The following is a 115,343-nucleotide window of genomic DNA, read 5'->3' on the forward strand; positions in this document are numbered from 1 at the left end:
CGGCCAGACGGCGACGGCGACTGCCCGGCGCCAGGGTACCATCCCGCCGGGTCGTCACCCACGCCCGCGGGTACGACCGATCGCCCGCCTCCGGTAAGTTCACCCGTCTTCGCTAGGCTCGGATCATGAGCTCCCCACTGCGTATCGCCAGCGTGAACGTCAACGGAGTGCGAGCCGCATTCCGCAAGGGCATGGGCGAGTGGCTGGCAGCGCGGGATGTCGACATCCTCGCCCTGCAGGAGGTGCGGGCCGCGACATCCGACCTCGAAGACCTACTCGGACCGGAATGGAACATCCTCCACGACGCCGCGACCGCGAAAGGGCGAGCCGGCGTCGCCCTCGCCAGCCGCGGCGGGGCCGAGATCCATCGCGTCGAGCTCGGAGAGGAGAAGTTCGACAGCGCCGGTCGCTGGCTCGAGGCCGACTACCGGGTCGGCGATTCGATCGTCACGGTGGTGAGCACCTATGTGCATTCCGGCGATGCCGAAGCCCCCAAGAAGATGATCGAAAAATACAAGTTCCTCGACGCCATGACGAAGCGCCTCCCGGAGCTCGCCACCCACACGCCGCTCTCGGTGATTGTCGGCGACCTCAACGTTGCGCATCGCGAACTCGATCTCAAGAACTGGCGCGGCAATCGCAAGAGCGCCGGGTTTCTGCTCAAGGAGCGCGCCTACTTCGACAAGTTCTTCGGGCCGGCCGGAAAAAACATCGCCTGCGTCGACGGGAAGACCCGCCGCGGACTGGGCTGGGTGGATGTCGGCCGCCAGTGGGCCGGCGAGGTTGACGGGCCGTACACCTGGTGGTCCCAACGCGGACAGGCCTTCGACACCGACACCGGATGGCGACTCGATTACCACATGGCCTCACCGACGCTCGCGGCATCCGTCACCAACTATTCGGTGGATCGCGCGTCGGCGTGGGACACCCGCTGGTCGGACCACTCCCCGGTGGTCGTCGACTACCTGGTCTGACGCGCTGCTGCCCCCCTCCGCACTCTCTGGAAGACTGGGACCATGAGCCCCAAACCCCGCCTGTTCTCCGGCATGCAGCCCTCTGCCGAATCCCTGCACATCGGCAATTACATCGGTGCACTGTTGCAGTGGAAAGAGCTGCAGACCAGCCATGACGCCATCTTCTGCATCGTGGACCTGCATGCGATCACCGTGGCGCAGGATCCGGCCGCCTTGCGCGAGAACACTCGCCGCACCGCCGCCCAGTACATCGCCGCGGGAATCGACCCGCAAGTCTCCACCCTCTTCGTGCAGTCGCATGTGGCGGCGCATCCGCAGCTCGCCTGGGTGCTCAACACCATCACCGGTTTCGGCGAGGCCAGCCGGATGACCCAGTTCAAGGACAAGGCCGCGAAGCAGGGAGCGGATGCCGCATCGGTCGGCCTCTTCGCCTACCCCACCCTCATGGCCGCCGACATCCTGCTCTACAACGCGGTGGCGGTGCCGGTCGGCGACGACCAGAAGCAGCACGTGGAACTCACCCGCGACCTCGCGAACCGTTTCAACACGCGCTTCGGCCCGACCTTCGCGATGCCGGAGCCGATGATCCTGACAGAGACAGCGCGTATCTACGACCTGCAGAATCCGGGCTCCAAGATGAGCAAGTCCGCGGAGTCCACATCGGGCGTGGTGTGGTTGCTCGATGAGCCCTCCGTCACCGCGAAGAAGATTAAGGCCGCAGTGACGGATGCCGGTCGCGAGGTGCGTTACGACGTCGCTGAAAAACCCGGGGTCTCCAACCTGTTGACGATCTTCGCCGTGCTCGCGGACAGATCGATCGCCTCCCTCGAGGCTGACTATGACGGGAAGGGCTACGGCGACTTCAAAACAGACCTTGCCGAAGTGGTCGTAGCGACCTTCGCACCGGTCCGCGCGCGCGCTCTCGAGTTGCTCGACGATCCCGCGGAACTGGATCGGGTGCTCGCCGGCAATGCCGATCGTGCTGCGGCCATCGCCGACGTGACTCTCGCGACGGTCTACGACCGTGTCGGCCTCCTACCGAAACGCTGACGATGAAGGCGACAGTGCTTCAGACCGAGCGGCTGTGGCTCGATTCGCCCGTGCTCTCCGACCGGTTTGCGGTGGCTGAGTACTGCCGGGACCCGCTGTTCGAGAGGTTCATGACCCTGCCCTGGCCGTATGAGCAGCGGCATGCCGATTTCTTCCTCTATCGGGTCGTGCCCGGCGGATGGCTCTCCGGTGACGAGCTCACCTGGGCGGTGCGCGAGAGCGAGGGCGGGCCATTGCTGGGAATCATCGGGTGGCGCCGCGAGTTCGGCGATATCGGCTACTGGCTCGGCGCGCCGCATCGGGGACGAGGGCTGATGACGGAAGCGGTCATCGTCGTGACCGACTGGCTGATGAGCGGCTTCGGGCGCACGGAGGTCGCGTGGGAGTGCGTGATCGGTAATGCGGCATCCGTCTCGGTGGCACGCAAGGCGGGCTTTAGCTTCACCGGGGAGCGGCCGACCGGGCTGACCTTCCGTGACGGCAGCCATCCCCCGGCCTGGCATGGCGTGCTTCGGGCCGGAGAGCCTCGAGTCGAGCGACCCGGGTGGCCGACGTGACTCGGAGCCGAGCGGTAGCGGGCGACGAGCCCGCAGTTGTGGACCACCGATGATCCTCCTTTTCGTGGTGTTGGCGCTCAGCAGCGTGCCGTGGCTTCTCGCGCTCAGCAAACGCTTCGGGCTTCTGCTCGCGGTTCCCGGCACCGCTGCCGCGGTCATCCTGCTCGCGATGGGCGTGCTATTGGTGAGCCGTGCGGCGCAGCTTGATATCGTCCTCTCACAGGTAATGGGTGGCCTCCTTTTCACCGCTGCCGGGGTGCTGCTGCTGCTGCGTACCCCCGGTGCCCTCCGCAGGCCCGGTCGGCACGCGGTCGTCCTGTGGGTCTCACCCGTGCTCGGCGCGCTCGGCTGGATCGGCACCCTTGTCGCCGCCCAGTTCGTTCCCGGCGCCGCGAGGCTCAGCTGGGCCATGAACGGCGATGGTTTCAATAACCTTTTCTACGGCAACGTGATCCTCTCTGCCCGCGGTCTCGCGATCGGCCAGGCCGAGAATCCGGTGCCACTACCCGCGTCGCTGCTGGCCCTGGCGATGTCTCCGGGACGGCCGACCATCGCCGACCGCAACCTGCTCGCGCATGATCTCGCCTCTTTCACCGTGGTCTGGACGCTCATTCTCGCGGCGACGTGCATTCTGACCGGCGCCGTGGTGGCCTCTGCGATTCCCAAGCGCCATCCTCAGCTGGTCGCGGGCGCGAGCGCGCTTGGGTCACTCCTGCCCCTCACCTGGTACGCGACCGGGCTTCCGGTGCAGTGGGGCTATTTCAACGCGAACGTGGTGTTGCCGGTCCTCCTTGCGACCTGGCTGGCGTTTCTCGCGTCGCGTCGCTTCCCGGTGACAGCGCTCGTCGTGCTCTCCGGTCTCGCGACGCTCGTGCTCGCCACCTGGGCTCCTCTGGTGCTGGTTCCCGGAGCCCTCGGAATTGTGATCCTCGTGAGGCACTGGAAACTTATCCGGTCGCTTCACGGTTCTGCGGCGCTCGTGCTCGTACTCGGCGCTGCACAGGTTCTGGCCTGGGTGGGGATCGTGACAGTACCGACCTTCCTCTCCCAGGGCGGTGCCTTTGAGATCCCCGGCCACGGATTTCCATCGGCGTGGCCGGTCGTGCCATTTCTGCTCGTCGCCCTGGTTGCTCTCTCGTCCTTCGTGCGGCGGAGAACTTCGTTGCCGGTGATGTCCGGCGTGATCGCGATCACCTGCTCCACCATCGCGGCTGCCGGGATGCTGCTCTACCTCGACCATGGCCAGGGTGATCCTTGGTCGGCCTACTATCCGACGAAGCTCGCGTGGATAATTTCGGTATTCCTGGTGATGGTCGTACTTTCGCTTGCTGTGGCGACTGTGGTCGCTCTGGCCCCCGGTCGCGGCACGTCAGTGGCGGGTATCGCGACCGTGACCGGTGCGGTGCTGCTCGCCTGCGCAGCGATTCCGTTCGACAGCTGGTCGGAAACAGTGGTGCGACAGCCGATGACACGGATCCTCAGCGGATCGATCTGGCACACCGGCGACCGGGCAGCAAACCAGATCCTGACTCTTTCCGACCCGCGCGCGCCGGGCGTTCTGTGGCAGTCAGGCGATCCCGATGAAGCCATGATCGACTTCTGGGTGCTGGTGACGAGGGGAGGGGATTTCGCTGGCGACCCCGAAATCCGGTCCATCGCCTTCGTGGCGTATCGCGAATTCCGGGCGACCGGAACTTTCGACGACTCGGATGTCGGCCCCCTCTGCCGGATCATGACATTGATGAAGCCAACACCCACTGTCCACACGGCAAACCCCGCACTGGAGGCAGAGATGCGCGGGACCTGCCCCGAGGTGACGGCGCGAGTTCTTGTGGATTCGCGGTGATCCCGTCCGCGCGGCGGCACTCGAAGCCCATGGCTGGCCGCCCGGTCACCGTGCTGTTCGACCTCGATGACACCCTGTTCGCCCACCGGCACGCGCGCGCGAATTCACCGCTCCCTATGGTCACGATCTCGAGCTCGATGCCGCCGCCGATTCCTGGTTCGACGGCTATCGCGAGCAATACGAAGCGGCCTGGATGCTTCGCGATGATGCCGTGAGTTGCCTCACCGGTTTACGGACCAATGGTGCGCGGCTCGGCATCATCACCAATGGTGAGCTCGCGTTTCAACGGGAGAAGATCGAGCGAGTAGGACTCACGCTCCTGGTCGACGACGTCGTGGCCTCGGGAGAACTCGGCATCGCAAAACCCGACCGACGCATATTCGAGCATGCCTGCGCCCGATTCGAGGTCACATCCTCAGATGCCGTCTATGTCGGGGACCGCCTGGAGACCGATGCGATCGGTGCCGCACGCGCCGGGCTCCTGGGCGTGTGGCTCAATCGGAGTGGAGACGCTACCGCCTCCGAGGAGGCAGCCGCTGCAGCTTCCGGAGTCTCGATCATCCGGTCGCTCGACGAATTGTTCCCTGTACTCATCTGACGGGTTTCGCCCCGGGGATATTCGGCGGGCGGGTCACGCAGCGCACGCTGGCAGGCGCAACCGGAAGTGCGGCCCGAGTTGTTTCATGAGCAACCGCGGTACCAGCGCATGGCCCGGACGACCACACACCCCATCACCCGGTATTTCTCGGGCCAGCCCTAGCGGCGAAGAAAAACTCACCAGCGCACACGCGACGTAACTCCTGCCGTGTGCACGACAGGAGCTACGCCAAGCGAGGGGCAGGACTACTCAGACACCTGCATCGGCATCGGCTGCTCGGCGAAGACAATGCCGTGCAGCGTTGTGAGCAGGGAGCGAGTGTCATCGATCTCGTGCGCTCGTCGCTCCGGGGTCCAACCGAGGCTCTCGCCGATCACAGTGGCGAATTCCTCGATCAATTCGCTGGTCACCGCGCCGGTGAACGCCAGGTCGGTACGACGCAGAAGCACGTCATCGAGATGAACAACACTCTCAGATTGCGCGAGGTAACCAAGCTCAGCCGTGGTGTAGAGATCGGTCGTGCGTAGCGGAGCGTCGACGCCAGCGCTGATCGCCGCTATCACGTCGGTGGCACGGGTGCCGTAGCGCGTGAGTAGCTGCGCGACTCGCGATCGATTCACGTCCGCGGCGTGAGCGTGGATCCAAGCGTTGCGCGCGGTTTCGCTGGTCGGGAAGCCTGCGCCGCCGCCAATGGCCATCGTGGTGGTGAAGGTTGTTCGCTCGCGCTTCAGCAGCGCAAGCACGTCATTCGTCATGTGCTCGCCGAACGCACGGAACGTTGTCCACTTTCCACCCACCAAGCTCAGAAGTGGAGAGCCGCCGAAACTGCCCTTCTCGATGCGATAGTCGCGAGAAACAAACCCGGGAGTCTCGTCATCATGGCGAGGGAGGGGACGGATACCCGCGTAGGTAAAGATAATCTGCGAGCGGTTGACGACGACGCCGGGGAAGATCTGGGAGACGAGCTTGAAGAAATACTCCGTGTCATCGTCGGTCTCGATCATCGGGTCTCGTGGATCGGCATCGACGTCGGTGGTGCCGACGAGCACGCGTCCCTTGATCGGGCAAATCAGAACGATTCGACCGTCGTCATTTTCGAAGAACAGCTCGCGACCCTTGGTCGCCGCGAGCAGCTCCGGGTTATCGAGCACAATGTGCGAGCCCTTTGTGCCCCCCATGAATTTCGAAGGTGTACCAAGGGCGTCATTGGTGAGGTCGGTCCAGGGACCAGTGGTGTTGACAATCACGTCGGCAGTGAGCACGAATTCTTCGCCCGACAAACGATCGCGCACCAGCACTCCGCCACCGCCCTCAGCGGACTTCGCCGCACCGATCGCTTCGACGTAGTTGGCGCTGCGGCCGCCGGCAACAACGCCGTCGAGCAGCACATCCAGCCCGAGTCGCTCGGGATTGTTCATCGCTGCGTCGTAGTAGGTTGCCGTGTACTTGAGGTTCGGATTGAGAGCTGGTTGGTCGGCGAGCGACTTGCGGCGGCCGTGGAACTGGTGGCGCGGCACGCTGCCGCCATCACGGGAGAAGGAGTCGTAGAGCACGAGTCCCACCTTGATCAGCAGTGCACCGCGCTCGGTAGTCGTGCTCTGCTTGTGGGTAAGGAACCGCAGTGGCGCGGCGGTGATCCCCGAAAACGTCGAAAAAATCGGAATCGTGGTCTGTAAAGGCTTGACGTAATGCGGCGCCGTCTTCAGCAACCGGTTGCGTTCCTGCACTGCCTCCCGCACGAGTCGGAACTCGCCGTTTTCCAGGTAGCGGATGCCGCCGTGAATCATGTGGGACGACGCGGCTGAGGCGCCCGACATGTAGTCGCCACGCTCGATGAGCGTGACGTTGATGCCCTGCAGGGCGAGATCGCGGAATGTTGCAGCACCGTTTATGCCTCCTCCAATCACGAGCACCTGGGAATGCGGGTGCTCAGTAAGGGAAACGACATCGGTTCGAGGGGTTGAAGTGGTCATAAGCTGATACTCCCCTCAGAGGGAGACTTTGCATGGTTCATGAACGGATGTGCAGGTGAACTTCCCAGAAAGCGACGGTGACAGCCGCACCGCTGATGCGCTGCGTGCTGCTCATCTGTATTACATCCAGAACTTGACGATGGATGCCATCGCCTCCGAGCTGCGCATCTCGCGGTCGTCCATTAGCCGCCTGATTTCTTTTGCCCGGGATTCCGGGCTTGTAGAGATCCGGCTGCACTCGCCGCTCGATCAGCTCAGCCAACTGCAGCACCAACTACACGACCGATTCGGGCTCACCGCCCACATCGTGCCGGCCGGGGATGCTGCGACCGAGGTCGATCGACTTGACCGGGTTGCCCTCTCCGCTGCACGGATTCTCACCGATTTCATCGACTCAACGATGATCCTGGGTGTCGCGTGGGGATCCACCCTCGCATCGGTCAGCCGCCACCTCGTGCGCAAGCCCGTGCGTAACACGCAGGTCGTGCAGCTCAACGGTGCGGGTAACGCACACACCACCGGCCTCGTTTACGCGAGTGAGATCATCGGACGGTTCGGCGCCGCCTTCGGCGCAACGGTGCAGCAGTTTCCGGTTCCCGCGTTCTTCGACGACCCGGCAACCAAAGACGCCCTGTGGCGGGAGCGGAGCACCGCGCGCGTGCTCGCCGTGCAGAGGCGGATGGATGTCGCGATCTTCGGCATCGGATCCCCCAATGCCGATGTGCGGAGCCACGTGTACGCCGGCGGATACCTCGACCAGGCCGACTACGACGACCTTGCCCGCTCTCAGGTAGTCGGCGATATCGCCACGATGTTCTTCCGTGCGGACGGAAGCTACGACGACATCCCGCTGAACGCACGGTCGAGCGGGCCAGGGTTCGACGTGCTCAAGCGAGTACCCCGCCGTATTGCGGTCGTCTCAGGCCAGGCGAAGCTCCCGGCACTGCGTGGCGCCGTCGCGACCGGGGTCATCACCGATCTGATCGTCGACGAGGTGACGGCCGGCCAACTGGCCTCCATGGGGTGACGACAGAAGGAATTTCCCCGCTCTCGAGACGTTGGATAGAATGAAGAAAAGTACGTGCTCCGGGGTCGGTGAAAGTCCGAACCGGCGGTGACAGTCCGCGACCCGTGGCTCCAGAACATCGGAGCAGCGGTTGACTCGGTGAAATTCCGAGACCGACGGTAATGAGGTTCGCGAGAGCTTCTCAGTCCGGATGAGAGGAAGCACGCGTGTTCGCCTTCGGGCGCGCACGAACGATGTCGGCGACCGTCGGCACCGGCCCGGAGTCCGTCTTCGATACGAAGATTCGAGATAACCGGATGACCGGCGCAGCCACAGGATACGAGTCGCTGATGCGGCGCGCCCTCTCGCTCGCCGCCCATGGCCCGGCGACCGGCATTAATCCGCAGGTCGGCTGCGTGCTCGTCGACACCGACGGCACCATCGTGGCCGAGGGCTGGCACCGCGGTGCGGGCACGCCGCACGCCGAAGTGGATGCGCTATCGCGGGTCCACACGAATGGCGCCGCCGCCGGCATTCCTCCCGGTCTCACCGCCATCGTCACCCTCGAGCCCTGCAACCACGAGGGGCTGACCGGGCCGTGCTCCGAGGCGCTCATCACCGCCGGTGTCGAGCGCGTCGTCTACGCCGTGTCCGACCCGGGTGAACACTCCAGCGGTGGCGCTGAGCGGCTCCGTGAGGCCGGAGTGCTCGTCGATGCCGGAGTTCTCGCCGAGGAAGCATCCGAAGCAATGCGCATCTGGCTGACCGCCACCCGGCTACGTCGCCCGTTCGTCACGATGAAGTGGGCGTCGAGTCTTGATGGGCGGGTCGCTGCCGTCGATGGCTCGAGCAAGTGGATTACCGGCACCGCCGCCCGCCAGCGAGTACACGAACAGCGCGAACAATCCGACGCGATACTGGTGGGCACTGGCACGGTCCTCGCGGACGACCCTGGTCTCACCGCACGCGGTGACGGCGGTGAGCTGATGCCTCACCAGCCCATCCCCGTCGTCATCGGCGAGCGGGCCGTTGATGCGAGTGCCCGGGTGTTCCGGCACCCCCAGACCCCGATCATCACGGGAACTCGGGATCTGCCGGCCATCCTCGCCGACCTGTTCGAGCGTGGCATCCGCCATGCTTTCGTCGAGGGCGGTCCGACGCTCGCCAGCGCATTCGTCACGGCTGGCCTCGTCGACGAATACCTCGTCTATCTCGCACCGGTGCTGCTCGGCGGCGACCAGTCCGCTCTCACCGACATCGGCGTCGGCAGCATCGGAGAGGCGCGACGACTCTCGATCGACAGCGTGGAACGGCTGGGCGACGATCTTTTGGTGGTGGCGCGACCGGTCCCGGTCGGCGCTGTGGATGGAAAGAAGGACACCTGATGTTCACCGGAATCATCGAAGAACTCGGCGAGGTCGTCGACTGGCAGCCGACGATGGATGCCGCACGCCTCACCATCCGCGGACCGCTCGCGGTCTCGGACGCGGGCCACGGCGACTCGATCTCGGTGAGCGGAGTCTGCCTCACTGTCGTGGACAAGGGCGACGACTGGTTCACCGCCGATGTCATGGCGGAAACCATCGCGATGTCGACCCTCGCCGGCGTCACGACCGGATCGCGCGTGAACCTCGAGCGCGCCGCCCAGGTGGGTGATCGCCTCGGCGGTCACATTGTGCAGGGTCACATCGACGGCACAAGCACCCTTCTCAGCGTCACCGAGGGAAGCGTGTGGCGAGTGCTGCGGTTCTCGCTCGCCGCGGATATCGCGCCTCTCGTCGCCCGTAAGGGCTCAATCGCGGTGGACGGTGTCTCTCTCACCGTGAGCGCCGTCGGAGCGGACTGGTTCGAGGTCTCCCTGATCCCCGAGACGCTCAGCGTGACGACCCTCGGGCGCAAAGCGGTCGGCGACGCGGTCAATATCGAGACCGACATCCTGGCCCGCCATGTCGCACGGCTTGCGGAAGTGTCACCAGCAGCAGCAACCGGAAGGAGCGAGTCATGAGTCTCGCCGACATCCCCACCGCCCTCGAACAACTGCGGGCAGGCAAACCGATTATCGTCGTCGACGACGAAGGGCGAGAGAACGAGGGCGACGTCGTGCTCGCGGCGGAGTTCGCCAGCCAGGAATGGCTGGCCTGGCTTGTGCGTAACTCCTCGGGATTCATCTGCGCGCCGATGACCAATGAGATCGCCGACCGTCTTGAGCTACCGATGATGGTCGTCAACAACGAGGACCCGCGCGGCACCAATTACACGGTGTCGGTGGATGCCGCGGACCGGGTCAGCACCGGTATCAGCGCCGCCGACCGCGCCCACACCCTTCGCGTGCTTGCGAGCCTCGACTCCACACCATCGAGCGTGCACCGCCCCGGCCACATCATGCCGCTCCGTGCCCGGGATGGTGGCGTTCGCGAGCGCGATGGCCACACCGAAGCGACGGTGGACCTCCTCAAGCTCGCCGGTCTGACACCCGTCGGGGCGATTTCGGAGATCGTCGCGGAAGACGGCGAGATGATGCGCCTGCCCGGCCTCATCCAGCTTGGCGAGCGTGAGGGCATCGTCGTCATCACCATCGAGTCGCTCATCGAATACCTCCAGGCACAGCACTGCGACACCTCGGTGCCGGTGGCGGTGCCGATCCCCGAGACCTCGCGCGTGACCTTCGAGGTGGAGACGACCATCCCCACCCGCCACGGGTCCTTCCGCTTCCGTGCCTACCGGGACCGGATGACCGGGGCCGACCACCTCGCCATCATCTCCGGAGTCCCGCAAAACGGAGCCCTCATCCGGGTGCATTCCGAGTGCCTCACCGGTGAGGTGTTCGGATCTCTCAAGTGCGAATGCGGACCCCAGCTGGATGCCGCGCTCGACCGGATCAAGGTCGAGGGCGGGGTCGTCATCTACATGCGCGGACACGAGGGCCGCGGCATCGGACTCATCAACAAGCTGAAGGCCTACCGCCTGCAGGAAGACGGTCTCGACACCCTCGATGCGAATATCGCCCTCGGCTTCCCCGCCGACGATCGAGACTACAGCGCGGCCGTCGCGATTCTCGAAGACCTCGGCCTGAGCGAGGTGCGCGCGATCACCAACAATCCCGAAAAGCTTCGCCAGCTGCGCGCCCGCGGAATCATCGTGACGGAGCAGGTGCCACTCGTGGTGGGTGTCGGGGACTTCAACGAGCAGTACCTCGAGGCAAAACGCGACCGCATGGGCCACATTCTTCCCAGCAACACCGAACTCGAACAGTCTGCGCGTGCCCACCAGCGCCTCCTGGAAACCCCGAAAGGACACCTCGCATGAGCGGCGACGGAGCACCAGAGATCATCACCGACGGCACCGGACTGAAGGTCACCATTGTGGCCGGACGCTGGCATGAAGAAATCACCGACGGACTCCTGGCCGGCGCGCGGCGTGTGCTCGCGGCATCCGGAGCAGAGGTGACGGAGGTGCGCGTACCCGGCAGCTTCGAGCTTCCCGTCGTGAGTAGGGCAGCCCTTGACGCGGGAGCGGATGCGGTGGTCGCGCTCGGCGTGATCATCCGGGGCGGCACCCCGCACTTCGAGTTCGTGTCGGATGCCGCGACCAGCGGCCTCACCCAGGTGGCGATTCTTACCGGAAAGCCCGTGGGCTTCGGCGTGCTCACCCTCGAGGACGAGCAGCAGGGACTCGACCGAGCAGGGCTCCCCGGATCGAAGGAGGACAAAGGCGCGGAAGCAGCCGAAGCGGCTCTCGCGACGGCGGTTGTCATCCGCGGCCTGGCCGGCTGATTTCACCCGGAGCACCGAAAGGTAGGCTGGCTACGTGAGTAACCCCTTCAAGATCCTGATCGTGATCGCCATTGTCATCGCGGTGGTACTCGCTGCCGGGTTCACCTACGTCGTGTTCCTGAAGAATCCCGGCAAGGTCTCGCGCAGCCTCAGCAGTCACTCCGTTATCGAACCGGCCTGAGGTGCGGCCGCCGGTGCGGCTCTTCGCGGCTGTCGCCGCCGTCGTGGTCGTGGCGCTCGTGGTGCTCATTGTGGCACTGAATTCCGGCTCACGCCCGGTGGTCACAACGATCACCGGCATCCAGTACAGCCAGTCCACGGCCGTCGCGGGGTTCTCCGATTCTGCTCACCAGACGACGGATCCCGCACGCATTGCCGCGTTCACGGCCATCGTCAAGAAGTACTCGATCGACGTGACCCAGTTCGACCAGTCGCTTAACGATGTCTGCACCGGCGGGCTGGCAACTAACGTCACCCTCGAATTCGCCGATTCGAAGACGGCAAAATTCCGCGTCTACGACTGTGGGCGCATCGAGCCCCGTGGCACTTTCGTGAGCGACGCTTCTGCACTGTTCACTCGCTGGGCCACAGCCGACGGCGCGTAGCACGCCCAGGTCCCAACGTCCCGAACGGGGGCCGCGGCTGGCCTGTTTTCGTGCATTCAAAACGCTATTCTGGCGACGGAGGAGCTTGACGAATGACCGCACCGACACTGCCTGCCGCATTCACCCCCTTCGCCGAGCCGCGACGGAAAGTATCGGCACGCTGGATCGCACTGTTCGCCACGGCGTGGCTGGGCATCTGGATGGCGCAGCTCACGCCGATCCAACTGCTGCTTCCCCAGCAGATCGATGAACTGTTCAAGCCGAAGGACTGGGTGTCGAGCGTCGTCGCATTCGGCATCATCTCTGGCATCGCCGGCGCCTGCGCTCTCATCGTCTACCCGCTCACGGGCGCACTCTCCGACCGGACCACGTCTCGTTTTGGACGCCGTCGACCGTGGATCTTCATCGGAACTCTCGTCTTCGCGATCGCGCTGTTCCTCCTCGGCGCGCAGACCTCGATCGTGGGGGTCGGCATCTTCTGGTCGCTCGCGCTCAGCGGTTTCTGTATCATCTCTGCAGCCGTCACGGCCACCATCTCCGACCAGGTGCCGGTCAACCAGCGTGGTTTCGTCTCGGGCTGGGTGTCAGCTCCACAGGCGGTCGGCACCGTGCTCGGCCTCGTACTCGTCCTCGCCCTCGTGCTCACGACCTTCGTCGGCTACACACTGATGGCAGTGCTTCTGATCGTGTTCGTCGTACCCTTCGTGCTGCTCATCCCCGACGAGGTGCTGCCCCGGGTGCTTCGGGCCCCGTTCACTTTCGGCAGCCTGCTGCGCGGATTCTGGGTCAACCCCATCCGCTTTCCCGACTTCGGCTGGACCCTTCTCGGTCGTATCCTCGTCAACCTCGGCAACGCACTCGGCACCACGTTGCTCCTGTACTTCCTCATGTACGGACTCGGGCTCGGAAAAGCTGCAGAAGACGACCTGCTCATTCTCACGATGATCTACCTCGTTTTCTTCATCGCCGCGGCTCTTGGCTTCGGAAAGCTCAGCGACCGAATCGGCCAGCGTAAGGTTTTTGTCTATGCCGCCGCCTACCTTCAGGCACTCGCCGCACTGCTACTCGCCTTCGCGCCCGCGCTTTCTGTCGCCATGGTTGCGGCAGGCCTACTCGGTCTCGGCTATGGATGCTTCATGGCCGTCGACCAGGCCCTCGCGACCCAGGTACTTCCCGACTCGCACAGCCGGGGTAAAGACCTCGGAATCATGAACATTGCGACGGCCGTCCCCCAGGCGTTCGCTCCGCTCCTCGGAGCGTTCCTGGTCGCCGCCGTCGGGGGTTTCACCGGGCTCTTCGTCTGCTCGGCGATCGCCGCGACGCTCGGCGGCCTCGCCATCCTGCCGATCAAGGGCGTGCGGTAGCGCGTCTGCGGCATCCGCCCCCGTCCGCCCCCCGGTCCAGCGGCATCCACCTCCCGTTTTTGCGACCACCTCCGTGTTCGCACAGGGTGGTGGTCGCAAAAACGGGAGACGGTGGGCGGGATGGCCCCCAAACGGGGGGTAGGGTCGGAGGCGGTCATTCTCGTCTCTAGGGAGCATTCGTCATGTCATCGCCTGCCGCCACCGCCTCCGCACCCGCGAATCCTCGCTCCCGCGTGATCCTTGCGAGCCTGATCGGCACGTCGATCGAGTTCTACGACTTCTACGTTTACGCAACCGCAGCCGTGCTCGTCTTTCCCGCCCTGTTTTTCCCGGCGCAGTCACCAGCCAGCGGGCTGCTGAGTTCCTTCGCCGTCTTTGCCGCCGCCTTCATCGGCCGACCGATCGGTTCGATCCTCTTCGGCCACTTCGGCGACCGTATCGGCCGCAAGGGCACACTCATCGCGTCCTTGCTCACCATGGGCATCGCAACCTTCCTGATCGGCTGCCTGCCCTCGGCATCCACTCCCGGCTGGAGCGTGCTCGCCCCATTGCTTCTCGTGGTCTTCCGGTTCGCCCAAGGAATCGGCCTCGGTGGGGAGTGGAGCGGAGCCGCACTTCTCGCCACCGAGAATGCGCCGGCCGGCAAGCGTGCGATCTATGGCACCTTTCCCCAGCTGGGAGCACCGATCGGCTTCATCATCGCCAACCTGCTCTTTCTTCTCCTCAACCTCACCCTTCCCGCTGACGCGTTCGCGGCCTGGGGGTGGCGCATCCCGTTCCTCGCCAGCGCCGTGCTCGTAATAGTCGGTCTCTACGTAAGATTCCGGTTGGTCGAGGCTCCGGCCTTCACCCGGGTGATCGAGCAGGGGGCAGTGGCCCGCGTACCGCTGGCCTTGGTGTTCAAGACCAGCTGGCGGCAACTCATCCTCGGCACGTTCATCATGCTCGCCACCTACGTGCTCTTCTATCTGATGACCACCTTCACGCTGGCCTTCGGTACCGCAGCGCGAACCGTCGAGGATGCCGCCGCGGCAGCCAGTGCGGCAGGCAAGCCGTTCAATCCGAGCTCGTTCGTGCCCGGATTGGGCTTCAGCCGCAACGAATTTTTGATCATGCTGATCATCGGGGTGGTGTTCTTCGGAATCTTCACCCTCGTCTCCGGCCCGCTCGCGGAACGCTTCGGGCGGCGACGGATGCTCAGTGTGGTCACAATCGGCATCATCGTCTTCGGACTGCTGTTCGTGCCGCTTTCAGGCGGTGGCACCGTGGGAGTGATGGCCTGGCTCATCCTCGGCTTCTCCCTCATGGGACTCACCTTCGGGCCGATGGGGGCCCAGTTGCCCGAGCTGTTCGCGACGAACGTGCGATACACCGGCTCTGGCATCAGCTACAACTTCTCAAGCATCCTCGGTGCGGCGGTCGCGCCCTACATCGCGCTTGCACTCTGGGCGCTGGCGGGCGGCAGCACGATCCTCGTCGGCGTCTACCTGTCGCTGGCGGCCGGGATCACCCTCGTGGCCCTTCGATTGAGCAGCGAGACTCGCGACAGCGACTTCACGACGATAGTGGAGTAGCCGCCGCGCACCCCGCACCCCCTCCCGTTTTTGCGACCACCTCCGTGTCTGCACACCGTGGTGGTCGCAAAAACGGGAGGTGGACGGGGAGACGCGGCAGTGCGGCCACGCGACGGCGGACGAGGAGCGGAGGCGGATCGTGCCGGGGCTAGTCGAGGAAGAGCGTGCGCAACCGACGGGTCGTGAACACCAGCCCGACGGCGATCATCACGACGTAGTACAGCACATGCCCGATCATCGCGACGCTCAGCGCTCCCGTTGTCAGGCCCCGCACGAGTTCGACGCCGTGCCACAGCGGTAGCGCCTGGATCAGCCACTGAATCGCCTGCGGGTAGACACTCAAGGGGTAGAAGGTCGCCGAGAAAAGGAACATGGGCAGCATCACGAAGTTGATCCAGTCCATCTGCTGGAATGTCTTCATATAGCTGGTGATCGCCATTCCGAGGCTCGCGAACCCGAAGGCGATGAGCAGTACCGCCGGGATTGCGAGGATCGCTGTCCAGGAGCGGTTGAGGCCGAGCACCTGCATCACAATGAGGAAACCCGTTGCATAGACCGCGCCGCGCAACAGCGCGAGGAAGATCTCACCGAGTGCCACATCCAGCGGCCCCAGCGATGTCGCGAGCATCCCCTCGTACAGCTTGGCATACTGCATCTTGAAAAATACGTTCCAGGTGGAGTCGAAAATCGCCCCGTTCATCGCCGACACCGCAAGAAGTGCCGGCGCTATGAACGCCGCGTATGACACGGGCTGACCGGTCGTCGTAGAGACCGAGCCGACCAGGGCGCCAAGGCCGATACCCAGCGACAGCAGATAGAACACCGGCTCGAAAAATCCACTCAGCACAATGAGCCAGTTGGAACTGCGGGTGGCGAGGAGTCCCCGCGCGATGACCGCCCGAGAGTTGCCAGCGTAAAGCGAACCGATGCCGCCGGCACGGGGCTTTGGCACCGGCCGGAGGGGGGCACGGGCAGGGGTCCCGCTCATTTGTTGAGCCTCCGTGTGACGACGACCTGGGTGCGCCCCCAGCCATAGACACAGAGCGCCAGGGGGTAGAGCACGTGCACGATGGTGAGCCAGCCGGGCTCGACCGCGCCGTAGCTCACCACGCGACCCAGCTCCGTGCCGTGCCACAGCGGTGAGATCCACCCGATCCACCGCAAGAAAATGGGCATCTGGGTGAGCGGGAAGAAGGTACCGGAGAAGAGAAAAAGCGGGATGATGATGAACCGCTGGATGAAGGCGGGCTGGCCGACATCCTGCTCAACTGTTGCCATATAGCTCGCGATTACCAGACCGAAGGCCATTCCGGTGAGAACCGCGATCGGAATATCGAGCACGCCGAGTGGCGACGGAACCGCCCCGAACACCAGCATGACGAGGTAGTAGATGAGGGTGGTTGGCAGCAGCCGGGCGAGTACGGCGATGAAGATTCCGTTGACAATCTGGGCACCCGAGATCGGCGCGGCGTTCATCCCGAAGAAGATCGGATTCCACTTGAAGCCCATGAGAATCGGGTAGGTGCACTCCTCCACCGCCGCCGTGACCGCGGCCGAAGCGATCAGGGCGGGCGCGACGAAGGCAAGGTAGCTCGTTCCACCGAGTCCGTTGTGCCGGTCGACGAGAGTCGCCAGCCCCACCCCGAGCGCAAACAGGTACATGAAGGGGCTGCCGATCGCCGTGAACAGCAGGGTTTTGTAGTAGCTCCGGATGCCGCGAATGCGATGCTCGGCCACATACCAGGAGCCGTAGCGGCGCGGTTTCACTCCGGCGGCGATCGCCCGGGCCAAGGGAGTCTCGATGGCGACTGTCATTCGATCAGACTCCGCCCGGTGAGCCGCAGAAACACGTCCTCGAGGCTGGACCGCCGCACGAGGGTGGTGATCGGGGTAAACCCCTGCGCGAGGATCCGGTCGAGGTCGGAGTCGCCGTCGTTGCTGTAAATGAGGATTCGGTCGGGGAGCACCTCGATGCGGTCGCCGATGCCGACCACTTGCGTGGCCACCGTCGCGTTGTTGTCCGAGCCGAACCGCAGTTCGAGCACCTCGCGCGTCGAATAGGTGCGGATGAGATCGGCCGGCGCCCCTTCGGCCATGATCGTGCCCTTATCGACGACAACGATGCGGTCACAGAGTTGCTCTGCCTCATCCATGTAGTGCGTGGTCAGCACAAGGGTCGTGCCCTGCTCCTTGAGGCGAAACAGCCGATCCCAGAGGATATGCCTGGCCTGCGGGTCGAGACCGGTGGTCGGTTCGTCGAGCAGGAGGACCCTCGGGTCGTTCATGAGGGACCGCGCAATAGTCAGTCGGCGCTTCATCCCACCAGAGAGGTCGTCCACCCTTGACTTCTTGCGGTCGGAGAGCTGGGCGAATTCGAGAAGCTCGTCAGCCTTGGCGGCACAGGTGGAGGTGTTGATGCCGAAATAGCGTCCGTAGACAATGAGATTGTCACGCACGCGCAATTCCATGTCGAGGTTGTCCTGCTGGGGAACGACGCCCAGCTGCGACCGGATCTCCGGGCCGTGCTCATTGGGGTCGAGACCCAGAATCTCCAGCGAGCCGCTCGTGCGTGTCGAGACAGCGCCGACCATGCGCATCGTCGTCGACTTGCCCGCCCCATTCGGCCCGAGGAAGCCGAAGGACTCGCCCGGCGCGATCTCGAACGAGATGCCGTCGACCGCCGCGAAATCCTTGTACTTCTTGGTGAGGAGATGAGCAGCGATGACAGGTGAGGGCACGGTAGACAACCCTAACCAGTTCCTCGGACATGCAGAGAGTACTGAGCATGTTCCCCGCGGAGTACGTGTGTCCATCTACACCGTGCCTAAGCTTGACTGTTCGCCTCGGCCATCCGAAAGACATCATGAGCACAAGCACACAACCCCCTCGATCTCGTTCGCCATTCGCCCGTGCAAAGAAGGACGAGGGACCGCGCGCGAGCTTCCGCCAGCTGCTGCCCTACCTGCTCGAGCACAAGAGGGTGCTCGGTATCGTCATCGCGCTGAGCGTGCTCGGCGCCGGGACCGCATTGGCGCAGCCTCTGTTGGTGAGCCAGGTGATCGCCCGCGTGCAGAAGAGCGAGCCGCTCGGCGCGCTGGTGTTCCTGCTCGTGGCTCTCGTCGTGATCTCCGCGATCCTCTCCGGGGTGCAGCACTACCTGTTGCAGCGCACCGGAACCAGCGTTGTGCTCTCGGCCCGACGGCAGCTGGTCCGGCGGATGCTGCGGCTCCCGATCAGCGAATTCGACACCAGGCGCACCGGCGACCTGGTCTCCCGGGTCGGATCTGACACCACTCTGCTCTACGCCGTCCTCACTCAGGGGCTCGTCGATGCCGTGGGTGGGGCGCTGATCTTTCTCGGTGCGCTCATCGCCATGCTCGTGATCGACCCCGTGCTTCTTGGGCTCACCGTACTGGTCATAGCGGTCTCGGTGGTCACGGTCGTGCTGCTCTCGGGACGGGTGCGCGTCGCCAGCCGCAAGCAGCAGGAGAAGGTGGGGGATCTCGCCTCCTCCGTTGAACGTGCGCTTGGAGCCATCCGCACCGTTCGGGCTTCGAATGCCACCGACCGCGAGACGGCCGCAATCGAGAAGGATGCGACCGGTGCCTGGGAGATGGGAATCCAGGTCGCAAAAATCTCGGCTCTCGTGGTGCCGATCGCCGGCATCGCCCTTCAGGTGTCGCTGCTCGTTGTTCTCGGTGTCGGCGGATTCCGCGTGGCCAGCGGCGCGATCACTATCGCGAACCTCGTGGCGTTCATCTTCTTCCTGTTCATGCTGATCATGCCGCTCGGCCAGGCCTTCGGTGCCATCACCTCGGTTAACCAGGCGCTCGGGGCGCTCGGGCGCATCCAGGAGATAGTGACCCTGCCGAGCGAGGCCGAGCTCGATGGCGCGATCGAGCCGGCCGCACCGTTGCCGTCGGATGCCGCGATCAGTTTCCACGACGTGGTCTTCACCTATCCGGATGCGGCACGGGCTCCCGGGTCCGCTGACGATGATGAAGGTGTCGCGCGCAAGGATCTCACCGTGCTCCACGGCGTCTCGTTCGATGCGCCACGCGGCCAGCGTACGGCTCTCGTCGGTCCGTCCGGCGCCGGCAAGAGCACGATCCTCGCACTGATCGAGCGCTTCTACGATCCGACCTCGGGTATCGTGCGACTCGGCGGCGTCGACATCCGCGGCCTCGATCGCGAAGCGCTGCGGGCCCAGATCGGCTATGTGGAGCAGGATGCGCCCGTGCTCGCCGGTTCACTGCGCGACAACCTCACGCTCGGTGCCCCGCACGCGACCGATGAGGAGTGCATCCGGGTGCTGCACGACGTGAATCTCACCGAGGTGCTTGAGCGTAACGAGAAGGGACTGGATGCCGCTGTCGGCGAAGAGGGAGTGATGCTCTCCGGCGGCGAACGCCAGCGTCTCGCCATCGCTCGCACCCTGCTCGCGGCGCCGCCCATCCTGCTTCTCGACGAGTCGACCTCGTCGCTCGACGGTCTCAACGAGCAGCTGCTGCGCGAAGCGATCGATGCCGTCGCCGAGAACCGCACCCTGATCGTGATCGCACACCGGCTCTCCACCGTCGTCGACTCCGACCAGATCGTGGTGCTCGACCATGGACGGGTCGTCGGCACCGGCACCCACTCCGAGCTGGTGAAGAGCACCCCGCTCTACCGCGAGCTAGCGAAGCACCAGCTCCTCGTCTAGGGCCGACTCCTCCTTCCGCGCGGCTCCGTGGCCGCGCCTCCGCGCCGGCCCCTCTGCGCCTCTGCGCCCCAGCCCCCGCGCCTCCGCGCCCATGCCTCCGCCCCTCTGCGCCCCCGCCCCTCCGCCTCCGCGCCCATGAGTGACACTCGCGCCCGAATTTTCGGGCGCGAGTGTCACTCATGCACGCACGCGCGCGCCACTCGTGCACGCACACAGGCGTGTCGCTGCTGCCTGCACGCACGGGTGTCACGGGTGTCACTCCTGCACGCACTCAGGCACGAACCCACCCACGCAAGCACGAACCCACCCACGCATGCACTGGTGTCGCACGCATACACGCGTGTCACTCAAGCACGCGCGCGTGCCGCTCGTGCACGCACACAGGCGTGGCGCACGTGCACGCATGGACCCGTGAGTGAGCAGAGACGTCGAGAGTGTTGGTTGCACACCACGGCCTTCGTGGATGAGAGCAGCCGATCATCCGACCGCAGCATTCGGGACCCCTGAGGCTTAGCCGAGCGCCCACATCGCCACCGCCGCGGTGGCCGCCACATTGAGCGAATCAATTCCATGCGCCATCGGAATCTGCACAATGGTGTCAGCGCTGGCGAGCGCCTCTGCCGTGAGACCCTCCCCCTCGGCGCCGAGCACAAGCGCGAGCTTCTCGGGCGCCACAAAGTCACGCAGGCTCACGGCATCCGGGCTCAGCGCCAGGGCCACCACCTGAAAGCCGGATGCCGCGAGTATCTGCCGCGCGGACGGCCAGTCCCCGAGGCGCGTCCACGGCACCTGGAGCACAGTGCCCATTGACACCCGGATGGCGCGCCGGTAGAACGGGTCGGAACACCGGGGCGTCACGAAGACGGCATCCGCTCCGATGGCTGCGACCGAGCGGAAAATCGCGCCGACGTTGGTGGGGTCAGCCACGTTTTCGAGGATGATCACCCGTCGGGCCCCCTCGAGCAGCGAGGTCGCAGTCGGGAGTGCAGGCCGGTGCATCGCCGCGATCAGCCCGCGATGAAGCAGATAGCCGGTGAGCTCCTCAAGCAGTTCACTCGGCCCGGAAAATATCGGCACGTCGCCTCCGACGATGGCCCTCGCCTCCTCAACGGTGTTACCGAGGGCGAGCACGGAGCGCGGACGGTGCCCGGCGGCGATCGCACGCCGCAGCACCAGCACCGACTCGGCGATATAGAGCCCGTGCTCGGTGCCACGGGCCTTCTTGAGCGCAACATCCGTCTGGTGCGAGTAATCGGCGAGCCGGGGATCGGAGAGATCCGCGATCTCGACGACGGTCACGCGACGGTGTGTGGTGCGAGCACATATTTCGTCTCGAGGTACTCGTCGATTCCGACGTCTCCGCCCTCGCGGCCGAGCCCGGACTGCTTGACCCCACCGAAGGGCGCCGCCGCATTCGACACGACTCCCACGTTGAGGCCCATCATTCCGGTCTGGATGCTGTCGATCAGTCTCAGTCCGCGGGCCAGGTCGCGCGTGAAGGCATAGCTCACCAAACCGTACTGGGTGTCGTTGGCCTTGGCCACGGCATCCGTCTCGTCGCTGAAGGTCGTGATCGACAGCACCGGCCCGAAAATCTCCTCGCGCAGGATGTCGCTTCCGGGCGTCACGCCGGTAATCACGGTCGGCGCATAGAAGGTGCCATCGCGGTCAACGGGGGATCCGCCGGTAAGGACTATCGCCCCCCGGGAGACCGCATCTTTCACCAGGTCATCGGCTTTTGTAACCGCAGCGGCATTGATGAGCGGGCCGATCGCGACACCCTCCTCGGTACCTCGGCCGATTGTCAGGGCATTCACCCGCGCGGTCACACGAGCGGCGAATTCTTCGGCAACCGCCTCGTGCACGATGAATCGGTTCGCCGCCGTGCAGGCCTGGCCGATGTTGCGGAACTTGGCGATCATCGCGCCGTCTACCGCGGCATCCAGGTCGGCATCCTCGAACACCAGGAACGGCGCATTACCGCCAAGCTCCATGGAGGTGCGCAACACGTTGTCGGCGGCCTGCTTGAGCAAGCGCACTCCGACGGGGGTCGATCCGGTGAAGCTCAGTTTGCGCAGCCGAGGGTCTGCGATGATCGGCCCGGAGACGTCTCCGGAGGTCGAGGTGGTGATGACGTTGAGCACGCCCTTCGGCAAGCCCGACTCCTCGAGGAGTCGTGCGAAGTAGAGGGTCGTGAGCGGGGTGAGCTCCGCCGGCTTCACCACCGCCGTGCAGCCCGCGGCCAACGCTGGGGCGATCTTGCGCGTCGCCATCGCGAGCGGAAAGTTCCACGGCGTGATGAGGAAGCAAGGTCCCACCGGGAAGCGGGTGACGAACATGCGCCCGGTGCCCTCCGGGTTCACGCCGTAGTGACCCCCGATACGCACAGCCTCTTCGCTAAACCAGCGAAGGAACTCGCCGCCGTATGTGACCTCGCCGCGTGCCTCCGCGAGAGGCTTGCCCATCTCGAGAGTCATCAGCAGGGCGAATTCGTCTGCCCGCTCCTGCAGCAGATCGAACGCACCGCGCAGGATTTCACCGCGCACCCGCGGAGCGGTGGACCCCCATGATTCCTGGGCCGCAGCGGCGGCATCCATTGCCAGAGCGCCGTCTGTGACGGACGCGTCAGCGATGGTCTTGATCACCAATCCAGTCGAGGGATCTACCACCTCGATCGCTCGGCCAGAAGTGGATTCAACCCACTCTCCTCCAATGAAGAGTCGGTCGGGTACCTTGGCAAGCAGTTCGGATTCAGAGATCGCACTCATGCTTCCAGTCTAGTTTTACGTTGACCTTTCGACTCGCACTCCAGCGGATACCAGCTGCTCGAGCGCGAGAACGCTCGATGCCGCCGCGACCCCCACGATGAGGTCCTCGAGAACCCGAACCGTCCGTCCGCTCGCCTGCGCATCAAGGGCGGATGCGAGCACGCAGTAATCCGTGGCGATTCCGACGACGTCGATCTCCTCGACGCCCAGGTCGTCGAGTCTCTGCGGCAAGGGCTCGCCATCATCCGTCACACCCTCGAAGATCGAGTATGCCGGGCACCCCTGGCCCTTGCGCACGCCCACCGTGACCGCCGAGGTGTCAAGCGCCGGATGGTAGTCGGCACCGGTCGTGCCTGCCACGCAGTGCACCGGCCAGGTGGTGACGAAGTCCGGGGCATCCGTCGTCGCGAAATGACCACCGTTATCGTTGTCGGCATCATGCCAGTCGCGGGAGCCGAACACCTGGTCGTAGCGATGCGGATGCTGAACCAGATAACGCGTGATGCCCGCGGCGACAGCGGCGCCGCCCTCAACCCCGAGGGCGCCTCCCTCAGTGAAGTCGTTCTGCACGTCGATGATGAAGAGAACGCGGGTCACGAGCGTCAGTTATTCGACAGGTTGTTGCCGCATTTGAAGACGGCCGTTGTGATGGTGTCAAGGGCAGGAATCGTGCGGCTGTTGATCGCTCCGAGAGCGTAAAAAGCGAACGACAATGTCGCGCCATCGGTGGCGTGCACCACACCCGCGAGAGCATATTCAGACTTGATCCAGCCGGTCTTCGCATTGACGGCACCGCGGGCGACCGCGTTAGCCCCGGTGAACCGGCTCGCGAGCGTGCCGGTTTTGCCGGAAATCGGCAGGGCGTCATAGATGATGTTGAGGTTCTGCTGGCCGCCGGCGACCTTCGCCATCAACCGGGCGACGAACGTGGCAGGCACGACGTTGTTGTCGCTGAGCCCCGACCCATCACGAATGCCAACGCCGGTCGTTGTGAGTCCGTACTTGGCGAGCGCGGCCGGGATCACCTGGGCGAGGGAGGCGGACGAGCCGTTGCTTCCCGCGACCTTCGAGGTCTGGCGGGCGAGGTATTCCCCCAGCGTGTTGTCAGATATTGGCAGCATGTAGGCCACGAGGGCGCGCACCGGTTGCGACTTTACTTCGCCGAGCAACGTCGCGCCCGCTGGTGCGGTGCCGGTGGTCACGTGCGCGGCCCCGGAGATGCCGAGGTCCGCCGCGAAGGCGGCACCCGCATCCGCGATCGGATCGCTGCTGCGCTGGCTGTTCTGTGCCTGGGGATTTGCTCGCCCGCCGTCGACGGTGAGGGCGGTGACTTCCGGCTGGGAACCCTCGGACTGTTCGGTGCGCTCCCAGCTCGGATCCCAGTTGTCGGTGGGGTCCCAGTAGGTCGAATCGAGCACGATGTCGGTGATCGGCACAGAGCTCTTGGCCCGCGCCTGGGCGGCGAGGTCACTGAGTTTCGGAGCGCCGCGATACACGCTCTCCTGGCCGGCGCCAAGAGCGCTGAGCGTGGGATCGCCACCACCGACCAGCACGACAGAACCGGGGGTCGATCCCGCGTAGACCTTCGTGGATATCTGATAGTCAGGGCCGAGCACGGTAAGTGCTGCCGCGGCAGTGAGCGTCTTGAGCACGCTCGCAGTGCGAGATGGCGTCGCACCATTGCGATCGAACAGCACCTCGCCGGTGGTGGTGTTGATCACACTGCCCTGAAAAGTGAGCAGGTTCGGATCCGAGGCGGGCGCCGCGACCGAACAGGTGCGCAGGCGGGTGGCTGCGGCGATCGCGGCAGGCACCGGCCGGGTCGGCGTGGGCGAGGGCGTCGCGCTCGGGTTCGCCAGGGAAACCGGAGTGGAGGCATCCGCTTTCGAGGATCCGACAGCGGCACCGGCGACGATCGACCCCGTCGCCAGAAGCACGAAGACCACACCGAGGGCGGAGAACAGCCAGGCATTGGGATGCTTAGCGACCATTGCAAAGATGCCTCCGCGAGCGGGCTGAGGGGCCGCGGACCCGAATGCTTCGGCGATCGGGGACGTCACGAGCACCGTGGTCTCCTGCTCGGCCGTGGTCTCCTGCTCGGCCGCGGTCTCGTGCTCGACCGCGGGAAGCACAGAAGTTGCCTCGGCCACCGATGCCGACTGCGCAAGCTCGCGGGCTTCCCGCCGGGTCAATGGCTGCGTCGGCGGCGTCACCGATGGCGCATTCAGGGGATCGATCGTGGGCTCTGCGGCCTGCGGATCTTGCGGGTCACTCACACCCCCATGATAACCGGGCTTATTCTGCGGGGTACGAGAGCCCGATCTGGGCACGCACGGCGTCGAGGGTCTCCATGATGCGAATACTTTCCCTGGCCGGAAGGATCACAGGAGAGAGGTCGCCCTCCCTGATTCGGCGCTCGAACTCCCACGCCTGGAACTGCATACCGCGGTGCGAAACAGAGTTTTCAAAGCGTTCCACCACCCTGTCCTGATTGTCGAACACCGTGAAGGTAGTGGGCGCATACCAGACGGCGTCCACGGCGATCCGCCCTCCCCTTCCGAGGATCGATGCGGTGTTCGGTCCCTTCGTATCGAGCGCCGAATGGAGCACGGCCTGTCGGCCATCCTCAAATCCGAGCAGGATTGCGGTCTGCCGATCGACATCGGTCGCCGTCTTCGCCGCGATCGCGCACACCGTTTCGGGCGTGCCGAACAGATCGAACGCGAACGACACCGGGTAAATGGCGAGGTCGAGCAGCGCCCCGCCGCCGAGCGTCGGATTGTTGATGCGGTGCAGGGGGTCTTTCGGCAGGTCCTGGTTATGGTCGGCAATGAGCGTGCGCACGTCACCGAGGGTTCCGGCGGCGATGATCTCGCGGATACGCAGCATATGAGGCAGAAAGCGCGTCCACATCGCTTCCATCACCACGAGTCCATGGGCCTCACCTGCCTCGACGACCGCAATCGCCTGGGCCGCAGTGAGGGTGAAGGCCTTCTCGATGAGCACGTGTTTGCCCGCTCGCAGTGCGAGTAATGCGTTCTCCGCGTGGAACGGATGCGGCGTCGAGATGTAGATCGCGTCGATTCCGGGGTCGGCCACGAGCGCTTCGTAGCTCCCGTGGGCCGTGGGGATGCCGAACTCGGCCGCGAAGGCATCCGCTGTCTCCTGCGAGCGCGAGCCGACCCCGGCCACTGTGAAGCCGCAGCCGAGGAGATCGGCAGTCTGGGTGTGGGCGATGAATCCGGTGCCGAGGATGCCCCAGCGGATCGGTGCGGTTGGGTTGGTCGTCTCAGCGATCAGAGGAGAAGTCACGAGACGAGAATCTAGCAGGAGCTCAGCATCCGCCCCAGCGCGCCGCGGCGCGGGTGAATCCAGGGTTCTCGTCAGGCACTCCCCCATGGGTCATCGCAAAGTAGATACAGACGCCAGCGGTACTGCCAACAGACGGGCGGTAGAGCGAAGCGCGGTGCGGAAGTGAGTCCCACCACTTTTGGGCCACGGTTGCGCCGCTGTTGCCCGATCCGCCCGCGAGGTTGCCATCGCATCCCCTGGCCGGCACGGAATCCGAGTAGTAGGCGCCGTTATCGTCGGGAGCGAGGCTTCTCACGCCGGAGTGGCCCCAGGTGTTTCCGGGGTTTGTGCTCGGATCCTCTGCCATCCAATAGAGGCGCTGCTCCATGCAGGAGTCATAGCGAAAGTTGCCGGAATCGATGGGCTGGAGACAGTTGGCAGCACGGATCGCATTGAGGGTCGCCGAGAACGACTGGATGTCTCCGCTGGTCGTTCCGCCGATGCCCGATTCGCTTCCACCGGGCGCGCTTCCGCCCCCACCCCCGTCACCCGGGCAGGAGGAACCGGCCGCGGCGGCCGCGGCACGGCGGTCTGCCGTGCTCGCTCCGGCGCTGCTCCCGCCTCCCCGACTGGTGCGCCCGCTACCGGCTACGGTCGGTGCGGCGGGAGGTGCGACGACAACCGGGATCGGCACGGGCTTCTGGCCAAGGTGCTCGGTGTCGGAGGCGAGGTATGCCGCAGTGGCCGCCGCAGTAGCCGATGCAGTAGCCCCTGCGGCTTTGGCGAGAAGCACCTCGTTGACGATGGTGGCTGGCACTGCGACAGAAGTAACGGGAGCCACCGCCGAGGAGGCATAGACCGGAGCCGTCGAACCGGCAGCTGACGCGGAGGACACGCTACCGGTGAGCGATGGCCCACCGCCGCCGACAAAGGGAAGCAGAAGAGTGAGCACGACGGTGAGTATCGTCGTGAGAAGTGCGAACCGCTTCATTCCAGATTCCCCCGAACCCCTATGAGGCCGGCATTCCAGTGCCGAACCTCTTTCCAACGGTAGGTCCCGCACCGAGGCATCACAAGTGAATACGGTAGCTGTGCTGGAAAGTTCCCCCGAAGTGGGGGCGTTTCACTGCGACACTCTCTCCTCATCGAGGGGACAGAATGCACGTTTCTCCCCCCAACCGGGGTACATTGTGCTGGCTCCATGGCTTGGCCAACCTTCGAGAATGCCCAATGAACTACCGATCGCCTCCGGCGCGCGTACCTTCACAGTGGCGTGCCGACTCTTTCCGTCGGGTTTCGCCGGGGTCCGGTATCGTGTGGTTACTGTGCCGGGCCCCCCTTTTTCGCCGGATCCCGTTATTTGCGTCCGCTCAAGCCGGGGTGATTCTCAGCATCACGCGGTCTTTCCTGCCCTCTTTTCGAGGCGCTCAAAGAACATGAAAATCTTGTACTCAGCACTGAACTTGGCGAGGAAGATGGTGTTCAGCTTCGCGGTTACCTCCACACCGGCCGCGATGTGAGGTCGCTCGGCAAGAAGCTGCTCGTCAGCAACGCGAAATGACGCGATGCTGGACTGAACAGAGGACCGGCCCACCGGGCATACGTCGCTCACTTTCTTCGGCGACGAATCCGCGCCACACTTCTGCCGACTGTCAACGCAGTTCTCCGCGATAGATGCCTTCCACGTGGACGCCGAGGCGAGCGCTGACGGCGGCAACCGGGTGACTACGGCCAACGTTCCGGCCTCCACCCTCTACCGCACCGCTGGCCATCTTGAAATCAGTGCCCGACGGACAACTGTGGGGTCATTTCCACGCCCCGAGGCTACGGGGTAGGACCGGTCGTTCCGGAGGGCGAATATCCGTCATCCGACTGTCGTCTATAGTTAGTTTACAACAAGTAACTATGTGGCGCTCAATGACGAGGCCTTGGTATGGAGGCAATCGTGGGGCAGAAGACCGTTAAAACTCGAACCGGGATGTTTAACAAAGACCACCCGAACTACAAGTGGATCGCGCTGAGCAACACGACCCTCGGCATCCTGATGGCCACCATCAACGGGTCGATCGTGCTCATCTCGCTGCCGGCCATCTTCACCGGCATCAAGCTCAATCCGCTCGAACCCGGCAACGTGAGCTACCTGCTCTGGATGCTCACCGGCTACATCCTCGTAACCGCGGTGCTCGTCGTGAGCTTCGGTCGACTCGGCGATCTCTACGGCCGGGTCAAGATCTACAACCTCGGTTTCGTCATCTTCACGATCTCCGCGATCTTCCTCGTCTTCGACCCCTTCACCGGTGGGCAAGGAGCCCTCTGGCTGATCGGATGGCGCGTGGTGCAGGCCGTCGGAGGCTCGATGCTCTTCGCCAACTCCACCGCGATCCTCACCGATGCCTTCCCGATCGAACGCCGCGGCTTCGCGCTCGGCATCAACCAGGTCGCTGGTATTGCTGGCACCTTCCTCGGGCTCATCGTGGGCGGCGTGCTCGCCGAATTGGATTGGCACGCCATCTTCATCGTGAGCGTTCCCTTTGGAATCCTCGGCACGATCTGGTCGTACAAATCGCTGCACGAGGTCGGTACCCGGGCCACCGGGAAGGTCGACTGGCCGGGCAACATCGTCTTCGCGATCGGACTCGTGGCGCTCCTCACCGGCATCACCTACGGCATCCAGCCCTACGGCGACTCGTCCACCGGTTGGTTCAACCCCTGGGTACTCACCGGCATCATCGGCGGCATCGCTTTCCTAATCGGATTCGTCTTCCTCGAGCTGCACACCACGGACCCGATGTTCAACATGCGGCTGTTCCGCATCCGCGCCTTTGGCTGGGGCAACTTCGCCGGCCTCCTCGCCTCGATCAGCCGTGGTGGGCTGCAGTTCATGCTGATCATCTGGCTGCAGGGAATCTGGTTGCCGCTGCACGGCTACTCCTACGCGAGCACGCCCCTGTGGGCGGGCATCTACCTGTTGCCGCTCACCATCGGATTCCTCGTCTCCGGTCCGGTATCCGGCTCCCTGTCCGACCGGTTCGGTGCCCGTGCCTTCGCGACCGGCGGGCTGTTGCTTGTCGCAGCGACCTTCGTGGCTCTGCTGCTCATTCCGGTGGACTTCCCGTATTGGCTGTTTGCACTCATCACTTTCCTCAACGGCGTGGGATCGGGGCTGTTTGCAGCTCCGAACCGCACCGCGATCATGAACAGCGTGCCCGCGAACCAGCGAGGCGCGGCATCCGGGATGACCGGCACGTTCCAGAACGCGGGAAACTCGCTCTCGATCGGCATCTTCTTCTCGCTGATGATCGCCGGCCTCGCCACGAGCCTTCCGAACGCCCTGCGCTCGGGACTGACGGCGCACGGCGTGGGTGCAACCGTCGCCAACCAGGTCGCGGCGACTCCTCCGGTGGGCAGTCTGTTCGCGGCCTTCCTCGGCTACAACCCGATCGAGTCCATTCTCGGGCCGACCGGCGTGCTGAAGTCCCTGTCGTCGTCGAACGCGGCGGCGCTTACCGGCAAGACCTTCTTCCCGCAGCTGATCGCCGAACCATTCCACGCCGGCCTCGTGATCGTCTTCATCGCAGCGGCGGCGATGTCGGTGATCGGTGCGATAGCGTCCCTCACCGCCGGGGGCAAGTACATCCACGTCGAGGAGGAGCCGGTTCGCGAGGAGGTCCTGCAGGGGGCCACCGCTACGATGAGCAACGTCTAGATCGTTAGGCGCTGGCCGGATGCGGAAGGGAGTGTCACCATCGATCGACTCCTCACCGATTCCGCAGGCCGTCTCGCGTTCGTGATCGGCCAGCTCACGCGTCGTCTCCGGTCGGCGCGGGGCGGGCTCAGTCACAGCCTGCTGTCGACGCTCGTGTCCGTGGCCAAGCACGGACCGTTGCGCCTCGCCGACCTGGCGCAGGCGGAGCTTGTCTCCGCCCCGAGCATCACCCGGCTCGTCGCCGAGCTCGAAGCACAGGCACTGGTCTCGCGCACTCCCGATCCGGCAGACGGTCGCGCCTCGCTGATCCAGGTGACGGATGCCGGACTCGAAGCCGTGCAGGTGGCTCGGCGGGTGCGCCAACAGATGGTCGCCGAACTGCTCGAGCCGCTCACGGCCGATGAGGTCACCTCGATCGAGGCGGCACTTCCCGCTCTCGAACGGCTGATCGAACCGCGCTGACCTGTGACGCTGCTTGCGCCGCTGCTGCGGGCGGGTCACGCTCGGGGACGACCTCGGCATCGCCTCCACCGCAGCGCCCAAAAGTGCCACGCGCGCCGAAAAGATCGGGCGCGCGTGACACTTTAGGGCGCGGAGACCCGAACTTCCGCCGATGCAACTCCTAGAAGGGAGCGCCAGAGATGAGCGCGCCGACGGCGACCGATTGATCACGCCGCACTCGATGCCCTAATCGCAATCGAGTGGTCGGGCATCCGCGTCTCTGTTGTGCAATAATCTGCGTATGAATGCAGATATGCGATGCGGGGGAACGGAACCCGACAGCCAATACGTCGAACTGGCCGTCGAAGTGTTCGCCATGCTCGCCGATGCCACACGGGTACGCATCATCCTCGCGTTGGGTGGCGAGGAACTATCCGTCAACGAATTGGCGGACATCGTCGAAAAAACGCCAGCCGCGGTCTCTCAACACTTGGCGAAGCTTCGGCTCGCTCGTTTTGTGACCAGCCGCCAGGAGGGCACGCGTGTGTTCTACCGACTCGCGAACGAGCATGCGAGGCAGCTGGTGAGTGACGCCATCTTTCAAGCCGAGCACTCGCTCAGCAATGATCCCCCGCACCACCATCACAGGAATGAGAGTTCCATCATCCCCGTTCAACGCGCCCCTCGCCTCGACTCGGCCGAGATCCACTCGTGAGCGCGACACCTCCCCCACAATCGCATGCCGATGAGCCTCATTCTCATCTCGATGACCACGACCATGACCACGGCCACTCGGATGGACATGGCCACGATCACGCCGGTGAACACGGGCACTCTCACCCAACCGGTATCAAGGGATTCTTTTACGGTCTGTTCGTGCCGCACTCCCACGACGCAGCAGATTCGATCGACGACGCCCTGGAAGCGAGCAAAGAGGGCGTGCGCGCCCTCAAGATCAGCCTGTTCATCCTGCTCGGAACCAGCGTCCTACAACTAGTGGTGGTGCTCATCAGCGGCTCGGTTGCACTTCTTGCCGACACCATCCACAACTTCTCCGACGCATTGACCGCCGTACCTCTCTGGGTCGCTTTCGTGTTGGGGCGCCGCGTCGCAACCCGCCGCCATACCTTCGGCTTCGGCCGAGCAGAAGACCTGGCTGGCCTCTTTATCGTGGCGGTCGTGGCTCTCTCCGCAGTTGTGGCGGCTTGGCAGTCAATCAACCGGCTCCTCGATCCTCAGCCACTGCATAATCTGTGGTGGGTCCTCGCTGCCGGAGTCATCGGTTTCGTCGGCAACGAAGCGGTCGCAATTTACCGAATCCGTGTCGGCCAGAGGATCGGATCGGCCGCCCTGGTTGCCGACGGTGTGCACGCACGCACTGACGGCTTCACCTCTCTCGCCGTGGTTGTCGGCGCAATTGGTGTCATGCTCGGCTTTCCGCTGGCGGATCCGATCGTCGGACTCCTCATCTCCGTGGCGATCATCTTCTTGCTCTGGGGCACGGTGCGAAGCATCGGTGGACGGCTGATGGATGCGATCGAGCCAGAGCTTGTTGCTCGCGCCGAGGATGCGCTCTCGGCGACGCCGGGGGTTCTGGGCGTTACGAGGGTGCAACTGCGGTGGGTAGGGCATCGGCTCCAGGGCGCAGCGGAAGTCACCGTCGCTGACACTGCCCTGTCCAAATCCGAAAGTATCGTTCATGAGGCCGAACATCGGATTGGCCAAGCACTACCGAACCTCGACGATATGGCCATTCGCGCGGTGACCGGCGCCCGTGTTTCCGGGCTGCACTCTCACCCAGACTGAAAACGCACGCCTTGCCCCGTGGGCTATCCTGCGGGCATGCCACACCAACGCTCTTGTGCAGCGCGAGGTGACGGACCCGATAGCTCGAGGAAGACAGCTTGCAAATCTTGGAGGGCTTGAGATGACCGCAGTGACCAGCATTCCCAGTCCCCCTTCCGTGTGGTCGCAGTTCCCCCTGGGGCCGCTGACGGTTCACACTTACGCACTCTGTATTCTCGCCGGCATCATCGCCGCGGTGATCATCACACAACGAAGACTTAGCACTCGTGGCGCGAAGTCCGGTGTCGTCCTCGACATCATCATTTGGGCCGTTCCCATCGGGATCGTCGGAGCTCGGTTTTATCACGTGTTCACTCACCTCGGGGATTACTTCTTCTCGGGCGCCAACCTCTGGAATATCTTCGCGATCTGGGACGGAGGCAACGCACTGTACGGGTCGCTGCTTGGCGGCGCCCTTGGCGCATACATCGGCTGCCGCCGACACGGGATCCGCTTCTGGTCGTTCGCGGATGCCCTCGCCCCGGCGATGCTGGTGGCCCAGTCACTCGGCCGGTTCGGCAACTACTTCAATCACGAGCTCTTCGGGTTGCCGACGACTCTCCCCTGGGGTCTGCAGATCGAATCCTCGAATGCGAAATTTCCCCCCGGGCTCGCTGCATGCACGCTGTTTCACCCACTGTTCCTGTATGAGATCATCTGGAATCTGATCGGTGTGGCGGTGATCCTCTTCCTGGAACGCAAGCTGGCGCTGCGCTGGGGCCGCGCATTCGGTCTCTACCTGATCTGGTACGGACTTGGTCGCAGCTGGCTCGAGGCGATCCGCATCGACCCGACGAGCGACGGCTTCCTCGGCATCCCTGCTAACGTCTGGGCTTCATTCGTTGCAATTGCGCTTGGCATCACGCTGTTCGTCATCCAAACCCGACGACACCCCCGGCCAGAGATTTCGGTCTTCCGGGACGGATGGATCCCCCGGGAGCAGCGAGTGTCCCAGCCCGTCGAACCCCCCGAACTCATCGCCGTTAAACCACCTGGCCCAGCCTCGGAAGGCGATGACGTGCATTCGGGATCTTGAGCGCTGCTTCGGCAACGTGAGCAGCCACCGTGGGATGTTCAGTGAGAACCGAATAAAGATCTCACAAACATCGCCAGAGCGGCGCCCGACGTCCACGTCGATCCCCCCTCGCTGCTAACCCGAATGACAGTGTCCGCGCTGTCAAATCCGTAGGTTGTGGTCGCCCCCGGCTCGAATGGCTGATCTCCGGATCATGAAAATCAGTTGTCCCCGTCAGCGAGACGGCACTCCGACTCTTTCCCTGATCGGTACTGGATACGAGCCCCAGATCGGCGTCAGAGGATACGGTGAGATCCGGATGACCGGGCGGTTGCAAAGCGCCATTGTGAAGCAGGAATATGCGAGAGGTCACTGGTATCCATTTCGATGCGCGCAAGGCGTGTCAGCGCCGATCCTCGGGGCAGGTCGCTTCTTCAACGAAACCTGCCCCAGAGGCCAGCGACGGGGCATTAGAGCGAAGCGAGAATGTCGCTCATTGTGGTGATTTCGGTGGTCTGGGTCGAGATGATGTTTTTCGCCAGCTTCACAGCGTCGGCGTTCTTTCCCGAGTCGACTTCTGTCTTCGCCATGACGAGCGCACTCTTGTGGTGCACCGTCATTTGGGTGAGGAACAGCTTGCTTGCCGCCAGGCCCGTCGAGCTCTTCAGATCGTTCATGTCCGAATCGGACATCAGCGTTCCGCCCATATCCATTCCCGGCATGCTGTCTGGCTTCTGGCCCCAATCGGACAACCAGGACTTCATCTGCTTGATCTCAGGACCCTGCGCGGCTTTGATTTCCTGGGCGAGAGTGACAACGCGTGGGTCGATGTCGCTCTTGTCGAGCAGCATTTGCGACATTTCTACGGCCTGCTGGTGGTGGGCGGACATTTCGGTTGCGAAGCTGACGTCTGCTTTAGTGAACGCAGCTGACGCACTCGAGGACGAGCCAGTCGTGCCCGGGGTCGCCGCGGTGGAGCAGGCGCTCACCGTAACGACACTGCCGACGATAGCGAGAATAACGAAAATCTTTCGTGGGGTGTACATAGGAAAATCCAATCGGGAGAAAAGAACGAGACAACGGAACTGCTGCTGGTGCAGCGACTTACCTGACTCCCGAATTCGGGAGGGAAACCGCGTGTCTGATCAGGTCCTGCTAATGGAGAGAGCGTTGAGCGAGGGAGCGGACGGTATGACGACTTTCGAACTGGTGATGGGAGAAACACGCGTCACTGTTCGGATGCCGGACAACAGCCGCACCCGGAGCTTGCCGAAAAGCACAGCGGTAAGGGCAACCAGGAAGCTGAGAGCACAGACCATGCCGAGCAGCAGGCAATTCATTGCGCACATCCCGGTGCACCCCTCTACCGGAACCAGTCCGACAGGAAGGAGAAGCGCTGAAGCAATCCCGAGCGTGGCACTTTCATCGGACCCGGGCGCCATCTGCATTGGGTTTCCGTGCCCCGACGCCAGCTCGGAGTGAGCAGCATGGCTGCCCTGAGTGTCCACGCCAGCCGAAAGCGCGTGCATACCGATGAGTCCCAGCAGAATGGCGGCAATTGTGAGCGATGCCAGAAGCAGTCGACTCAGGGATGTGGTCGCGAAGATACGCCCGATGCCGCTCATTCTCTCGACCATTGCCACTCCCACGACATCATTCGCGATCTTCTTGCTCAATTTCGCCCCACGATAGCCCACCGTCTTGAGAGATCGGCTCCGTCAGCGGATACCTGGCTCGGGTATTTTCACGACCGGTGAGACTGGGGATAGAGCCGCTGGCACGCCTGCCCGAAAGCGACGCAACCGCAGGCTGTTCGTCACCACAAACACGGATGAAAACGCCATTGCGGCGCCGGCGATCACCGGGTTGAGAAGTCCGAGCATGGCAATCGGTATAGCGGCAACGTTGTAGGCGAAGGCCCAGAACAAATTCCCCTTGATCGTTCCGAGGGTGCTCCTGGAGAGGCGGATCGCGTCGACGACAGCGAGAAGATCGCCCCTCAGCACTGTGACGTCGCTCGCGGCGATCGCGGCATCCGTTCCCGTGCCCATCGCGATGCCGAGGTCGGCAGCGGCGAGAGCGGCGGCATCGTTCACACCATCACCGACCATCGCCACCACCCGGCCCTCGGCCTGAAGCGCCCGGATCACGTCGAGCTTGCCCTGTGGTGTGACACCCGAGCGCACGTCGGCGATGCCTACTTCTGCTCCAACCGCGGCGGCGGCTCCCGCATTGTCTCCCGTGAGCAACACCGGTGTCAGTCCGAGTGAGGCTAATCGTGTCACGGCCTCCGCGCTGGTCGGCTTTACGGTGTCACTGACGACGATTGCCCCACGGAGCTCCCCGTCGACAGCGACGATGAGCACCGTGCGACCGGCCGATTCCGCCGCGTCAACGCTGACCCGTAGCTGCCGCGGAAGAGGAAGGCTCCAACTCTCCGCGAGCCAGGAGGCACGGCCGACTAGCACGGCGCTTCCGCCGACAACGGCCTGGACGCCGGACCCTGCGGTCGCGACGAAGGAATCTGCGGAGGCGATGTTCTCTCCGGCAGCAGAGACGATGGCGCGACCGACCGGATGCTCCGAGCCAACCTCAGCGGAGCCAGCACTTCTCAACAGGGACTCATTGGTCTCCCCGCCCATCGGGATTACCGAGACCACCGTCATCTCGCCGGTGGTGATGGTTCCTGTCTTGTCGAGCACGATTGTGTCGACACGGCGGGTCTGCTCGAGCACCTGCGGACCGCGGATGAGGATTCCCAGCTGCGATCCGCGACCGGTACCCACGAGCAGTGCGGTGGGGGTGGCGAGACCAAGGGCACACGGGCACGCAACAATCAGGGTGGCGATGGCTGCCGTGAAAGCGGCCTCGATCGACCCATCCAATACGAGCCAACCGACAAAGGTGAGTGCAGCGAGTCCGAAGACGATCGGCACGAAAACAGCCGACACCCGGTCGGCGAGCCGCTGGGCTTCGGCCTTCCCGGTCTGGGCCTCTTCGACGAGGCGGCCAAGGCGCGCGAGTTCGGTCTCAGATCCGATGCGCGTTACCTCGACGACGAGACGTCCGCCCACATTCACCGTCGCACCGACCACGCGGTCTCCGACAGCCACCTCCACCGGCACGGACTCTCCGGTGAGCATGCTCCGGTCCACCGCCGAGGCCCCCTCTACGACCAGACCGTCCGTTGCGATCTTCTCGCCGGGACGCGTGATGAACCGGTCGCCGATCGCAAGCTTCGACACGGCGACGAGAGTCTCAACACCGTTGGTCAACAGAATCGCCTCCTTCGCCCCCAGCTCAAGCAACGCTCGCAACGCCGCGCCGGATTCCCGCTTGGCGCGAGCTTCGACATACCGTCCGGCGAGAAGGAAAATGGTCACCGCACTTGCAACTTCGAGGTAAATCTCGCTCGCGCCGGATCCGCGCATCGAAATGAAGCTGAAGCTCATCCGCATGCCGGGCTCCCCGGCTGTTCCGAAGAACAGCGCATAGAGCGACCAGCCGAATGCAGCAAGAACTCCGACGCTGACGAGAGTGTCCATGGTCGTCGCCCCGTGCCGGGCGTTGACCCAGGCGGCCCGGTGGAACGGCAACGCTCCCCAGACCGCGACCGGAGCAGCGAGAGTGAGCGCGAGCCACTGCCAGTTAGTGAACTGGAGCACAGGAATCATCGACAGGATCGCCACGGGGATCCCGAGCGCGGCAGAGATGAGGAGCCGGGCACGCAGGGAGACGACCTCGTCGGGTTTCGCCGTGGCAGTGTCGAAGCTCGGTGCTTCGCGCGGCAACGGCGCGGTCGCGGTGTAGCCCGCCGATGCAACTGTCGCAATCAAAGCCTGGATGTCGACCGCGCTCGAACTCTTGACGCGCGCTTTTTCCGTCGCGTAGTTCACGGTCGCCTCCACGCCATCGAGCCGGTTCAATTTGCGTTCGATACGGGTTGCGCAGGACGCGCAGGTCATCCCGCCGATCTCTAGTTCGACGTCGGTCTCTGCCATTGCTATACCGTGACCAACGAGTATCCGGCTTCGATGATTGCGGCGCGAACGTCACCGACCGGCACCGGTTTGGAGCTGACAACCATGACGCGGGATGTGCCGCCCGCGTGCAGATCCACGCTCACACTCTCGACCCCGTCCACCGCGGAGAGCTCCTCGGTGACACTCGCAACGCAATGACTGCAGGTCATGCCTTCGATCAGGTAATGCTCCCGCACTGTGCCCTCCGTCTTCGCCTCTCCCGCATCGGAGTGGGCTCCGCCGTGATTGTCGGTGCCACAGCTGCAGGCGTGGTTCTTGTCGGTCAAACCGAGGTCAGTCGTTGAGGGGGTGGAGTTGCACACGGCAAATCTCTTTTCTGAATGGTTGGTTGGTTGTGGCGGATTCGACGTCAGGATCGAACGAGGCGCGCGATCGCTGCAGAGGCTTCTTTGATCTTGCCGTCTGCGACAGAGCCCCCTTCACGCGCGGCCTCGGCGACGCAGTGCGCGAGATGATCATCAAGCAACGCGAGAGCAACGTTTTCGAGCGCCTTTGTCGCAGCGGAAACCTGCGTGAGGATATCAATGCAGTAGGTGTCGGAATCGACCATCCGCTGGATTCCCCGCACCTGGCCTTCAGCACGCCGAAGCCGCTTGAGAAGATCGTCCTTATTAGCGGTGTACCCCACCATGAGTCAGCCTTTCGCTTATACCCCCATAGGGTATCATATGCGATGGCTTCGGCGCTGGGAGGTCAATCGTCTTCAGCGACGATCACTGGCAACCGTTAGACGAGAGGTGCGGCGTAGGTTCGAAATTCGTCCCTGTTGGTGTGGATCGTCCATAACGTCTCCGCCAGAGTATCCGGCTCGTGCGAGGGCTCTCCGCCCCCGATCCCTTGCGGGATTATCAGCTGAGCAACGTGGATTCCTTCGGGGGCGAGAGCGTCGTGAAGCAGTTGCGCGTAGGCGCTCTCTCCGGCGAAAGCGATCGAAGTTCCCGTGACGGTGGCACCGGGGCGCACGGCACTGGCCCCGTTGATGAAGAGGAAGGTTCCTCGACCGAGAGAGCGCATACCGGGGATCACCAAGTGTGCGGCAGTGACGGGTCCGTAAATCGAGAATTCCACCGGACCAACGAGGTCCTCAGCGACCGTTTCCAGAACCGGCCGCATGAACTCTTTGGCTGGCAGCGGGCTGTACTGCAGTACTTCGATCGGGCCGAGCTGCTCCGCTGCCAGGGTGAGAGCGCCGGTCAAAGAGTCAGCGTCTCGAACGTTCGCGATGAACCCTCTCGCGCCAATCCCTTCCGCGGTGAGTGTTGCGGCCAGGTTGTCGACACGGGTTTGGTTGCGGGCGATCAGAGCGACGGTGAAGCCTTCACGGCCGAAGCGGCGTGCGACAGCAAGGCCCAATCCAGCGCCGGCTCCGATGATTGCGATGGTGGTCATTTTCTCTCTCCCTGTTTCTCGGTGCGCCCCGCCCTGTCCGAGGTGCGCCCGGAGGATCGGGTCCACCAAAGATGAACTACTCCAATAGAACGCCCTTTCTACCGTTCGAGCAAGGCGGTGGCGAAACGGGCGACGGTACGGTCTTTGCATCAAAAAGACAAACCCGGCGCGGGCTTTTCACGTTCTGCGGCCAGCTCTTCGTCCCTGCAATGACAAGCCTGGGACCAGCACTTTCTGTGGAGCCGCCTGTCAGAATCGAACTGACGACCTTCTCATTACGAGTGAGATGCTCTACCGACTGAGCTAAGGCGGCGTGCACACGATTTCTCGCGGGCAACGCCTGAAAGCTTAGCCGATTAGACGGAGCGCACCGGCGCGAGGATGCGACCCAGTTCGTCAAAGGAATCCTTGAGCTTCTCGCTCAGCGAGGTGCCACCTTCTTTGTCGGCCCAGCTGACCCACGCGTGCTTCATGGCGCCGAAGGCCACGTTCGTGATGAGACGGGAGCGGCTCAGCAGCAGGTCGGAATCCGTGGCGAGAGCGGGGTCATCCGCCACCAGACGCAGCGCCACAATCTCGCGCACCCGATCCTCGAATTCACGCATCGCCGCCATGCGCATCGCGAATAGCTGGGGGTAGTCCTTGAGCAGGCTGCGCCGCTTGAGCATCAGCTCCGTGTCGTTTGAAGTGCCCTCGGTAGCGGCGGCGAGCAGCGCGCCGAGCCCGTCGAATACCGTGCCGCCCGAGGCGTTCACATAGGCGGAAATGGCATCCGAGGTGGGGGGCTCGGGTGTCGCGCCGACGAGCGCGGACTCCTTCGACGCGAAATAATTGAAAAAGGTGCGCGGAGAGATGTCGGCGACGCGACTGATCTCGTCGACGGTCACCTTGTCGAGGCCTTTGTCGGCGACCAGGGTGATTGCCGCCACCTCGATCGCACGAGCAGTGGCGAGACGTTTGCGTTCGCGGAGTCCTGCCGTAGCGTGGTCGAGTGTCATGGCACCATTCTTGCACTCTCTGCAATTATGCACAAACCGTGGCCGAGTACTATCCCGTGCAATCGGGGTCCTTCTTCGGCACGGTACCCGATACGAAGTACCGATCGACGGTGTTGTCAATGCACGGGATGCCGCGGTTGTACGCCGTGTGGCCCTCTCCGTGGCGCGTGACGAGGTGGGCGCTCTTGAGCTGCTTCGACAGCGCGACACCCCACTGGTACGGCGTCGCCGGGTCACCGGTTGAGGAGAGGATGAGAATTGGCGCCGCGTTGGCTCCGGTCACCGCAGCCGGCGCCTCGCGGTTGTGGAACGGCCAGTTCTCGCACGTCACATCGCCGATCACTGTGGCGCGGGTCAGGGTGGGTGCGGCCTGAATCAACTGGGCGTTCTCGCGCGCGATCACGGCCGGATCCGTCACGGTCGGATAGTCGAGGCATCCGATCGCGATGAACGCCTCGAGGGAATTGTCCTTGTAGCTGCCGTTGGCATTGCGGCCGTTGTAGGAGTCGGCGAGCACGAACGCGGTATCGGTGGTGCCCTTCTTGATCTCGCTGAACATATCGCTGAGATAGTGCCACGACGATTTGTCATAGAGGGCGGAATTGATGGCAGTGTCGAGCAGGTTCTGGTCGAGCACCCGACCGTCGGGGGCATCGATCGGAGTGACGGTGAGCCGGTCGTACAGCGCGGAGATCTTCGCGAGGCTGTCGTCTACCGACCCCGGAAACGGACAGCCCTTCGTCGACGAGCAGTCCGCGAGATAGGCCTTGAGAGCGTTCTCGAAGCCAGCGGACTGCGTGAGGTTGATGTCGAAGATCGACAGTGTCGAGTCGGTGGAACCGTCGAGCACTACGTGGCCGACCTTCTTCGCGAAGCGATCGGCGTAGTACATGCCGATGTCGCTGCCGTAGGAGTAGCCGAGGTAGTTGAGCTTCGTGTCCCCCACGACGGCGCGCAGCATGTCGAGATCGTGCACGGTGCTCTGGGTATCGATGAATTGGAGGGCCGGCCCGGTGTTCTTGAGGCAGGATGCCGCGAAGTCCTTGGACTGGTCGGTCACCTCGGTGACCCAGGCGGGACTGTTCACCGGATTCTTGGCCACCCCGTAAATGAACTCGTCGAGTTTCTTATCGTCATAGCAGGTGACCGGTGTCGACCGGCCGACTCCGCGCGGATCCCAGCCGATCACGTCGTACCTCTTCTGCAGGGTCTTCGACGCCGCGTAGTCCAGGTCGTCGTGCACGAGATCGTAGCCGGACGCCCCTGGGCCGCCCGGGTTCACGAACAGTGAGCCCAACCGCGTGCCAGTGGCGGATGCCCGGGTCAGGGCGAGCGAGATATCCGTCGTCTTCGAGGGCTTGCGCCAGTCCATCGGCGCGACGGCCGTGGCACACTGCTGGCTTTTCCCACAGTTCTTCCAGGTGAGGGACTGGTGGTAGTAGGGGGCAACTGCGGCCGGAACACTCTCGCTGGTGGGCTGTGACGTGTGTTCAACCCTCGGGAAGAGCGAGGTGGTGCACCCGCTGAGGAGCAGGAGGCCTGCGCTCGCGATGGCGATCATGGCGAGGCGGACAGGGTGCGGGATCAACATTGCGGATCCTTTTTCGGCACGGTTCCGGCGACGAAGAAGTCGTCGACGGCGTTATTCACACAGGAGTTGGACTTGTTATATGCCGTGTGGCCTTCGCCCTTGTAGGTGATGAGATGGCCGTTCCGGAGTTCTTTCGCGAGCGCCTTCGCCCACACATATGGCGTGGCCGGGTCGTTGGTGGTTCCCACGACGAGGATCGGCGCCGAACCATCCGCTGCAATCGATCCCCGCATGCGGGTGGGCTGGAACGGCCACGAAGCACACGAGGTGTCGTAGGAGAGTTGGGCCCCGAGGGTCGGTGCGAGAGAGGTGAGCTTCGCCGCATCCGCCCTCAAGCTCGCGTCGGTGGTGGACTCGGCTGCGTAGTCGAGACAATTGATGCCGATGAACGCCTCGGTCGAGTTGTCTTTGTAGGTACCGTCGGCTGTGCGCCCGTAGTAGGCGTCGGCGAGCTGGAACCCCACCGAGGGGTCGCCGCGCATCACTGTGGTGAACAACTGCGTGAGAGAAGGCCAGTTGGACTTGTTGTAGAGAGGGAAGATGATGGCGTTGAACATCACACTGCTCGAGAGCTCGCGACCATCCTTCGCGCGCAGCGGGCTCACGTTGAGACTGTCAAGCAATGAACGGATCTCGGCCATCGCAGCCGCGCCGGACCCGCTGAACGGGCAGTCCTTGCCGGTTTCGCAATCCTTGATGTAGGCCAGCAGTGCGCTCTCGAAGCCCTGCGCCTGGGTAGCTCCCACGTCAAAACTGGTTGTCGCCGGGTCGAGGGCACCGTCGAGCACGAGGTGGCCGGTCTTCTTCGGGAAGAGCTCCGCATAGGTCGCGCCGAGCAGCGTGCCGTAGGAGTAGCCGAGGTAGTTGAGCTTCTTGTCACCGAGAGTCGACCGAAGCATGTCGAGGTCACGAGCAGCGCTATTGGTATCGATAAACCCCAGGAGGTTTCCGGTGTACTTGAGGCAGGCCGCCCCGAACGCGGTGTTATTGGTGCGCTGGTCAGCGATCCAGGCATCTGAACCGAAGGGGTTTGGGGAGTTGCCGAAGAGGAATTTGTCCATTTCGACCGGGTCCTGGTAGCACTTCACCGCCGAGGACTTGTTCACCCCGCGGGGATCGAAGCCCACGATGTCGTAGTTCTGCTGCAGCTTCTTATCGACCGCATAGTCGAGGCTGTCGCGGATGAAGTCGTAGCCCGACCCTCCCGGACCGCCGGGGTTGACGAGTAGCGAGCCAAGCGCCGTGCCGGTCGCGGTCTTGCGAATGAGCGCGAGATCGATCGATTTGGCTGCGGGGTTTTTCCAGTCCATCGGCGCCTTCGCCGTCGCGCATTGGAAGTCGCCGCCCTCGCAGGCTTTCCAGTTCAGCACCTGGCTGTAGAACGGCGTGAGGTCGGCGCTGACCTTCTCGCCCGTCGGGGTCGACCGCGTGCTTTGCGCCTTCGGCAGGAACGATGCGACACACCCGGAGAGCGGAAGGATGATGGCGAGAGCAGCCGCGATAAGCACGGCGCGGGTAGTGCGAGCGGTCATGAATATCCCTCAGCGAGCAGTGGAGATCAGCATGGCTTCGAGGGCGAGGGCCGGAGCCACGTTGCCGTCGATGCGTGTGCGGGCGGTGGCAATGGCGTCCATCGTCGCGAGGGTCTCTGCCGCCGTCGAAGCCGCACTCGCGCTCGTCAGCTGGGAGACGATCGCGAGATTGATCGGTTCGGTCCGGGCGTCGAGCTGCAGGAGCAGGATGTCTCGGTAGAGCGACAGCAGATCGACCATGATGCGGTCGATTCCATCGCGCAGGCTGCGGGTAGCCCGACGTTTTTGGTCATCCTCGAGCGTGCGCAACTGTGCGCGGAGGGCCGGTGGAATGGTGCCGCCCGGTTCGATACCCAGCGATCGGAGCGCCCTTTCGCGCTCTTCGGCGTCGCGTTCCTCGGTGATCGCCTTGGCATCCTCGCCGGCGAGCTCGAGCAGTTTCGCCGCAGCGATCACCGCCCCCGACACGGTATGGATACCGAGCGCGATTTCGATGGTCTGCTGGCGGCGGCGCCGTGCATCCTCGTTCGTGGCGAGGCGGTGGGCCATGCCGATGTGGCTCTGCGACTCGCGGGCAGCGCGCGTGGCGGTCGCGATGTCCACCCCGTCGCGCAGTGCGATGAGTTCGGCGACCTCCGCGACATTCGGAACCCGCAGTCGCACCGTCCGCACGCGGGAGCGGATGGTGGGCAGCAGGTCCGCTTCGCTCGGCGCACAGAGAATCCACACCGTTCGCGGCGGTGGCTCTTCGAGAGCTTTGAGCAGCACATTGGAGGTGCGCTCCTGCATGCGATCCGCGTCTTCGATCACCATCACGCGGTACCGGCTCACCGAGGGGGAGAAATTGGAGCTCGAGACAAGCCGGCGCACGTCATCCATCTTGATGATCACGCCCTCGGTACTGAGCACGGCCAGATCGGGATGCGTGCGGGCGGCGACCTGGCGCCGGGTGCCCTCGTCGCCGTCGGGGTTGCCGACACCGCCGGTCGCCGCGGGGCTGAGCAGTGCCGTGGCGAACGCATAGGCAAGGTTCGATCGGCCGGAGCCGGGCGGGCCGGTGATGAGCCAGGAGTGAGTCATGGCCGAATCCCCGATGGGGGAGTCGCCGAGCGTCGAGTCGGCCGCAGCCGCGCGGAAGATTGCGATCGCCTCCGACTGGCCGGTCAATTCATCCCACACGGTCATGCATCCAGCCTAAGCGGAGCGGCCGACCCTACTCGCCCGCGCGGCATTCCGCCGTTCGCGCAGTCACTGCCCGGAGTGCAGGAGTTCACGCGGGCAGGCGAGGGAGATACGAGAAGGCTATAAGAGGCCGGTCACACGCGCTCGAATGTCCGCCGCGATCGACGTGATCGGGTCGGTGGCCGCAAGCACGAGGAAGCGTTCAGGTTCCGCCGTCGCGAGCGCGAGGAATCCGGCTCGTACCCGGGAATGAAAGTCGCTCTTCTCGGCCTCGAGCCGGTCGTATTTGGTGCGCGCCGCATCCAGCCGCTCCCGGCCGATCGTCTCGTCGAGATCGAGCAGGATCGTGAGGTGCGGCAGGAACCCCTCGGTGGCCCAGATCGAAATGTCACGCACTTCGATGGGATCGAGCACCCGTCCGGCGCCCTGGTACGCCACCGAAGAGTCGAGGTAGCGGTCCTGAATCACGATCTCGCCGCGCTCGATCGCCGGCCGCACCTTGGTAGCGATGTTGTGGGCACGATCGGCGGCGTAGATCAGGGCTTCGGCGCGCGGAGCGATGTGTCCGCGACGGTGCAGCACGATCTCACGCAGCTCGAGCCCGAGCTCGGTTCCGCCCGGCTCCCGTGAGCGCTCGACCGTGCGACCGGATGCCTCGAGCCACTCCGCGAGCAAGCTGGCCTGGGTAGATTTGCCCGATCCATCGCCGCCCTCGAAGGTGATGAATAGACCGGTCACGCTGAGCACCGCACGCGTGCCTACTGCGTGCGCTCTGGCGCCGCGGTCGACGACGCAGCCACGGGCTTCTTGGCGGCGGGCTTCTTGGCGGCGGGCTTTTTTGCGATGGGCTTCTTGGCAACCGGCGATTTGGCTGCCAGCTTTTTTGCGACGGGCTTCTTGGTCACTGGCTTCTTTGCGGCGGGCTTCTTGGCCGCTGGCTTCTTCACTACCGGCCCTTTCGCGCGCTTGTCGGCGAGTATCTGAACTGCTCGCTCGAAGTCGATTTCCTCGATTGTCTCCCCCCGCGGGATCGTTGCGTTGGTGACACCGTCGGTCACGTAAGCGCCGAAGCGACCGTCCTTGATTCGGATGGGTTTGCCGCTCTCGGGGTCAGCGTCGAACTCTTTGAGGGCGCTTGATGCGCGGCGAGCGCCGTACTTCGGCTGGGAATAGAGCTCGATCGCGCCGGGGAGATCGATCTCGAAGATCTGGTCTTCCTCAGTGAGGGAGCGCGTGTCGACGCCCTTCTTCAGGTACGGGCCAAATTTGCCGTTCTGGGCGGTGATCTCTTCGCCACTCTCCGGGTCCTGGCCGACGATGCGAGGCAGCGCCAAAAGGCGCAGCGCGGTGTCGAGATCGACAGTCGCCAGGTCCATCGACTTGAAGATGGATGCCGTGCGCGGCTTGATCGCTGCCGCCTTTTTCGGCGCGGCGCGCCTCTTCTTCGGTTCAATGATCTCGCCGGTGGCGGGGTCAACGACCGGCTCCGCAACCGCGGTCTCGACCGGCTCGACCACCGCAGGTTCCGGATCCACCTCGGTAATGTACGGCCCGAACCGACCGTCCTTGGCTACGACGTTTTTGCCGTTCTCCGGGTTGACCCCGATCACCCGGTCCACGACGACGGGAGCATCAATCAGCTCGTGCGCCTTCGCGACGGTGAGTTCGTCGGGCGCGAGCTCCGGGGGGATGTTCACGCGGCGGGGGGTCGCCTCCGGCGCGGCATCCCCATCCATGACCTCGAGATACGGACCATACTTGCCGATGCGGAGCGTGACCTCGTCATCGAGCCGGATCGAGTTGATGCTCTTGGCGTCGATCTCACCGAGGTTGTCGATAACACTGCGGAGTCCGCGGTGCTTCGCGCTGCCGAAGTAGAAGCTGTTGAGCCAGGCGACGCGGTCTTCCTTGCCGTCGGCGATACGGTCGAGATCGTCTTCCATGCTGGCCGTGAAGTCGTACTCCACCAGGTCGGAGAAAAAGTCCTCGAGCAGGCGCACCACGGAAAAGGCGATCCAGTTGGGCACGAGGGCAGTTCCGCGCGGGGTGACGTACCCGCGGTCGATGATGGTCGAGATGATCGACGCATAGGTCGACGGACGACCGATCCCCAACTCTTCGAGCGTCTTAACGAGGCTCGCCTCGGTATAGCGGGGCGGTGCGCTGGTCTCGTGGCCCTTCGCCGTGACATCCGTCACCGTCAGCTTCTGTCCAACAGTGAGTGGTGGGAGCTTGGCTTCGGCTGGCTCCGCAGCGTCGTTGCGCTCCTCGTCGCGGCTCTCCTCATAGGCCTGGAGGAATCCACGGAATGTGATGACCGTGCCACTCGCGGCGAACTCGGCCATCGTCGTGCCCTGCACGGGACCGGCGGTGATGACCACCGACGCTGTCATTCCCTTAGCGTCGGCCATCTGGGAGGCGACGGTGCGCTTCCAGATGAGGTCATAGAGCTTCCAGTCGTTGCCGCGAAGGGTCCCCTGGAGCTCCCCCGGCGTACGGAAAGTGTCCCCCGCAGGTCGGATCGCCTCGTGCGCCTCCTGAGCATTCTTGCTCTTGCTCGCGTAGGTACGGGGCTTCTCGGAAACACTCTCGGCGCCATAGAGCGAGGCCGCCTGGCTCCGGGCAGCGGTCATCGCCTGCTGCGAGAGGTTGAGAGAATCCGTACGCATATAGGTGATGTACCCGTTTTCGTAGAGGCCCTGGGCCACGCTCATCGTCTGGCGAGCGGAGAAACGCAGCTTACGTGCGGCCTCCTGCTGCAGCGTCGAGGTGCTAAACGGGGCCGCGGGGCGACGCGTGTATGGCTTCGAGTCGACCGAAGACACCACGACAGACACCGACGGATCGCGCAATGCCTCGGCGAGAGCCGTTGCAGCCTGCTCGTCGAGAGCAATAGCATCCGGCTTGCCATTCGTCGACGCCTTGAGCTGGCCCGTGTCGTCGAAATCACGGCCGCTGGCGACGCGCACCCCGTCGAGGCGGGCGAGGCGAGACTCGAACGGTGTCGATCCGGCGGATGCCGCGAGCAGCGCCGATAAGTCCCAGTAACCGGCGGCCACGAAGGCCAGGCGCTCGCGCTCGCGGTCGACGACGAGGCGGGTCGCGGCGGACTGCACGCGCCCGGCAGAGAGGCCAGGACCGATCTTGCGCCAGAGCACAGGGGAGATTTCATAGCCGTAGAGCCGGTCAAGGATGCGGCGGGTCTCCTGGGCGTCGACGAGGGCGGTATCGATGTCACGGGTGTTGTCCCTCGCCCGCTCGATCGCCTCCTTGGTGATCTCATGGAACACCATGCGCTTCACCGGAACCTTGGGCTTCAGCTCGTCGAGGAGATGCCAGGCGATGGCCTCACCCTCACGGTCCTCATCAGTTGCGAGGAAGAGCTCGTCGGCGCCCTTGAGCGCACGTTTCAGGTCGGCGACCGTCTTCTTCTTCTGGTCGGAGACCACGTAATAAGGAAGGAAGCCGTTTTCCACATCGATGGAGAACTTTCCGAGCGAGCCCTTCTTAAGCTCCGGCGGCAGATTTTTCGGCTCGATCAGGTCGCGGATGTGGCCGACCGAGGCCAGCACTTCGTATCCGTTGCCCAGATACTGGGCAATCGTCTTCGCCTTTGCGGGCGACTCGACTATGACCAGCTTCTTCGTGCCAGGCACTTGACTCCTCGACTACTGCGACTCGCGCCGCCTCTGTGGGTCTCCGGGTGAAACCAAACCTCGCTCAGCGTAGGGCGGCACCGCTGATGATACGCATCGCGAGTCGGAGATATCGGTTGTAGTCCCGACACGCACACCATACACACAGAAACATGACAGCGGCGTCATTGCGCGCCCTCGGCGTCATGGGTACGCCCACTCCGCTGGCCGATTGGGCGGCCTGCCGTTGCCCGTGCGGACACCTCGAAACCGAGCACGGAAGCGGTGACCCGCACTGTGGCTGTGGTGCCGTCGACGAGACATCCGTCCAGTCGTGCGTTGTTCGCGGCGGCAACGGTAGCGGCTATGGGGCACGGGCTTCCGGCGCGGATGCCGACCGCGATATCCGCTGCGGCGAGCGCCGATGCATCCGCTGCTCCGGCCACTCGCTGTTGCGCCGATAAAACTGTGGCGACCGGCAGCACGAGCGAGAACAGCATGAGCATCGCAGCGACGATCGCCACCGCGAGGATGGACCCGGAGCCCCTCTCACTCGCCACCGCGTCGCGCATCGCCGGTCACCTTCCCCCGTCGAACGCACAACTCGACGCACTCACCGTGAACGCACTGATCAGCCCCACGACCGTCGACCCGAGAGCGGATGCCGTGACGCAGACCAGCTCTCCGCGATGCTCTACCCGGAGGTTCGCTCCCCTCACGATCGCGGATGCCGCCCCCGGAGGCTCCCCACGAGCAACACTTCGCGCGGCCGTCGCCGCGACCTGTTGAAGCCGGATTTGTTGGGTGGAGAGCTGCATCCCGGAGAGGCAGGCCGCGAGCACGAGGAGCACGGCAGGGATGACGGTCGCAAATTCAGCCGTCACGCTGCCGCGCTCTCGGCGAACCTGGCGGGGGCGGCGTTCAGCCCGCGAAGGTGAGCGCACGATGCACGAGCTCGGTGAGCATGCCACGCACCTCGTCGCTGCGCAGGATCGCGACGAGCAGCCCCGCGAATCCCACGGCTGCCATGGTGGCGATCGCGTATTCGGCCGTGGCCGCGCCCTCCTCCCGATGTAGCTCTCCCAGACGTAGCCGCGCGCGAAGTCTCTTCATAGTTCACATTCCTCTCGTCGTGTGACCGGTGGGCTGCCGGACACGTCAATGGTGCGGCAGGCCCTGCTTTCCCACCCCGGCACCCCGACATCGGTGAAGAGAAATCACAATCCGGTGACTGTGGACGAGACGACGGCGATCAGCAACGGCGCGACACCGAGCAACATGAACGCGGGCAGGATGCACAACCCGAGCGGCAGCATAAGAGTCACCGCGAGCGTCGCGGCCGTGCGCTCCCCGGTGCTGTGAGCCGTCCGTCGCGCCTCGGTCGCCTCGCTTCGCAGCAGCGCTGCCGCGGGGATACCCGCCCGGCTGCTGAGTGCAAGTACGTCCTCGATCGCAGCCTCGCTGCCGTCGTCACCGATTCCGCAGGTTTCGCGGGCATCGGCCACGGCACGCCGAGCGCGCATCAGGGATGCTCCGCCCGAGACCGCGATCGCCATGAGGTCGAGCGCGAGACCCGGAGTCAGGTGGGTGGGTCGTGCGCGGCGCATGAGTCGGCGATTCCAGAGCTGCGCGAGGAGCATCAGGGAGATGCCCAGTGCAAGACACACCAGACCGGGCGAAGTCGTGAAGAGGATCCGGAGTGAGTCGAAGCCAAGGGCGATACCGAACAGGATACCGACCACGGGAAGCACCATGACCATCCGCGCGGTGGCTACCGGGCCAGCGAGCGCGGTCTCAAGATCCCGCTGGTTTTGGGCGAGGGAGCGGAGGGATTCGGCAAGCTCGGCGAGGGTGGCGGCCAGGGGCGCTCCGGCATCGCTGGCCACGAGCCACGCCGCTGCGAGTCCGCGCCAAGCCGTTGTCTCCGCCCCGTTCGACCGGGCAACGGTGATGATCGCTGCGGAAATGGAGTCACCCCGCGCGGCAGACTCTGCCACCTCCTGCGCTCCGGTCGCGGCATTCCCTCGAGCCGCGTCGGCCACATAAGCCCAGCCCGAAGCGGGTGCCACACCCGCCGCGAGTAGCACCCCGAGGCGCTGCACCACAGCCGCGAGCGGCTCGAGATCCGCGGCACGACTACGCCGTCGCACGGGACTCCGTCGTGCACTCCACCATGCGCAGACGGTCACGGCGGTCGAGTTCGAACCGCCCGATCTGGGCGAGCCGCCGGGTATCCCGGTCGCGTTCGAGGTGCAGGACGGTGCCGATAGCGCTGACGGTCTGGCGCGCGATGGCCGTCGGGCTCAGGCCCGCGAGTGCCCCGAGCGCTTCTATGCGCGCCGGGACGTCGTCAAGGGAGTTGGCGTGAAGAGTGCCGGCTCCGCCGTCGTGCCCGGTGTTGAGCGCGGCGAGCAGCTCGCGGATCTCTGCCCCGCGACACTCGCCGAGCACAAGCCGATCGGGGCGCATCCGCAGTGCTTCCCGCACCAGTCGCTCAAGCCCCACCCGCCCAGCCCCCTCGAGATTCGCCTGTCGCGCTTCGAGTGACACGAAATGCGGATGAGCCACGCGCAGCTCGCCCACGTCCTCGATGGCGATGATTCGGTCACCGGGAGCCGCGCTCGACAGCAGCGCCGCGAGCAGGGTGGTCTTTCCGCTTCCACCCGCTCCGGTGATGAGCAGGTTCTGTCTCCGAGAGACGAGTTCTGACACCGTCTCGAAGTCGACCGTCGAGAAGAAACCGGTCGAAGCAAGATCGTCGAGACCGAGTCGCTGCACCCGCGGTAGCCGGATAGAAAGAAGCGTGCCGTCAATCGAGATCGGAGGAAGCACCGCGTGGATCCGGATACCGTCGTGCAGGCGCACGTCCACGCAGGGCGTCGACTCGTCGATATGCCGCCCGCCGAGCCCGATCAGCCGCACCGCGAGCTCGCGCAGCATCTCCTCGTCAAAAAGCGCGAGTTCCTGGCGGATCGCGCCGTGCCCCCGGTCGACCCAGACTTCTGTTGGTCCGTTGACGAAGACATCGGTCACTGCTGCGTCCGAAACAAACGATGACAGCGGGCCGAATTCATCGAGCTCGAGGCCCGCACGAGAGAGGCGCCGCAGGGGAACGATGGGCACCTGAGCGACGGGGAGGATGGCACCGGGGCTCGATCCCGGCCGTTTCGCGACGAATCGATCGCGGCTCGATGCGAGTGAGGGGGACGGATCGATGGGATCGGCTATCAGCATCGAACGACGGTAGAACGTCGTCATGGTGGCGGGGCGGGCGTGGTGGCGCACGGTGGAGAGAGCGGCACAGGCTCACCGGGGGAGGAGGAGAGGGCTCGGCCCGCGAGCACCCGGTACACAACCCTCAGGGCACCCTGCTAGCGAGAGGGTTAACGAGAGGGGCGGCGCCTGTTGGGGGGAACCGGCGCCGCCACAGCAACGCTGGATTGGGGGGAATCACTGCGCGTTGCTTGTCGAATTTGCATTCAACGTCCTTAATTGTACTCCGGCAGCCCCGCCGCGCAAGAGACAATCACCTCGAGAAGGCGACACTCCCAGACTGCGCGAGCGACGTCCCGCAATCGGGCGTAACTCCAGGGCGGTTTAGGATCGGAACACGATTTCGCGTGGGCATCGACGCCTGCGCCAGCGCGAGGGATACCGATGTCCAATACTTCCATTGACAGCCTGCAGCACGAGGAACGCCGCTTTCCGCCCAGCCCGGAATTCACGGCGGATGCCGTGGCCACTGGCGCCCTCTACGACGAGGCCGCTGCGGATCGCCTCGGCTTCTGGGCCGCGCAGGCCAGGGAATTGTTGCACTGGAACAGAGATTTCACGAAGGACCTCGACTGGTCGAACGCCCCCTTCGCGACCTGGTTCGAAGACGGCGAGCTCAATGTCGCCTACAACTGTCTCGACCGCCATGTGCTCGCCGGTCACGGCGATCGCATCGCGCTGCACTGGGAGGGCGAGCCCGGCGACCGCCGCGACATCAGCTACTCCGAACTCACTACCGAAGTCAAGCGCGCGGCCAACCTGCTGACCTCCCTTGGCATCGAGAAGGGCGATCGGGTCGCCGTCTATCTCCCGATGATCCCCGAGGCCGTCATCGCAATGCTCGCCGTCGCCCGCATCGGAGCGGTTCACTCGGTGATCTTCGGCGGCTTCAGCGCCGACAGCATCCGATCCCGGGTGGATGACGCGGCCGCCAAGCTCGTGATTACCGCGGACGGGGGTTGGCGCAAGGGCAAGGTCAGTGCGCTCAAGCCCGCGGTGGATACCGCCCTCGCCAAGGAGGGCGAGCACACTGTCACGAACGTACTCGTCGTCAAGCGCGCAGAGAACGACGTCGACTGGGTCGAGGGTCGCGACCTGTGGTGGCACGAGGCGATGGCCGGGGCAGACGCCGAGCACGAAGCGGAGGGTTTCCCCGCCGAGACGCCGCTCTTCATCCTCTATACCTCCGGCACCACCGGCAAGCCGAAGGGCATCCTGCACACCAGCGGCGGGTATCTCACCCAGGCAGCCTTCACGCACAAGAACGTGTTCGACCTGCATCCCGACACAGACGTCTACTGGTGCACCGCCGACATCGGGTGGATCACCGGGCACAGCTATGTCGTCTACGGCCCACTCGCCAATGGCGCGACCCAGGTGCTCTACGAGGGCACGCCCGACTCGCCGCACGGCGGCCGGTGGTGGGAGATCATCCAGAAGTACGGCGTGACCATTTTCTATACGGCGCCCACTGCCATCCGCTCGTTCATGAAGCTCGGACGGCAGGTGCCGGATGACTTCGACCTCAGCTCCCTCCGTGTGCTCGGTAGCGTGGGAGAGCCGATCAATCCGGAGGCCTGGGTCTGGTACCGCGATGTGATCGGCGGGGGGAAGACCCCGATCGTCGACACCTGGTGGCAGACCGAGACTGGCGCCATCATGGTCTCTGCGCTGCCCGGCGTCACGACGCTCAAGCCCGGCTCAGCTCAGGTGGCACTACCGGGGATCTCGATCGACGTACTCGACGAGGCGGGGTATCCGGTACCGGCCGGTGGCGGCGGACTGCTGGTCGTGACCGAGCCCTGGCCGTCGATGCTTCGCGGAATCTGGGGTGACCCGGAGCGCTTCAGGGAGACCTACTGGTCGAAGTTCGCCGATGTTCCGAATGGCCCGAAGTACTTCGCCGGCGACGGTGCCCGCATCGACGAGGATGGTGACATCTGGCTGCTCGGCCGTGTCGACGACGTGATGAATGTCTCGGGCCATCGCCTCTCGACCGCAGAGATCGAGTCGGCGCTCGTGTCCCATCCGATCGTTGCGGAGTCGGCCGTCGTCGGCGCAGCGGATGAGACGAGCGGCCAGGCGGTCGTCGCCTTCGTGATCCTGCGGAGCGAGCACGCGGAGACGCACACGGCCGATGCGGCCAGCGCCCTACTCCGCGTGCACGTGGCCGAGCAGATCGGGGCGATCGCCCGTCCGCGCGAGATTTTCATCGTCGCCGAGCTGCCGAAGACACGCTCCGGCAAGATCATGCGAAGGCTGCTCCAGGATGTCGCAGAGGGACGGGACATCGGCGACACCACCACGCTCGCCGACACCTCGGTAATGCAGAGCATCAGCGACCGGTTGAAGTAATCGGGTCTACGCGAACTCGACGATCAGTTCCACCTCGACGGGAGAGTCGAGTGGAAGCACAGCTACGCCGACGGCACTGCGCGCATGCACGCCCGCATCGCCGAAGATCTCGCCGAGCAGTTCCGATGCCCCGTTGATCACTCCCGGCTGGCCGGTGAAAGAGGGGTCGGATGCGACGAAGCCCACCACCTTGACGATACGGGTCACCCGATCCAGGGATCCGATCGCAAACTGCACCGCAGCGAGGGCGTTGAGTACAGAGGTGGCGGCGTAGGTCTTGGCGTCCTCCGGCGAGACGGTACCCCCGACTTTCCCGGTGGCAGGAAGCGCTCCCGACACGAAAGGCAACTGGCCAGAGGTGAACACGAGATTACCGCTCACTACCGCGGGGATGTAGGCGCCGGCTGGTGTCGCGAGCGACGGCAGCTCGAGCCCCAAAATAGCGAGACGGTCGGCGATCAGTGGCATCAGTTCGCTTCCTTTTTCTCGCGCTTGAAGTAGGCGACGAGCCCGCCTTCCGGCCCGGTCACGACCTGCACGAGCTCCCAGCCCTCAGACCCCCAGTTGTTGAGAATCGCGGCGGTACTGTGAACGATAAGTGGAGTCGTGACGTATTCCCACGTGGTCATTTGGGCATCCCTTCAGGTTTGACAGGGCGGTTATCCCTTACCCTGATCCTATGTCTGCCCAAAATTTGAAGCCGTCCCGCGTGCTCGGAGGGGTGCTCGGCCTCGTCGGGTTCAGTGTTCTCGCCGGCGTTCTGGTCACCGCGATGGTCACACCGGCTATCGCCGTCACGAGCATGACGGCGCAGGGCTCCATCGATATCTTTGAGAACCTGCCCGACTCCATAAAGATCGGCGAGCAGGCCCAGCAAAACCAGATTTATGCGAACAGCGGTGGCCAGCCCGTGCTCCTCGCCACCATTTATAAGCAGAACCGCCAGGTAGTGGGCTGGGATGCGGTGTCGCCGCTGCTCAAGCAGGCCGCGGTCGACGGCGAGGACCGGCGGTTTTACACGCATGGTGGCGTCGACGTGCAGTCGATAGCCCGCGCCCTGGTCAAGAACGGACAGGGTGGCCAGCAGAGCGGAAGCTCCACCCTCGACATGCAACTCGTGAAGAACATCCTCGTGCAACAGGCCTTTACCGCCGTTTACACCGGAGACAACCAAGCCAAGCAGCGCGACGATGCGATCAAGCAGGCCAACGGCTATTCCTACGACCGCAAGCTCAAGGAAATGAAACTGGCGATCGGCCTCGACAAGGCCTACACGAAAAAAGAGGTCCTGCTCGGATATCTCAACATCGTCGGAATGGGCTCAACGACATACGGGGTCGAATCGGCGGCGTTGCAGTATTTCAGCGTTCACGCGAAAGATGTCACACTGCCCCAGGCCGCGAGTCTCCTCGCGATCGTGCAGAATCCCAATAGCCAGGGACTCGCCAGCCCCAAGACCTACCCCGCCAACAAGGTGCGCCGCGACCAGATTCTTGATGCGATGCTCGGTTCCAAGGACATCACTCAAAAGCAGCATGACGACGCCGTCGCGACCACGATCGAGTCCTATATGAAGCCAAGCGCTCCGAATAACGGATGCCGCACCGCAACACACCTGAGTGCGGCAGCGGCCTGCGACTACGCGCTCGGCGTGATCAAAGCGGCGGATAACCTCCCGGTAGACCTCGGTGCCGCTCCCGTTGTGCAGTCCCTCGGAGCCAATGCGGCCGAACGACGCGCCAATTGGGACAAGGGCGGGTACAAGATCTACACCACGATCGACCTCGACCTCACCGACCAGGCGCAAACCGTACTCGAAACGCAGGCACCGGCGGAAGAAACTCGGTTCAAGCTGGGCGCGACCGCAAACACGGTCGAGATCGGCACCGGCAAGATCCTGGTAATGGCCCAGAACAGGATCTTCGACGATGGCGCCGCTTCCGACGCCACCGCCACGACGGCGTACAACCTGAGCGTCGACGCACCGTACGGGGGGGCGAGTGGTTTCGAAACCGGCTCGACCTACAAGGTCATCGACCTGGCTAACTGGTTAGCTACCGGACACGGACTGAACGACCTCGTCGATGGCCACGGGCCGCAGACTTACACTGCCAAGCAATTCTCGGCACCGTGCGACCCCGGATCCATCCCCATTTCCTACCCGCTCGACAACGACAGCAACTACGGGGGCGGCTACATGACGGTGAAGGCCGCACTGATGGCATCGGTCAACAATGCTTTCATGCAAATGGCCACCCAGCAGGACCTGTGCGCCATCCGGGACACTGCCAAGACAATGGGTGCGCACCGAGCCGACTTCAAGGGAGACCTGCACGTCGGGCCGTCGAATATCCTCGGCACCAATGAGCAGGCACCGCTCACGATGGCTGGCGTCGCCGCTACCATCGGCGGTGCTGGCCTGCACTGTGACCCGATCATCATCACCAAGATCATCAATGCCGCTGGTAAGGAACTGGCCGGGCAGCCCGTCACCTGCAACCAGGCTCTGAGCGCGGATGTGGCGGCGGGCGTGGCGAACGCAATGGCGGGAAGTATGACGGGCGGCACCAGTGCACAGTCGAATCCGCGCGACGGAGTGGCGATCGGCGGAAAGACCGGAACCTCCCCCACGAGACATCAGGACTGGGTGATTTCCACCACTACGAAAGTCGGATCCTCGGTCTGGACCGGCAACCTCGACAGTGCTCCGGTCAGCCTGGCTAAGTTCAATAACCCCACCACCCGCCAGAACTACTACTATTCCTCACGATTCGCGATCATGAAATCGTTGGTGAAGTCGATGAATGCGACGGCCACCTACAAGGGTGACCGGGCATTCCCGGACCCCTCCCCCGCAATGCTTGGCGGTTCCTCCGCCATCGTCCCGAATCTCACCGGCCAGACCTCCGACCAGGCCCAGAAACTACTGACCAGCTTGAAGTTCCAGTACAATGACGGCGGTCCGGAGGCCTCAGGACTGCCCGCCGGACGCATCACCCGCACGGACCCCGATGCGGGCTCAAAGGTTCCTTCCGGCTCGAATATCACGGTGTTCACCAGTGACGGAAGCCTCGCCACCAAAATGCCGACAGTGACCGGGCTTACCCGCCAGGTGGCCGACGCAGCGATAGCCAGCGCTGGTTTTGACACCGGCAAGATCAGCTATCAATGGGCGAAGGGTAACCCGCTGCCCGGGCAGACCGAAAGCATGTGTGTCGTGCAAGCGTCGAACCCGTCTTCCGGGTCAGCCGCCTCGAAGAGTGATCCGATCACGCTGACTGTCTACGGCAAGCCCGACGGAACTGATCCGGGTGGGGCCTGCCCCAAGTGAGCCGGGCATCCGAACGCGCCGGCTCGGCCGCTACAGCCCTCGCCGCGCTCGGTCTCGGCGCGCTCGCGTGGGGCACCCTCGTCGAGCGCAACCGGTTCACACTGCGCAGGCACACCGTGCCCGCGTTGCAGCCGGGAGCGCGTCCGCTGACGGTGTTGCACCTCTCAGATTTGCACATGGCACCGTGGCAGCGAGCGAAGCAGGAATGGATCCGCGGACTCGCTGTCTATGAACCCGACCTGGTGATCGATACAGGAGACAACCTCGGGCACGAACGCGGTATCGAAGGCGTCGAGTATGCGCTCGAGCCGTTTCGTGGCATCCCCGGCGTCTTCGTGCACGGTTCGAACGACTATCACGGGCCGGTCGCGAAGAACCCCTTCACCTACTTCACGGCACCGTCGGAGGTTGACCACTCCCAGCCGCGACTCGACACGGCACGGCTCGACTCTTTCCTCGCGGGTCTCGGCTGGCTCAACCTCAACAACACGGCGCGGGCGATGAGCATCAAGGGTTCCCGCCTGGAATTCCTCGGAGTCAACGACGCCCACATCGGCTGGGACAAGCTCGCGGAACTCCCCGGCGCGATGGACGAAATGCGCGAGAATGTGGGCTGGCAGGATGAACCGGGCGGCCCGAACCCGGTGACCATCGGCCTCACTCACTCGCCGTACCAGCGCGTGCTCAACTCACTCGTGAACTACGGCTCCGATCTGATTTTGGCCGGCCATACCCACGGCGGCCAAGTCTGCGTGCCCGGGTATGGAGCCCTTGTAACGAATTGCGATATTCCGCGGGACCAGGTCAAGGGTCTCAGCCTGTGGACCCACGCTCGCCGCACGGCCTATCTCAATGTGTCGGCCGGGCTCGGAACATCCATTTACGCACCGGTGCGGTTTGCCTGCCCGCCCGAGGCGACTCTGTTGACGCTCACCGCTCGAGATATCAGCTATTCTTGAGAAGGCCTGTTTTTCGGGCCAGCTCGATTGTTCAGGCATCGGGGTGTGGCGCAGTTTGGTAGCGCGCTTCGTTCGGGACGAAGAGGTCGCAGGTTCAAATCCTGTTACCCCGACACACACGCAAGAGGGGCCGCACAGTGTGCGGCCCCTCTTGCGTCCACGGCTCCCCCGTCTCGTACTCGACGAAATGCAGGATCGAGCGTGACGGATGCGACACAAGAGGCTCATCCGCCACTCCTGTCACAGAAGTTCCTGCATTTCGCACGCCCGGGGGTTCCTGCATTTCGCACCGCGAAGCGGAGGGGTCGGCCTGGCGCTTACTCGAAGTCCGCGTCCGGCGCCGATCCGTATGCGGTGTCAGGCTGGTCTACGAGCACTCGGCGGCGACCGGTGCCCAGCAGGCCGTGACTCTCGTCGAGATAGCACGCCCCACAGAGCGACTCGTAGGTCACTTCGAGCGCCCCATCGATGGCCACCTGGTCTCCGTCGAAGATGAATCGGCCGTCGATCTTGCGTGCGTTGAACACCGCCTTGCGACCGCACCGGCAGATCGTCTTCAGCTCTTCGAGCGAATGCGCGATCTCGAGCAGGCGTCGACTCCCGGGGAAGGCCACGGTCTGGAAATCGGTGCGGATGCCGTAGGCCAGCACCGGCACTCCCTCGATGATCGCGATGCGCAGCAGGTCGTCCACCTGCGTCTCGTTGAGGAACTGCGCCTCATCGACGAGAAGGCAGCTCACGTCCACCCCGGTGGCAGCGAGCACCCGCGCACGCTGGCGTTCGAACCGCGAATAAACGTCGTCGGCCGGGGTGATCACGAAGTCGACCGGGCGACTGACGCCGAGCCGCGAGACGATTGCGCCGTCGCCCCGCGTGTCAACCGACGGCTTCGCCAGCAGCACCTGCTGCCCTCGCTCTTCGTAGTTGTAGGCCGCTTGAAGCATCGCCGTGCTCTTACCGCTGTTCATAGCGCCGTATCGAAAATAGAGCTTTGCCACTACTGGAGGTATCCGTCCTCGGCGGCTCGGCGGATGAGATCCGCCTTCTTGCTCGCCGGTCTGTTTTCTTTGGCGTATTTCTCCCGCACCCGACGCAGGTAGGTCTTGGCGGTCTCGTATTTCACGTTCATCTGGCTGGCCACTTCGCTGGTGCTGGAGCCGGCCACATACAGCTTGAACGCCTCCGTTTCGCCGTGGCTCAGCTTGGGTCGAGACTGATTCTTCGTCGCTCCGACCGGCAGCGGTCGCCAGTCTTTCTGAAGGTTCCCGCCGGTCGCGACTCCCATTACCGCGCGCGCGCTGTCCATCACCTCGCGCATTGGGATGGCCTTGGAGAGGAATGCGGATGCCCCGGCATCCAACGCTCGCTCACGGGCCTCCCTCGTGTCGAGGCTCGAGAGCACGATCACCTTGGCTCCGGCCGCCCGGCAGGTACGCACCCGTGCCTCGATCGAGACGGATTCCTTCAATTGGAAGTCGATGAAAACGAGCTGTGTCGGAAAATTTTCGCTGTGCACGAGCTGCAACCAGGTGCCCGCGCTCAACACGAGGTCGAAGTCGGGAGCGTTTGCGCTGATCCAACTCGACAGGCTGTCGAGGAGCACCTCATGATCATCAAGGATCGCGAGACGTACTCGTGGGCCGGTGTGGCCAGCGACCGGGCTAGTCGTGGTCATAGGAAAACCTTAGTGTGAGCTCGGGTTGCACGAAGTCAACCTCCAGACTAGTGAATACGGCACGCATGACTGCGAGGAACGGGGCGAATGTGGAACGCATGGCATGCTCACTGACGGGCACCCGGGCTGTGATGACGCCGTGATTGCGGTCGCCATGGCGTGACAGCACGATGCGGGCGTGATCACGGCTACCTCCGGGAATAGCGATGAGTGCCACGAAAAGAGCTCGGATCGCGGTGCGCTGGGCTACAGTCATCGCCGATGCCACCCGATGCGGATCGTTCACGACGATCCGGACCGCTTCCGGTCGATTCGTGGGGTCGACTGCCGGATATGCGAGGAGCGATTCGAGCCAGGAACGATCGACCTCTTCCACCATCACCTGCCGGATTGCGTCAGCGATCATCCTCGCCCGGTCACGGTCGGCAGTGGTGAGGGTATCCCGCGCGAGTACTTCGTTGAAAAACGGCAGCACGTCACGATTGAGGATGGTGATGCGGTCCTGCTGCACCGAGCGAGCGATACCCTCGCGTAGTTCTCGCACCAGGCTGACGGATGCCGCCTTGGCCCGGTCCTGCCAGCGCTCGATCGACGTCACGACTCCGTCGGAAAACATCGCCGCCGAAAAGCAGAGCGCGAGCATCGGCGTTACGGCCATAACCACAAAGGCAAGCAGCGGGCCGGATGTCACGAGCGACGACGCCTCGAAACAGGTGATGACTCCGATCGTGACCGCGGAGAGCATGCCCGCTCCCGCGATCTCCTTCGCCGGTCGATAGGGACCGAGAGCCACCAACAGGATTCCCAGTGTGACCGGACCCCAGTCGTCTCGGATGTACATGTTCGTGCCCCACTGCCCGACGGCTTCGCAGAGAATCGCCAGCACCGCTACCGTGTGGGCGGCGGCATGCGTGCGGGCGGTGAGCGGAGCGCGGGTGGGGCTCGAACCGGAGATCACGATTGCTCCTGCGATGGCGAGGAGCGCCAGGGCGAGGCCAGCGAAGACGGGATTGGAGATCTCCGCCTCGCCTCGCACTGTCATGAACACCGCGTAGAGAAACGCGCCGAGGAGCAGGAAGATCGCGACCGGGGCAACTCCTGTGCTGCCCGCTGGGTCCAGTTGCTGGCGTGTGCGTTCGGTTGTGGTCACGAGACATCGACCTCGGAGGATCCTTCGGAGGATGAGGGGCTGGAAGAGGGGAACGATGACGAAAGCGCGGGAACGCGGATCATGATCGACGTGCCGCGCCCCGGTGTCGACCAGATCTGCACGACGCCCCCTACCTCCTCGATCCGCTGGCGCACCGACTGCCGAATGCCGAGCCGGTCGGGTGCGGTCTCCGCCTCGGAGAATCCACGGCCGGCGTCGATCACCATCACCGAAACCTCGGACTCCGAATTGAAGACAGCGACCTCCGCACGGGTAAGCCCCGAATGGCGCAACACGTTGTAGAGGCACTGTTTCGCCGCGAGTGCGAGCGACACTGAAACCTGTGCGTCCAGACGAGACATCGCCTCGAAGTCCCCGGTGCATGCGACCTCGAGGCCCAGCGCCCGCGATTCTGCGATTGCCAGGAACAGCGGGCTCTGCTCCCAGCGTTGCCGCATGCGCGGGTCGGTCTCCGGCTCGGGCTCGGTGAGCCACTCCTCACCGATCAGGATCCCCAGATCGCGCTCGACCTGGGTACGCAGGAGCGGGTCAAGGGTGTCGTCGACCGATCCGGCGATCGCAGCCAAGTGGCTCAGCACGGTGTCGTGCAGGAGCGACGCGGCCTTCACCTCCAGGCGATGGCGCATCGCGCCCAGCTGTTCATCGCGCGCGGCGCGATGAAGCATTGGCTGGGTTCGACGCGAACTGCGCCGGCTGAGGCTGCCGACGATGAAGATGAGGGAGGTGACGGCGTAGGCGAGAAAAGTGGTGACCTCAAACTCCCAGCGCTGCCCCGTCACGACGAAGGCGGCGCCGACGGCGAGCTCAGCGGCGAGGTATCCGGCTGTGCACCATGCCAGCCTCGGTATGATGTGCGGCGCTGACCCGCCGACCATGATGAGGGCGATCTTGGGAAGGGCGAGAGTGAACACGTCGCTTTCGAGGATCGGCGGATCCTGCGAATAGTAGGTGACGGCGAACCAGTAAGTGCAGGCGGCACCGACCAAGAGATAGGCGATCGAGTAAAGGGTGTCTCGAGTTCGAGCGCTGAGGTACAACAACACGAGCATGGGCGCGATAGCCGCTATCGCCGGCCAGAGAACGGTAGACGGACGGAAGAACTGGAATGCCACCGTCGACACGAGAGCGGCGAAAAGGCAGGTGTACGCCACCGCGTTCAGCGCCCGCCCAAACGACCGACTGACGGTTCGCTGCGTCAAATGGGACGGCAATCCGAGGGACATACACTTCCCTCCCTTGGCCGTCAGGGATTCAGTATCCCATTCAGCTGCGTACGTTTGTACCCCGTTGGGCGGCAGATTCTTGCGATTTGGCGCTATTTTCGACGAAAACGTCCCCTCCTGCCCCACAAACCCGCACAGCGGCTCAGTTTTTGACGAGGGCGGGCTGCGGACCGCGCGACTGTCATGAGAGCTGCGCCATGATGAGGATGCCATCGCCCTTCCCGGCATCCGTACGAGGGCGGCAGATCGATATTCTGGCGAATTAATGAGGGAGGGCAGGGTCGGCATCACGAGCGCCGAGCCCTCAAGGTCCGCCACCCGGATTTCGCGAACTCCTTCGCAAGAAGGTCAGATCCGTCCGCTTTCACGATGAACTCGTTGACGAAGCCCGTGCCAGAGTCGAGGTCGACATATTCGCGGGAGCGGCAGGCAAAATTGCGATGACTGACCATCCCATTCACTATGACGCCGGCGGTGCCTGCGGTACTGTCAGCCACACGCCCGCCCTTCACACCCGCGTTTCCTGATCGAGTCAGTGGACACAAACACAGCGTCGGCGAGAGCAAGGAAATACCATGGAGCAACTCATACCCACGCAACCGACGATCCGTCCCGCTACGCCACAGGATGCAGCAGGAATGGCTCGCGTCCACGTCACGTCTTGGCAAGAGACCTACCGTGGCGTCATGAGCGACGAGATTTTGGACGATCCCCAGTTCGTGCCAACGCGAGAGCGTTTCTGGAGGATGGGGCTGACGGACGAGCGATTCGCTCAGCATCGAATCGCGGTCGCGGAATACGACGGAGAGCTGATCGGAATTGCGCAGAGCGCATCCCCCACAGATGCCGACGCAACATGGAGCCAGCAACTCAATGTCCTCTATGTGCTTGCATCTGCGCACGGAACCGGAGCCGGGCCCGGCCTGCTCGACGCCGTCATATCCCAGAGTGAAGCTGCCGCCTTATGGGTGGCGCATCCCAACCCGCGAGCTCAGGCCTTCTATCGAAAGCATGGCTTCGTTCCCGACGGTTCGTCCCAGGAAGAATATGGGATAACGGAGATTCGGATGGTTCGGCGGAAACTCGCCGTCTAACCGTAGGGCAGGTTGACGCGCCAATTACCCGCGTCCTGACGCCTTCGACGGCCGGCCAGGTGCGGACGCTGGTCACCCTCAGGCGATCTCGAGAGCCTTCTGAGTCGATCCGAGGGTTTTCTTGGCGAGTTTCGGATTTTCTGAGAGCAGCGTTCCATAGGTCGGAACCATCTCTCGCAGCTTCGGCGTCCAGGCGGCGATTCGATCGGGGAAGCATCGCTTCAGCACATCGAGCATGATCGGAACGGCGGTGGATGCTCCGGGCGAAGCGCCGAGCAGGCCGGCGATGGACCCGTCGGCAGAGGTGATGACCTCGGTACCGAACTGCAGCACTCCGCCCTTCTCCTTATCTTTCTTGATCACCTGCACCCGCTGGCCGGCGGTGATGACGTACCAATCTTTCGGATCGGCGGTGGGCATGAACTCCCGCAATTCGTCGAACTTAGCCGACTTGGAGGCGACCAGCTGCGCAACGAGATAGCGCACTAACCCGAGGTTCGAGGCTCCGGCAGAGATCATCGGAACGAGGTTGTGTAACCGGATAGTCGCGAACAGGTCGAGCCACGACCCGTTTTTGAGGAACTTGGTATTGAAGCCAGCGTACGGCCCGAACATCAGGCTTGCCGAGCCGTCGACGACCCGGGTATCGAGGTGCGGCATCGACATCGGTGGCGCTCCGAGCGCTGGCTTGCCGTAGACCTTCGCCTGGTGGCGCGCCACGACCTCCGGGTTATCGGTGCGCAGAAACTCTCCACTCACCGGGAAGCCGCCAAAGCCCCTGATCTCTGGGATCCCCGACTTCTGCAGCAGCTTGAGTGCGCCGCCGCCGGCTCCGACGAAGACGAAGCGAGCGCGCACATCCTGCGGTGTGCCTCCGACCTCGTGCACGACGTGCAGGCGCCACAGACCGTCCCTCTGGCGGGTGATGTTCTTGATCGAATGCTCGGTGAGCAGCCTGGCACCATGGGAGGTGAGGTAGTCGAGCAATCCGTGCGTGAGGGCACCGAAATCGACATCGGTGCCGGCGTCGATGCGCGTGGCCGCGATCGGCTGGTCCTTCTTGCGACCCGGGATCATCGCGGGAGCCCACGAACGGATTACCTTCGGATCTTCGCTGAATTCCATACCGGCGAAGAGCGGATGCCCGGCCAACGCCTCCTGCCGACGGCGGAGGTAGTCCACATTCTGTGTGCCCCAGACGAAGCTCATGTGCGGCACCGGGTTGATGAAGGACTGCGGATCGGGCAGCAGATTCCTGTCGACGAGGTATGACCAGAACTGGCGGGACACCTGGAACTGTTCGTTCACCGTCACGGCACTCGAGATGTCGATCGAGCCGTCAGCTTTTTCCGGCGTGTAGTTGAGCTCGCACAGGGCGGAATGGCCGGTGCCGGCGTTGTTCCACGGGTTGGAGCTCTCGAGGGCGACATCCCCGAGCCGCTCGAATATCTGGATGCTCCAGTCGGGCTGGAGTTGCTTGATCAATGCGCCAAGGGTGGCGCTCATGATGCCTCCACCGATGAGCGCGACGTCGACGGTTCTGCCTATTACGGTCACCCGCCCAGTTTACGGTGGGGAATCTGCTCGCCTTCCGTGAGCGCTGTTGCAGCGGCGTTAAAGGTCAAGCTTTTTAAGCTCGGCGTTCATCCTGCGCGTCATTTCGGCATAGCCCTTATTGTTTGGATGCAGTCGGTCTGTGGCCATCCACTCGGGGTGATGCTGGATCCAGTGCGAAGCGCCCGGAACAAAGTCGGCACCGATGTCGGATGCCGCGGACTTGACCCAGCCGCTGATAACCCCGAGCGACTCAGGTCGCTCATCCGTGTACCAGAATGGTTCGACTGCGATGAACCGGGCCGCGGGAAGGGCACCTTTCAGCCGCGAGAAGTCGACGTCGATCCGGCGGTGTATCTCTGTGGCGGCTCGATCGTAGGAAAAGTTGTCGTTGAGACCCATGGTGATGAACACAATGTCCGGCCGCGCCGCAATAACTTCACCGGGTTCGTCGATGGCGACCGAGCGGTTGTTGACGAAGCCGAGGCCGTTGACGCTCGGGTTCACCTCGCGCCAGTTGCGTTCGCCGCAGATCAGGGTCGACCATCGCTTGCTCTTGTCGCTCGCGCCGATGCCGAGGGTATAGGAATCGCCGTAGAACGCGACAATCGGCCCGGTTGCGACAGTATTCGATCCCTGTGCGCTCCCCTCTGACACCGGTCTTCCCTCCCCGTTCGAAGTCGCCACGATAGCGGTGGTGAGCGCCAGCACTACGGCGATCGCCGCCAGCGTGATCAGGGGTCCTCGAGTCATGGGGGTGGTTCGGGGCGAGGCGCGCTGGCGGTGGGGATCACTCGCTCCCGGGCGCTGCCGATGGCGCTCCAGCAGCAGTGTCTCGGCATTCGTCCGGTTCAACAGCAGTCTTTCGGCATCCGTCCGGTTCAACAGCAATCTTCTCGGCATCCGCGTCGCCGAATGATGTTGAGCTGTGCAATCGATCGATCGCGCCCCGTCCTCCCCCGGCCGGAGCGTGCACGATCATCCCCAGAATTCCGCCGGCGGCCTTGTTCTCCGAGGAACGGCAGCAGGATCAGGTGCTATGCGATCCCTCGAAGCCGACCTGTTGCGCTGTGGGAATCTCGCCCGCTCCGCTTTCCTGCGCTCACTCGGCCATTCCACACGGTCGATTGCGAGGGCGCGGCGCACCGGCGCCACTTTCTCTCCGCGCAGGGGGTGGATCGCGACTGCCCGGGCCGCACCTGCTGCGCTTCGAGCGGTAACGCTGGGTGGCCGCCTTGGCGGGGCAAGTGCACTCGAATCGTTCGGCGTTTGGGCCGGACACTCTCCCGGACTCGTGGTTGCTGTCGTTCCCGGAGCCAGTCGCCTTCCGCCCCTGCTGCCCGGAGAATCGCGGCTCTGGGCGTCAGATCGATTCCCTGCCAACGGCGATCGGATGTTCCGAGTCTCACTGCAGGACGCGATCCTGCAGCATGCCAGGGTCTCGAATCGCGCCGAGATCATTGCAACGCTGGATAGTGCCCTGCATCATGGGCTGCTCGGTCAATTCGAGCTCGCGGAGTTGCTCGCTGCCCTGCCGGAGCGGGTGCGGCCGAAGGCCAGGGAGCTGGATGCCTCGTCGATGGCCGGTACCGAATCGTTGATGCGCGTCGACCTCCGCGCACTGGGTTATCGGGTCGATACACAGGCCAGCATCCGCAAAGTCGGCCAAGTCGACCTGCTCGTTGACGGTTGGTACATCGTGGAATGCGACAGCCGCGAATTCCACGATGGTGACGCGCAGCAGACAACAGACCGACGACGGGACGGCGAGGCGACCATTGCCCGGTTCGGCACCGCGCGATTCACCTATCCGCAGGTGATGTTCCGCCGCGCGTGGTGCCTCCAGGTCGTGGCAGCCGGACTTGCGGCGGGCCGGCCGTGCTGAATCCGCTGCTTCACCATCAATCAGCCACGATCATGCCGGAGAAACGAATGTTGAGCGCGCCCTGCAGCGAAAAACTGATGTAGACAGCGCGACTATCCCCTAGATCATGCCCTTTTCCGGGTCACCGAAGCCGAGGGCCCGCATCGGCACGATCTCGGGTGCCTTGGCAAGGAACTTCGGTCCCTGCTCGAGTAGCGCCGTCACCGAGGGGGCCTTCATATGCGCGTCGAGCGCCGCCTCGCTCTCCCAGCGCTCGATGGTCACAACGACGCTTCCGTCGGAGTGGATGGCGTAGAGCTCGCACCCGGGCTCCGCCTGAATGGCGGAGGCGACCTGCTCGAAGGCATCCGTCAGGTCCTGCAACTTGCCGGGCTGGGGTGTCATTGTGGCGACGACGATAAGGGACATGAGGTTCTCCTGTGAACGAGTTCCTCCTATTCTGCCTCGGGTCTCGACCCGCTTGACACAACCGGTAGCGGGCATCCGGCTTCCGCACCCGGCACCGAGTGCGCTCTAGGCGACGGGAAGCTCTGCCGCGACGAGCTCGGCGATCTGCACGGCATTGAGCGCTGCGCCCTTGCGCAGGTTGTCGTTGCTGATGAATAGCGCGAGCCCACGATTGCCTGGAACGCCCTCGTCCTGGCGAATGCGCCCGACATAGGACGGGTCGGTGCCGGCCGCGGCGAGTGGCGTTGGAATGTCGGAGAGCTCGACGCCCGGAGCATCCGCCAGCAATTCCTTTGCGCGAGCGACCGTGAGCGGCTTGCTGAACTCTGCGTTGATGGAGAGCGAGTGGCCGGTGAAGACGGGCACGCGTACGCAGGTTCCGCTCACCAGCAGGTCCGGCAGCTCCAGAATTTTGCGACTCTCGTTACGTAGCTTCTTCTCTTCGTCGGTTTCGAAGAGGCCGTCGTCCACGAGACTGCCGGCGAAGGGGATCACGTCGAAAGCGATAGTCCTCGGGAAGGTCGTGGCCGGGGGGAACTCGATGGATGAGCCGTCATGAACGAGACTGCGCGGATCCTGCTCGATCGCCGCCTTCGCCTGCTCGTAGAGCTCCTCACCGCCGACCAGCCCGGCTCCGGATACGGCCTGGTAGGTGCTCACGATCAGTCGTTGGAGGCCAGCCTCGGCATCCAACACCTTCAGGATCGGCATGGCCGCCATTGTCGTGCAGTTCGGGTTGGCGATGATGCCCTTGCGCGCCTCGGCGATCGCGTGCGGGTTAACTTCGCTCACTACGAGCGGCACGTCGGGATCCATGCGAAATCCGGAGGAGTTGTCGATGACCGTGACGCCGGCCGCAGCGAACCGCGGAGCCTGCGCTTTCGACGTGCTGGCCCCGGCGGAGAAGATGGCGATATCGATACCGGTGGGGTCTGCGGTCGAGGCGTCTTCGACGACGATCTCTTCACCCTTCCAGGGCAGAGTACTTCCGGCAGAACGAGCCGATGCGAAGAAGCGGATGCGGAGCGCAGGGAAGTCGCGCTCCTCCAGCAGCCGACGAACCACGGCACCGACCTGACCGGTGGCGCCGACAACACCGATCGTCACTCCCGCGGTCATCGTCCGGTTCCCCCGTGCACCTTCGCGAGGTCCTCGGCATCGAGCCCGAAGGCGCTGTGCACCACCCGCACGGCCTCGTTGATGGTATCGGCACGCGTGACGACACTGATGCGGATCTCGCTGGTGGAGATCATCTCGATGTTGATTCCCGCCTCGAACAGGGCCGTGAACAACCGCGCCGAGACGCCCGCGTTGGTACGCATCCCGGCACCGACGAGCGCGAGTTTACCTATCTGGTCGTCGTACTGCAGCGAGTGGAAGCCGGTCTGGTCTTTGCTGTCTTCGAGGGCTTTCAGTACTCGCGCACCATCGGACTTGGGAAGGGTGAAGGAGATATCTGCGAGCCCGGTAGCTGCCGTGGAGACGTTCTGCACGATCATGTCGATGTTGGCATCGGTCGACGCCACAAGGGTGAAGATCTGCGCGGCCTTGCCGGGCACGTCGGGCACGCCGACGACAGTGATCTTCGCTTCGCTCAGGTCCACCGCAACTCCGGAGATGATTGACTCTTCCACGATTTCGCCTTCTTTCGGATTCACCACGAGAGTGCCCTCGTTGTTATTGAACGAGGAGCGCACATGAAGCGTAACCCCGTGTCGGCGGGCATATTCCACTGCACGAATATACAGAACCTTGGCCCCTGCGGCCGCGAGTTCGAGCATCTCTTCGCTGGTGATCCGGTCGATCTTGCGGGCGGCGGGCACGACCCGGGGATCCGCGGTGAAAATGCCGTCGACATCCGTGTAAATCTCGCAGACGTCCGCGTCGAGTGCGGCCGCAAGCGCGACTGCTGTCGTGTCGGACCCGCCGCGTCCGAGCGTCGTGATGTCGCCGGTCCCGCGATTGAAGCCCTGGAAACCGGCGACGATGGCGATGGCGCCGGCATCGAGGGCGGCGCGCACCCGGATGGGCGCGACCTCGACGATTCGAGCGCTGCCGTGCCTGGCATCCGTGCTCAGGCCGGCCTGGCTTCCGGTGTAAGAGCGAGCCTCCTGGCCCAGGCTCTTGATCGCCATGGCGAGCAGTGCCATCGAGATGCGCTCGCCCGCGGTGAGCAGCATGTCTAGCTCGCGACCGGTCGCTATCGGAGCAACCTGCTCGGCGAGATCCAGCAGCTCGTCTGTCGTGTCTCCCATTGCCGAGACCACGACGACGACCTCGTTGCCTGCCTTGCGAGTTTCAACGATGCGCTTAGCGACACGCTTGATGCTCTCCGCATCGGCGAGCGAAGAGCCGCCGTACTTCTGCACGATCAGGCCCACTGGGTTCTCCTGGAGTTCGGGAGGCCGATTTAGGCCGACTCCTATCCTAAATGTTGACTTCCCAAGAGATCGCTCTGTGACGTGCAGATCGAGAGAGCTCGCCAACCTCCTGTCGCGAGAGGATCCTCAGCGGGACATCTGGGTCATCGCGCGAATCCGGCGAAAGGGCGTGAGACGCGCGCGGAGTTTGCGCCACTCGCTCTTCTGAACCCTCTTGCCGCCGAGCCAATACTCGTGCACTCCGTTGCTGAAAATGACCGCCGGGCCGGAATCGCGGTGTTCGCGGTCGTGCTGGAGCCAGGTCTGCGCACCGGAGGGGTCGATGTGGGCCGGTCCATCCTCGCGATGGAGCGCCCCGCCCCGGAGATACGAGACAGACCCATTGGCAAACGTCACCAGCTGGTCGTATCCGCCGGAGGGATGGCGCTCGACGAGAGTCACCACACGATACTCGAGGGCTGCAGGCTGTGAAGTCATAGGCTCAGTCTGCTCGCGTTCCGATATACCGGCATCCCTCCAGTCATAGGGACAGACAGATGGGTATGGGGTACAAACCGGCGCTGGGGTGCTCGAAGAATCGCGGTGAATCGGAATCCACGGCACGCTTCTGTGGTGTCGGCCTCGATCTCGAGCTCGACGAGCCGCCAGCGCTAGTTCTCGACGAGCCGCCGGCCTTCGAAGGCGCGGCCAAGGGTGACTTCGTCGGCATACTCGAGATCGCCGCCAACGGGCAGCCCGGAGGCGAGCCTCGTGACACGCAGGTCCAGGTGCATCAACATGCGTGAGAGGTAGGTTGCCGTCGCTTCCCCCTCGAGATTCGGATCGGTCGCAATGATCACCTCGGTGACAACACCATCGGCGAGGCGCTGCATCAGTTGACGGATGCGCAGATCATCCGGTCCGATTCCGTCAATCGGGCTGATCGCGCCGCCGAGCACGTGATAGAGCCCCCTGAACTCGCGGGTGCGCTCGATTGCCACGACATCCTTCGCCTCCTCGACCACACAAATCGTGGCGGGAGATCGCCGTGGGTCGCGGCAGATGTTGCAGAGCTCCTGCTCGGTCACGTTGCCGCAGACGTCGCAAAAACGCACCTTCTCCTTCACCGTCATGAGCACCTCGGCAAGGCGGGTGACATCGAAAGTCTCGGTCTGGAGGATGTGGAACGCGATGCGCTGCGCAGACTTCGGACCTATTCCGGGCAGTCGCCCCAGTTCGTCGATCAGTTCCTGGACTATTCCGTCGTACACGCTTACTGCTCTCTCGGGGCGACCCGGGGGGCCACGGCCTGTTCTTCGATGAAGCTCGCACCGAGAATCTCGCGCACCACGGACTCGCCATAGCGCTGCTTGCCATCGGCCGTCGCGACCGGTGCCGGGCGCTTCGGTGCGGCTGGTTCGGCGGGGGCCGAAACGACGAGCTTCTCTACCTTCCTCGCCACCGGCTCGGGCATCCGCTTCGTCTCGGGCTCCGAATCGGTAATGACCGCTGTCTCCCAGGTGATGCCAGAGGGAACAGGAGGCTCGCTGTCGGGGCCGGAGGGCTCGGGCGGCTCTTCTAAAGGCGGCTCCTCTAGAGGCGGCTCCGCTGAAGTCGGCCTGTCTGAAGGCGGCTCCGCTGAAGCCGGCGGTTCGCTCGCTGGTGCGAGGACTGCGGATGTCTGGATCGGACGGAGCGGAACGACCGGCGCGTTCGCTCTCGCGAGTTCCGGACGCGCCGCCTCCGCCCGCGCGGTGAGGAGCGGACGGAAGCCGAGCACGTCGTAAACCGCTTGCTTGAGGAAGTCGGAGACTCCCTCCCCCGGTGTCGTGCGCTGCTTGAGGGCCTCGACATCCGTCTGGCTCACGAACGAGAGGTCGAGGATGTTCCCCTCGCGAAGCGCGAGCGGCGTGGCAGTGTAGATAACCATCCACGCAGTGCGCTTGGCCTTTTCTACCCGCTCGAGAATCTCGGGCCACGAATCCTTCACCTGTTGAAAGGTGGGGGCGGTGGGTTCGGTCGGCGGTTCGGCGGCAGCAGCGGGCTCAGGCGCACCAGCGGGCTCAGGCGCACCAGCGGGCTCGGAAGTACGCGTGGCCGCAGCGCCCGCACCGAAGCCATAGACCGGTCCGGGAGGGGCGGCGGAAGCGGGGTGGGCCGATACCGGAGCCGTGGCCGTGGCCGTGGCCGACTGTTGCCCTGCGGAAGCCGAAGGAACAGACTCGCCGGGAACGGACTCCTCCGAAGAAGTGAGGCGAACAGCGGGCGGTTGACGCTCCGCGGGCGGCTGAAGCTCGGCAGCCGACTCCCGGGGGACCTCTTCCCGGGGCGCCGCAGCCTCGGGACCGTCGACGCCGATCCGCCGCTCGAGACGCTCGACTCGGGCGAGTGCGCCACGGTTGGTCTCGTCGCTCGCAGGCACGAGCACCCGCGCGATCATGAGTTCGAGGTGAAGGCGGGGCGACGTAGCACCGGTCATTTCGGTGAGAGCCGCGTTCGCAACATCCGCCGCCCGTGAGAGCTCTGCGGTGCCGAATCGCGACGCCTGCTGAGCCATGCGGTCGAGTTCGTCGGGCTGGATGCCACGGAGAACTGCCGCTGCTCCCTCACCGGTGGCGCGGACGATGATGAGGTCCCGCAGCCGTTCGAGGAGATCCTCGACGAATCGACGCGGATCCTGCCCGGTCTGGATGACACGATCGATCGCGGCGAACGCGGCCGAGGCATCCCGGGCGCCAAGCGCATCCACCACTTCGCTGAGCAGGGCACCGTGCGTGTAGCCGAGCAGGGCGACCGCGCGCTCGTACTGCACTGACGACCCCTCGGATCCGGCGATGAGCTGGTCGAGCAGGGAGAGAGTATCGCGCACGGACCCGCCGCCGGCCCGTACCACGAGGGGAAGCACTCCGGCCTCGACATCCACCTTTTCGCTTACGCACAGGGACTGCACGTATTCGAGCATCTGGGCGGGTGGCACCAGGCGGAAGGGATAGTGATGTGTGCGCGACCGGATCGTGCCGATGACCTTCTCCGGCTCGGTCGTTGCGAAGATGAACTTCACGTGCTCCGGCGGTTCCTCGACGATCTTGAGCAGCGCGTTGAAGCCCTGCGGGGTCACCATGTGCGCCTCATCGAGGATGAAGATCTTGTATCGATCCCTCGCCGGGGCAAACACGGCCCGCTCGCGCAGGTCCCGCGCGTCGTCGACACCGTTGTGGCTCGCGGCATCGATCTCCACGACATCCATCGATCCGCCACCATCGCGGCTCAGCTCGACGCAACTCGGGCAGACACCGCAGGGGGTATCCGTGGGTCCCTCGGCGCAGTTGAGGCACCGGGCGAGGATGCGGGCCGACGTGGTCTTGCCGCAGCCACGGGGGCCGCTGAAGAGATAGGCGTGATTGACGCGGTCGTTTCTCAGTGCCGTTCGCAGCGGATCGGTCACCTGCGACTGCCCGATCAATTCGGCAAAAGTCTCTGGCCGATAACGGCGATACAGGGCGGTGACCACCCGCCAAGACTACCGGCAGCCACCGACGCGGCCTTCGGGGTTCGCCGCGGGCTTCGGTGTTCGCCGCGGGCGAGAGGCCTTCCGCCGTCCGTGCATCAGCTGTGCACGGCGAGGTGTGGCACTGGTGCTTTCCGGGACCAGTGTGACGATTCGCCAGGCAGCCGCGCGGGCGTAGGTTGAATCCATGAGAATCGTTATTGCCGGAGGCCATGGAAAAATTGCTCAGCTGCTTGCCCGACAGCTGGCTGCGGCCGGTCACGAACCGATTGGGCTGATCCGCGATCCGAAGCATGCCGACGACCTGCTCGCCGCGGGTTCAACCCCGGTGGTGCTCGACCTCGAGCAGTCGACGGTGCAGGACGTTGCGGACGTGCTCGTCGGTGCCGACGCCGCCGTGTTCGCCGCGGGAGCCGGCGAGGGCAGCGGCAACGACCGCAAGTTATCCGTCGACCGGGACGGCGCCATCCTGCTTGCCGATGCCGCCCTCAAGGCCGGGGTTACCCGGTTCATCGTGATCTCGAGCGTGGGAGCGGATTCGTACGACGCGGCATCCGACGATCCGTTCCAGGTCTATCTGCGCGCGAAGGGCGAGGCGGATGCCGCGGTGCGCGAGCGGGACCTCGATTGGACGATCGTGCGCCCGGTGACCCTCACGGACGAGCCAGGGACGGGACGAATTTCGCTGGGAAGCCGTGGTGGCTCGATCCCGCGGGCTGATGTGGCGAGTGTTGTTGTGGAGTTGTTGGGCGGAGCGGGAGTGCGGAGCGTGTTTGAGGTGTCGGCCGGGGAACAGGAAGTGGCCGAGGTGTTGGCGGCGTTGTAGGTCGGTCCTTCTCTTCGCGCCTGTCGTCTCCTTCTTCGCGCGTCTCGTCCTGTCCTGTCCTGTCCTCCACAGGGCGTATCCGCGCGACCTATCCACAGATTTGGTGAGAGTTATTCAGATATAGCTTCGAATCTACGAAAATATGGTCATGTCCAATTTCGCAGATAGCTTCGACACAGCGGTTGATGCCGTCTTGTCTGCGGCGTGCGCGATGCCGACCGATCCGGCCGCCGTTGGAACTCTCGCCGACTACGAATTGCTACGTGAGCAGCGCAAACTCGGGGAGATTCGCCGTGCCATCGACGCGTGTGCGGCCCTGATCGCCGGGGAAGTCGGGCATCGCTCCCGACCGGACCTCGGATATGGCGGGCTCGCCCAGCGCGAGGGATTTCGCACACCGGAGGCACTGGTTCAGCACCAAACCCAGTCCACAAACCGCGAGGCGTCGACACTCGTGCAGGTGGGCGCCATCGTGCGCGAGGCAATGATCCCGGCGGCCGTGCTCGCCGCGGATGGAACGACCATTCGTGAGCCCTGGCTCGCGGATGTCGGGGCGGCCGTCAGCGCGGGCACACTCTCGATCGAGGCGGCACGCGCGATTCGCACCGGGCTCGGCGTTCCGACACCGGATGCCGCGGGACCCGGCATCTCTGCGGGTGACCTGTCTCGCGCGGCGACACTCCTGTTGCATGAAGCCACCTCGCTCAATGCCGACCAGCTCCACCGCCGGGCCCGAGAGCTGCGCGACGACCTCGACGAGGCCGGCATCGCGGATCGCGAGCGGGCCATCCATGAGCAGCGCTCGGTGCGACTTACAACGCAACCGAACGGGCTTCCCCGGATCACGATCGTGCCCGACATCGAGTCGGGAGCGTTCTGGAAAGATGTCGTCGACATACTCACCTCGCCACGACGGGGAGGTCCGCGATTCGTGAACGAATCGGACAAGATCTGGGCTGACTCAATCGCCACCGATGGTCGCAGCACTGAGCAGTATTTGCATGATTCCCTGACCGAACTTCTGAGACTGGCGGTCGGCGCCGGCACAGTTCAGACTCGGGCGATGGTCGGTTCACGCCAACCTTCGGTTCGCGTGCTGGTGACCGCGGACACACTCGATTCCCGCACTGGTCACGGACGGGTCGAGGGGTGCGACTTTCCGATCTCACTCGAGTCGGTCGAACGAATTGCCTGCGAATCGGGAATCCAGCTCATCACCTTCTCACCGGATGGGCGGCCACTAGATGTCGGGCGCGAGCAGCGGCTATATAACTCCCGCCAGCGAAAGGCCCTCGCGGCACGGGACGGCGGGTGCATGTGGGGCGATTGCGACCGTCCGCCGGGTTGGTGCGAGGCGCACCACATCCTTCATTGGGCTCGAGACGGCGGCAAGACGAATATCGATGACGGAATCCTCTTCTGCCGCTATCACCATCTGCTTCTGCACAACAATCACTGGGAAATAGTGCGGACAGGTGTCGACTACTGGCTCATTCCGCCGGCCGACGTCGATCCGACACAGGCACCGCGGCTCATGCCGTCGAAAAGTGCCGCGCTGCGCGACCTGCTACGGCAGAACGCGGCGCGCGAGAGCGCATGAGCGGGAGCACGAGCACGAGCCTGAGCCTGAGCCTGAGCCTGAGAGGAGCGGAGATGCTGATGGAGCAGGGTTCTGCACACGGAGTTCTTCAGCCGAACTTGCTCGCCGCTAGGAGACCAACGCGTGCGCCTGGCGGGCGATCTCGAGCTCCTCATTGGTGGGGATCACGAGCACCGCCACCGGGGAACCCTCGGGTGAGATGAAGCGAGCCTTCTTCGAAACCAACTCGTTGCGGTCATGGTCGATCGAGATACCGAGAAACTCAAGGCCGGCGAGGGTGCGGCGGCGAAGAAGCACGTTGTTCTCTCCCACCCCCGCGGTGAATACGAGCGCGTCGAGTCCGCCGAGGTGCGCGATATACGCCCCGATATACCTCCGTACTCGATGGCGATAGACGGCGAGCGCCGCTTCGGCTTTCGCGTCACCTCTCGACGCGGCATCCTGCACATCGCGCATGTCCCCGTTACCGGTGAGCCCGAGAAGACCGCTGTGACGGTTGAGCAGTGTGTCGAGTTCGTCGAAGTCGAGACCGGCCTGGCGGTGCAGGTGAATGAGCACTGCCGGGTCGACATCGCCCGAACGGGTGCCCATGACGAGACCCTCAAGCGGTGTCATCCCCATGCTCGTCTCGACCGAGACCCCCCCATCGATTGCGGCGACGGACGCACCGTTACCGAGGTGCAACACGATCGTCTTGAGTTGGGCGAGTGGCCGGTGGAGGAAGATCGCCGCCTGCTCAGAGACGTACTTGTGCGAGGTGCCGTGGAAGCCGTAGCGGCGCACCTGATGCTTCGCAGCGAGCTCCGCGTCGATCGCGTAGGTATACGCGGCCGAGGGAAGGGTCTGGTGAAAGGCCGTGTCGAACACGGCCACCTGCGGCACGTCAGGCAACGCCTTTTTTGCAGCGCGAATGCCCTGAAGGTTTGCTGGATTGTGGAGGGGAGCGAGGGCAGAGAGTTCGTGAATCTGCGACTCGACCTCGTCGGTGACGAGGGTGGCGCTGTCAAAGAGCGACCCACCGTGAACCACGCGATGCCCGACCGCGATGATGTTCTGCAGCGACCCCACCTTGTCAAGAAGTTGACGCATGCCAGTTTCGTGGTCCGGAGTAGCCGAACCGGGTTCGCCGATGCGTTCGATGAGGCCGCTAAGTGCGACCTCCTCGGTCTCGACGTCGATCAGCTGATACTTGATCGAGGAGGAGCCGGAGTTCACGACGAAGATCTGGTTCATGACGTCTGCGCTCGAAGAGTTTGCGCCTGGATCGCCGTGATCGCGACGGTGTTCACGATGTCCTGCACCAGGGCACCCCGTGACAGGTCGTTGATCGGTTTTCGCAGGCCCTGCAGCACCGGCCCGATCGCGACGGCACCGGCGCTGCGCTGTACGGCCTTATAGGTGTTGTTACCCGTGTTGAGATCGGGGAAGATGAACACCGTCGCCCTCCCCGCGACCTGCGAGTCCGGCATCTTGGACTTGCCGACCGCGGCATCCACGGCGGCATCGTATTGGATCGGCCCCTCCACGAGCAGGTCCGGTCGGCGAGTGCGCACGAGCGCCGTCGCGGCGCGAACCTTGTCGACATCCGCCCCCGCACCGGAGGCACCGGTCGAATAGGAGAGCATGGCGATGCGCGGATCGATCTGAAACTGAATGGCGGTGTTCGCCGACGAGATCGCGATGTCAGCGAGTTGCTCGGCGTTCGGGTCGGGATTGACGGCGCAGTCGCCATAAACGAGCACACGATCCTCAAGGCACATGAGGAAGACGCTTGAGACGACCGAGACGCCGGGGTTGGTCTTGATTATCTCGAACCCGGGACGGATGGTGTGCGCTGTGGTGTGCGCTGCGCCCGAGACCATGCCGTCAGCCAATCCGAGGTGCACCATCATTGTGCCGAAGTACGAGACATCGGTAACGGTGTCGCGTGCCTCCTCGAGGTGCATACCCTTGTGCGCGCGCAACCGGGTGTATTCCTCAGCAAACCGCTCGCGAAGCTGAGGATCGAAGGGGCTCAGGAGGGCAGCCCCGGAGATGTCGAGACCGAGCTCGGTGGCGCGCGCGCGAATGTCGACTTCGTCGCCAAGGATCGTGAGCTGGGCGACCCCGCGACGCAGCAGAGTGGACGCGGCGCGCAGGATGCGGTCGTCCGTTCCTTCCGGCAAAACAATGTGCTGGGGATTGGATCGTGCCCGGTCGAGCAGGTCGTATTCGAACATGAGCGGGGTGACCACATCGGAGCGGCTCACATCGAGAAGGCGCAACAGCACATCCGCGTCGACGTGCTGCTCGAACAGGGCGAGGGCGGTGTCGTACTTGCGTTGCGAATCGGCGGCGAGCCGCCCTCGAGTCTGCGTGATACGGCGGGCAGTGTCATACGTGCCAAGGCCGGTTCTGATGATCGGGATCGTGGTGTCAAGGCCGTCGATAAGGAGCGCGATCTGCGGCAGGAGTTCGAATCCGCCGTTCAGGATGATCGCGGCAACCGACGGGAACGTCTCGGCCGCATTCGCCATCAGCACGCCGAGCAACACATCGGATCGATCCCCGGGCACGATGACGACTCCGCCCTCGATGAGTCGTGTCAAGACGTTCTCCATCGACATCGCCGCGACGACGACTCCGAGGGATTCCCGACTGAGTAGAGTCGCGTCACCAGCGATCAACACGCCGTCGACGGCCTCCATGAGCGAGGTGATGCTCGGCGCAATGAGGAAGCGGTCTTCGGGGATCGCCCACACCGGCAGGCGATTACTTTCCTTCTCCACTGCAGTAATGATCTGGTCGAGCGTGCCAGGATCGGCGCGATTCACGACGATGCCGAGCACCTGGGCGTGAGCGCTGTCCAGCTCCTGTTTCGCAACGACGAACCCTTGCCGCATGTCATCCGGCGTGCGGCTGCCCGGGGCGTCGAGCTGTTGTCCGCCAAGCACGAGTAGCACCGGGGCGCCGAGGTTGGCGGCAATTCGCGCATTGAATCCGAGTTCGGTCGGGCTGCCGACATCCGTGTAGTCCGATCCCAGAATGACGACCGCGTCACACTGCCGCTCAACAGCCTTGAATCGCGACACGATCTCGCTGAGCGCAGCCTCCGGATCGGCGTGCACGTCGTCGTAACTCACACCGACACACTCGTCATAGTCAAGATCGACCCCGACGTGTGCGAGGAGCATCTCGAGCACATAGTCGTGCTCGACGCCCGACCGTGCAACGGGGCGGAACACCCCAACCCGCTCAGTCTCATGGCTGAGAGTGTCGAGCATGCCGAGGGCGACCGTCGACTTGCCGGCATGCCCCTCGATGGAGGTGATATAGATGCTGCGGGTCACGAACCCAGCCTAGGCTCCGGATGTTTCCGGCGGCCTGTGTTCCCGTGTCGCCCGGCAGAAAGTTCTCGGAGCGAACGTGACTTATCCGAGTTGTAACTGCCGGCCCGAGAACCAAAAACTCCTCGCGCACCCGCCAGAGCCCGGTTACCCTTGCTACGTTTCCGTCCTGGGGGAGTTGGCCTGGGTGGCGCCACGCGAGGAGCCGGGTTTAGTTTAGCCGGTGAATTTTCTGGCCGTCTTCGACCGATCCCACCTTCGGGTACGATATGGCGAGGCCTGAAGTGTAGGCCGGCCAAGGAGAATTCGCCTAGTGGCCTATGGCGCACGCTTGGAAAGCGTGTTGGGTGCAAGCCCTCGGGGGTTCGAATCCCCCATTCTCCGCGCAGGATCTGTCATATCGCCCGACGGGAATCGGGTGAGAGCAGCGCTACTAGGAGCGCTGGAATCGACACGATCATGCCATCGCGCCGATGATCGGCGGTTTCGGGGAGATCTCTCATGGCGGTTGCGAGCGAAGGGCATGCTAACGGCGTGTGGCTGCGCCCGCGGCGCGGGTTGCTCTGGAGCGGCGTCCTCGTGCTGATCATCGTGCCTCTGCCGATAGTGGCGACGCTGGTAACGCTGGGTGTGCCCGACGGATCCTGGCCGTTTGCGCTCATCGGTGGAGCGATCAGCATCCTCGTGTTCTTTGTCGGGCTGCACTTGTTTCGCACCACGTACGTGGTGATCTCGTCCACCCAAATTACCGAGCGTGGATTTTTCAGCCGCCCGGCCAGCACGCCGATTTCGGCGGTGAGTTCCGTGGTGCTTACGCACACCTTCAGCACCTCGTCGAGCGAAACGCTCCCCCAACTGATCGTTCGCAATGACCGCAGCGAAAGAATTCTGCGAATGCGAGGTATCTTCTGGACAGAGGAGACGATGCGCGCCGCCGCCGCCGCCATCGGTTCCCCGCTCGAGGAGCCGGTGGATGCCCTGACCCCTCGACAGTTTTTCGAGCAGTATTCCGGCAGCGCCTACTGGTTTGAAAACCGACGTGGACTCGGAGTCACCATCGTCGTAGTGATCGGCCTCGCCTGCATTGGGCTCGTACTCGGACTAATGAGGCTCCTCGGCCTGCCCGTGGCCGGCTAGAAAGACTCACGTCGCTCGCCGCGCACGACGCGGAGTCCTAGCGTCGCCGTAGTGTGCCGAAGATGCCTCTCACGACGGCACTCATCACGGATTTCCCGGCGGATGACCCCAGAAAATCGGTGATCGGGTTCTGCTCGGCTCGCGCGCTTGGCGCTCGGCGAGTGGACCCGCTCGAGGAGCGCGGCTGCGACTTCTTGGCCGCGCGCAGCATCCGCTCGTAGTCAGCCTGCTGGTGGGAGGCCGCCGCCACCTGCTCTGCGCGAGTAGCCGCGGCGGCCGCACTCGCCGCCGCCGTCTCGAGCTTGCGGCCGAGCATCTCTGTAGCCGATTCCTTGTCAATGACTGTGCCGTACTTTGGCAGCAGATCGGATGACGCTATCGTCGCCTCGACCAGCTCCGGGGTGCTCGGCGACATGCAGCCCTGGGGGGCGCGGAGCCGCGTCCAGGCCACGGGAGTCGGTGCGCCCGTCTCACCCATCACTGTGACGATGGCTTCGCCGATGGCGAGTGTCGTGAGTACGCTGCCGAGGTCGTAGTCGGACTTCGGGTAGGTGGACACAGTTGCCTTGAGCGCCTTCGCGTCGTCGGGGGTGAAGGCCCGCAACTGGTGCTGGATGCGCGAGCCGAGTTGGGCAAGCACGTCACCTGGCACGTCTTTGGGCGTCTGAGTCACGAAGATGATCCCGACTCCCTTCGAGCGAATGAGACGCACCGTCTGCGTGATCGAGTCGAGGAAGTCCTTCGACGCGTTCTTGAATAGCAGGTGTGCCTCATCGAAGAAGAACACCAGTTTCGGCTTGTCGAGGTCACCGACCTCCGGAAGGTCGTTGAAGAGGTCGGCGAGCAGCCACATGAGAAAGGTGGAGTAGAGCTCGGGCTTGTCCTGTACGCCTGGCACTTCGAGCAGGCTGATCATGCCGCGGCCATCCGGGTGGATGCGCAGGAAATCAGCGGTGTCGATCTCGGGCTCACCGAAAAACACATCGGCGCCTTGATCGGCGAACGTGATCAGCTCGCGCAGGATCACCCCCACTGTGGCACTCGAAAGTCCGCCGAGGCCGGTGAGCTCCCCCTTACCCTCGGCGCTCGTGAGGTAGCTGAGCACGGTGCGCAGGTCGGAGAGGTCAACGAGCGGGAGTCCGGCCTTGGCCGCGTAGTGGAATACGAGTCCGAGCGAGGACTCCTGCGTGCCATTGAGGCCGAGAACTTTTGACAGCAAGAGCGGGCCGAAACCCGACACGGTCGCCCGCACCGGCACACCCCGGCCCACCCCGCCGAGCGCGAAGTACTCCGTGGGGAAAGACGCGCCGGTCCAGTGCTGACCGATGCGATCGGTGCGTTCGCTGAGCTTGGCGTTTTCGATGCCCGCCGTTACCACGCCGGAGAGGTCACCCTTGATATCGGCCGCGAAAACCGGCACGCCGCAGGCAGAAAGTTGCTCTGCAAGCACCTGAAGCGTGCGGGTCTTGCCTGTTCCCGTGGCGCCGGCGACCAGGCCATGCCGGTTGAGCATGGCGATCGGGATGCGCACCTGCACTCCGGGCTGGGCGTCACCGTTGACGAGCGCCCCGATTTCGAGCACGGTTCCGCCGAAATCGTAGCCGGAGCGAATCACCTCGACGGCGTCGGCGTCGAGGGGGGCAGCTTGTGAACTCCGGGCGGTCGAGGTCCTCGAACCCGGCACCGAAGCCAGCGCAGCCTTCTCTGCCGCGAGAGCCGCTTCGGCATCCGCCAGGGCCTTCTTAGCAGCTTCGACGAGGGCAGCGGCATCCGACATATCGCCAGCCTAGTTTCACTTCAGAGCTCGCCAGCACCTCGACCGGTCGGCGCGCGCTGCGCCTACCTTCCAGCGCACGCTGTTCCCCGCACCCTGGAACCGGGCATCCATTCCGGCGACCAAACGAGGTCTCGAAAGGGCGCACTGGCGGAACTGCAAAGCGATCGAGTTCGACCACCAGAATTGTCCGCGTCGGTCTTTACGAAACGGGCGTGCGATCCTCGAGGCCCCACGACTGGCCGTAGCCGCCATCGGCTTCGGGGCGGGCCATCAGATCGAGGAACAGCTGCGCGTCGAACGCTTCCGGACCCAGCACGCCGGTGCCAGCCCAGACGCCCGTCGAGAGCAGTTCGAGTGCGATCACCGGATTGAGGGCGGTCTGCCAGACCACGCACTGCGCCTCGTACTCGGCCATCGTCCACTCGTTGTCGGCCACGTGATAGAGATAGACCGCTTTCGGCGTGCCGTCCAGCCCGAGCCCGGTCACCCAGAGCCCCGCGCAGGTCTTGCCGCTCATCCGCGGTCCGAGTGTTGCAGGATCCGGAAGCCCCGCCGCGACCACATCGCGAGGCGCCACCTCTACCGGACCGTTCGCGGACCGCACCCGCACGGGCACGGTCTTGTCAAGTCCGAGCTGATGGAGCGTCTTGAGGATGCCGATGAACTCGTTTCCAAGGCCGTACTTGAAGGTTGCGCGCTTGGCATCCACCCAGCGCGGCATCAGCAGTACCTCTTCGTGCTCGACGTTGACGCATTCGACCGGGCCAATACCGCCGGGGAAGTCGAAGACCTCTGGCTCGCTGAACGGCTCCGTCGTGTACCAACCGCGGTCCTTCTCCCAGATCACCGGCGGGTTGAGGCACTCCTCGATGGTGGTCCAGATACTGAACGACGGCGCGAAAATCTCATTGCCGAGATCATCGCGCACCACGAGGTTCGCGCCATCGCGCACGCCGAGCTCGTCGATCTCGCTGAACAGATTGTCGGCGGCATAGCGGGCGAACACATCGCTCAGCCCGGGCTCGACGCCCATTCCCACAAGTGCGAGGCGGCCGGCCGTCTCCCAGTCGGGTGCCTGGGCGAATTGGTCGTCGCCGAGCTTCACCCCGGTCTCCGAATAGGGATCGGACGGATGCGGCTCCGACAGGCTCATCGCCATGTCGAGGTAGTCCGCTCCGGCGGCGAGCGCGCCGGCGAAGATCGTTGGCACAAACTTGGGCTCGACGGCGTTCATCACATGGGTGACGCCGTGGGCTTTCGCGACGGCGGTCACGTCATCCGGATCGGAGGCGTCGATTCGCGCCGCGATGAACCGTGACCCCTGTTCACCGTGCTTCGCTTCGATCCAGGCGATCGTCGCCTCGGCCCGTGCGAGATCGTAGTCGCACACGACCATGGTCTCGAAGAAGGTGCGACGGGCGGCGATCTTGGCAATCGCATTGCCGACGCCGCCGGCGCCGACCAGGAGGATTCTCATGGTCCAAAGCTAGCGGTTGATGGGGTGCCCAGCCTCGTGCGGTCGCACAGAACCCCTGTGTCTCTCCCGTTCCGTCATTACGCGATGAGCGAGCGGCGCCCACACGATTACCGCCACCACACTGCCGAGTACGAGTCCACCAATCGTGTCACTCAGCCAGTGGGCGCCGAGATAGGTGCGGCTGAGCAGCATGATGATCGTGTAGAGCACCCCGGCGGCCCAGACCCAGACCCGACGGAGCACCAGGGACAGCACGACCGCCATCGTGGCGGCGTTTGCCGTGTGCCCGGACGGGAACGAGCCAGGGTCCGAGGCGACCAGGATGTCGTGCGGGCGCGGCCGCTCATAGAGATTTTTGAGCAGCTGCACGAGACCCGCACTCACGATCGTGGCGATTGCGAAGTACAGGGCCGCCCACTTCATCCGCAACACCAGAAGGATCAGGATGATCGCGAGGGGCACGACGAAGGTACCGATGATGCCACCGCCGATGTTGTTCATCAGCAGTGCCGGGACGTTCCAGAACGCAGACCTGTGCTCCACAAGCTCCCCGAGGAAGGCGAGGTCGAAGGAGAATGGAAGGTTGTTTTCCCGGTAGGCGATGATCGCCCCGAGCGCAGCGACCAGCAAGATGCCCATCCCGCCGCTCACCAGCGGCCAGCGTCGACTGATGCGGGCAGCTTGCCGTGCGGCGGGCGAGCTCGCGTCGTTGTTCTTCTTCAGTGGGTGCGCGGTCACGCGCCAACAGTACCCAGAGTCGTTCGGTGCGGAATGTGCGGCCCAGTGTTTGCACAGGCCAGCCCCGCCGTCGAGGCCGTTCGCGGTTGGGTACGGCGGGCCGCGAGTTGTCGGCGGCGTTTCTCAGGGAGTCGCCGACCGACCGTCTTACGTCGTCGTCGTCGGCGTCGGCGTCGGCGTCGGGGTCGGCGTTCCGCTGTCGCCCTCGGCGTCGGCCCTCCGCGCGCACCCTCGGGCCTCCACGCGGGAGGGAGTTTCGGCCGATCCGCACCCGATGGAGGGAGATTTCCGCTGAAGTTGCAGTTTTCCCTCCTTCGGCGTCGGCAGGTCAAGGCCACCGCTGGCGGAGTCAGGTCCGCGGTGCCGCGGTCGAAGGCGCCGGCGTCGGCGGTTCAAGGCCACCACTGAAGGAGTCAGGGCGGCGGTGTCGACAGTATGCCGCCAAGATTCAGCCCATGAAGACACCCGACCCAGCGTGGTCGATAGCCCTCCTTGGCCGACGCAGCCAAAGACACCAGACATCGTGCATCGTGCATCGCACATCGTGAATCGTGCTCGACATCTCTCAGCCCGCCCAGCCCCGCCAGACCGAGGAAGAATGCGCCGCCTGACGCGAGAGTACAAGGGTGTCGGATCCATACCCCAACACCGGGATCAGTGTCCGAGTGCGGGTACCGTGCGAGGCCGAACCACGAACCACAGCGCGAACACCGACACGGTGGCCGTGGCCGCCATCACGGTGCCCATTGGTACCGCGTTATGGATACCGAACAGGCCGACGATCGGCGAGATGAGGCCGGCGAGGCCGAAGTTCACGGCGCCGAGAACGGATGCAGCGGTCCCGGCCTCGCCGGCATGGTTCACCAGTCCGAGCACCTGTACGAGTGGAAAGCCGAAGCCGCAGGCCGCGATAAAGAACCAGAGCGGAATCAGGATGCCGAGAAGGCCCACATGTAAGGCGTCGAGCAACACGATAGTGAGCGACGAGACGAGCAGCACCGCGGTCGAGCACGCGAGGATCCATTGCGGCCCGATCCGGCGGGCGAGTCTCGAACTCACCTGCACCCCGGCGACGACACCGAGCGAATTGATGGCGAAGAGCAGTCCGAACTCCTGGGCGTTGAGTCCGTAGACCTCCTGAAAGAGGAACGACGATGACGACAGGTAGGCGAATAATCCGGAGAAACTCATCGCTCCGATGATGGACACCCCCACGAAGATACGGTCCCTGAAGATTGCTCCGTACCGTTCGCGAGCGGTGCTGTGCCCCGAATCGGCGCGGCGGGCCGGGGGGCGCGTTTCCACGATGAAAAACACCGCGGCGAGCACTACAAGCACCCCGTAGACAGTAAGGAACACGAAGATTCCGCGCCAGTCAACGAATCTCAGAAGTTGGGAGCCGATGACGGGCGCGAGGATGGGGGCGAGACCACTCACGAGCGCGAGTCTCGACAGCATCCGCACCAGGGGAACTCCACCGAAAAGATCGCGCACAAGGGCCATCGCAACGACTCCCCCGGCCGCGGCACCCATTCCCTGCATCACTCGGAAGAGACCGAGCCAGACGACATCCGGTGACAGCACGACCCCGAGGCTCGCGACCACATGCACGGAGCTCGCAACGATGAGCGGGATACGCCGTCCCACCTTGTCACTCCACGGACCGACCAACAGCTGGCCGACACCGAACCCGATGGTCGTGGCGGTGAGAGTGAGCTGGATGATCGCCGGGGTCACCCCCAGATCCCGCTGCAGCGCCGGGAACGCCGGCAAATAGAGGTCAATCGTGAACGGGCCGAGAGCCGTAAGCGCACCAAGCACGAGCACGTAGACGAGGCGCTGGCGCCGGGAAAGCGAGTCTCCAGGGTGGAGTGTCGTGGTCACTGAGGAATACTTCCTGGGCAGGCGGGAACAGCGGAGTGCCACGGGAATGGCGAAGAGGGGGGATGACTTCCATCGATTGCGGAGATCTCAAATAAGCCTAACGACAAAGCGGCCGGGCTATTCCACGATCGCCGGTACCGAGACGGGGGCGAAGGAGAACGCACCGGGATCGGCGAGGATCGCCTCGAAGGCGAGTTCACCCGCTCCAATGATGAGAAGGTCGGATCCGAGTTCAGTGCGGGTGACCCGCACGCCGTCGCGGGAGGCGAGTAGCGGCTGCTTTGCGAGCAGCGCCTCGAGATAATGGGGTGCGGCGGCATAGATGGAGGCGAGAAAGCCACCGACGATAACGAGCTGCGGGTTGAGCATGTTGATGGAGTTGCGCAGTGCGATGGCGAGGAAATCAAGCTGGCGATGCACCTCTGCGATCACGGAGGGAGACGAGGAGGCCAACAGGGCGGATTCCAGTTCATCCGGGTCGGCATTATCGAGCTTGAGGACGGAAAGTAGGTTCTCGCGGCGCACTTCGGTCTCCAGGCACCCCATCGCCCCGCACTGACAGGCGATACCGTCGCTGTTGACGAGAGTGTGCCCGATCTCACCGGCATACCCGTCGACCCCGCCGAGAGGCACGCCGCCCGCAATAATTCCGCCGCCGATGCCGCTCGCTCCGCCGTTCACGTAGATCACATCGGAGAGACCACGTCCGGCACCAAAGGTGCTCTCGGCCATGGCACCGAGGTGGGCGTCGTTGTCAGCCACGACGTCGAACCCGGTCGCGTCCTCGAGGAGACGACCGAATGGCTCGTCCTGCCAGGCGAGGTGGGGGGCCATCCGCACCAGCCCGTCCGAGGCTCTCACCTGGCCGGGTACGGCGACACCGATCCCGACCGTGCGGTAGCGGGAGTCGAGTTCCGATCTCATCGCCTCGATCACCACCGCACTGATATTCACCGCCTCGCCGACGGAGGGCGAATGTTCCGTGACGTATCGGATCTTCTTGATGACCGTCCCGCCGAGACTGACTACACCGATCGAGATCGCATCGATCTCAGGGTTGATGGAGATTGCGACGACGAGCGGATTCGGCCGAACGATCGGACTCGGTCGCCCCCGGCTGTTGGTCGCGTCGGGCTCAGTTTCGACGACCAGCTCGCGCTCGACAAGCTCGCCCACCAGAGCGGCGACGGTCGAGCGGTTGAGTCCGGTCTGGCGGGTGAGCTGAGCTCGAGAGAGGTTCCGTTGTCGGTGTACCAGACCAAGCACCACCGACAGGTTGTGTCGCCGCACGTCGTCGTTGCTATTCCCGCGCTCATTCCGCGGCGGATCAAACCGCGTCATTCAGCGGGCGCTGAACGCCGCGTCGAATGCAGCATCCGGCTGGTCGAAGTTGAGTCTTCTCACGAATTCGAGCGCTTCGGGTGCACCAATTAGGCGGTCCATTCCGGCGTCCTCCCACTCGATCGAGACGGGGCCCGCGTACCCGATTGTGTTGAGCATGCGGAAACTGTCTTCCCACGGTACATCCCCGTGACCGGTCGAAATGAAATCCCAGCCTCGGCGAGGATCGGCCCAGGCCAGAAGCGAACCGAGCCGACTGTTGCGGCCGTTGGACATCCGCTTTCTCGTATCTTTGCAGTCCACATGATAAATGCGGTCCTTAAAGTCCCAGAGGAAGCTCACCGGGTCGAGATCCTGCCAGATAAAGTGACTCGGATCCCAGTTGAGACCGAATGCCTCGCGGTGGCCGATGGCCTCAAGGGTACGCACGGTGGTCCAGTAGTCGAACGCGATTTCGCTCGGATGGACCTCATGGGCGAATCGCACTCCCACCTCGTCGTATACATCGAGGATGGGATTCCACCGGTCGGCGAAATCCTGGTAGCCGGCATCGATCGCGCCTTGTGAAACCGGGGGGAACATCGCGACGTATTTCCAAATGGACGAGCCGGTGAAACCGATCACCGTCTTCACTCCGAGCTTCGCCGCCAGTCGGGCGGTGTGTTTCATCTCCTCGGCGGCGCGCCGTCGCACACCTTCCGGTGTTCCATCGCCCCAGACGACATCGGGAAGGATGGCGCGATGCCGCTGGTCAATCGGATCATCACAGACGGCCTGCCCCTTCAGATGGTTCGAGATCGCCCAGACCTTGAGGTTGTACCTGTCGAGAATCGCCAACTTGCCCGCAACATACTCCTCATCGTCCCAGCGCCACGGGTCCAAATGGTCGCCCCAACAGGCGATCTCGAGTCCGTCGTAACCCCAGCTCGAGGCGAGTCTCGCAACTTCCTCGAACGGTAGATCCGCCCATTGGCCGGTGAAGAGGGTTATCGGTCGGGTCATGTGCCATCTCCTTGCGTGTGCGCTGATTCTTGGTGGGCTGGTTGGTCAAGCAAAAGCCGGCACGGGAATCGTGCTGATCCATGCGCTGCCGCTGTCCGAGCTCTCGTCGACAGCAGCGAGCACGCGCTGCACCTGCAGCCCCTCGTCGAACGAGGGTCGCGGTTGCTTCCCGGCGTCGATCGCCGAGACGAAGTCGAATACCTGGTTTGAGAAGCTGTGGTCGTAGCCGAGCATGTGTCCGGCGGGCCACCAACCGGAGAGATACGGATGCCCGGGCTCGGTCACGAGAATCTCGGTGAATCCGCGTGTGGTCGACCGCGCCGTCGCGTCATAGAACTGGAGCGAGTTCTGCCGCTCGAGATCAAAGGAGATCGAGCCGAGAGAGCCGGAGATCTCGAGGCGAAGAGCGTTCTTGCGACCGGTGCGCATGCGGCTCGCTTCGAAGGACCCGAGAGCGCCTGAGCGAAATCGCCCGGTGAACAGCGCGAGGTCGTCGACGGTCACTTCTCCGCGCTGTCCCGAGGCCGTCCCGGACAGACCGTGTGGAGCTTCGAGCACCGGGCGCTCGGAGACAAAGGTCCTGAGGATTCCAGAAACAGCCTCAATCGGGTCCCCAGTGACGAACTGGGCGAGATCGATTGCGTGCGCACCGATGTCGCCGAGAGCGCCAGAACCGGCGAATTCCTTCTTCATCCGCCAGGTGAGTGGCGCCTCGGGGTCGACGAGCCAGTCCTGCAGATATTCGGCGCGGACCTGTCGCAGGTCGCCGAGCTTCCCCTCGCGCACTAGTTCTCGGGCGAACGCTATCGCCGGTACCCGACGATAGGTGAATCCGACCATCGAGAAGATGCCGCGCTCGGCCGCGCACCGAGACGCGTCGGCCATCACTATGGCTTCCTCGACGGAGTTGGCCAGCGGTTTTTCGCACAGGACGCGTTTACCGGCGGCGAGCGCGGCGACAGCGATTTCGGCATGCGAGTTTCCGGGCGTGACGATGTCGACCACGTCGATATCGTCGCGTTCGACCACGTCGCGCCAATCCACGGAGTGTTCGGCCCACCCCCACTTCGCGGCGGCCGCAGCCACCGCAGGTGAGTTGCGACCCACGATGACCTGCATGACCGGGCTGCTGGCGAGATCGAAGACGCGGGGTGCGACGCGCCAGCCCTGGGAGTGCGCGGCACCCATGAATCCGTGGCCGATCATGGCCACTCGAAGCGGGCGGGAGAACTCTGGCATTGTCACTCTTTCGCTGGGATAAAGGGCGCCGGCGCATTTCGGGCCGGCGCCCGGGTTGTCGGTTAGGACTCGAACGCAGAAGTGATGTACTTATCTACATTCGCCTTCGTCACGACCGGGGCGTTCAGCCGCACCAAGCGGGGAACCTCGTTCTCGACCAGGTCACTGAGCGCTTTGCTTTGAACGACGAGCCGTGCCAGACGGATGCCGTCCGCCGCTTGGGTATGCGGATAGATCACCGTGGCCTTGAGCACCGAATTGTCGGCCTTGATCGACCTCATCACGTTCGCCGAACCCGCACCTCCGACCATAATGAATTCCTTGCGGTTGGCAGCGGCGATGGCCGCAAGCACTCCGACGCCCTGGTCGTCGTCATGATTCCAGATGGCATCGATCTTCGGAGCGGCAGCGAGCAACTGGGATGCCGCCGCCTCTCCACCCTGGACGGTGAAGTCTGCCGCCACGCGGTTGTTCACCTTGAGGCCACAATCGTTGAGTGCGGCGGCGAAGCCCTTGCTACGGTCCTGAGTGAGCGGCAGCGAGTCGATTCCCGCGATCTCCGCGACGATCGCGTTCTTCTTGCCTTTGAGCGCACCGCAGATGTAGGTGCCCGCACTGACCCCCATGCCGTAGTTGTCGCCAAGCACGGTGACCCGAGCGGCGAAGGTGCTCGAGAACTCGCGATCCACATTGATCACGGGGATTCCTGCCTGCATGGCCTGGATCGCCACCTGGGTGAGGGCGGCACCGTCCGTCGGCAATAGAACGATCGCGTCTACTTTGTCGTTGATGAAGGACTCAACCTGACTGATCTGCAGGTTGGCGTCGTTGGTTCCTTCCGCGACTTTGAGTGTGACGTCCTTGTACTTCTTCGCTTCGGCGATCGCGGATGAGTTGATGGCTCCGAGCCACCCGTGATCGGCCGCAGGCCCGGAGAATCCGATGGTGATCGACTTGCCCGAGGCTTTGTTGCCCGAGACGGTGTTGCTGTCGTTGTTTCCTCCGCTGGTATCGGCTGTCCCTGCTGTGCAGCCGGCGAGAAGACCGGCAAGAGTGACTGATGCGCCGGCCAGGACGAGCATCCTTTTTCGGGCCATGGTTTTCGCAAGCATGTGTTCCTCCGTGTGCGTGGTGTTCGGACTGTTCGCCAACGCGGAAGAAATGGTGCGCGGCGTTTGCCTGTGTGGGGCCGCGTGATCCATGGTGTCCTCATTGACGTTTGTCGCAACATAACAGAGGTTTACCGCCGTGTCTCGTTTTTTTTGAACCATGTCTTTGTGCAGAAGATGGATAGCGTGTCCCAAAAATCAATGATCGAGTGCTTTTCCTAGAATATTCTGGCGGGGAGCACTCGAGTTCTGTTATGTTGCCGAGATGATCAAAGAGGACCAAAAAGCGCTGCTGGCGGTGCGCGGGATGACAAAAAGTTTCGCCGGCGTGCGCGTTCTCGACGGCGTCGACCTCGAGATCCTGCCCGGTGAGGTGCATTGCGTTCTCGGGCAGAATGGCGCCGGAAAGTCCACGTTGATCAAGACGCTCGCCGGAGTGCACCGCCCCGACGCCGGCACGATCTTCTGGGAGGGCTCCGAGGTCACGATCAGCGACCCGGTTGCCGCAATCGACCTTGGCATCGCCACGATGTACCAGGAGCTGGATGTCGTCGACGGCCTCTCTGTCGCGGAGAACATTTTCCTCGGACACGAGATGCACACCCTCGGCCTGTTGCGCACGAGGCAGGCAAACAGGAAAGCTCGGGAACTACTCGCGCAGCTCGGTCATGAATCCATCTCCCCCAACCAGGAGGTGGGTTCGCTCTCGTCCGCAAACAAGCAGATCGTGAGTATGGCGAGGGCGCTCTCGCACAATATCAAGCTCATCATCATGGACGAACCGTCCGCCGTACTCGACTCGGAAGAGGTGAAGAACCTCTTCAGGGTTGTCCGTGAGCTGACCTCCGTCGGGATCGCCGTTGTCTACATCAGCCATCGGCTCGCCGAAATCCGCGAAATCGGAGATCGAATCACGGTGATCAAAGATGGCCGAAGCATGGCGGTCGGGCTTCCGGTGGCCGGAACCGAAACATCTGACCTGATCCGCCTCATGACGGGCAGGACTATCGAGAACGTGTTCCCTGCCGCTGCGACGATTGCGGCGGATGCGGCCGAGCTGCTCGTGGTCGAACATCTTGGCGCCGACGGGGTATTCGAGGATGTCAGTTTTACCGTGCGGGCCGGAGAAATCGTCGGGCTCGCCGGACTCGTCGGTTCCGGTCGCTCGGAGATCCTGGAAACGATCTACGGCGCGCGCACTTCGACTTCGGGTTCGGTCACCGCAGGTGGGGTCCGACTGCGACCGGGTTCTGTCGGACATGCGGTCTCTCATGGACTCGGCCTTTCACCGGAGGAACGGAAAAGCCAGGGCCTTCTCCTCGATCAGGCGGTGTTTCGAAACGTGACGCTTTCGAGTTTCGTCCGGTTCGCACGGTTGTCCTTTCTCAACGAGCGCGCGGAGCGATCCGCGGCACGCTCGCAGCTCGACTCTCTCGACCTTCGTCCCGCTAACCCCGACCAGCCAGCCGGAACCCTGTCCGGAGGGAACCAACAAAAGGTCATGCTGGCGCGGTGGCTGGTGCACGGGACCTCTGTCCTGTTGCTTGATGAACCGACTCGGGGAGTGGATGTGGGAGCTCGAGCGGAGATCTACACCCTGATCCGCTCACTTGCCGCCGCAGGGACCGCGATTGTGATCGTCTCGAGCGAGATCGAGGAAGTGCTCGGCCTGGCCGACCGGGTACTCGTGATCGGGGACGGGCGAGTTATCGACAGCCGTGATTCCGGATCCATCGACGAACAAGAAGTGCTTGACCTCGTAATGAAGGGAAATGCCGCGTGAGCGCACAGGAGCTGTCTCATCCACCGCTGATCGGCCCCGGCCATGGCTCGAACCGACAGTCCTTCGCCGGCAGGGTGCTCGGTGGTTCGGTCGGTCGCAACCTCGGACTGGTCATCGCGCTCGCTGCGCTGTTCGCGGTCGGCACGATCACGGCGGGTGATCGATTCACCAGTATCGATAATGTGCTCACCATCGTTCGCTTCGCCTCGATCACCGGAGTGCTGTCCATCGGTGTGACATTCGTGATCATTGCGGGGGGAATCGACCTTTCGGTCGGATCAGTGCTGGGACTTGCGACGGTCGTTGCGACTCTTCCCTCCGTTCAACTGTTCGCGGAGCAGACGAATTGGCTCGTGATGGTGCTCATTGCCCTCGTCGTCGGGACTGTGGCGGGGGTAATCAACGGGGTCGTCATTGCCTACGGGAATGTCGTTGCCTTCATGGCCACCCTGGCGATGCTCGTCGGCGCGCGGGGGCTCGCCGAGATCCTGTCCAATCGCACGACGCAGATCGTGCGGGTACAGGGCTTCCTTGACGTATTCCGTGCGAACCTCCTCGGTGTACCCGTGCTCATCTGGATCTTCCTGCTCGTGGCGGTCGCGGGGTGGATTCTCCTCAACCGCACGACGTTCGGGCGACGGACTATCGCCATTGGCGGCAACCGTGAAGCCTCGCGCCTCGCGGGGATCGGCGTAAAGAAGCACATCGTCGCGCTCTACGCACTCGCCGGACTCACTGCGGGTATCGCGGCGATAATGATGCTCGGTCGCACGACCGCCGGTACATCCACCCACGGCACCCTGTACGAACTCGACGCGATCGCCGCGGTGGTCGTGGGTGGAACTCTCCTCGTCGGTGGCCGGGGAACGATCACCGGCACCGTTTTCGGGGTGTTGATCTTCGCGACGCTCACGAACGTCTTCACTCAGAACAATCTGTCAACCTCCGTCCAGGCTCTGGCCAAAGGCGTGATCATCGTCGTGGCGGTGCTGCTGCAGCAGCGGTTCGCCGCCCGAAAGAATTCGCGGTAACTGCCGCTTCCGTCTCGTTCCGCACACCCAACCGAAAGACAGGTCCACCATGGCTGCAGAGCCCACCCGCGACGACAAATTCTCCTTCGGCCTCTGGACCGTCGGCTATAACGGAACGGATCCCTTCGGCGGCCCAACCCGGCCGCCCCTAGACGTTGTCGAGGCGGTCACCCGCCTCGCCGAACTCGGCGCCTACGGTCTCACCTTCCATGACGACGACCTGTTCGCCTTCGGATCGAGCGACGCGGACCGCCAAAAGCAGATCGACCGGCTCAAGCAGGCGCTCGCGGACACGGGACTCATCATCCCGATGGTGACCACAAACCTGTTCAGCGCACCCGTTTTCAAGGACGGCGGCTTCACCTCGAACGACCGCGGTGTGCGCCGTTTCGCGATGCGCAAGGCCATGCGCCAGTTGGAACTCGGCGTCGAGCTCGGCGCCAAGACCTTCGTGATGTGGGGTGGACGCGAGGGAGCGGAATACGACTCAGCCAAGGACATCCGCGGGGCCCTCGAGCGCTACCGAGAAGCGGTGAACCTGTTCGCCCAGTACGTTACCGACAAGGGCTATGACATCCGCTTCGCTATCGAGCCAAAGCCGAACGAGCCGCGTGGTGACATCCTGCTGCCCACTGTCGGGCACGCGATGGCGTTCATCGAAACCCTCGAAAAGCCGGAGCTCTTCGGCGTGAATCCGGAGGTCGGGCACGAGCAGATGGCCGGACTCAACTTCACCTCCGGCATCGCGCAGGCGCTCTACCAGGGCAAGCTTTTCCACATCGACCTGAACGGGCAGAAGGGCATCAAGTACGACCAGGACCTCGTGTTCGGTCACGGCGACCTCGCTAATGCGTTCGCGCTCGTCGACCTGCTCGAGAACGGTGGAGCACACGGCGGACCGTCTTACGACGGGCCGCGGCACTTCGACTACAAGCCCTCGCGCACCGAAGACATCACCGGTGTCTGGGACTCTGCTGCTGCGAACATGCGCACCTACCTGCTGCTCAAGGAGCGGGCGGCTGCCTTCCGGGCCGACCCGGAGGTGCAGGCGGCCCTCGCGGCGTCCCGCGTCGCGCAGATTAACGAGCCAACCCTGAATGCCGACGAGAGCTACGACGACCTGCTCGCCGACCGCAGCGCGTACGAGGACTTCGACACCGATTCCTACTTCGGCGGAAAGGGCTTCGGCTTCGTGCGCCTCAACCAGCTCGCCCTCGAACATCTGCTCGGCGCGCGCTGAGAAGCCCGCGGAACTCCGGCACAATGGCTCACACGGGTAGCTGATCGCATCGCTGACGGGGAGCGGGGACATCCGCCCGAAAAATTGCCGGAGTTGTGACCAGAAGAGGGAGAACCGATGACGCTCGTCGCCGGGGTCGATTCATCCACCCAGAGTTGCAAGATCGTGATCTGTGACGTCGACACAGGCGCTGTCGTGCGCACCGGGCGCGCCTCGCACCCGGTCGGAACAGAGATCGAACCGGAACAGTGGTGGGAGGCACTTCGTCGCGCGATCGCCGACGCGGGTGGACTCGATGATGTGGCCGCGATCTCCCTTGGCGGGCAGCAGCACGGAATGGTGGTGCTGGATGCCGCGGGCCGCGTGATCCGCCCGGCACTGCTCTGGAACGACACACGTTCCGCCGCCGCCGCCACCGCGCTCGTCACCGAGGTCGGTGCCGCCTCGTTCGCGGAGCGCACCGGGTCCGTGCCGGTGGCGTCGTTCACAATCACGAAGCTGCGCTGGCTCGCCGATGCCGAACCCCAGAACGCGGCTCTGGTCGCCGCGGTGGCGCTCCCCCACGACTGGCTTACCTGGCGGTTGCGCGGATTCGGCCCCGATAACCCGGTACTCACCGAGCTCATCACGGATCGTTCCGATGCGAGCGGTACGGGCTATTTCGATTCAAGATCGAACGAATACGACCGTGCCCTTCTGTCCCTCGCCCTTCGGCGGGACGCGAGCGGCATCGTTCTGCCGATGGTCCTCGCGCCAAACGAGTCGCGAACCGCTGGAGCGCTCGTGATCGGTGTCGGAGCCGGCGACAACGCTGCTGCCGGGCTTGGGCTTGGCGCTCACAGCGGTGACGTCGTCGTGTCGATCGGCACGAGCGGCACCGTCTTCGCCGTCACCGAAACCGTCACCTCCGACGCCTCAGGCACGGTGGCTGGATTCGCGGATGCGAGCGGCGCCTTCCTCCCGCTCGTCGCGACCCTGAACGCCGCGCGCGTGCTCGACTCCGTCGCTCAGCTGCTCGGTGTCGATCACGCGGAACTCGGCAGGCTCGCCCTCGAAGCGCAACCCGGCGCGGACGGCGCGGTGCTGCAACCCTATTTCGAGGGGGAGCGAACCCCGAACCTGCCCGACGCGACGGCGACCCTTTTCGGCCTCACCCTCGCATCCGCCAACAGGGCGAACCTCGCACGGGCCGCCATCGAGGGGATGCTGTGCGGGCTCGCCGACGGACTCGACGCTATCCGCGCTCAGGGCGTCGAGGCAAAACGCATTTTGCTCATCGGTGGCGCAGCGCAGAACGAGGCAGTCGCCGCGATCGCCGGCCAGGTGTTCGACATCCCGGTGGAGGTGCCGTCCCCGGCAGAGTACGTCGCGTTCGGTGCCGCGGTGCAAGCCGCCTGGGCGCTCAGCAACGCGCGGCCGGACTGGCCGCTCGAATTCTCAGCGCGCCCGCCTCACGACACCCGTGCCGTCATCCGCGAGCAGTACGCCGCGCGCCGCTGACTGCGGCGTCGTCATCCGCGCCACCCTGGACTCACCACGTGCTCGGCGTTGCCCCGAACGGCACGGGCTCGGGGCGCGCGACGGTGCTGGTGAGTTCAACCACCCGGTGCTCGCTGGCTGCACGAAGCACCGCATCCATAATTTCGAGCACGTGGAACGCCAGTTCCGCCGACGCTCGGTGCGGGCGACCAGTCTCGATCGCGTGCGCCAAATCCGCCAGTCCAACACCGCGTCCGGCATCCGCGTAGCCCGCGGAGATCGGCATCTTTGTCCACTCCGGCGTGTCCACTGTCCAGACCTCTACCTGGTCGGAGAACCGGTTGGGATCGGGAACCGCGATCGTGCCTTTCGTTCCATAGATCTCGAAGAGCGGAGCGCGTGAGGCCCACACTTCGAAGCTGACGGTCAGGGTGGATGTCACCCCGTTCGTGTGTTCGAGAATCGCGCTGACATGCGTTTCGACGTTCACCGGAACGCTGCTGCCCGCCTCGTCTCCGGTGGCGATAGAGCGCTCCCTGTTCGACCGCGTCGCAACGCCGGACACACGAATCACCGGCCCCAACAGCGTGACAAGGGTCGTGAGGTAATACGGTGCCATGTCGAAGAGAGGCCCACCACCGGGCTGGTAGTAGAACTGGGGCGCCGGATGCCACAGTTCGTGACCCGGTGAGCTCCAGTGCACTGCTGCGGCAACGGGATCACCGACGGATCCGGAATCCAACAGAGCGCGCGCTGTCTGCACGCCGGTGCCGAGCACGGTGTCCGGTGCGCTGCCCACCCGCAACCCATGCTCGCGCGCGAATTCGAGCATCGGCGCCGCCTCATCGGGGTCAAGCGCGAGAGGCTTCTCCCCGTACACATGCTTGCCTGCCCGGAGCGCGCGCATTGCGATATCGACGTGCGCCACGGGGATGGTGAGGTTCAGCACCGCGTCGATGCGCGGATCGGCGAGAAGCGCATCGACGGTGAGCACATCGACGTCGTGCTCCGCTGCCACTTCGGCCGCGCGAGCCTCGTTGATGTCTGCGACAGCCACGACGTGCAATCCTTTCAGGCGGGGAAACTCGGCGAAGTACTGGGCGCTGATAGTGCCTACCCCGATGATTCCGATATTCAACGCGCTGCCCATAGCAAGCCTCTCTCCACGATCGTGCGCACATTCGGGTTATCGAGTACCTCGAGTCGGTGCCCGGGAGCCGAGACGAAGATTCGGCCCTTGCCCCACTGCCTGGTCCAGATTGCCGGGGCCGTGACGGGACGATTCCACGCATCCCAGGGGCGAACGGCCTGCGTGGTCGTCGCCAGCACGTCGTTGTATTCGTCGCTCAGTACCCAGTACTGCTCGGTCACCAGATCGAAGTCCTCGATCCCGCGGGTGATCGGGTGCGAGCGACCCAGTTCTGTGATGTGCACCGTGTAGGGAATGTAGTTGTCGGACTGTTCGCCGGTACGAGTGGCCGGATCCTTGCCCGCATGGTGGGCGAATTGACCGCCGATCATGTGGACGTAGTCGGCATTGTCGCGATACGAGTCCGCGATTCCCCCGTGCCAGCCGCCCATCCCGGTGCCGTTGAGCACCGCGGTCTGGAGGCCAGCGAATTCGTCCGTGGTGATGGATGCCATGGTGTTGATCTGCAGGATCAGGTCGACGGTCGCGAGGTAATCGGCATCCGTGTAGACGGCCGGCGACTCCTCGATGCGCACCGTGAACCCGTTTTTCTCGAGGAACGGAATCATGGAGTTGGTCGTCTCGACGGGCTGGTGCCCGTCCCACCCGCCCCGCACGATGAGCGCCCTGCGCCCGGTTGGTAGTGCCGAAGTCACCGAGTTCTTCCCATTCCACAGCGATAGCCGCTCATTGTTGCTTCATTTCAGAATTGTCACCGTCGTGACTGTCCACGGCGATCCAGGAACTGCCGGCTCGGCCGCATCCACCGAGCCAGTCGTTTTACGTGTGCCGTCACGCTATCCCGGACGAGATGATGAGCGCAAGCTTTCTCTAACCATCCAGAAATATATCGTGATGGATCGAGGTAAGTCAGGCCCTGGGCGGTGCCGTGCTCGCCCGCACCACGAGACTCGTCGCCAGATCGATGCGAACGAGCTTCCGCTGAGGATCGTCACGAAGTGCGAGCACCAGGCGCGTCGCCTGCTCGGCCATCTCAATCAGCGGCTGGCGCACCGTCGTCAGCTTGGGGCCAACCCAACTGGCGCTGGGAACATCGTCGTACCCGACGACCGAGACGTCATCCGGCACGACGAGCCCCAGCACCCGTGCCGCTTCGTAAATCCCGAATGCCTGGAGATCGTTGCCCGCGAAAATCGCCGTCGGCCGATCCGCTCTCGCAAGAAGTTTCGCGCCGGCTGCGACGCCATCCTCATAGTGGAACTCCCCCGCGTCGATGAGCGTCGGGTCGAACGGGATGTGGGCCTCGTCAAGTGCAGAGCGGTATCCCGATAGCCGAGCCCGAGAGCACAGCATCTCCAGTGGGCCGCTGACCATGGCGATTCTGCGATGCCCAAGCTCGATTAGGTGCCGGGTAGCTGCTAGGCCACCTGACCAGTTACCGGAGCCCACCGAGGAAACATCCGGATCAGGATCCCCGGCGGGGTCGACCACCACGAACGGGATATTGCGCGTCGCCAGCTGTCTTTTGTGATCGACAGACAACTTCGAAAACATCAGGATGACGCCAACGGGCTGTCGTCGCAGGATGCCATCGATCCAATCGGGCGCCGGGGAATAGTGCTCTCCGCTCTCGGTCAGAATGACGCTGAGGCCGTATTCACGAGCGACGCGGTCGACTCCGCGAATGATTTCCAGCGACCACTCGCTGTCGATGTTCTCGAACACGAGCTCGATGAGCCGTCCCTGCGAGTACGCGTTTCCACGACGGCTGTATCCGGCAGAGTGAAGCAGCTCTTCGATGCGCTCGCGTACGGAGTCCGAGACGCCCGCTCGGCCGTTGAGCACCTTCGAGACCGTTGACATCGATACGGAAGCATCACGGGCAATCTCCGCAAGGGTGGCGCGCGCCGACGAAACCTTTTGCTGACTCATGCGCTCATGCTACTGGGCATGCGGGGCACTCCTGAGGCGTTGGGCGCGCGCTGCTCGCTGGCCTCATCGGTTGACAACCTCCGAGAACCAATAGATACTGATGCCGTCGCAGCACGAAACCTTTTCACCTTTAGAGCGACACATGCATCCAAAGACGAATCATGGCCGCCGCCACTGGCGACGGCGGCTGGAAAGGAAACTGTCATGGCGTCACAATCCACGGGATCTTCATTTTCGAGGCGGGGATTCTTAGGAGTCGCGGGAGGCGTGGCAGCAATCGCCGCGCTCGCAGCGTGTTCGACGGGAGGCGGCTCGGGCAGTTCCGCACAGGCAATCAAGTTCTGGAACATGCCCTGGGGCGGAACAGAGTTCAACCCGCTCGATAAGAAGATCACCGTCGCCTATACGCCGAAGAGTGGAATGGGCGCGGCCACTTACCAGGAGATCCAATGGGCGAACTTCACCCAGACCTTCTCCTCTGCTGTGGCTTCCAACACGGGGCCGGCCGTGAGCTCTGGCGGAGGAACACAGGCGTTCCAATTCGCCGAACAGGGCAAGATCGCTTACGCCGACAACCTCATCGACGGCTGGAAGAAGAACGGTATTTACGATGACTTCTTCGATGGTCTCGTCGACACGTTGAAGACCGACAAGGGCTACGCGGCAGTGCCATACAACCTCGATGTGCGCATCTCTTGGTACAACAAGACGCTGCTCGAGCAGGCGGGAGTCCAGCCGCCAACCAACTGGGACTCCTACCGGAGTGTGTGTGCGGCGCTCAAGAAGAATGGTGTTTACGGCTTCGGCCTCGGCTCCGGTGCTGGAAACTTCACCGGCAGCCACATCCTCACTGCGTTCATGATCAACAACGGCGGCGGACTTTTCAACGCAGACAAGAAGCCGGACTGTGTCACTCCCGAGAATATCCAGGCCATGGACTTCGTCCTGGATCTCGTAAAGAGCGGATACAGCGATCCGGCGGGTGCCACCTACACGAGTGCAAACGTACAGTCGCAGTGGAAGGCGAAGAAGTTCGGCTTCGGATGGGATGGCGCGGGTCTTGCCGCTGGGGCAGTCGGAGACGTAGCGAGCGACCTCGTCGTCGGCAGCCCGCTCACCAGCCCGAGCGGCAAGACGGGTGGCCTGTACTTCCCGAACAACATCATGATGTACAAGAACACCCCGAGCCAGGCCAATTCTGAAGCATTCCTCACGTACTACTATCAGAACATGAAGGAACTGTGGACGAAGAAGACGGGTATCGGCTTGCCGCCGCTCAAGTCGATCTCCGAGACTGCTGAGTTCAAGGCAGACCCCAACAACGTGAAAATCGTTAAAGAATGGCAGCCCGTCTTCAAGACCTGGGCCGCTCCCGGCGGAACTGGACTGTTCTACAACATCGCCAACACGGTCGACGGAACCGCTCCGATGATCACCTTTGCGCAGTCGATCCTCGGTGGCAGCACAGATTCGAAGACGGCCTTGACGGCGCTGCAGAAGTCGATGGAAGGGCTCATGAAGTAACACCGATTTGGGTGGGTCCGGAGCGAGCTGGGCCCACCCTTTTCCGCTTCAGGAACACCTTCAAAGGAGAACTACATGACGACTGAGTCCGTGATCGGAGCGCTCAAAAAGGCGCGAAGCGGCGTAGGGAACGCCGGGTCGGGGAGACCGGCAAGCGACCGCAAACGCGCGCGGAGGTTCACCCATTCACGGGCATTCCTCCTCTTCGTGCTCCCGTCGTTGATTCTGCTCGTGCTGCTCAACCTGTACCCGGTGATCTACGCGGGGTTGCAGTCTCTGCGCAACGGTGACCTGCTCAGTGCCGGTAACTTTGTCGGCCTGCACAACTACACCTCGATGGTTCAAACACCGGCCTTCTGGCATGCGGCCGGATTCACCGTCGCCTTCACGCTAGTCGGCGTATTCGGCAGCTGGGCAATCGGACTCGCGCTGGCCCTCCTGCTGCGCACCCGCATTCCGGCTGGTGGTGTGTTCAAGGTGCTGCTGCTGCTGCCCTGGGTGGTTCCGGTCGTCGTCTCGGCCACGTCCTGGAACTGGCTTGTTGCAACTCCGCAGTCCCCACTCCCGATGCTTGCCCAGGCCCTCGGCCTCGGCAATGTGCTGTTCCTTGCGAACCCGTTCCTCGCGCAGGTGACGGTGTGCGTATTCAAGGTATGGATCAGCTTCCCCTTCATGATGATGATGATGTCGTCCGCACTGGCATCCGTCGACGTCAATGTCTACGAGGCATCCAAAGTCGACGGCGCATCCGCGCTCCAGACCTTTAGGCGGATCACCCTTCCGATGATTTCGCGCTCGACCTACATCAGCTGGATCCTGATGACGATCTTCTGCGTAAACGACTTCCCAAGCATCTTCCTGCTCACCGGTGGCGGGCCGGTCAACTCGACCCAGACACTGGTGGTTCTGGCGTATTCGACGGTCTTCCAGAACTTCCAGACCGGACCGGGCGTCGCGATCGCCTTCATGATGACGATCGTGCTCGTCGTTATCGCAACGCTGCTGTACCGCCAGATCCGAAAGGTGAATATCGAATGAGCGTGCAAACTTCACATGCCGTGATTGCGGGCAAGGTCACAACCACCACGCGCCCCGCTAAACGACGCACGCTCAGCCAGGCGCAGGAGCGGGGCAAGTGGTGGCGCTTCGTTGCCATCCTCATCATTTCGGCCATCGTGCTGGTGCCGATCGTGGCCGTCCTGCTGCTCTCCCTCGAACCCTCGCTCGGAAGTACCGCTCGAGGCGTCACGCTGGAGAATTTCGGCAAGATCTTCACCGAGACCTCGGTCGGAACGTGGCTCGCCAACAGCCTCGTCGTCACCCTCGTCACGGTGCTCATCTCCGTGACTGTAGCGGCTCCCGCCGGCTATGTACTCTCTCGCGGTCGCAGCAAACTCGTGTCGGGCTACTCACTCATTCTGTTTATCGTGCAGTCGCTTCCCGTCGTCACCGCGGTCATTCCCCTCTTCATCCTGTTCGCTCAGATCGGCCTGGTCGACAACCTGGTCGGCGTCACGATCATCTATGTTGGCTCGACCATGTCCGTGGCTATCTGGATGATGGCCGCCTACTTCGACTCGATACCGATCACTCTCGAAGAGGCTGCGTGGATGGACGGCTGTTCGGTCTTTGGCAGCTTTACGCGGATCGTGTTGCGCAACTCCCTGCCAGGCGTGCTCTCCACCGCGATCTTCGCATTCCTGCTCGCGTGGAACGACTACCTGGTGGCTGTGGTGTTCCTGCGGTCCGATGAGAACTACACCCTTCAGATCGGCCTGCAGACGTTCTTCCAACAGAACCAGACGAACTGGGGACTCGTGATGGCCGTCGCCGTGGTGATGATGCTGCCACCAGTGCTCCTGTTCGCCGCGCTCAACAAGTACTTCAGCGTCGGAGGCATCGGTGGATCGCTCGCGGGGCGCTAGCCCGATCGAACTTTTCACCGCGAATATCCGCGCTGCGATCGACCGGATCATTCCAGCGGACAGCTGGCCGGCCGGATGGGACGGTGGCGTGTCAGACTACGTCGCCATGGCGAACGGGGACCTGGACTGGGCTCGCCCCGCGCTCGGCTGGCTGGACACTGCTCTCGACGCTGCTGCGCAGGCCAATGGCGGGAGTTCATTCGCGGCCCTGACTACCGAGCGGCAGGATGCGATCCTCACCTCCTTCGAGATCGAGGATGATCCGCCCGGTGCTGCCGCGCACTTTGAGGCACTGCGTCGAATCTGCTGGGAAGGCTTCTACGCATCCTCTGCACACCACGGTTCGATCAAACGCCACACACCGATCGGGCTGGAAATGGTCGGTTTCCGCGCGGTGCCACTTGGCGCCACACCGGTCGAGCCCGATCCGATCGAGGGCATACGACCCGATCAGGTGCGGGTCGGATACGACGCGATCGTGATCGGTAGCGGTCCCGGTGGCGGAGTGGCCGCCGAAATCCTCGCGTCGGCAGGCAAGACCGTATTGCTCATCGAACGCGGTCTCCCCCTGCCGAACGCCGAGCTTCGCGGCGACCATCTCCATGGAAAGCGCAACGCGGTCTACTCGCCGTCTGCCGGGCCGGGGGCCGGGCATCCGCGCCTCGCTCATCTGAAGGACGACGAATACCGCGTGATCGACGGCACCGGTGACGCCTCCCTCTACGGCCTGAACGCCATGGTCTTCGGGGGCGGCACCCGACTCTGGCAAGGCATGTCGTGGCGATTCTTGCCGGATGACTTCGCGATGGCCAGCGTTTTCGGTAACCCCGACGGCGCCGGTCTCGCGGACTGGCCGATCGACTACGACGAGATGGAGCCCTATTACACGCGAGCGGAATGGGAGCTTGGCGTCTCAGGAGCAGAAGGCAGCCTGACCTCGCGCACGCCCCGATCGGCTGGCTATCCCATGCCGCCGATGACGACCGAGCCAGCGCGCGAACTGCTCGGGGCGGCCGCGGATTCCCTCGGCTGGGGTTGGGGTCCGATTCCACTGGCCATCAACAGCGTTCCACGCGACGGCAGGCCAGCGTGTGTTCGATGCCCGCAGTGCGTCGGACACGCGTGCCCGGTCAACGCCAAAAACGGTTCGAACAACACCTTCATCCCCCGCGCTATCGCTACGGGCAATTGCGATGTGCTCTTCGACGCCGAGGTCATCAACGTCCGTGACGGGGTGCGCTCGGCCAGCGTGACACTCATGGCATCCACATCGACGAGTCCAATCGAGCTCACTGTGACCGGTGCGGTCGTCGTGGTGTCCGCCGGTGCGGTCGAGACTCCACGGTTGCTCCTGGCCAGCGGCATTGGCAATGATCAGCTTGGCCGCCACCTGCACGATCATCGGTTCGTCACGATACTCGGAACTATGGATGATGCCGTCACAGACTTCGTCGGGCCCGGCCACTCCGTCGCCACCCTTGACCACGTGCACGGTGAGAGCATTCCGTGGGGAGGTGGGGTCATCGTCGATCTGATGGGCCTGCTGCCGCTGAGCTCCGCGTCCCACCCGGCGATGCCGGGCGTGCCGCGCTGGGGATCGGGTCACAAGGAGTGGATGCGCAACGGCCGCCCACACGCCTTCGGCGTCTTCGGCATTGGACAGGAAATTCCCCTTGCCTCATCGCGAGTCACCCTCGCAGAGGGCCTCCGTGACCGGTGGGGGAAGCCGGCTGCCGCATTACGCAAAGACGTGCACTGGGCATCTGTCGAAGTGGAAGCAGGCATGGCAAGGGTCGGCGCACAGTGGCTTGAGGCGGCTGGCGCGAACGACATCCGCCGCCAGTATGGCGCCGAAACCGCATCCGCGGCGGGTGAGCACTCCTGCGGAACCGCGCGGATGGGGTGGGACCCGGCGACATCCGCCACCGACCCGTGGGGCCGCGTGCACGGCACACAGCGGGTGATCGTCTGCGACTCATCATTGCATCCGACCAATGGGAGCGTAAACCCGGCATTGACGATCGTGGCCAACGCACTCCGGGTCGCGGAGCACCTCACCCGGAACTGGCCAACGGGCTCGTAGCAGAATCGACGATCGCGAAGAGTGCGCTGACTAGAACCGAACCGCCGATGCGCGCTCCACCACAAAGGGCGTGGTCTTCACCGGGTCGGTGACGACGCGTCCATCGAGCACAGACGATACCGTGCCCATGATCCGCTTCCCGAGCTCAGTGAAATCCTGCCGGATGGTGGTAAGCGGAGGAGAGAAATGCGCCGCTTCCGGGATGTCGTCGAAGCCCACAATGCTCACGGCTGACGGCACAGCGACGCCGTGATCATCGAGCGCGTGAAGCAGACCGAGCGCCATCTGGTCATTCGCAACGAAGATCGCGGAACTAAAGCCCGCGGCGCTGAGCCGCTCTCCGATGGTGCGACCACTGTCTGCCGTCCAGTCGCCGTGCTCCGGTTCGTGCACGACCAGGCCGCGCCGCGCCAGCTCACTCCTCCAGCCACGTTCGCGTTCCCTGGCATCGAGCGATCCTTCGGGCCCCGCGAGGTGCAGGATGTCCCGGTGTCCGAGGTCTGCGAGATAGGCGGTAGCCAACTCCGCGCCTCCGAACTGGTCGATCGAGACGCTAGGAAAGCTGCCGTGTCCGCTCGAGTCTGCGGTTACTAGCGGTATTTCGAGCTCAAGACCGTCGATCGCCTCGATTGACGAGTAGTCCGAGGCGATGAGAACGATCGCCTCGACCTGCTGCCTCAACAACACGTCGATGGCTTGCAGGATCTCGTGACGATCGGCATCCGCCATGCTCGCGGTGATGACCTGGTAACCGGCCTGCCGCGCAGCGCCGTTGAAGGCAAGCGCGATACTCGCGGGACCGTAGAGCGGGTTGCCGGTGCTCACGAGCCCAAGGGTGTGGGTCTTGCGGGTCGCGAGCGCCCGTGCCACGGAACTGGGTCGGTAACGCAGCTCCCGGATCGCCGCCTCCACCTTTGCACGGGTCTGTGGGCGCACCGTGTTTTCGTTGTTGAGCACCCGGGACACGGTCTGGTGGGAGACGCCGGCGAGCCGTGCCACCTCCATGATGTTCGCCACGATTCGTAGGCTAGCGGATTGCTGATACGAGGCCCGTTAGAGCCCTGCGGCCAGTCGGTAATAGGCCTGGTTCCAGCGCAATTCGCGGCTGAATTCGCGCAGCTTCGTGTTCTCGTCGATCACCACGAGTTCGTTCTTCGCGATGTCGGCGAAGTCCTCGAAGACCTCGAGGCTGAGTGCGGTCGACATGACCGTGTGGTGCGCGGCTCCCGCCGTCAGCCAGGCCGCGGCACTCGTCGCGAGGTCGGGTGCCGGCTTCCAGATGGCGCGTGCCACCGGAAGTTTGGGCAGCGGATGCGGCAGCTCAACCACTTCGACGACATTGGCCACGAGGCGAAACCGGTCCCTCATATCGCTCAGCGCAACGACGACGGCCGGGCCGGCATCCGTATCGAAAACGAGGCGTACGGGGGCGTCCCGGCCACCGATACCGAGCTCGTGAATCTCGAGGCTCGGCTTAGCCGTGGTGAGCGACGGGCAGACCTCGAGCATGTGCGCGCCGAGGATGAGTTCCTGCCCCGGCACGAGGTTATAGGTGTAATCCTCCATGAGGGAGGCGCCCCCCGGTAGGCCGGCGCCCATCACCTTTGCCGCCCGAACCAGTACGGCGGTCTTCCAGTCGCCCTCTGCACCGAAGCCATAGCCGTCGGCCATGAGACGCTGCACCGCGAGACCCGGAAGCTGGCGAAGGCCGCCAAGGTCTTCGAAGCTGGTGGTGAACGCGCTGAAGCCGCCAGCCTCGAGAAAGCTGCGCAAGCCCAGTTCGATACGGGCGCCGTAGCGGAGCGACTCGTGGCGCTCTGCACCCTTTGTGAGCTCAGGGGCCACTACGTACAGGTCTTCGTATTCCTCGACGAGAGCGTCAACATCCGCCTCGGACGCGGCATCGACTGCCTCGACGAGTTCGTTGACCCCCCAGGTATTCACCTGGACGCCGAACTGCAGCTCGGCCTCGGTCTTGTCACCCTCGGTCACCGCAACGAAGCGCATGTTGTCGCCGAAACGGGCGAGCTTGAGGTTATGGGTGGCCGCCCAGCCGGCGGCGGCGCGGGTCCAGGTCGCGATCTGAGAGATGACCCGGGGATTCGACACGTGGCCGACGACTGTCTTGCGGGCGACTCCGAGACGGGTCTGGATGTAGCCGAACTCCCGGTCGCCGTGGGCGGCCTGGTTAAGGTTCATGAAGTCCATGTCGATCGTTGCCCAGGGCAGCTCGACGTTTGCCTGGGTGTGCAGGTGCAGCAGGGGCTTCCGCAGCAGGTCGAGGCCGGTGATCCACATCTTGGCCGGGCTGAACGTGTGCATCCAGGCGATGACACCGATCACAGTGTCATCAGCGTTGGCATCGAGGGCCATCCGGCGAATCGACTCCGAATCCTTGAGCACCGGCTTCCACTGCACCGTGACCGGAATCTCGGCCGCCACCCCGAGCGCATCGGCAATGGCCCGCGACTGCTCGGCGACCTGCGCGAGGGTCTCTTCGCCATAGAGCCCCTGGCTTCCGGTGAGAAACCAGACCGTGTACGACTTCAGGTCGGGAATGATGCTGCGGCTCATGCGTCTGCTCCTGCTGTGGTTGGTTTCGCTGCCTGGCCGTACACGTTCTGGTACCGGTCGAAGAGGGCGTCGATCGCGGCCTGGGGAATGGGGATGAGCTCGCCGAGTTGTTTTGCGATGTGCACTGTTCGCGCGACATCCTCCGCCATGACCGCGGCCTTGACAGCATCCCGCGGGCTGGATCCGATGGTGAAGACACCGTGGTTCTGCATCAGCACCGCTCGGGAGCGATGGCCGGTGAGGGTGGCAACAACACCGCGTCCGATCGAGTCGTCGCCGATGATGGCGAAGGGGCCGACCGGGATCTCTCCGCCGAACTCGTCCGCCTGGCCGGTGATCACGCACGGGATCGCTTCGCCGCGGGCCGCCCACGCGGTCGCGTAGGTGGAGTGGGTGTGCACGACGCCGTTGACCTCCGGCATAGTGCGGTAGATGTAGGCGTGCGCTGCGGTATCGCTCGAGGGCGAGTGCTCCCCTTCGATAACGGTGCCGTCGAGGTCGCACAGGATCATATTTTCGGGGGTGAGGTCGTCGTACTCGACGCCACTCGGCTTGATGACGAAGAGGTCTGCGCCGGGGACGCGGCCGGAGATGTTGCCGCCGGTCCAGATCACGAGGTTGTAGCGCACGAGCATTTCGTGCAGCTTCGCGACGTCGGCTCGTACGGCGAGGACCTTCTCTTCGATCGTGCTCATGCGCTGTTTGCCTCGAGAATCTTTTTGCTGGTTGTTGCGGCCGCATCGCGCTTGAGCGCCTTTAGCCGGTGCATCACTGCGTTACCACCGCGTCCGAAGTAGTCGTGCAGCAGTGTGTATTCCGCGTAGAGAAGGTCGTAGGAATCGGCCACTTCGGCATCCGGGGTGTAGACAGCGCGGTTCACCTTGCCCATCGCCTTGCCTGCTTCGAGAACAGTGTCGTAGGCGCCCGCGGCGACTGCGGCGTGGATGGCCGAGCCGAGCGCCGGACCCTGCTCGCTCGCGATGATCGAGATCGGCATCCGCAGCACGTCGCTGTAGACCTGCATGAGGAAGGGATTGCGCAGGAGCCCACCGGCCACGATGAACTCGGTGACCGGAACCCCGCTTTCGGCGAAGGTCTCTACGATCGTGCGCGTGCCGAAGGCCGTCGCCTCGAACAGTGCCCGATAGATCTCCTCCGGCCGTGTCGCGAGGGTCGTGCCGAGCACGAGACCGCTGAGCTCGTGGTCCACGAGCACCGAGCGGTTACCGCTCTGCCAGTCAAGTGCAATGAGCCCGTGGCCGCCGACCGGCTGGTGCTTCACGAGCTCGGTGAGGTGTTCGTGGATGCTTCGGCCCGCGGCATCCGCTGCCTCGAAGTAGCTCGCCGGCACCTGGTTCTTCACATACCAGGCGAAGATGTCACCGACACCGGACTGCCCGGCCTCGTAGCCGTAGAGCCCGGAGACGATGCCGCCGTCGACGACGCCGCACATGCCTGGCACCTCGGTAAGCACGTCGGAGTTCATCACATGGCAGGTCGAGGTTCCCATGATGGCGAGCATCTGGCCGGGCTCGACAGCCTGGGCTGCCGGGGCCGTCACGTGGGCATCGACGTTGCCGACAGCCACGGCGATGCCCTCTGGCAGACCGGTCCAGGCCGCGGCCTGCTTCGACAGCGTGCCGGCGGATGCCCCGAGCTGGCCGATCTCGTGGGCGACCTTGTCTTCCGCGAAGCCTGCGAAAGCCGGGTTGAGCGCGGCGAGGAATTCGCGGCTCGGATACGCGCCATCCTGCAGGATGCCCTTGTACCCGGCGGTGCAGGCGTTGCGGATGTAGCGGCCGGTGAGCTGCCAGACGATCCAGTCGGCGGCCTCGACGAAGTGGTCCATGCGCTCATAGAGATCGGGGTCTTCTTCGAGCAGCTGCAGTCCCTTGGCGAATTCCCACTCACTCGAGATGAGGCCGCCGTAGCGCGGCAGCCAGGATTCGCCCCTCGCTGCAGCAAGCTCGTTGATGCGGTCGGCCTGGCCCTGCGCGGCGTGATGCTTCCAGAGTTTCACGTAGGCATGGGGACGGTTCTCATAGCCGGCGATCTCGTTGAGCGGTGTTCCGTCGGCGATGACCGGAAGGGGAGTGCTTGCCGTGAAGTCGGTGCCGACGCCGATCACCTGCGCCGGGTCGATTCCGGATGCCGCGATGGCGGCCGGAACCGCGTTCTTCAGTACTTCGACGTAGTCGGCGGGCACCTGCAGCGCCCAGTCCGGCGGCAGGAGCGCTCCGTTCGACGCCAGCACGGTGTCCATCACAGCGTGAGGGTAGTCGTGGGTGCCGGTGCCGAGCTCTGCACCGTCCGAGACGCGCACGACGACCGCTCGGCCGGAGAGGGTGCCAAAGTCGATTCCGATGACGTAGTGCTCGGCGGCGCCATCGGGCGTGGGGGAATTCACCTCGGGGACTCCTTTGTCGGGCGGCGGGTACGGCCGGGATTGCTTCCGGAAATATTCAGTGAATGTTAGCGATCACATTTTGCGAGATGTCAGCGGTCACATTTCTTCACAAGACTAGCCGGTCAGCACCGGAGCGCACAACAGCTTGATGCCAGTACTCGGTCACGGATACGTCTCGATCGCATGGACTCACCCGCCCACCTGCCCACCTGCCCGCTCACCCGCTCACCCGCTCACCCGCTCACGCCAACCGGTCTCCGAGCCCATCGGCCAGCGACTGCGACATCCCCGACCGAATCCGCAGAATCGCACCTACTCGCCCGCACTCTGGCCCGGTGCCGGCCGAATGCTGCGCGAAATGCAGGACTCCCTGTGACGGGAGTGACGGACGCGCCACTCCCGTTGACATCCGTCACAGGTTGTCCTGCATTTCGAACCGCAAGCCACACGACGAGAGCCGCTGGCACGAAAAAGTCCGGCCTACGCGAAAACTCGTGGCTAGACATACCCGTGAGAACTGGTGCCGCGCTCATCGGCCAGCGACCTTGCCCCTGCCCAGTTGCTGCATGAAATGCAGGACTACCTGTGACAGGAGTGACGAATACACCACTCCCGGTGACATCCGTCACAGATAGTCCTGCATTTCGAACCGGCGGACACACGAGGAGAGCTGCTGACACAAAAAGTCCGGCCTCCGCGGACCTGCCGTGCCGGACTCACTCCTGAGATCCAGCTACCGCGCTCATCGGCCAAGCCACCGCGAGCTCCCCGTCCGAATTCTCCGAATCGCAGCGGCTCGACCGCATCCCGCCGCACCGAGCGAACGCGCCCCGGCCCTGCCCAGTTCCTGAGTGAAATGCAGGACTACCTGTGACAGGAGTGACGAATGCACCACTCCCGTTCACAACCGTCACAGGTAGTCCTGCATTTCGAACGCGCGGACACACGAAGAGACCTCCAAGCACGAAAAAGTCCGGCCCCGCGAAACCGCGGGGCCGGACTCGAGACTATCGAGGCGGACTACTTGTTGACGAGCGCCAGGAGGGTCGGGTTGTTCGCGTAAGACTTCGCAGCGTTGTCCTTGGTGACGAGCTCCGGCGGGAGCAGGTAGGTCGGAACGACCTTGACACCGTTGTTGTAGTCGGTCGAATTGGTCTGGGGGGTCTTGCCAGCGGCTAGATCCTTGATCATTTCGAGGGTGTGCTCAACAAGCTTGGTGGTGTCCTTGTTGATGGTGGAGTACTGCTCACCCGACATGATGAGCGGGATCGAGGCAGCTTCCGAGTCCTGTCCGGTGACGACCGGCATAACCGGCATCGCCTTTCCGGCGGCCTTGATCGAGGTGATGATTGCTCGGCCGAGGGTGTCATTCGGGGAGAGCACACCGTTCAACACAGTGCCCGAGTAGCTCGCCGCGAGGAGGGTATCCATGCGGGTCTGAGCGTTCTGTGCAAGCCATCCAGCTGTTGCCGTCTGCTTGATATCGGTCTGGCCAGAGACAACCTTGACTGTTCCGTCCTTGATCTTCGGCTCGAGCACCTTCATGGCACCGTTGAAGAAGACCGGAGCGTTCGCGTCATCCGATGATCCGGAGAACAGCTCCACGTTGTAGGTCTTAGCGTCGGGGAAGCGTGCCTTCATTCCGTCAAGAAGAGCTTGGCCCTGCAGCTCGCCGACCTTCTCGTTGTCATAGGCGACGTAGTAGTCGACGTCCTTGGTGTCTTGGATCAGGCGGTCGTAGGCGATGACCTTCGTGCCGGCGGCTGCTGCGGCCTTCGTCTGCGGGCCGAGCTGCTTGCCGTCCTTGGCCCCGATGACAACAACCTTGTCACCCTTGGTGATCATCGCTGATACCTGGTTAGCCTGCTCGGCTGCGGTATTCGTCGCCGGTGCGTATTGCACGTCGGCCTTGAATCCGGCCTTCGTGATCGCGTCAGTGAAAAGCTTTCCGGCAAGAACCCAGTTCTCCGAGGTCTTGTCCGGAAGTGCAACACCGATTGTGGATCCAGCCTTGAAACCCGCAGCCGGAGCGCCGGAGGTTCCGGCGCCAGCGTCGCGAGACGAGCAGCCCGAAAGGGCCATGAGGGCAACCCCGGCAATTGCCACGGTTGTGATTACGATTTTGCGCATGTGATTTGCTTCGCTTTCTCTTGTCATAGGTAGTGCAGTGAAAAGCTGGAGACAGCCATCGTCTCCAGGGACTACGCGAGAACGATCAATTCGGCGTAGTGGACTGTGGGCGCGAAGACTCCTCCGCGCTGTCGGTTGGAGCAATGGATGGCCGATCGATTTGCGCCGACGACGGGGCGACGCCACCAGAGGACGACCTGGGACCGCGCACGAAGATCGCGATCAATGACGGCCGACCCTGTTTCTTGCTGTAGACGTCCACGCCCACAGCGATGAGGAGAACCAGACCCTTGATGATCTGCACCCGGTCGATACCCACACCGAGGAGCTGGAGGCCGTTGTTAAGCACGGCGATGACCAGACCACCGATGATCGACCCGACGATCGTTCCGATTCCACCGGCCACGGCGGCTCCACCGATGAAGACAGCGGCGATCGCGTCTAGCTCCCAACCAACCCCGTCGCCAGGACCAGAAGCTCCGGCGCGAGCCACACCGATCATGCCGGCAACAGAGGCGAGCACCGACATGTTCATCATGACAAAGAAGTTGATGCGCTTGATCTTGACTCCGGAGAGTTCGGCGGCGTGCCAATTGCCGCCGACGGCATAGACGTGTCGTCCGAATGTCGTATTGCGGGTGATGAACGAGTAAACCAAAACGAGGACTCCGAGGATGATTCCGGAAACGGGAAAACTCGTTCCCAGCCGACCGCCGGCAAACAAAAGCGTGGCCGAAACGACAACCGCCTCGAGAATGACGATCTTCACCCCGCTCACCCACAGTGGGGCTTTTTCCGAACCCATCTCGGTCTGCGTTCGACGTGCTCGCCATTCCTGAACGACAATCACGACGGCGATGAGCAGTCCGAGCAGCAACGTGCCATTGCTGTATTTCGTGTTCGGGCCGAAGTCAGGGATGAACCCTCCCCCGATGTAGGTGAACGCATCCGGCACCGTGACGCTGGTGGAGTTACCGAAGAACTGATTCGCCCCGCGAAATATGAGCATCCCCGCGAGCGTCACAATGAAGGCCGGGACGCCGACATAGGCGACCCACCAACCCTGCCAAGCGCCAATGACGGCTCCCATCGCCAACCCGAGAAGGATTGCGATTGACGGCGGGAAGTGCCAGCTCGCCATTGAGGTTGCAACGATGATTCCGACGAAGGCCGCGATGGATCCGACCGAGAGGTCGATATGGCCGGCGATGATGACCATCACCATTCCGATGGCAAGGATCAGCACATAGGCGTTCTGATTGACGAGATTGATCAGGTTTGTCGGGTCGAGGGTAAGCCCCTTCGTGAAAACCTGAAAGAAAATGATGATGACGACGAGAGCTCCGAGGATGCCGACCTGGCGTCCATTCGAACCGCTTCCGAACATTTTGCCGAGGTCGCGGAGCTGGAAGCCCGTCTTCGGGGCTTCGGGAGTTGCGCTCATTAGGAGTTAACTTTCTTCTTCGCGGAAGTCATGCTTTTCAGCAGAATTTCGGGATTTGCTTCGTCGGCGGACATGTTGCTCGTGATCGCACCCTCGAAGATCGTGTAGATGCGATCGGACACCCCAAGCAGCTCCGGGAGCTCAGAAGAAATCAGGATAATGCCCTTACCGGAGGCGGCGAGGTCGCGGATGATGCCATAGATCTCTGTCTTCGCGCCCACATCAATTCCGCGGGTCGGCTCGTCGAGAATGAGGAGGTCCGGGTCGGTGAACATCCACTTGGCCAGCACGACTTTCTGCTGATTACCTCCCGAAAGCTTGTTGACCCCTTCTTCCACTCGCGGAGCCTTGATCCGAAGGCTCTTGCGGTAGAGCTCGGCTGCCCGGTGCTCCTCTACCTTGTCGATCACCGACAGCCTGGAAATCTTGGACAACTTCGCCGAAACGACCGAATCCTGAATGTCATCGAGCAGATTCAGCCCGAGCGCCTTCCGGTCTTCACTCACATAGCCGAGGCCGTGCTCAATTGCCTCACTCACGTTGCGAAGCTTGATCTCCTTGCCGTCCTTGAAGACCTGGCCGGAGATGAAATTGCCATAGGACCGACCAAACAGGCTCATCGCGAGCTCGGTACGCCCGGCGCCCATGAGGCCAGCGAACCCGACCACCTCACCGCGCCGCACGACGAAGCTGGAGTTCTTCACCACCATCCGTTCGGCGCTGAGCGGATGCTGCACTGTCCAGTTCCTGACCTCGAAAAACACCTCGCCGATTTCGGCGTTGCGGTCGGGGAAGCGGTTCTCGAGTATGCGCCCGACCATGCCGCGGATGATGCGATCCTCGTCAACCCCGTCAGCCTTGACGTCGAGTGTCTCGATTGTCTTGCCGTCACGGATGATCGTGATCGAATCCGAGATCTGTTCGATTTCATTGAGCTTGTGGGAGATCATGATCGAGGCAATGCCTCGGCCCTTCAGACCGAGGATCAGGTCGAGCAGGTGCTGGGAGTCGGCCTCGTTGAGGGCGGCCGTCGGCTCGTCGAGGATGAGCAGCTTCACGGACTTATTGAGCGCCTTCGCGATCTCGACGAGTTGCTGCTTGCCGACACCGAGATTCTTTATCTGGGTGTCGGGGTCGTCATCGAGGCCGACGCGGGCAAGAAGGTCGATCGCGCGCTTCTTGGCCTGCACCCAGTCGATGACACCGAATCGACGCGGCTCGTTGCCGAGGAAGATGTTCTCGGTGATGGAGAGTTGCGGGATAAGCGCGAGCTCCTGGTGGATGATGACGATACCAGCGGCCTCGCTCGAACCGATGTTCCTGAACCGGGACTCGTGCCCCTGGAACACAATGTCACCCTCGTACGTGCCGTATGGGTAGACCCCCGAAAGCACCTTCATCAACGTGGACTTTCCCGCGCCGTTCTCGCCGCAGATGGAGTGGATCTCGCCCGCCTTGACGACCAGCGACACCCTGTCGAGCGCCTTGACTCCGGGGAACTCCTTCGTGATCGAACGCATTTCTAGGATGATCGGCTCACTCGCCACCGGACACCTCCACAGGGGTGGCCTGAATCGCTCGAAAGCGCGGGTTGTGTACGTTCACAACTGCGAGTCTCGCCTGAGGTTTCACGCCGGACTACCTTGTCTCGTTAGGGGGAAGAAATGACCCGCTAACAGACTAAACCTTGTTTGCCGCCTTGTCGTCAAGTTGTGAACGCAACGAACGCGTAACGACTCGGAAACAATCACGCTCGGCGGAGCCCAGGCGACTGCAGCACAAGGGAGGCTGCGCCGAGCGCCTCGGCCCGATCGCCGAGTGAAGACATCACGAGGCCCGTCGCTTCGCCGACGCTCGGCACCGCGTGACGCAGCAGCCCCCGCCGGATCGGGTCGAGCAGGATCTGGTCGAGGCCGGCGAGCGGCCCCCCGATCACGATCACCTCTGGGTTGATCAGGTTGGCAATACTGGCGAGACCGCGTCCGATCGCCGCTCCTGCGTCATCGAGCACCCGCAGCGTTGCGGAGTCGCCCGAGAGGGCGTTGCGCACGATGTCGGCGGTCGAGACGGGAGCCCTGGTGCCGAGAAGCGCCATCATCACCGAGGTGGATGCCACGGTCTCGAGGCATCCCCGATTGCCGCAGTGGCACGCCACACCGTTGTCGGTGATGGTCTCGTGCCCGATCTCACCGGTGATGCCGAGACTGCCGGAGAACGGGTGGCCGCCGAGGATGAGGCCGGCGCCAATGCCACTGCCGATCTTCACGAACACGAGGTTATCCACGGTGTTGTGTGGCCCCCAGGTGACCTCAGCGAGCGCCCCGAGATTGGCATCATTGTCGAAGACCACGGGGAAGTGCAGGCGTTTTTCAAGCTCGAGCAGGTGGATGCCCACCCACTCCGGCAAAATGGCGCCCTGCACGACGGTGCCGGTGCGCTGGTCGATCGGGCCGGGGATTCCGACCCCGACTCCGAGCACGGCGGAGGGCTTCACATCATGCTCTTCGAGCAGCGCGGCAAGGAGCTGCGACGCCCGGTCGATGCTCTCTTCGGCCCGGTGGCCGAGGGGCAGCTCCACGAATCGTTCGGCGACGACGGTGAACCCGAGGCTGGCGAGCACGATCCGCAGGTGCCGACGCCCGAAGTCAATCCCGACGGCGACAGCGCCGTTGTTGGAGAGCCGCACGAGCAACGCCCTGCGCCCGGAGCTCGTCGTCGGCTCGGTCTCCAGCGATCCGATCGCCGTCATCGTCTTCACGATGTTCGACACCGTCGCAGTGGAGAGTCCGGTCTGCCTGGCGAGCTCCGCCTGCGTGAGCGGGCCGCTTCCCAACAGGGCATCGATGATTCTCTGCTGGTTGAGTTCGCGCAACGCCGACTGTGACCCGGGGT

General features: G+C 63.8%; 101 protein-coding genes, 3 tRNA genes, 1 other RNA gene, 1 pseudogene and 1 riboswitch (2 of these 107 only partly in view). Of the genes and pseudogenes, 40 read left to right on the forward strand and 66 right to left on the reverse strand.

Annotated features, from left to right (window positions below):
• From RCH11_RS08665 to RCH11_RS08695, 7 genes and pseudogenes are all read left to right on the forward strand, one after another.
• Nucleotides 1–97 carry the 3' end of a YhjD/YihY/BrkB family envelope integrity protein gene (locus tag RCH11_RS08665; protein WP_327056599.1) on the forward strand. It extends 872 nt beyond the left edge of the window, so 97 of the gene's 969 nt are visible here — the last part of the coding sequence; the start codon falls outside the window, past its left edge; its stop codon occupies nucleotides 95–97.
• 28 nt (nucleotides 98–125) lie between these two features.
• Nucleotides 126–974, forward strand: a complete 849-nt coding sequence (locus RCH11_RS08670) for an exodeoxyribonuclease III (RefSeq protein ID WP_327056600.1) — start codon at nucleotides 126–128, stop codon at nucleotides 972–974.
• 42 nt (nucleotides 975–1,016) lie between these two features.
• Entirely contained in the window at nucleotides 1,017–2,024 is a 1,008-nt protein-coding gene (trpS, locus tag RCH11_RS08675; protein WP_327056601.1) for a tryptophan--tRNA ligase, read from the forward strand.
• Nucleotides 2,025–2,026: 2 nt separating this feature from the next.
• Nucleotides 2,027–2,581 carry a GNAT family N-acetyltransferase gene (locus RCH11_RS08680; RefSeq protein ID WP_327056602.1) on the forward strand — a complete coding sequence of 185 codons (555 nt, stop codon included), beginning with the start codon at nucleotides 2,027–2,029 and terminating at the stop codon, nucleotides 2,579–2,581.
• 49 nt (nucleotides 2,582–2,630) lie between these two features.
• Entirely contained in the window at nucleotides 2,631–4,427 is a 1,797-nt protein-coding gene (locus RCH11_RS08685) for a hypothetical protein (protein ID WP_327056603.1), read from the forward strand.
• A gap of 29 nt (nucleotides 4,428–4,456) precedes the next feature.
• Nucleotides 4,457–4,642, forward strand: coding sequence for a hypothetical protein (locus tag RCH11_RS08690; protein WP_327056604.1), 186 nt, complete (start codon nucleotides 4,457–4,459; stop codon nucleotides 4,640–4,642).
• Nucleotides 4,618–5,025 (forward strand): annotated as a pseudogene (locus tag RCH11_RS08695) (HAD family hydrolase); the annotation flags it as partial. The gene RCH11_RS08690 and the pseudogene RCH11_RS08695, both read left to right, overlap by 25 nt.
• Before the next feature lie 245 nt (nucleotides 5,026–5,270).
• Here the strand turns inward: RCH11_RS08695 and RCH11_RS08700 are convergent.
• Complete coding sequence (locus tag RCH11_RS08700; RefSeq protein ID WP_327056606.1) at nucleotides 5,271–6,998, reverse strand: glycerol-3-phosphate dehydrogenase/oxidase; 1,728 nt, start codon at nucleotides 6,996–6,998, stop codon at nucleotides 5,271–5,273.
• 55 nt (nucleotides 6,999–7,053) lie between these two features.
• On the opposite strand from RCH11_RS08700, the gene RCH11_RS08705 reads away from it, so the two are divergent.
• The 9 genes from RCH11_RS08705 to RCH11_RS08745 all read left to right on the forward strand — a co-directional run bounded on the left by RCH11_RS08705 (nucleotide 7,054) and on the right by RCH11_RS08745 (nucleotide 15,320).
• Nucleotides 7,054–8,025 (forward strand): sugar-binding transcriptional regulator, encoded by a 972-nt coding sequence (locus RCH11_RS08705; protein WP_442789023.1) that lies wholly within the window; start codon nucleotides 7,054–7,056, stop codon nucleotides 8,023–8,025.
• Between the two features lie 51 nt (nucleotides 8,026–8,076).
• A riboswitch (FMN riboswitch) is annotated at nucleotides 8,077–8,232 on the forward strand.
• Nucleotides 8,233–8,354: 122 nt separating this feature from the next.
• The gene (ribD, locus tag RCH11_RS08710) at nucleotides 8,355–9,389 is read left to right on the forward strand and encodes a bifunctional diaminohydroxyphosphoribosylaminopyrimidine deaminase/5-amino-6-(5-phosphoribosylamino)uracil reductase RibD (RefSeq protein ID WP_327056798.1); all 1,035 of its coding nucleotides are present in this window, start codon (nucleotides 8,355–8,357) and stop codon (nucleotides 9,387–9,389) included.
• Nucleotides 9,389–10,009 carry a riboflavin synthase gene (locus RCH11_RS08715; protein ID WP_327056607.1) on the forward strand — a complete coding sequence of 207 codons (621 nt, stop codon included), beginning with the start codon at nucleotides 9,389–9,391 and terminating at the stop codon, nucleotides 10,007–10,009. Before ribD ends, RCH11_RS08715 begins: the two co-directional genes overlap by 1 nt.
• Complete coding sequence (gene ribB / locus RCH11_RS08720) at nucleotides 10,006–11,310, forward strand: 3,4-dihydroxy-2-butanone-4-phosphate synthase (protein ID WP_327056608.1); 1,305 nt, start codon at nucleotides 10,006–10,008, stop codon at nucleotides 11,308–11,310. Before RCH11_RS08715 ends, ribB begins: the two co-directional genes overlap by 4 nt.
• Nucleotides 11,307–11,777 (forward strand): 6,7-dimethyl-8-ribityllumazine synthase, encoded by a 471-nt coding sequence (ribH, locus tag RCH11_RS08725; RefSeq protein ID WP_327056609.1) that lies wholly within the window; start codon nucleotides 11,307–11,309, stop codon nucleotides 11,775–11,777. The genes ribB and ribH overlap by 4 nt, the downstream gene beginning before the upstream one ends.
• A gap of 34 nt (nucleotides 11,778–11,811) precedes the next feature.
• Nucleotides 11,812–11,958: a hypothetical protein gene (locus RCH11_RS08730; protein WP_327056610.1), complete on the forward strand. Its 147-nt coding sequence runs from the start codon at nucleotides 11,812–11,814 to the stop codon at nucleotides 11,956–11,958.
• 13 nt (nucleotides 11,959–11,971) lie between these two features.
• Complete coding sequence (locus RCH11_RS08735; RefSeq protein ID WP_327056611.1) at nucleotides 11,972–12,382, forward strand: hypothetical protein; 411 nt, start codon at nucleotides 11,972–11,974, stop codon at nucleotides 12,380–12,382.
• Nucleotides 12,383–12,474: 92 nt separating this feature from the next.
• The gene (locus tag RCH11_RS08740; protein ID WP_327056612.1) at nucleotides 12,475–13,746 is read left to right on the forward strand and encodes an MFS transporter; all 1,272 of its coding nucleotides are present in this window, start codon (nucleotides 12,475–12,477) and stop codon (nucleotides 13,744–13,746) included.
• Nucleotides 13,747–13,928: 182 nt separating this feature from the next.
• Complete coding sequence (locus tag RCH11_RS08745) at nucleotides 13,929–15,320, forward strand: MFS transporter (protein ID WP_327056613.1); 1,392 nt, start codon at nucleotides 13,929–13,931, stop codon at nucleotides 15,318–15,320.
• Nucleotides 15,321–15,468: 148 nt separating this feature from the next.
• Here the strand turns inward: RCH11_RS08745 and RCH11_RS08750 are convergent, their stop codons facing one another.
• From RCH11_RS08750 to RCH11_RS08760, 3 genes are read right to left on the reverse strand one after another with little or no spacing between them, the layout of a single operon-like run.
• The gene (locus RCH11_RS08750) at nucleotides 15,469–16,308 is read right to left on the reverse strand and encodes an ABC transporter permease (protein ID WP_327056614.1); all 840 of its coding nucleotides are present in this window, start codon (nucleotides 16,306–16,308) and stop codon (nucleotides 15,469–15,471) included.
• Nucleotides 16,305–17,135: an ABC transporter permease gene (locus RCH11_RS08755; protein ID WP_327056615.1), complete on the reverse strand. Its 831-nt coding sequence runs from the start codon at nucleotides 17,133–17,135 to the stop codon at nucleotides 16,305–16,307. The genes RCH11_RS08750 and RCH11_RS08755 overlap by 4 nt, the downstream gene beginning before the upstream one ends.
• Entirely contained in the window at nucleotides 17,132–18,058 is a 927-nt protein-coding gene (locus RCH11_RS08760; protein ID WP_327056616.1) for an ABC transporter ATP-binding protein, read from the reverse strand. The genes RCH11_RS08755 and RCH11_RS08760 overlap by 4 nt, the downstream gene beginning before the upstream one ends.
• 125 nt (nucleotides 18,059–18,183) lie before the next feature.
• Between RCH11_RS08760 and RCH11_RS08765 the strand changes: the two genes are divergently transcribed.
• Nucleotides 18,184–20,022 (forward strand): ABC transporter ATP-binding protein, encoded by a 1,839-nt coding sequence (locus RCH11_RS08765; RefSeq protein ID WP_327056617.1) that lies wholly within the window; start codon nucleotides 18,184–18,186, stop codon nucleotides 20,020–20,022.
• A gap of 510 nt (nucleotides 20,023–20,532) precedes the next feature.
• On the opposite strand, the gene RCH11_RS08770 is transcribed toward RCH11_RS08765, so the two are convergent.
• From RCH11_RS08770 to RCH11_RS08800, 7 genes are all read right to left on the reverse strand, one after another.
• Nucleotides 20,533–21,321, reverse strand: coding sequence for a TrmH family RNA methyltransferase (locus tag RCH11_RS08770; RefSeq protein ID WP_327056618.1), 789 nt, complete (start codon nucleotides 21,319–21,321; stop codon nucleotides 20,533–20,535).
• Nucleotides 21,318–22,790 (reverse strand): NAD-dependent succinate-semialdehyde dehydrogenase, encoded by a 1,473-nt coding sequence (locus RCH11_RS08775; RefSeq protein WP_327056619.1) that lies wholly within the window; start codon nucleotides 22,788–22,790, stop codon nucleotides 21,318–21,320. The genes RCH11_RS08770 and RCH11_RS08775 overlap by 4 nt, the downstream gene beginning before the upstream one ends.
• A 15-nt stretch (nucleotides 22,791–22,805) precedes the next feature.
• A complete protein-coding gene (locus tag RCH11_RS08780; protein WP_327056620.1) occupies nucleotides 22,806–23,387 on the reverse strand; it encodes an isochorismatase family protein in 582 nt (193 codons plus the stop codon).
• A 5-nt stretch (nucleotides 23,388–23,392) separates the two neighbouring features.
• Nucleotides 23,393–25,066, reverse strand: coding sequence for a D-alanyl-D-alanine carboxypeptidase/D-alanyl-D-alanine endopeptidase (gene dacB / locus RCH11_RS08785; protein WP_327056621.1), 1,674 nt, complete (start codon nucleotides 25,064–25,066; stop codon nucleotides 23,393–23,395).
• A 19-nt stretch (nucleotides 25,067–25,085) separates the two neighbouring features.
• Nucleotides 25,086–26,102 carry a Gfo/Idh/MocA family protein gene (locus tag RCH11_RS08790; protein ID WP_327056622.1) on the reverse strand — a complete coding sequence of 339 codons (1,017 nt, stop codon included), beginning with the start codon at nucleotides 26,100–26,102 and terminating at the stop codon, nucleotides 25,086–25,088.
• A gap of 22 nt (nucleotides 26,103–26,124) precedes the next feature.
• Nucleotides 26,125–27,072: a hypothetical protein gene (locus RCH11_RS08795; protein WP_327056623.1), complete on the reverse strand. Its 948-nt coding sequence runs from the start codon at nucleotides 27,070–27,072 to the stop codon at nucleotides 26,125–26,127.
• A gap of 402 nt (nucleotides 27,073–27,474) precedes the next feature.
• Entirely contained in the window at nucleotides 27,475–27,693 is a 219-nt protein-coding gene (locus tag RCH11_RS08800; RefSeq protein ID WP_327056624.1) for a hypothetical protein, read from the reverse strand.
• Between the two features lie 366 nt (nucleotides 27,694–28,059).
• Here RCH11_RS08800 and RCH11_RS08805 point away from each other — a divergent pair, with 366 nt between their 5' ends.
• The 5 genes from RCH11_RS08805 (at nucleotide 28,060) to lgt (ending at nucleotide 33,109) form a co-directional block, all read left to right on the forward strand.
• A complete protein-coding gene (locus RCH11_RS08805; protein ID WP_327056625.1) occupies nucleotides 28,060–29,787 on the forward strand; it encodes an MFS transporter in 1,728 nt (575 codons plus the stop codon).
• An 81-nt stretch (nucleotides 29,788–29,868) separates the two neighbouring features.
• On the forward strand, nucleotides 29,869–30,249 hold the full coding sequence (locus RCH11_RS08810) for a MarR family winged helix-turn-helix transcriptional regulator (protein WP_327056626.1): 381 nt from the start codon (nucleotides 29,869–29,871) through the stop codon (nucleotides 30,247–30,249).
• Nucleotides 30,250–30,529: 280 nt separating this feature from the next.
• Nucleotides 30,530–30,943, forward strand: a complete 414-nt coding sequence (locus tag RCH11_RS08815; RefSeq protein ID WP_327056627.1) for an ArsR/SmtB family transcription factor — start codon at nucleotides 30,530–30,532, stop codon at nucleotides 30,941–30,943.
• 161 nt (nucleotides 30,944–31,104) lie between these two features.
• Nucleotides 31,105–32,034, forward strand: a complete 930-nt coding sequence (locus RCH11_RS08820) for a cation diffusion facilitator family transporter (protein WP_327056628.1) — start codon at nucleotides 31,105–31,107, stop codon at nucleotides 32,032–32,034.
• Between the two features lie 121 nt (nucleotides 32,035–32,155).
• Complete coding sequence (lgt, locus tag RCH11_RS08825) at nucleotides 32,156–33,109, forward strand: prolipoprotein diacylglyceryl transferase (RefSeq protein ID WP_327056629.1); 954 nt, start codon at nucleotides 32,156–32,158, stop codon at nucleotides 33,107–33,109.
• Nucleotides 33,110–33,558: 449 nt separating this feature from the next.
• Here the strand turns inward: lgt and RCH11_RS08830 are convergent, their stop codons facing one another.
• The 18 genes from RCH11_RS08830 to RCH11_RS08915 form a co-directional block, all read right to left on the reverse strand.
• Nucleotides 33,559–34,134 (reverse strand): DUF305 domain-containing protein, encoded by a 576-nt coding sequence (locus tag RCH11_RS08830; protein WP_327056630.1) that lies wholly within the window; start codon nucleotides 34,132–34,134, stop codon nucleotides 33,559–33,561.
• Nucleotides 34,135–34,233: 99 nt separating this feature from the next.
• Complete coding sequence (locus tag RCH11_RS08835) at nucleotides 34,234–34,764, reverse strand: hypothetical protein (RefSeq protein ID WP_327056631.1); 531 nt, start codon at nucleotides 34,762–34,764, stop codon at nucleotides 34,234–34,236.
• Between the two features lie 42 nt (nucleotides 34,765–34,806).
• Nucleotides 34,807–37,089 carry a heavy metal translocating P-type ATPase gene (locus RCH11_RS08840; protein WP_327056632.1) on the reverse strand — a complete coding sequence of 761 codons (2,283 nt, stop codon included), beginning with the start codon at nucleotides 37,087–37,089 and terminating at the stop codon, nucleotides 34,807–34,809.
• Nucleotides 37,090–37,091: 2 nt separating this feature from the next.
• Nucleotides 37,092–37,433, reverse strand: coding sequence for a heavy-metal-associated domain-containing protein (locus tag RCH11_RS08845; protein WP_327056633.1), 342 nt, complete (start codon nucleotides 37,431–37,433; stop codon nucleotides 37,092–37,094).
• 47 nt (nucleotides 37,434–37,480) lie between these two features.
• The gene (locus RCH11_RS08850; protein WP_327056634.1) at nucleotides 37,481–37,762 is read right to left on the reverse strand and encodes a metal-sensitive transcriptional regulator; all 282 of its coding nucleotides are present in this window, start codon (nucleotides 37,760–37,762) and stop codon (nucleotides 37,481–37,483) included.
• A gap of 95 nt (nucleotides 37,763–37,857) precedes the next feature.
• Nucleotides 37,858–38,520, reverse strand: coding sequence for an SDR family NAD(P)-dependent oxidoreductase (locus RCH11_RS08855; RefSeq protein ID WP_327056635.1), 663 nt, complete (start codon nucleotides 38,518–38,520; stop codon nucleotides 37,858–37,860).
• 237 nt (nucleotides 38,521–38,757) lie between these two features.
• Nucleotides 38,758–38,833: transfer RNA gene (locus tag RCH11_RS08860), tRNA-Thr, on the reverse strand.
• A 43-nt stretch (nucleotides 38,834–38,876) separates the two neighbouring features.
• Nucleotides 38,877–39,518: a TetR/AcrR family transcriptional regulator gene (locus tag RCH11_RS08865; protein ID WP_327056636.1), complete on the reverse strand. Its 642-nt coding sequence runs from the start codon at nucleotides 39,516–39,518 to the stop codon at nucleotides 38,877–38,879.
• Between the two features lie 49 nt (nucleotides 39,519–39,567).
• A complete protein-coding gene (locus RCH11_RS08870) occupies nucleotides 39,568–41,109 on the reverse strand; it encodes an alpha/beta hydrolase (protein WP_327056637.1) in 1,542 nt (513 codons plus the stop codon).
• Nucleotides 41,103–42,641, reverse strand: a complete 1,539-nt coding sequence (locus tag RCH11_RS08875) for an alpha/beta hydrolase (protein ID WP_327056638.1) — start codon at nucleotides 42,639–42,641, stop codon at nucleotides 41,103–41,105. Before RCH11_RS08875 ends, RCH11_RS08870 begins: the two co-directional genes overlap by 7 nt.
• A gap of 9 nt (nucleotides 42,642–42,650) precedes the next feature.
• Nucleotides 42,651–43,826, reverse strand: coding sequence for a DNA polymerase III subunit delta' (locus RCH11_RS08880; protein WP_327056639.1), 1,176 nt, complete (start codon nucleotides 43,824–43,826; stop codon nucleotides 42,651–42,653).
• 117 nt (nucleotides 43,827–43,943) lie between these two features.
• Complete coding sequence (tmk, locus tag RCH11_RS08885; RefSeq protein ID WP_327056640.1) at nucleotides 43,944–44,561, reverse strand: dTMP kinase; 618 nt, start codon at nucleotides 44,559–44,561, stop codon at nucleotides 43,944–43,946.
• A gap of 20 nt (nucleotides 44,562–44,581) precedes the next feature.
• Entirely contained in the window at nucleotides 44,582–47,479 is a 2,898-nt protein-coding gene (topA, locus tag RCH11_RS08890) for a type I DNA topoisomerase (RefSeq protein ID WP_327056641.1), read from the reverse strand.
• Nucleotides 47,480–47,643: 164 nt separating this feature from the next.
• Complete coding sequence (locus tag RCH11_RS08895) at nucleotides 47,644–48,030, reverse strand: Rv3654c family TadE-like protein (RefSeq protein ID WP_327056642.1); 387 nt, start codon at nucleotides 48,028–48,030, stop codon at nucleotides 47,644–47,646.
• Nucleotides 48,031–48,036: 6 nt separating this feature from the next.
• On the reverse strand, nucleotides 48,037–48,342 hold the full coding sequence (locus tag RCH11_RS08900; protein ID WP_327056643.1) for a TadE family type IV pilus minor pilin: 306 nt from the start codon (nucleotides 48,340–48,342) through the stop codon (nucleotides 48,037–48,039).
• Between the two features lie 37 nt (nucleotides 48,343–48,379).
• A complete protein-coding gene (locus tag RCH11_RS08905) occupies nucleotides 48,380–48,571 on the reverse strand; it encodes a DUF4244 domain-containing protein (protein WP_327056644.1) in 192 nt (63 codons plus the stop codon).
• Between the two features lie 104 nt (nucleotides 48,572–48,675).
• Complete coding sequence (locus RCH11_RS08910; protein WP_327056645.1) at nucleotides 48,676–49,608, reverse strand: type II secretion system F family protein; 933 nt, start codon at nucleotides 49,606–49,608, stop codon at nucleotides 48,676–48,678.
• Nucleotides 49,595–50,692: a TadA family conjugal transfer-associated ATPase gene (locus tag RCH11_RS08915; protein WP_327056646.1), complete on the reverse strand. Its 1,098-nt coding sequence runs from the start codon at nucleotides 50,690–50,692 to the stop codon at nucleotides 49,595–49,597. The genes RCH11_RS08910 and RCH11_RS08915 overlap by 14 nt, the downstream gene beginning before the upstream one ends.
• A gap of 423 nt (nucleotides 50,693–51,115) precedes the next feature.
• Between RCH11_RS08915 and acs the strand changes: the two genes are divergently transcribed.
• Nucleotides 51,116–53,086: an acetate--CoA ligase gene (acs, locus tag RCH11_RS08920; protein WP_327056647.1), complete on the forward strand. Its 1,971-nt coding sequence runs from the start codon at nucleotides 51,116–51,118 to the stop codon at nucleotides 53,084–53,086.
• 6 nt (nucleotides 53,087–53,092) lie between these two features.
• Here the strand turns inward: acs and RCH11_RS08925 are convergent, their stop codons facing one another.
• On the reverse strand, nucleotides 53,093–53,554 hold the full coding sequence (locus RCH11_RS08925) for a RidA family protein (RefSeq protein ID WP_327056648.1): 462 nt from the start codon (nucleotides 53,552–53,554) through the stop codon (nucleotides 53,093–53,095).
• Nucleotides 53,554–53,715, reverse strand: coding sequence for a hypothetical protein (locus RCH11_RS08930; protein WP_327056810.1), 162 nt, complete (start codon nucleotides 53,713–53,715; stop codon nucleotides 53,554–53,556). The genes RCH11_RS08925 and RCH11_RS08930 overlap by 1 nt, the downstream gene beginning before the upstream one ends.
• Before the next feature lie 50 nt (nucleotides 53,716–53,765).
• Between RCH11_RS08930 and RCH11_RS08935 the strand changes: the two genes are divergently transcribed.
• From RCH11_RS08935 to RCH11_RS08945, 3 genes are all read left to right on the forward strand, one after another.
• A complete protein-coding gene (locus tag RCH11_RS08935) occupies nucleotides 53,766–56,417 on the forward strand; it encodes a transglycosylase domain-containing protein (protein WP_327056649.1) in 2,652 nt (883 codons plus the stop codon).
• A complete protein-coding gene (locus RCH11_RS08940) occupies nucleotides 56,414–57,376 on the forward strand; it encodes a metallophosphoesterase (protein WP_327056650.1) in 963 nt (320 codons plus the stop codon). Before RCH11_RS08935 ends, RCH11_RS08940 begins: the two co-directional genes overlap by 4 nt.
• A 39-nt stretch (nucleotides 57,377–57,415) precedes the next feature.
• Nucleotides 57,416–57,489, forward strand: a tRNA-Pro gene (locus tag RCH11_RS08945).
• A gap of 204 nt (nucleotides 57,490–57,693) precedes the next feature.
• Here RCH11_RS08945 and RCH11_RS08950 read toward each other — a convergent pair.
• The 5 genes from RCH11_RS08950 to RCH11_RS08970 form a co-directional block, all read right to left on the reverse strand.
• Nucleotides 57,694–58,374, reverse strand: coding sequence for a thymidine kinase (locus RCH11_RS08950; RefSeq protein ID WP_327056651.1), 681 nt, complete (start codon nucleotides 58,372–58,374; stop codon nucleotides 57,694–57,696).
• Nucleotides 58,374–59,051 carry a DNA-binding response regulator gene (locus RCH11_RS08955; RefSeq protein ID WP_327056652.1) on the reverse strand — a complete coding sequence of 226 codons (678 nt, stop codon included), beginning with the start codon at nucleotides 59,049–59,051 and terminating at the stop codon, nucleotides 58,374–58,376. Before RCH11_RS08955 ends, RCH11_RS08950 begins: the two co-directional genes overlap by 1 nt.
• Complete coding sequence (locus RCH11_RS08960; RefSeq protein WP_327056653.1) at nucleotides 59,038–60,201, reverse strand: hypothetical protein; 1,164 nt, start codon at nucleotides 60,199–60,201, stop codon at nucleotides 59,038–59,040. The genes RCH11_RS08955 and RCH11_RS08960 overlap by 14 nt, the downstream gene beginning before the upstream one ends.
• Nucleotides 60,198–61,421 carry a sensor histidine kinase gene (locus tag RCH11_RS08965; protein ID WP_327056654.1) on the reverse strand — a complete coding sequence of 408 codons (1,224 nt, stop codon included), beginning with the start codon at nucleotides 61,419–61,421 and terminating at the stop codon, nucleotides 60,198–60,200. Before RCH11_RS08965 ends, RCH11_RS08960 begins: the two co-directional genes overlap by 4 nt.
• A gap of 311 nt (nucleotides 61,422–61,732) precedes the next feature.
• Nucleotides 61,733–61,942, reverse strand: a complete 210-nt coding sequence (locus tag RCH11_RS08970) for a hypothetical protein (protein ID WP_327056655.1) — start codon at nucleotides 61,940–61,942, stop codon at nucleotides 61,733–61,735.
• Between the two features lie 189 nt (nucleotides 61,943–62,131).
• On the opposite strand from RCH11_RS08970, the gene RCH11_RS08975 reads away from it, so the two are divergent.
• Complete coding sequence (locus RCH11_RS08975; protein ID WP_327056656.1) at nucleotides 62,132–62,539, forward strand: GNAT family N-acetyltransferase; 408 nt, start codon at nucleotides 62,132–62,134, stop codon at nucleotides 62,537–62,539.
• 78 nt (nucleotides 62,540–62,617) lie between these two features.
• On the opposite strand, the gene RCH11_RS08980 is transcribed toward RCH11_RS08975, so the two are convergent.
• Together RCH11_RS08980 and RCH11_RS08985 are read right to left on the reverse strand one after the other, a co-directional pair.
• Nucleotides 62,618–64,096: a malate:quinone oxidoreductase gene (locus tag RCH11_RS08980; protein ID WP_442789024.1), complete on the reverse strand. Its 1,479-nt coding sequence runs from the start codon at nucleotides 64,094–64,096 to the stop codon at nucleotides 62,618–62,620.
• Between the two features lie 57 nt (nucleotides 64,097–64,153).
• Nucleotides 64,154–64,846, reverse strand: a complete 693-nt coding sequence (locus RCH11_RS08985) for an SGNH/GDSL hydrolase family protein (protein WP_327056657.1) — start codon at nucleotides 64,844–64,846, stop codon at nucleotides 64,154–64,156.
• A gap of 286 nt (nucleotides 64,847–65,132) precedes the next feature.
• Here RCH11_RS08985 and RCH11_RS08990 point away from each other — a divergent pair, with 286 nt between their 5' ends.
• Entirely contained in the window at nucleotides 65,133–65,978 is an 846-nt protein-coding gene (locus tag RCH11_RS08990) for a hypothetical protein (protein ID WP_327056658.1), read from the forward strand.
• Between the two features lie 99 nt (nucleotides 65,979–66,077).
• On the opposite strand, the gene RCH11_RS08995 is transcribed toward RCH11_RS08990, so the two are convergent.
• From RCH11_RS08995 to RCH11_RS09020, 6 genes are all read right to left on the reverse strand, one after another.
• Nucleotides 66,078–66,386, reverse strand: a complete 309-nt coding sequence (locus RCH11_RS08995; protein ID WP_327056659.1) for a putative quinol monooxygenase — start codon at nucleotides 66,384–66,386, stop codon at nucleotides 66,078–66,080.
• 105 nt (nucleotides 66,387–66,491) lie between these two features.
• Nucleotides 66,492–67,544 (reverse strand): aspartate-semialdehyde dehydrogenase, encoded by a 1,053-nt coding sequence (locus tag RCH11_RS09000; protein ID WP_327056660.1) that lies wholly within the window; start codon nucleotides 67,542–67,544, stop codon nucleotides 66,492–66,494.
• Nucleotides 67,541–68,806, reverse strand: a complete 1,266-nt coding sequence (locus tag RCH11_RS09005) for an aspartate kinase (protein WP_327056661.1) — start codon at nucleotides 68,804–68,806, stop codon at nucleotides 67,541–67,543. Before RCH11_RS09005 ends, RCH11_RS09000 begins: the two co-directional genes overlap by 4 nt.
• Nucleotides 68,807–68,932: 126 nt before the next feature.
• Nucleotides 68,933–69,283, reverse strand: a complete 351-nt coding sequence (locus tag RCH11_RS09010; protein WP_327056662.1) for a hypothetical protein — start codon at nucleotides 69,281–69,283, stop codon at nucleotides 68,933–68,935.
• A gap of 173 nt (nucleotides 69,284–69,456) precedes the next feature.
• The gene (gene recR / locus RCH11_RS09015; protein ID WP_327056663.1) at nucleotides 69,457–70,056 is read right to left on the reverse strand and encodes a recombination mediator RecR; all 600 of its coding nucleotides are present in this window, start codon (nucleotides 70,054–70,056) and stop codon (nucleotides 69,457–69,459) included.
• A gap of 2 nt (nucleotides 70,057–70,058) precedes the next feature.
• Nucleotides 70,059–72,296 carry a DNA polymerase III subunit gamma and tau gene (locus RCH11_RS09020; RefSeq protein WP_327056664.1) on the reverse strand — a complete coding sequence of 746 codons (2,238 nt, stop codon included), beginning with the start codon at nucleotides 72,294–72,296 and terminating at the stop codon, nucleotides 70,059–70,061.
• Nucleotides 72,297–72,480: 184 nt separating this feature from the next.
• Between RCH11_RS09020 and RCH11_RS09025 the strand changes: the two genes are divergently transcribed.
• Together RCH11_RS09025 and RCH11_RS09030 are read left to right on the forward strand one after the other, a co-directional pair.
• Nucleotides 72,481–73,119, forward strand: a complete 639-nt coding sequence (locus RCH11_RS09025; protein ID WP_327056665.1) for an NAD(P)H-binding protein — start codon at nucleotides 72,481–72,483, stop codon at nucleotides 73,117–73,119.
• A 148-nt stretch (nucleotides 73,120–73,267) separates the two neighbouring features.
• Nucleotides 73,268–74,719 carry an HNH endonuclease signature motif containing protein gene (locus tag RCH11_RS09030; RefSeq protein ID WP_327056666.1) on the forward strand — a complete coding sequence of 484 codons (1,452 nt, stop codon included), beginning with the start codon at nucleotides 73,268–73,270 and terminating at the stop codon, nucleotides 74,717–74,719.
• A gap of 108 nt (nucleotides 74,720–74,827) precedes the next feature.
• Here RCH11_RS09030 and RCH11_RS09035 read toward each other — a convergent pair whose 3' ends face one another.
• The 3 genes from RCH11_RS09035 to ffs form a co-directional block, all read right to left on the reverse strand.
• Complete coding sequence (locus RCH11_RS09035) at nucleotides 74,828–75,952, reverse strand: acetate/propionate family kinase (protein WP_327056667.1); 1,125 nt, start codon at nucleotides 75,950–75,952, stop codon at nucleotides 74,828–74,830.
• The gene (pta, locus tag RCH11_RS09040; protein ID WP_327056668.1) at nucleotides 75,949–78,048 is read right to left on the reverse strand and encodes a phosphate acetyltransferase; all 2,100 of its coding nucleotides are present in this window, start codon (nucleotides 78,046–78,048) and stop codon (nucleotides 75,949–75,951) included. The genes RCH11_RS09035 and pta overlap by 4 nt, the downstream gene beginning before the upstream one ends.
• Nucleotides 78,049–78,158: 110 nt before the next feature.
• Nucleotides 78,159–78,255: signal recognition particle sRNA small type (gene ffs / locus RCH11_RS09045), an RNA gene on the reverse strand.
• An 89-nt stretch (nucleotides 78,256–78,344) separates the two neighbouring features.
• Here ffs and RCH11_RS09050 point away from each other — a divergent pair.
• Together RCH11_RS09050 and RCH11_RS09055 are read left to right on the forward strand one after the other, a co-directional pair.
• A tRNA-Ser gene (locus RCH11_RS09050) sits at nucleotides 78,345–78,429 on the forward strand.
• A 117-nt stretch (nucleotides 78,430–78,546) separates the two neighbouring features.
• The gene (locus RCH11_RS09055) at nucleotides 78,547–79,182 is read left to right on the forward strand and encodes a hypothetical protein (RefSeq protein ID WP_327056669.1); all 636 of its coding nucleotides are present in this window, start codon (nucleotides 78,547–78,549) and stop codon (nucleotides 79,180–79,182) included.
• A 37-nt stretch (nucleotides 79,183–79,219) separates the two neighbouring features.
• Here RCH11_RS09055 and RCH11_RS09060 read toward each other — a convergent pair whose 3' ends face one another.
• From RCH11_RS09060 to RCH11_RS09095, 8 genes are all read right to left on the reverse strand, one after another.
• Nucleotides 79,220–80,959, reverse strand: a complete 1,740-nt coding sequence (locus RCH11_RS09060) for a helicase HerA-like domain-containing protein (RefSeq protein ID WP_327056670.1) — start codon at nucleotides 80,957–80,959, stop codon at nucleotides 79,220–79,222.
• A 199-nt stretch (nucleotides 80,960–81,158) separates the two neighbouring features.
• Complete coding sequence (locus RCH11_RS09065; protein WP_327056671.1) at nucleotides 81,159–82,436, reverse strand: saccharopine dehydrogenase family protein; 1,278 nt, start codon at nucleotides 82,434–82,436, stop codon at nucleotides 81,159–81,161.
• Between the two features lie 9 nt (nucleotides 82,437–82,445).
• Nucleotides 82,446–83,174, reverse strand: a complete 729-nt coding sequence (locus RCH11_RS09070; protein WP_327056672.1) for a phosphatase PAP2 family protein — start codon at nucleotides 83,172–83,174, stop codon at nucleotides 82,446–82,448.
• A 654-nt stretch (nucleotides 83,175–83,828) separates the two neighbouring features.
• A complete protein-coding gene (locus RCH11_RS09075; protein WP_327056673.1) occupies nucleotides 83,829–85,058 on the reverse strand; it encodes a multidrug effflux MFS transporter in 1,230 nt (409 codons plus the stop codon).
• Nucleotides 85,059–85,175: 117 nt separating this feature from the next.
• Nucleotides 85,176–86,324 carry an ROK family transcriptional regulator gene (locus RCH11_RS09080; protein ID WP_327056674.1) on the reverse strand — a complete coding sequence of 383 codons (1,149 nt, stop codon included), beginning with the start codon at nucleotides 86,322–86,324 and terminating at the stop codon, nucleotides 85,176–85,178.
• A 75-nt stretch (nucleotides 86,325–86,399) separates the two neighbouring features.
• The gene (locus RCH11_RS09085) at nucleotides 86,400–87,401 is read right to left on the reverse strand and encodes a sugar phosphate isomerase/epimerase family protein (protein WP_327056675.1); all 1,002 of its coding nucleotides are present in this window, start codon (nucleotides 87,399–87,401) and stop codon (nucleotides 86,400–86,402) included.
• Nucleotides 87,402–87,446: 45 nt separating this feature from the next.
• Nucleotides 87,447–88,607 carry a Gfo/Idh/MocA family protein gene (locus tag RCH11_RS09090; protein WP_327056800.1) on the reverse strand — a complete coding sequence of 387 codons (1,161 nt, stop codon included), beginning with the start codon at nucleotides 88,605–88,607 and terminating at the stop codon, nucleotides 87,447–87,449.
• Nucleotides 88,608–88,702: 95 nt separating this feature from the next.
• Nucleotides 88,703–89,752, reverse strand: coding sequence for a substrate-binding domain-containing protein (locus tag RCH11_RS09095; RefSeq protein WP_327056676.1), 1,050 nt, complete (start codon nucleotides 89,750–89,752; stop codon nucleotides 88,703–88,705).
• Between the two features lie 304 nt (nucleotides 89,753–90,056).
• Between RCH11_RS09095 and RCH11_RS09100 the strand changes: the two genes are divergently transcribed.
• The 4 genes from RCH11_RS09100 (at nucleotide 90,057) to xylB (ending at nucleotide 95,303) form a co-directional block, all read left to right on the forward strand.
• Nucleotides 90,057–91,532: a sugar ABC transporter ATP-binding protein gene (locus tag RCH11_RS09100; RefSeq protein ID WP_327056801.1), complete on the forward strand. Its 1,476-nt coding sequence runs from the start codon at nucleotides 90,057–90,059 to the stop codon at nucleotides 91,530–91,532.
• Nucleotides 91,533–91,558: 26 nt separating this feature from the next.
• Nucleotides 91,559–92,563, forward strand: a complete 1,005-nt coding sequence (locus RCH11_RS09105) for an ABC transporter permease (protein ID WP_442789029.1) — start codon at nucleotides 91,559–91,561, stop codon at nucleotides 92,561–92,563.
• A 49-nt stretch (nucleotides 92,564–92,612) separates the two neighbouring features.
• Nucleotides 92,613–93,803 carry a xylose isomerase gene (gene xylA / locus RCH11_RS09110; protein WP_327056677.1) on the forward strand — a complete coding sequence of 397 codons (1,191 nt, stop codon included), beginning with the start codon at nucleotides 92,613–92,615 and terminating at the stop codon, nucleotides 93,801–93,803.
• Nucleotides 93,804–93,920: 117 nt separating this feature from the next.
• Nucleotides 93,921–95,303 carry a xylulokinase gene (gene xylB, locus RCH11_RS09115; RefSeq protein WP_327056678.1) on the forward strand — a complete coding sequence of 461 codons (1,383 nt, stop codon included), beginning with the start codon at nucleotides 93,921–93,923 and terminating at the stop codon, nucleotides 95,301–95,303.
• 31 nt (nucleotides 95,304–95,334) lie between these two features.
• On the opposite strand, the gene RCH11_RS09120 is transcribed toward xylB, so the two are convergent.
• From RCH11_RS09120 to RCH11_RS09130, 3 genes are all read right to left on the reverse strand, one after another.
• Nucleotides 95,335–96,432, reverse strand: coding sequence for a Gfo/Idh/MocA family protein (locus tag RCH11_RS09120; RefSeq protein WP_327056679.1), 1,098 nt, complete (start codon nucleotides 96,430–96,432; stop codon nucleotides 95,335–95,337).
• Entirely contained in the window at nucleotides 96,417–97,127 is a 711-nt protein-coding gene (locus tag RCH11_RS09125) for a ThuA domain-containing protein (RefSeq protein WP_327056680.1), read from the reverse strand. The genes RCH11_RS09120 and RCH11_RS09125 overlap by 16 nt, the downstream gene beginning before the upstream one ends.
• 214 nt (nucleotides 97,128–97,341) lie before the next feature.
• Nucleotides 97,342–98,364, reverse strand: a complete 1,023-nt coding sequence (locus RCH11_RS09130) for a LacI family DNA-binding transcriptional regulator (protein WP_327056681.1) — start codon at nucleotides 98,362–98,364, stop codon at nucleotides 97,342–97,344.
• Between the two features lie 267 nt (nucleotides 98,365–98,631).
• Between RCH11_RS09130 and RCH11_RS09135 the strand changes: the two genes are divergently transcribed.
• The 4 genes from RCH11_RS09135 (at nucleotide 98,632) to RCH11_RS09150 (ending at nucleotide 103,896) form a co-directional block, all read left to right on the forward strand.
• Nucleotides 98,632–99,888, forward strand: coding sequence for an ABC transporter substrate-binding protein (locus tag RCH11_RS09135; RefSeq protein ID WP_327056682.1), 1,257 nt, complete (start codon nucleotides 98,632–98,634; stop codon nucleotides 99,886–99,888).
• Between the two features lie 75 nt (nucleotides 99,889–99,963).
• On the forward strand, nucleotides 99,964–100,926 hold the full coding sequence (locus RCH11_RS09140) for a carbohydrate ABC transporter permease (RefSeq protein WP_327056683.1): 963 nt from the start codon (nucleotides 99,964–99,966) through the stop codon (nucleotides 100,924–100,926).
• Entirely contained in the window at nucleotides 100,923–101,813 is an 891-nt protein-coding gene (locus RCH11_RS09145; protein ID WP_327056684.1) for a carbohydrate ABC transporter permease, read from the forward strand. The genes RCH11_RS09140 and RCH11_RS09145 overlap by 4 nt, the downstream gene beginning before the upstream one ends.
• A complete protein-coding gene (locus RCH11_RS09150; RefSeq protein WP_327056685.1) occupies nucleotides 101,791–103,896 on the forward strand; it encodes a GMC family oxidoreductase in 2,106 nt (701 codons plus the stop codon). The genes RCH11_RS09145 and RCH11_RS09150 overlap by 23 nt, the downstream gene beginning before the upstream one ends.
• 30 nt (nucleotides 103,897–103,926) lie before the next feature.
• Here RCH11_RS09150 and RCH11_RS09155 read toward each other — a convergent pair whose 3' ends face one another.
• The 8 genes from RCH11_RS09155 to RCH11_RS09190 all read right to left on the reverse strand — a co-directional run.
• Entirely contained in the window at nucleotides 103,927–104,913 is a 987-nt protein-coding gene (locus RCH11_RS09155; protein WP_327056686.1) for a LacI family DNA-binding transcriptional regulator, read from the reverse strand.
• 36 nt (nucleotides 104,914–104,949) lie between these two features.
• Nucleotides 104,950–106,470, reverse strand: coding sequence for an L-arabinose isomerase (gene araA, locus RCH11_RS09160; protein ID WP_327056687.1), 1,521 nt, complete (start codon nucleotides 106,468–106,470; stop codon nucleotides 104,950–104,952).
• Nucleotides 106,467–107,165: an L-ribulose-5-phosphate 4-epimerase gene (locus tag RCH11_RS09165; RefSeq protein ID WP_327056688.1), complete on the reverse strand. Its 699-nt coding sequence runs from the start codon at nucleotides 107,163–107,165 to the stop codon at nucleotides 106,467–106,469. Before RCH11_RS09165 ends, araA begins: the two co-directional genes overlap by 4 nt.
• The gene (gene araB, locus RCH11_RS09170; protein WP_327056689.1) at nucleotides 107,162–108,877 is read right to left on the reverse strand and encodes a ribulokinase; all 1,716 of its coding nucleotides are present in this window, start codon (nucleotides 108,875–108,877) and stop codon (nucleotides 107,162–107,164) included. The genes RCH11_RS09165 and araB overlap by 4 nt, the downstream gene beginning before the upstream one ends.
• 1,020 nt (nucleotides 108,878–109,897) lie before the next feature.
• Entirely contained in the window at nucleotides 109,898–111,007 is a 1,110-nt protein-coding gene (locus RCH11_RS09175; RefSeq protein WP_327056690.1) for a sugar-binding protein, read from the reverse strand.
• An 85-nt stretch (nucleotides 111,008–111,092) separates the two neighbouring features.
• Nucleotides 111,093–112,451, reverse strand: a complete 1,359-nt coding sequence (gene mmsB, locus RCH11_RS09180) for a multiple monosaccharide ABC transporter permease (protein WP_327056691.1) — start codon at nucleotides 112,449–112,451, stop codon at nucleotides 111,093–111,095.
• The gene (gene mmsA, locus RCH11_RS09185; RefSeq protein ID WP_327056692.1) at nucleotides 112,451–113,971 is read right to left on the reverse strand and encodes a multiple monosaccharide ABC transporter ATP-binding protein; all 1,521 of its coding nucleotides are present in this window, start codon (nucleotides 113,969–113,971) and stop codon (nucleotides 112,451–112,453) included. Before mmsA ends, mmsB begins: the two co-directional genes overlap by 1 nt.
• Nucleotides 113,972–114,198: 227 nt before the next feature.
• Nucleotides 114,199–115,343 carry the 3' portion of an ROK family transcriptional regulator gene (locus RCH11_RS09190; protein ID WP_327056693.1) on the reverse strand. The gene runs 40 nt beyond the window's last position, so only the last 1,145 of its 1,185 coding nucleotides appear in the window; the start codon falls outside the window, past its right edge; its stop codon occupies nucleotides 114,199–114,201.

It is taken from the genome of Glaciihabitans sp. GrIS 2.15, from assembly GCF_035984695.1.
GTDB lineage: Bacteria > Actinomycetota > Actinomycetes > Actinomycetales > Microbacteriaceae > Lacisediminihabitans.

Coding starts and splice junctions, on each gene's coding strand:
- RCH11_RS08670 (WP_327056600.1), top strand. CDS start 126: ATGAGCTCCCCACTGCGTATCGCCAGCGTGAACGTCAACGGAGTGCGA.
- trpS (WP_327056601.1), top strand. CDS start 1,017: ATGAGCCCCAAACCCCGCCTGTTCTCCGGCATGCAGCCCTCTGCCGAA.
- RCH11_RS08680 (WP_327056602.1), top strand. CDS start 2,027: ATGAAGGCGACAGTGCTTCAGACCGAGCGGCTGTGGCTCGATTCGCCC.
- RCH11_RS08685 (WP_327056603.1), top strand. CDS start 2,631: ATGATCCTCCTTTTCGTGGTGTTGGCGCTCAGCAGCGTGCCGTGGCTT.
- RCH11_RS08690 (WP_327056604.1), top strand. CDS start 4,457: ATGGCTGGCCGCCCGGTCACCGTGCTGTTCGACCTCGATGACACCCTG.
- RCH11_RS08700 (WP_327056606.1), bottom strand. CDS start 6,998: ATGACCACTTCAACCCCTCGAACCGATGTCGTTTCCCTTACTGAGCAC.
- ribD (WP_327056798.1), top strand. CDS start 8,355: ATGCGGCGCGCCCTCTCGCTCGCCGCCCATGGCCCGGCGACCGGCATT.
- RCH11_RS08715 (WP_327056607.1), top strand. CDS start 9,389: ATGTTCACCGGAATCATCGAAGAACTCGGCGAGGTCGTCGACTGGCAG.
- ribB (WP_327056608.1), top strand. CDS start 10,006: ATGAGTCTCGCCGACATCCCCACCGCCCTCGAACAACTGCGGGCAGGC.
- ribH (WP_327056609.1), top strand. CDS start 11,307: ATGAGCGGCGACGGAGCACCAGAGATCATCACCGACGGCACCGGACTG.
- RCH11_RS08740 (WP_327056612.1), top strand. CDS start 12,475: ATGACCGCACCGACACTGCCTGCCGCATTCACCCCCTTCGCCGAGCCG.
- RCH11_RS08745 (WP_327056613.1), top strand. CDS start 13,929: ATGTCATCGCCTGCCGCCACCGCCTCCGCACCCGCGAATCCTCGCTCC.
- RCH11_RS08750 (WP_327056614.1), bottom strand. CDS start 16,308: ATGAGCGGGACCCCTGCCCGTGCCCCCCTCCGGCCGGTGCCAAAGCCC.
- RCH11_RS08755 (WP_327056615.1), bottom strand. CDS start 17,135: ATGACAGTCGCCATCGAGACTCCCTTGGCCCGGGCGATCGCCGCCGGA.
- RCH11_RS08765 (WP_327056617.1), top strand. CDS start 18,184: ATGAGCACAAGCACACAACCCCCTCGATCTCGTTCGCCATTCGCCCGT.
- RCH11_RS08775 (WP_327056619.1), bottom strand. CDS start 22,790: ATGAGTGCGATCTCTGAATCCGAACTGCTTGCCAAGGTACCCGACCGA.
- RCH11_RS08795 (WP_327056623.1), bottom strand. CDS start 27,072: ATGAAGCGGTTCGCACTTCTCACGACGATACTCACCGTCGTGCTCACT.
- RCH11_RS08805 (WP_327056625.1), top strand. CDS start 28,060: ATGTTTAACAAAGACCACCCGAACTACAAGTGGATCGCGCTGAGCAAC.
- RCH11_RS08815 (WP_327056627.1), top strand. CDS start 30,530: ATGAATGCAGATATGCGATGCGGGGGAACGGAACCCGACAGCCAATAC.
- lgt (WP_327056629.1), top strand. CDS start 32,156: ATGACCGCAGTGACCAGCATTCCCAGTCCCCCTTCCGTGTGGTCGCAG.
- RCH11_RS08830 (WP_327056630.1), bottom strand. CDS start 34,134: ATGTACACCCCACGAAAGATTTTCGTTATTCTCGCTATCGTCGGCAGT.
- RCH11_RS08840 (WP_327056632.1), bottom strand. CDS start 37,089: ATGGCAGAGACCGACGTCGAACTAGAGATCGGCGGGATGACCTGCGCG.
- RCH11_RS08850 (WP_327056634.1), bottom strand. CDS start 37,762: ATGGTGGGGTACACCGCTAATAAGGACGATCTTCTCAAGCGGCTTCGG.
- RCH11_RS08855 (WP_327056635.1), bottom strand. CDS start 38,520: ATGACCACCATCGCAATCATCGGAGCCGGCGCTGGATTGGGCCTTGCT.
- RCH11_RS08865 (WP_327056636.1), bottom strand. CDS start 39,518: ATGACACTCGACCACGCTACGGCAGGACTCCGCGAACGCAAACGTCTC.
- RCH11_RS08870 (WP_327056637.1), bottom strand. CDS start 41,109: ATGTTGATCCCGCACCCTGTCCGCCTCGCCATGATCGCCATCGCGAGC.
- RCH11_RS08875 (WP_327056638.1), bottom strand. CDS start 42,641: ATGACCGCTCGCACTACCCGCGCCGTGCTTATCGCGGCTGCTCTCGCC.
- RCH11_RS08880 (WP_327056639.1), bottom strand. CDS start 43,826: ATGACCGTGTGGGATGAATTGACCGGCCAGTCGGAGGCGATCGCAATC.
- RCH11_RS08895 (WP_327056642.1), bottom strand. CDS start 48,030: ATGCGCGACGCGGTGGCGAGTGAGAGGGGCTCCGGGTCCATCCTCGCG.
- RCH11_RS08905 (WP_327056644.1), bottom strand. CDS start 48,571: ATGAAGAGACTTCGCGCGCGGCTACGTCTGGGAGAGCTACATCGGGAG.
- RCH11_RS08915 (WP_327056646.1), bottom strand. CDS start 50,692: ATGCTGATAGCCGATCCCATCGATCCGTCCCCCTCACTCGCATCGAGC.
- acs (WP_327056647.1), top strand. CDS start 51,116: ATGTCCAATACTTCCATTGACAGCCTGCAGCACGAGGAACGCCGCTTT.
- RCH11_RS08925 (WP_327056648.1), bottom strand. CDS start 53,554: ATGCCACTGATCGCCGACCGTCTCGCTATTTTGGGGCTCGAGCTGCCG.
- RCH11_RS08930 (WP_327056810.1), bottom strand. CDS start 53,715: ATGACCACGTGGGAATACGTCACGACTCCACTTATCGTTCACAGTACC.
- RCH11_RS08935 (WP_327056649.1), top strand. CDS start 53,766: ATGTCTGCCCAAAATTTGAAGCCGTCCCGCGTGCTCGGAGGGGTGCTC.
- RCH11_RS08955 (WP_327056652.1), bottom strand. CDS start 59,051: ATGACCACGACTAGCCCGGTCGCTGGCCACACCGGCCCACGAGTACGT.
- RCH11_RS08975 (WP_327056656.1), top strand. CDS start 62,132: ATGAGCGACGAGATTTTGGACGATCCCCAGTTCGTGCCAACGCGAGAG.
- RCH11_RS08985 (WP_327056657.1), bottom strand. CDS start 64,846: ATGACTCGAGGACCCCTGATCACGCTGGCGGCGATCGCCGTAGTGCTG.
- RCH11_RS08990 (WP_327056658.1), top strand. CDS start 65,133: ATGCGATCCCTCGAAGCCGACCTGTTGCGCTGTGGGAATCTCGCCCGC.
- RCH11_RS08995 (WP_327056659.1), bottom strand. CDS start 66,386: ATGTCCCTTATCGTCGTCGCCACAATGACACCCCAGCCCGGCAAGTTG.
- RCH11_RS09000 (WP_327056660.1), bottom strand. CDS start 67,544: ATGACCGCGGGAGTGACGATCGGTGTTGTCGGCGCCACCGGTCAGGTC.
- RCH11_RS09010 (WP_327056662.1), bottom strand. CDS start 69,283: ATGACTTCACAGCCTGCAGCCCTCGAGTATCGTGTGGTGACTCTCGTC.
- RCH11_RS09025 (WP_327056665.1), top strand. CDS start 72,481: ATGAGAATCGTTATTGCCGGAGGCCATGGAAAAATTGCTCAGCTGCTT.
- RCH11_RS09030 (WP_327056666.1), top strand. CDS start 73,268: ATGTCCAATTTCGCAGATAGCTTCGACACAGCGGTTGATGCCGTCTTG.
- RCH11_RS09035 (WP_327056667.1), bottom strand. CDS start 75,952: ATGAACCAGATCTTCGTCGTGAACTCCGGCTCCTCCTCGATCAAGTAT.
- RCH11_RS09055 (WP_327056669.1), top strand. CDS start 78,547: ATGGCGGTTGCGAGCGAAGGGCATGCTAACGGCGTGTGGCTGCGCCCG.
- RCH11_RS09060 (WP_327056670.1), bottom strand. CDS start 80,959: ATGTCGGATGCCGCTGCCCTCGTCGAAGCTGCTAAGAAGGCCCTGGCG.
- RCH11_RS09065 (WP_327056671.1), bottom strand. CDS start 82,436: ATGAGAATCCTCCTGGTCGGCGCCGGCGGCGTCGGCAATGCGATTGCC.
- RCH11_RS09085 (WP_327056675.1), bottom strand. CDS start 87,401: ATGACCCGACCGATAACCCTCTTCACCGGCCAATGGGCGGATCTACCG.
- RCH11_RS09090 (WP_327056800.1), bottom strand. CDS start 88,607: ATGATCGGCCACGGATTCATGGGTGCCGCGCACTCCCAGGGCTGGCGC.
- RCH11_RS09095 (WP_327056676.1), bottom strand. CDS start 89,752: ATGCTTGCGAAAACCATGGCCCGAAAAAGGATGCTCGTCCTGGCCGGC.
- RCH11_RS09100 (WP_327056801.1), top strand. CDS start 90,057: ATGACAAAAAGTTTCGCCGGCGTGCGCGTTCTCGACGGCGTCGACCTC.
- xylA (WP_327056677.1), top strand. CDS start 92,613: ATGGCTGCAGAGCCCACCCGCGACGACAAATTCTCCTTCGGCCTCTGG.
- xylB (WP_327056678.1), top strand. CDS start 93,921: ATGACGCTCGTCGCCGGGGTCGATTCATCCACCCAGAGTTGCAAGATC.
- RCH11_RS09120 (WP_327056679.1), bottom strand. CDS start 96,432: ATGGGCAGCGCGTTGAATATCGGAATCATCGGGGTAGGCACTATCAGC.
- RCH11_RS09130 (WP_327056681.1), bottom strand. CDS start 98,364: ATGAGTCAGCAAAAGGTTTCGTCGGCGCGCGCCACCCTTGCGGAGATT.
- RCH11_RS09140 (WP_327056683.1), top strand. CDS start 99,964: ATGACGACTGAGTCCGTGATCGGAGCGCTCAAAAAGGCGCGAAGCGGC.
- RCH11_RS09145 (WP_327056684.1), top strand. CDS start 100,923: ATGAGCGTGCAAACTTCACATGCCGTGATTGCGGGCAAGGTCACAACC.
- araA (WP_327056687.1), bottom strand. CDS start 106,470: ATGAGCCGCAGCATCATTCCCGACCTGAAGTCGTACACGGTCTGGTTT.
- RCH11_RS09165 (WP_327056688.1), bottom strand. CDS start 107,165: ATGAGCACGATCGAAGAGAAGGTCCTCGCCGTACGAGCCGACGTCGCG.
- RCH11_RS09175 (WP_327056690.1), bottom strand. CDS start 111,007: ATGCGCAAAATCGTAATCACAACCGTGGCAATTGCCGGGGTTGCCCTC.
- mmsB (WP_327056691.1), bottom strand. CDS start 112,451: ATGAGCGCAACTCCCGAAGCCCCGAAGACGGGCTTCCAGCTCCGCGAC.
- mmsA (WP_327056692.1), bottom strand. CDS start 113,971: ATGCGTTCGATCACGAAGGAGTTCCCCGGAGTCAAGGCGCTCGACAGG.